Origin of the sequence: Candidatus Leptofilum sp., assembly GCF_965223525.1 — a bacterium.
Taxonomy (GTDB): Bacteria; Chloroflexota; Anaerolineae; order Promineifilales; family Promineifilaceae; genus Leptofilum.
Window position 1 is genome coordinate 1,152,974 of the sequence record NZ_OZ245005.1, and the last position, 114,365, is coordinate 1,267,338.

The window sequence follows — 114,365 nt, forward strand, 5'->3', positions numbered from 1 at the left end:
CAGATCAGTATCCCAAACGAAAAGGCTCTCCGTTTTTCGGCGCGGCGAGCCGAGCTACTGCTGGCGTATCTGGCGCTTAATCGCCGGGAACACAGCCGGGAGAATTTAGCCACGTTGCTGTGGGACGACCGCCCTCACAAGCAGGCGATGGCCAACTTACGGGCCTTGCTGGCGCAGCTACCAAAGGCGGTACGGCCGTATCTCGCCATCAGCCGCCAAGCCGTCATGTTTCAGCCAGATGCACCGCTATGGATAGACAGCCTCACCTTTACCGAGCAAATCGAGCAGGCTAACGATACGCAGTCATTGGCTGACGCCCTCACCCTGTACGCTGGCCCCTTTTTGGATGGCGTCTTTGTGCGCGAAAGTCGGGGGTTAGAAGAGTGGACGGCCGTTTTGCGGGAGCAGCTTAGTTACCAGGCCATCGAAGCCCATCTGCAAATTGTGCAGACGTCATTGCACCAGCGTGAATATGCCACCGGCATTCGGTTTGCCCGCGCTCTCATTGGCCTGGACCCGCTGCGTGAGCAAGCCCACCGCCTGCTCATGCGCCTGCTGGCGCGGGACGGACAGCACAATGCGGCTCTGGCACAGTACGAAAGTTGCCGCACCATTTTGGAAGAAGAGCTGGGCGTTGAACCGGCAACCGAAACGACGCAGCTTCAGCAGCGGATTCAGGCGGCCAAGCAAGCAACACCATCTCCCCTGCCCATGCCTGCCACGCCTTTTGTGGGGCGGCAGTCGGAACTGGCCTTCATTAGCCAAACGCTTGACCAGCCCAACTGTCGCCTGCTCACATTGATAGGGGCTGGTGGTGTGGGCAAGACGCGGCTGGCTTTGGAAGCCGCCACCCTGCGCCAAACCGATTATTTGAACGGCGTCTATTTTGTGTCGCTTTCCAGTGTAGAAACGGCCGCCGATCTTCCCCTGGCCATTGCCAACAGCCTCAATTTGGCGTTTCAGGGGCAGGCAGCCACTGAATCCCAGCTCCTTCAGGCATTGGCAAATCAGGAATTGCTGCTCATTTTGGACAATATCGAGCACCTACTGCCAGAAGCAGTACGATTTGTCAGTCGCCTGCTGCAAGCTGCCCCGGCCATCACCCTGTTGGTAACCTCGCGTGAGCGGCTGCGCCTGCCCGCCGAGCAAAGCTTCGACCTGATGGGGCTAACCGATAATGACGTGGCAGAACATTTTTTTCTCGCCTGTGCCCGTCGTGCTTTGCCTGATTTTACGCTAACGGCCGCTACGCGAACGGCCGTTCACCACATTTGCCAATTAGTAGATGGATTGCCGCTGGGGATTGAGCTGGCGGCGGCCTGGGTGCATCTGCTTTCCTGCGCCGAAATTGCCCAGGAAATTGAGCAAAATATTGATTTTTTGGCCGCGCCGGAAACGGGGCGACCCGCACGGCACCAAAGTTTGCGTGCTGTATTTGAATATTCATGGCGGCTGCTGACGCCAGCCGAACAGGGTGCGCTGCAAAGATTGGCGGTGTTTCGCGGGGGCTTTACACGCGAGGCAGCGCGGGAAATCGGCGGTGCCAATTTGCTGATGCTGCGTTCGCTAGTGGACAAATCACTGCTATACCGCGCCAACGAGCCAAACGACCGGTATGGTTTGCTAGAGGTGCTGCGCCAGCACGTTCTGGACAAGTGGGACGACGCTGAGGAAGCGGCCACGCGGGATAGCCACAGCCGGTATTACGGCCGTTTCTTGCAAACCCACGAGCCAAATTTACGCTCCCAAACCCGCCGTGAAACGGTGACCTTGCTGGCGGCCGAACTGGAAAATTGCCGCCGCGCCTGGCAAACGGCCGTAACCCGCAATCCGCTAGATATTCCTGCGCTCTCAAGTTTTATCAATAGCTTGTATGCCATCTTCCATACCCGCGCCTGGTTTAAGGAAGGGTACGATTTGTTGCTTCTGCCGCTGGAAAAATTAAAAGCTACCTCTGATTCCGCCGACCGGAACCAGGTATTGAGCCGCCTGCTGGCGCGGTTGGGCAGCCTGGCGGCCTACATGGGGCAATTTGAACAGGCACTTACGCATCACCAAGACAGTTTGGCATACGGCCGCAACGCCGCCACGCCCCTGGATTTAGCCACCAACTACATCGGGCTGGCTCAAGTAAATGACGTACTGGGCAATCTAACAGAGGCGCAAGCACATGCCCAAAACGCCTACAACCTGTACGAAGCTGAAGAAGATGAAGAGGGGATGGTCGTGGCGCTACGCAAGATGGCCAGCGCGGCACAGGGCGTAGGTAAATTTGAAGAGGCGGTTGAGATTTATCGTCGCTGCCTGGCCATTTGTCGCCGCGCCGATGATTTACAAGGCATTGCCCGTGCCAGCACAGGCGTGGGCAACGCCCTGGCCGATTTGGGTGCCTACGAGGAAGCACAGGCAGCCTATCTGGAAAGCCTGGCCATCTACCAGCAAATGAACAACCAATACAGCACTGCGCTGGTGTTGGGCAATATTGGCACCATCGAGTCTGAATTGGGGCGACAGGCCCAGGCGCGTACCCGGTACGAGGAAAGCTACGCGATCTGTGCCAAGATTGGCGACCAGGCGGGCATGGGTATCGCGCTCATGAATATCGCCATTACCCACGAGCGAGAAGAACACCTTGAGGAAGCGCGTGACTGGTATCAGAAAGGCATCAAAATTCTGAAGCAGGTTAATTATGTGGCGGTTTTGCCAACGGCACTCGTCGGCATTGGCCGCGTTTTGGCACGTTTGGGCAATATAGAAGCAGGACGCGCTTATCTACATGAATCGTTGCAGCTTTGCCAGGTGAACGGGCTATTGCCGCCGTTGCTGCGGGGAATCGCTACGGCCAGCTTGCTGCTACAGTTGGAGGGGAAATCTCAACGTGCCCTGTCTTTTGCCCTGGTGGCCAAGCAGCATCCTAAAAGTAATAAAGAGACGATAATCATGGGGGAGCAAATGGTGGCAGCACTGCATGAGAGCCTTCCTCCAGAAATAATTGCCATCGCCGAGGCCTGGGCAAATGAGACGCCGTTTGCCGATGTGGTAACGGCCGTTCTCGCCGAAACTGCTCCCCAAAGTCCGTAAAGATTTACACATTGACTAAGTATTTGTAACCTCAATCAACTAATTCAGGTAATGGTGTAAATCGGCACCGTATTGTGGCTGGCGCAGCTTTTTCAGCATATCGGCTATATTCCCCTTACCGCCAAGCCACCAACGCTCAAGCAGCAGGTTAGACAAGTTGCATATTGACAACGTTGTCATTTTGGGGTAAACTGTATGACAACGTTGTCAATGGAAGAGATAGGGACATAATCACTAGATGACCACAATTAAGGATGTAGCCAAACGAGCAGGCGTCTCCTTCAAAACTGTCTCACGCGTTCTTAATGATGATACGGCCGTGCGCGACTCCACCCGCGCTAAGGTCATGGAAGCAGTCAAGGAGCTGGATTATCGGCCCAACATGATGGCTCGCAGCTTGCGCTCCCAACGAACCCACACCATCGGCTTCATTTCAGACGAAATCGGCACCTCTCCATTTGCTGGCAACATGCTTCAAGGTGCCCAAGATCGCGCCTGGGAACAAGAGATTCTGCTTCTTTCAATCAATACAGGCCGCGACCCAGATCTCAAGAAGACGGCCGTTGAAACATTATTAGACCGCCAGGTGGATGGCATTGTTTACGCAGCCATGTATCATCGAGCTGTTAATCCCCCGGCGGCAATCTACACAACCCCTTCTGTTTTGCTTGATTGTTATGTTGAAGACAATTCATTGCCGTCTGTGGTGCCAGATGAACATTTGGGTGGATACACTGCAACCCAGCATCTCATCAATCGAGGATATCGAAAAATCGCCATGATCAATCATGATGGCCAACTGCCAGCATCTACGGGGCGTGAAGCTGGTTATCGTCAAGCTTTGCTTGAAGCAGGTATTCAATTTAATCCCTTATGGATTATCCGAAACCAATCACGTATGGACGGAGGATATCGGGCGGCAAATCAATTAATTCAGCAAGTACCCGACATTGAGGCAGTTTTCTGCTTCCATGATCGGATGGCAATGGGTGTTTACCAAGCGCTCAATGAGCGTCAAATAAAAATCCCAAACGATATTGCCATTGTTGGCTTTGACAATGAACCAGACTTTGCTGAATATTTCCGCCCCCCGCTAACAACTTTGGAACTGCCCCACTATGAAATGGGCCGATGGGCTGTCAATCACCTGATAGAACTGATCGCGAATCCAAACGAACAATTTGCGGCAAACAAGCACAAAAAAACATGGGAATGTCCACTCATTGTCCGCGAGTCAAGTTAAGCTTGAAAGGAGGTGTTCTTGCAATAGAGAAGATGAAGATAAGGAAGAAGGATGCGATGAGAGATACCGGCAACTTAGCGGAAGACAGTATCTCTCAAAAGGCGAACACATTAAAAGGATAGGACACCAATTAATCATGCTGCGCCCCCAAAATTATAGCAGGAACAGGGTATCGCAGCATAAGAGGTCCTTAAAACCATTACGAATGGAGGAGAACATGAAACGATATTCTTTATTGCTGCTTTTGTTGTTAGCCCTTGTTATGGTCGCCTGTGGCGGCAGCTCAGACGAGGCAGATAGTGCGGATGAAGCGGATACAACATCTGATACGGCCGTTGAAGAATCAGAAGATAGCGAAGAGATGGCCGAGGAATCTGATAGTGGTCCAATTACCATTTCGGTTTGGAATCATGCTGGTCAAGGTGGCGAGCGAGATGCCATTAACACAATTGCCACGGGCTTCAATGCTTCACAGGATACCTATGTGGTTGAAATTGTAGAATTGCCTGATGGCTCGTACACAGATCAGGTAAATGCAGCGGCCCTAGCAAATGATTTGCCCTGTTTGCTCGATTTTGATGGTCCACTGCTCTACAACTTTGCCTGGTCTGGCTTTTTGCAGCCGATTACAGGCTACGCTGATGACGCCATGCTGGACGATTTCTTACCTTCAATTGTTAACCAAGGCACCTACAACGGCGAACTGTACAGCTTAGGCCAATTCGACTCCGGTTTGGCAATTTATGCTAATAAAGCGTATTTGGAAGAAGCGGGTGTGCGCATCCCAACTAGCATTGATGATGCCTGGTCGTTGGCTGAGTTTGAAGACGCACTTGCAGCTTTGCAGGCCCTGCCCCAGGTTGAATACGCCATGGATATGCATTTCAATTACGGTCGTGGTGAATGGTACACTTATGGTTTCTCACCACTTCTGCAAGGGTTTGGTGGCGACCTTATTGACCGCAACGATTACCAAGCCGCCTCTGGCACCCTTGATGGGGATGCATCGGTTGCAGCCATGACCGCGCTACAAAGCTGGGTGGATGCAGGCTACGTTAATCCTGGGCAAACAACAGATGACGATTTCTACGGCTCAAAAATCTCTGCACTCGCTTGGGTTGGCCACTGGATGTACAACACCCACAAAGATGAACTAGGCGACGACTCCATCTTGATTCCAATGCCAAACTTAGGTGATGGTGCAGCAACAGGCATGGGCTCCTGGAACTGGGGCATCACCAGCTCTTGTGAAAACCCAGATGGTGCTTGGGCGTTCCTCGACTACATGCTGGCCTCAGAGAACATCTTGATCATGACAGATGCCAATGGTGCCGTGCCTGCCCGCTTTTCTGCACTGGAGCAACGGGATGAACTGTATGGTGAAGATGGCGATCTGAACATTTTCATCCAGCAATTAAACTCCGAAGTTGCCGTGCCGCGGCCAATTACGCCAGCTTATGCAACCATCACCAGTGAATTTTCGTTTGCGATTGATTCCATCGTAACCGGAGGTGATGTGCAAAGTGCCCTGGGTGATGCCGCAGCAAACATCGATTTGGATATTGAAGACAACAATGGGTATGAGTAATAAATAATCAGACAGATAAAATAATCGTTAAATAAGTAGAATGCAGGGAAGGAAACGGCCGTTTCCCTCCCTGCCAAACCCAAATCCTTACACCCTTCGAAATAACAGAATTATTTATTTAAGAGGAGGCAATCCTATGGCTTCGCAAGTCACTGTTCGCCGAACAAGCTGGCGGCGTACTGAAGGCCGATTGGCTTGGTTGTTCGCGTCCCCGGCGCTGATTTTACTTATCGTTTTTGTCATAGTGCCATTTGTAATGGCAATCATCTACTCTTTCACCAACCAACGTCTTGTCCCAGGTCCTAATCCCACAGAATTTGTAAGCCTGCGGAACTTCACACGCTTGATTGAAGACCAGCGGTTCATCCGCGCCCTGCTCAACAATTTTCTGTTTGTCGGGGTCGTTGTTCCGGTACAAACAACACTCGCGCTGCTTTTGGCCGTGTTAATCAACCAAAAGCTCAAATTTGTGAACTTCTTTCGCACTTTGTATTTCAGCCCGGTGGCAATCACCATGGTGGTCGTTTCCGTTGTGTGGGCATTCCTTTATGAAGCCAGTGCCAACGGCACCATCAACCAATTTGTGAACTTTGTTACGTTTGGCCTGGTTGGCCCTCAAGATTGGCTCGGCGACAATCGATTGGCATTTGGTGCCATTATGCTGCTGTCCATTTGGCAGGGCGTTGGCTTCCAAATGGTTATTTTCTTGGCTGGTTTGCAGGAAATTCCATACTCCCTATACGAAGCTGCCCAAATTGATGGCGCGACGGTTCGGCAGCAATTTTTCAACGTCACGTTGCCCATGTTACGTAACACAACTTTGTTTGTTGTGATTTCGACAACCATTTTGGCTTTTCAACTTTACGCACAGGTGGAGGTATTAACCCGTGGCGGCCCACAAAATTCGACCCAAACCATGGTCTTTTACACCAAAGTGATGGGGTTTGAACAAGGCCGCATTGGGTATGCTTCAGCCATTACCGTCATCTTTTTTCTGATTGTGTTAGCTGTCTCCTTAATTCAGCGACGTGTGCTGAGTGAGGATCGGTCTGTGGAGTAGTGTCATGACGACAACCATGCAAAAATCACCTTCTATTCGTGCCAGCCTGACCTGGCAAAAAAGAGTCAGTAGCTTTTTAGGCTACACGGCACTCGTCTTACTTGGGTTCTTCTTCCTGTTTCCAACCGTGGTGATGATAGTTCTCTCATTACAACCTGAAGAATCGCTAATCACGCAGGACATGGGCTCCATTTGGATGTTTATTCCCCGTGCTTTCTCCTTACAAAATTACATAGATGTGTTTGAGCGAGTTGATTTTCCGCTTGCTTTTGGCAATTCAATTTTAATTGTGGGCTTAACAATTGTTTTTGGGCTGTTTTTCAACAGCTTAATTGCATACTCGCTGGCTCGTATTCAGTGGAAAGGACGTAATTTTGTTTTGGCTGCTGTTGTCGCGTTGATGATTATTCCTTTTGAGGCAATTGCTGTACCGTTGCTCAAAGTTGTGAATGAGTTTGGCTGGTTAAACTCTTACCACGTTCAAATCATCCCCTTCATTGCAGATGCGTTCTCTATCTTTCTTTTCTACCAATTTTTTATTGGCATTCCCAAAGATTTAGAAGAGGCTGCTTTTGTTGATGGTGCCAGCCGGTTCCGCATGTATTGGCAAATAATTGTGCCATTATCTTTACCTGTTTTTGCGACAGTGGCGATTTTGCAATTCATTTTTAAGTGGGGCATGCTGCTTTGGCCTTTGATGGTAACGCGCGGCGCGGAATTTATGCCACTCCCCTTGGCGATGAACACGCTTTATGGGCAAGCACCATTTTTGTGGGGAGATCGGTTTGCATTTGCAGCCTTGATGACCTTACCCACGCTAGCGATTTTCCTCATCTTCCAAAAATGGTTTGTGCGTAGCGTTGCCAGCAGTGGTGTGAAAGGATAATTATGGCTCTGCATATTCCAGACAAATGGGTGTGGGATTTTTGGTGTGCGCAAGATGGGGCCGATTACCATATCTTTTACCTGCAAGCGCCCCGCTCCTTAAAAGAAGAGCGTTTGCGTCATTGGCACGTGTCTGTTGGGCATGCTGTTTCTACAGATTTGGTGAATTGGCAGGTTTTGCCGGATGCATTGGCACCATCCCCAGAAAGCAGTGATTTATGGGATAACTTTACAACGTGGACTGGCAGCATTATTTATCATGATGGGCTTTGGTATATGTTTTATACGGGCGTGAATCGTGCTGAAGAGGGGCTCATTCAGCGAATTGGTTTGGCGACATCATCTGACTTGATGAATTGGCAGAAGCATGAGAACAATCCTGTTCTAGAAGCCAATCCTAAATGGTATGAGCAGCTAGACCAATCGCTTTGGCACGATCAGGCTTGGCGTGATCCGTGGGTTTTCCGGCACAATGGCCGTTTCCATGCCTTCATCACCGCGCGAGGATTGGAAGGAGAGCCGTCAGCCCGTGGGGTTGTTGCCCATGCAATTTCTGATGATCTTGTTTCTTGGCAATGCCAGCCACCCGTTGCCCACCCTGGGGAGTTTGGCCATCTGGAAGTACCTCAATTGGTTGAAATTTCTGGTCGCTGGTACCTCATTTTTTGTGTGGGTCACGAACAATATGCCAACGCTCGACGAGCGCGAGCCTCATCGGCCAATGTAACTGGCACACATTACCTGGTTGGTGATTCCCCGCTTGGCCCATTCAAAATGATCGAGGATTCTTTCTTATTGGCCGATCCGTTTGGCATGAACTATGCAGGAAAGGTTTTGCGCGATCCAGAGGGGAATTGGGTGTTGATGACCTCTCTTTCCTGGACAGACAATGGCGGCTTTATTGGCAAAATTGCCGATCCGATGCCCATAACCGTGCACCCGGACGGGCGATTGACTGTTGATTAACTGACAAATAAGGGCGCAATGAAGGCAAAATTTATGAGAACGGCCGTACTCACCCTTGATGGCTTCAAAATTCAAGAAGAACCTATTCCCAAACTTAAAGAAAATGATATTTTGGTCAAGACGCTTGCCTGCGGTGTGTGCAGTGGCGACCTATTTGTATACCAAAATCGGACTGATTTCGTAGACAGTTACAATCGGTTGGGACATGAAGCCAGTGGGGAAGTAACGGCCGTTGGCCCCAACGTGACTAACTTTGTCCCGGGCGATCTTGTAACTGCCCTTAGCCTGCCTGCATACAGTGACTATTTTGTGGCACAATCAGAGGAGCTAGTGAAGCTGCCCACAGGGATAAATCCCACATTTGCCCTAGGCGAAGCAATCGCCTGCTGCGTCCACGCGGCCAACCGATTTGGCATTCAGTCTGACAATCGGGTAGCGATTGTAGGCTGTGGCTTCATGGGACTGATCTGCCAGCAGTTGGCTGCACACCAGGGGGCGGGCTTTATCTGCGGCATCGATCCGCTGCCAGAGCGGCGTGAATTGAGCCAAAAGTTTGGTGCAGCAGCGGTTTACGACCCAACGACCGTTTCTCATCAGCAAATTGTAGCCAATCGCGGGGAATTTGACGTAGTCATCGAGGCGGCAGGTGTACAAAACGCCGTGGATTTGTGTACAGAGTTGGTGACGCAACACGGCCGTATCATCCTCATTGGCTACCATCAATCCAACAATGGGTTGCGTACTGTCAACATGCAGCAGTGGAACTTTAAAGCGATTGATGTAGTAAACGGACACGTTCGCCGCCAAGATGAAAAAGTAGCAGCAATGCAGCAAGGTATGGAACTTTTGCAACAAGGGCATATCCACACCGAACCATTGGTGACGATCTACGACTTTGCCGAGACGGAACAAGCCTTCCAGGATTTGACAAATGGCGTGCCCAATCTGCTCAAAGCAGTGTTGAAAATGGGGGATGGGTGATGGCGTTTCGCTGGGGTATTTTAGCTACGGGCAATATCGCGGGGAGCATGGCGCAAGCATTGCAGGTGGTTGAAGATGCGGAATTGTTGGCTGTTGGCTCACGGTCACAAGCCTCAGCCGACGCTTTTGGCGATAGATGGCGCATCCCGCGCCGCTATGCCAGCTATGAAGCGTTGGCCGCCGACCCCAATATTGACATCGTTTACATCGCTACGCCCCACAATTTGCATTACGACAACATGAAATTATGCTTCAACGCGGGCAAACACGTCCTTTGCGAAAAGCCGCTGACGCTCAATGCCCCGCAAGCGACCGAATGTATCGCGTTGGCACGCGAGAAAGGCTTGTTTCTGATGGAAGCAATCTGGATGCGCTTCTTTCCCGCGCTGGCACAGGTGCGCCAATGGCTGGCCGATGGCGTAATTGGCGATGTGCGGCTGGTACAGGCGGGTTTTTGCTTTAATTTGCCCTTTGACCCCGCCCACCGCTTATACAATCGGGAATTGGGCGGCGGCGCGTTGCTCGACCTAGGCATTTATCCGCTTTCGTTTACGACAATGCTGTTTGGTTTTCCTGATGAAGTTTATGGCAAGGCGCAAATTGGGGAAACGGACGTTGATGAACTCAACACCATGACCCTCATTTATAACAGCAATATCACCGTCCAACTAACCAGCAGTATGCGCGTCAACAAACCCCGCGAAGCGTTTATCGTCGGGAATCGCGGCTATATCAAAGTCCACGACATCTTTTTCCGACCAGACCAATTAACTTTGCACGTAAATGGTGAAGAACCTCAAACGGTAAACGTACCCTTTCGCGGCAATGGCTACCCGCATGAAGTTGAAGAAGTGCACGCTTGTTTGCGAGATAGCAAATTAGAAAGCTCTCAAATGCCGCTGGATGAAACCTTGTATATGATGCAGCTCATGGATAATCTGCGGGCTCAGTGGGGAATTCATTATCCAGGGGAAACGATCTAACGCAGCCAGCGCGGGGCATTGGCTCGCTTGAGTTCATTTTCGATGGTGAGCTTAAAGATTTCCATGTTTTCGAACGGCCGTTTCAAATTAAACGCATCAATTGCCTTATTCAGTTCAGCAATCTCTTCAATCCACTTCAGGCAATAATCATCCCAGCTAATTGTCAGGCGATCCTTGTTGACACTAGCAACACCAAACTCCCGCTGGTGCCACGTCCATTGTCGCTCAATCTCAGCCCGCAGCCTAGCAACTTTGGCCAAAATCTCATTCCGCTGCAAAATCCAGACGGGTGGCAAATCATTCTCTTTCAACAGCTCATTTGCTAGCTCCATGTCGGCGGCATACGGATTTTTGTTTAAGTTGAGTGGCTTCCCCTTCCCCGGCAAATTGTCAAAATGCCCCTGCTCAAACCCGTCCTGAATAAGCTCCTCAATTAGATCAGCACGCTCATTCCGCATACGTGAGCGATATTCCGCAAAATCTGCCAAACTATCAACCGTCGTTTCATCATCATATTCTTTTTCAGACATTTGACATACCTTGTTTTTATAATCTGTTTCTTGGCTTGCTAACCATTCTGTAAAAGATTATAAGGGTTTTCGAAAGCGTATAAAAGCATAATAGCAAGTTAGTGATTATTTTCACATCTTTGTGGACAGCCATACAAAAACAGAGACAATTAGTGCAACAACCATTGGAGAAAGATTTGCAAACAAGGCAACAACAAAAATTGGAATGGCTACCTTACTACGACGTTTACTATGAGCGGGAACGGCATTCCATTAGCGGCAACATCAAAATAGCCCAAAATATTTACAGTCCCCAACTTGCCAATGAGCGGGATATTCTCATTTATTTGCCCCCGTCTTATGAACATAGCCAAAGCCATTACCCGGTGCTTTACATGCACGATGGCTACAATTTGTTTGACGAAGCCACCAGCTACACAGGCGAGTGGCATGTGGATGAAACGATGCAGCAACTGGCCCACGATGAAAACCTGGAAGCGATTGTGGTAGGCATTCCTAACATGGGCGTGGAACGATTGGCGGAGTACAGTCCGTTTATAGATGAAAAATACGGTGGAGGCCGAGGTGAGGATTATCTGGCGTTTTTAGTGCATATGGTCAAGCCATTGGTGGATACTTCTTTCCGTACCTTGCCCAACAAGCGCAATACGGGCCTTTTTGGCTCGTCCATGGGGGGTCTCATTAGTCTGTATGGCTTCTTTCATCATCCAGCAGTCTTTGGCTTTGCCGGGGTGATGAGCCCTTCGCTCTGGTTCGCCAATAGCGCCATTTTTGAATACCTTAAGCAAGCTCCGTTTCAGCAGGGCAAAATTTATCTGGATGCCGGAACGCGGGAAATGGGCGGCCATTGGCCGGATCAAGCCATTTTACGCAGCCGCTCACGCAAATATTACGGCCGTGTGCGCCGCATAAAGCGCATTTTGGCCAAAAAAGGGTACCGTCCTACCCGCAATCTGCTGCATATAGAGGACGCGGGTGGCGGCCACAATGAGGCAGCCTGGGCATCCCGTCTGCCCAACGCCATTCGCTTCTTTTTGGGAGCCCCGCTAAAAAAAGTGTCGTAATTTCCCCAAATTTGCCCTTATTCAGCCAAACAGGTACGATCTTGCAATGGTAAGCAACGATTCTGTGTTGCTTGCGTAGAGGGCTGAGACACGGCCGTTTTCACATGTCGTGATAAATTCAGCATCAGCGCTAGGTAAGTTGCAAGCCAGCTCCTGGCGCGGGAAGAGTGTATGTCTATTATTTCGGATCAAAAAATCAAGTCCGTGCCTCGTCGGGAGTTCAATAACGTCTACCCATCTCAAGATGCTGGATTAAGTGCCGCCACCAAACGGTGGTTACTGCTGGGCGGGTTGCTTTTGGTAGCTGTGCTTACCTGGGTAATGCGGGAATCATTATCCCAATGGCTCACCATTTTGAGTGACCAGCAGTTTGTGAGCAGCTACGTGCAAAGCTACGGGGCGTTGGCACCGCTGGTGCTGGCCTTTTTCCAGGTGTTGCAGGTCATTGTGGCCTTCATTCCGGGGCATGTGTTTGTGATTGCTGGGGGCTACATTTATGGGTTGCCCTGGGGTTTGATTTTTAACATTGTCTGCGTGGTGGCTGCCAGTCAGCTTGGCTTTTTGCTGGCGCGCTGGTTTGGTCGCCCTATTGTGCATCGGCTGGCTCCAGAGGCCACCATTAAAAAATGGGAAACCATTGCCGAAGAGCAAGGCTTCTTGTTTTTCACCATCGCCTTTGTGCTGCCTGTGTTCCCCACCGACGTGATGAACTTTGTGGCGGGGCTAACGGGCATCTCACCAAGAAAATTTTTGGCGGCCAACTTTTGGGTCGCCTGCCCAGCGTAACGCTGCTAACATTGATTGGATCACATGGATTGGAACTGTCTAACACAACCTGGGTGTTGCTAGCTTTGCTGGTAACGGCCGTTTATGTAGGGGGGCGGTTTGCCATTGTAAGTATTGAGCAGAAATATATGCCTAAGGAGAAGTTGCGTGGAAAAAAAGTACCAAAAACTGAAGGCGCGTCTACAGGAAATTAACGATCTCAATTCGGTCAACGCCCTGATGGGCTGGGACCAAAGCACCTACATGCCGCCAGGCGGCGCAGCAGCACGAGGTCGCCAGCAGGCAACCATTGGCCGCATTGCCCACGAAAAGTTCACTAACAAAAAGATTGGCAAACTGCTAGACAAGCTGGAACCGTGGGCAGAAACATTGCCTTACGACAGTGAAGAAGCCAGCCTGATCCGGGTGACGCGCCGCAACTATGACCAGGCAGTTAAAGTCCCGGCTCAGTTGATTGCCGCCCTCTCTGAACATGCGGCCGCTGCGTACCAAACCTGGGCTAAAGCCCGCCCAGAGAACGATTTTGCAATGGTACGGCCGTATCTAGAGAAAACCCTCGACTACTCTCGCCAAATTGCCAACTGCTTCCCCGGCTACGACCACATCGCTGACCCCCTTATTGACTTTTCTGACCAGGGCATGAAAGCTGAGAGCGTCCGCGCCGTCTTTGCCGACCTGCGCGAGCAGCTCGTGCCGCTGGTGCAAGCCATCACCGCGCAAGAACCAGCCGACGATAGCTGCCTACACAAAAGCTATCCAGAAGATGAGCAGCTTGCCTTTGGCTGGCAAATTGCCCAAGCCTACGGCTACGATACGAATCGCGGCCGTCAGGACAAAACCCACCATCCCTTCATGACCAAATTCTCTTTGGGCGACGTGCGTATCACCACCCGCACCAAAGAAGATGATCTTAGCGAGGCACTCTTTAGCACCCTCCATGAAACCGGCCATGCCCTGTATGAGCAAGGCATTGACATGTCATTAGAAGCAACACCGCTGGCTGGCGGCACTTCCTCTGGCGTGCATGAAAGCCAATCGCGCCTGTGGGAAAATCTGGTGGGGCGCAGCCGAGGCTTTTGGGAACATTACTACCCCAAACTGCAAGCCGCTTTCCCCGACCAGCTTAAAGATGTGTCGCTAGACACCTTCTACGCCGCCATCAACAAAGTGCAGCGGTCCCTCATCCGCACCGATGCCGACGAAGTAACCTACAACCTACACGTCATGATTCGGTTCGATTTGGAGCTGGCGCTGCTGGAAGGCAGCATGGAAGTGAAAGATTTACCAGAGGCGTGGCACGGCCGTTACCAATCTGACCTCGGTTTGCAAGCCCCTAGCGACGTGGACGGTGTACTGCAAGATGTGCATTGGTATGCTGGATTGGTTGGTGGGGCCTTCCAGGGATACACGCTGGGCAACATCATGTCGGCTCTGTTTTACGACCAGGCGCTGCAGGCACACCCAGACATTCCTAGCCAGATTCAGCAAGGCGAATTTGGCACACTGCACACCTGGCTTAAAGAGAACATTTACACCCACGGCAGCAAATTCACCGCCAACGAACTGATCGAGCGCGTTACAGGCAACCCGCTCACTATTGACCCGTACATCGCCTACCTCAAAAACAAATTTGGTGAGCTGTACGCGCTCTAGGGTAATGTGCTTATACCTATGTGACAGTCACTTTGGAAGTGACTGTCACGTGAAAGACCGGCTTGAGAAAGTCGGTTTTTTTATTTCCGACTTGTCAAAACAACTTTCAATGAGTAAATGCGTATTGTGCAACATAACTTTTGGTAAATTTTCAATCAGAATCGGTACTTGATATTTCCGGTCTGAGTTTATGTGTAAAAACCAAAAAGAATTTTGAATAAGAATGAGCGCGAAATTGGTTTTTACTTGGCAAACCACAGAGAAATCGCTCGTTGATTTTCAAGTTGTTTTCTGTGGTTTGCACAACTTCTTGAGGTGACGATAATGAAAAAGTTGACTATTTTTGTACTGTTGGGGGGGATGTTTTTGCTAGCGGGTTGCATCAGCCAGGTGGCAGTTGGCCCCACCCAAACAGATTCCCAATCGGTGGAATTAGGTGACGTAGACTCTGTTCGGGTTGAAATCAAGATGGGTATTGGCGAACTAGATGTAACTAGCGGCGCATCCAATTTACTGGACGCGGAATTTACCTACAACATTGAAGATTGGAAGCCTGAGGTGAACTATGAGACGCGCGGCGACATTGGTGAGCTGCAGATCACGCAGCCAGGTGGCGAAATCAATGGCATCCCGGATGATAACATCGAATATCGTTGGGAGATTGCCCTGCAAAATGATGTGCCGATGAGCCTGGATGTGGATTTGGGCGTCGGTGAAAGCAATCTCACATTAGGCGGTCTGCAATTGCAAACCCTGGTGGTAGACACAGGCGTTGGCGAATCCACAATTGACCTAACAGGAAATTGGCAAGACGATGTAGATGTAGAAATTAACGGGGGCGTTGGCGAGGCAACCATTTACTTGCCAGATAATGTTGGGCTGCGCGTGGAAGCGAACACGGGGATTGGTTCTTTGGTGGTAAACGGGCTGCAAAGAGAGGGGGACTCGGACCTGTACACCAACGAATCGTACGGCAATGCGGATGTAAACATGACGGTGGACATCAGCGGCGGCATTGGCGAGATTACCGTGCTGGTTGGAAGATAAACTTTCTATCTTCGCCCTGGTTTTGGGACACAGATAAACACTGATAAAAAATAGTGTTTATCTGAGTCCTTTTTATTTTTGCAATTAGTTTACTGAAAAGTTGCCCATCTCTTGCTGGGGAAACTGCTTGAGGATGTCAATCTCGCGCCGATATTGATTGGTGAGGAAGTTGAGGGCATTAGACACTTTCTTGGCTTCCAGCAGGGATTGTTTGGTTTCCAATGACACTTGCAGCAGCGAAGCGGCCATGTGGCTCAGTGCTTCTGGCTCAGTGGGCACCTGAGTGGGATCAAACTCAATGTTGTCGGCCAGCGTAGTAAGCGTGGTGAGGTAATTTAGAACGAGCGGATGGAGTTCATTGGCGGCCACTTGCAGGGGGGCTGTTTTTTCTGGTAGGTAGGGTAACTGCTCTACCTCCCCAACCAAGTAAGGCTTTTTGCGGTGCAGCGCAGTGACGCGGAACCGCTCTTGCCCTACCGTCATGATGAGGAGACGGCCGTCTTCCAACTGCTCCATCTGCGTAATAACAACCATACAGCCAACGTCGTGCGGTATCACTGTCGGATCCCCCTCTACCCGCCCCTGCCGAATGAGTAAAATGCCAAACGGGGATTTTTCTTCTGTGCAGTAGCGCACCATCTCCAGGTAGCGCGGCTCAAAGATGTGCAGCGGCATCGGCCAGCCAGGGAACAGAACGGTGTTAAGGGGGAACAATGGAATTTCCATGCGATCATTATACACAATCCACCGTTTTGTTAGGGCGTATTCATCCTTTGCTTAACTTCTTGGGCTAACGAATATTGTCAAATCACCTCCAAAGTTTTATACTGCTTTCATTCTTGTTTTTGGCGGTGTCAGGCAGTTTATCCCGCAACTGTGCCGGATAAAACCCTTGTTTTCATCATATCCTGCAGTTTGTGCAGGTATTATACCCAAATTGGGGGATTATCCAGCATTAAAGGCAAAAATCTGCTGGATAAACCGAATTTTGGTGGTTTATCCAGCATCGGTGCAGGTTAATAAGTAGTCAGGGCGGCTTATGTAAAGTTGCGTTGTGCCGAACAACAAAATTCTTGGTACTTAAAGGCCATTCTACAAACCAAAACGCCACCCTAACAAAGGCTTAAAGCTGACGCGCCATAAGGAAACAAGCATGCAGCTTAAGCAACTGAACGGCGGACAAAAGAAATTCAATAAACTAATTTCAAAAGGTAGGCCAACATGTCTTTGCGTTTTCATGAAATTGCAGAAGCAAATCATCAACTTCTAAACCCATTTACCGAACAACAATTTATGCTTTTGGGAGAGATTTGTCGCCTAGATCAAGCTATGAATATGCTTGATCTGGCTTGCGGTAAGGGCGAAATGTTGTGCCGCTGGTCACAAAAGTTCGGCATTAGCGGTGTAGGTGTGGACATAAGTAAGACATTTTTGGCAGCAGCAGAAAAACGAGCAGCAGAACTAAACGTAGCTGATAAAATAACATTTATTTATGGTGATGCAGGAGAATATCCTCAGCCGAGCCATAGCTTTGATTTAGTAAGTTGCATTGGAGCAACTTGGATTGGCAATGGCTTGGTAAGCACTTTAGAATTAATGAAGTTGGCTCTTAAGCCAGATGGTCTTCTCTTGGTAGGAGAGCCTTATTGGAACGAAACTCCACCAGATGCCGCTTATGACGCAATGAATATTGATAAAGGCCTCTTTGTTTCTTTGGCAGGTACATTAGAACGGTTTGAGTCAGTTGGTATGGAACTGATAGAAATGGTACTTGCCACCCCAGAAAGTTGGGATCGATACGTCAGCCCACAATGGATGGCGGTTGATGACTTCTTACGCGATAACCCCAATGATCCCGATGCCCAATCCTTGAGAGAATGGATAAATAGCACACGACGTAGCTATCTCAAGTATGGAAGACGATATTTCGGATGGGGGGTATTTGTACTTAGAGCAGTATCTCCATATTCAGTAGAGACCAGCATCGCCTAATCGCTAAGGTGTATGCTTCATAAGCTCGATAGCCGCCTAATGCCTGCTTCACCTGACCTAGCGGCAGGTGAAGCGGGCGTTAGGCCGCCAATTTTTCCGGAAACTCCATCTTCTCAATCTCACCAAGCTAGTTCTCTATTTGGAAGCTTAAGGGTCAATTCATATGAAACAGATTGACCCTTAAAGCCCCAAGAATACCCACTTAAATGTCTAGGCACCTTTGAGCGGTTGGACGATTTCAGTTAGCCATTCGGCCGGATCGGGTACTTCACCGGGGTCTGTGATGTAGCTTTCCCACGGTGCGCCGCTTGCTTCCTCATTATTCTCAATCATCCATTGCTGAATCGCTTCATAACCTAAGTTGAGCGTATCGTAAGGGCCCTTGTGGATGGTGGAGACGACATCGCCACCAGCAAGCGACCCAGCCATGATTTCACCAGAACCTTCCGCAGGTCCCGCAACTGGCATCCCCGCCTCAATGGTAGCTAGCCCTGGCCCAAAACTAATATACCGAGTGGTTGGTGGCCCAGCGAAGGGGATGCCCTGGGCAGTTGCGTATTGAAACACGGGGCCAAGCATATTGGCAAGGGCGGTGGCAATTTCCTCTGGTTTTACTTGGTTCCGCATGTATAAAAATGGGGTTTCTGCAATTGTCTTTTTTGTGATTTCGTAACTCATGTTTTCTCCTTTTTTCGTTTTGCTTTTTGGTTTTCCCCCGACTGAAACACGGTAAAGCGTAATGCAAGGTGCGGTTCGATTGGCCGTTTCCAGGTGCAGCCGATAGTGGTGAACGAAATGGTTGAAGGTAGCTCGCTGCTGTTCACGAAACTTGCTTGGCGACTGCGAAAACATGGCGCGGAAGGCGCGTGAGAAGCCTTCATGACTGTCGAACCCTGCGTCGAGGGCGACTTCAAGCACGCTTTTTTGGGTGACAAGCAGGGCTGCCGCCGCACGCTGTAGCCGCACACGACGGCTAAATTGCAACGGGCTTTCACCGACCTCGGCAGTGAAAATGCGCTGAAGATGGAAGGGGGAACGGCCGTCCAGCGCGGCCAGATCGGCAAGGGTTTTTATCTCACCATCGACTTCTACAAGTTGAGCAAGCAGCGGAAGCAGTTCTTCAAGTCGGGTCATGACGAATTGAATGTTATCACAAGGTCAAATGCGCTTCCTGACCATTCTTGCGGTTTTGGCCGTTACAGTTGATGCGGCCGTTCTCTTATAATGATAAACAATTCATCTAACTCCAGCCAGAGTGTCCCAAAGATGTGAAGCTGCATGTGCCAGCATAAAACAGCGGATTTCCCATGTACTCGTTATACACAACAGAGAACTACATAAACCCATTTTTTGGGTCAATACAAATGAACTGCACAATCAGAATTTGTTAGTGAGAGATTAAAATGCATGACTTTTAACTCTCATTAGGGTTCACAAAAATACAAGATTTGCGGTTTTGAAGCAGTCTTTAGGTCAATTATCCATTGTTCCTATTGACAAACCGCAATTATCTTTAATGATGGTACTCACGTACTAGCGCTCATTTACAAATCGGGATTAAACCATTTTCAATTTTCTGAATCGTAATGAATTCATCTAACGTCACCGGAGGTGCATGATGAAAAAGTCAGGAAAAACGAAAGACGTTCGAAATAAGCGTTGGAAAAATAATCAAGAACCTTACTGGGAGAATAAGGACTCTGAAATTCACAAGGTAAGGAATCCAGAAAATAGAAAAATGCGCTGGATGAAGTACGATCGCATCCCTGATTTGGAGAGTGGTAAACCAATTGGAAGATTGCAAGTAGAGTTCTTGCGAATATCGCACTTTTTTAAAAAGATCATAAAAGGTCTTTTGCTCAACAACCTTATTTGGTTGCTCGTCAAAATTCTTATACCTTTACCTACTACAATTGTAGTTCTATTTATCCTTATTGATTCCCCCTCAGTACCAAGCAACGAAACCGCAAATAATCTAGCCCCGACTGAAACGATTGTCACGGTTACCCCTTCTGAATCGGCTACTCTCTTTTCCTCGGCAGAAGACAAACCTAACCAAACCCCTGAACCACCTGCCCCTGAAGCCTCTACAGGTGACAACGTCTCTGAACCATCTGTATCTGAGACCTCTACGGAAGTTGAACCTGACCAAATCCTTGAACCACCCGCCCCTGAGGCCTCTACAGGTGACAACATCTCTGAACCATCTGTATCTGAGACCTCTACGGAAGTTGAACCTGACCAAATCCTTGAACCACCTGCCCCTGAGGTTTCTACAGGTGACAACATCTCTGAACCATCTATATCTGAGGCCTCTACGGAAGTTAAACCTGACCAAATCCTTGAACCACCTGCCCCTGAGGCTTCTACAGGTGACAACATCTCTGAACCATCTATATCTGAGGCCTCTACGGAAGTTAAACCTGACCAAATCCTTGAACCACCTGCCCCTGAGGCTTCTACAGGTGACAACACACTTGAACTATCTCCTATCTTGGAGCTAGACAGATGTGGTATGGTCTACAGTTATTTAACTCGTGCAATTACTCTTGAGAATAATGCTTTTGCATTGGAGTATGCCAGTTCCCTTCATAAAAATTGTGTGGAATTAGAACTAGCTTCATGCAAAATGGTTTACGATTATTTAATTGGGGCAATTACTCATAAGAATAGTGCTTTTGCGCTGGAATATGCCAAATTCCTTTATAGCAATTGCTAAACCTTTCAATAATTCTATGACTTATGCGGCCGTTCCCTTGTAATCACAAACGATTCATCCAAAAACCATAACCCACCGTTGCGCTGGAGGACTTCACGGGTGGCTTCCAGGTAGGCTCCGCTGTTCAGTACGGGGTTGAGGCGCTCATCATCCATTTGGGCAACGTAAACGGCCGCATTCCACGCCGCCAGCAGGTTAGAGGTGCCGATCTGGCTGGTTTCGTCTGGCAAGGAGTGTAGCTGGTAAGTAAAGAGGGAATGCTCATCGGAGAAAATGTCGAAGGTGAGTTCAGGATGGCTTTGGCCCAAAGAGTCTCGCAGAGCTTTGATGAGTACGTGGCGGGGCGTCCAGAATGGGTCTTCGTCCGGCCAAATTTTACGGATGATTTCCATGCCCGGATCGTGCCCGGTGGATTGTACCACCACCATGCGCCCACCTGGCGCAAGGGCAGAGGCCAATGGCGCAAGGACAAATTTCACCTTTTTATCGGCCGTTTGGCGGGCACGGTAAGGCTGAGCAGCAATAATTAGATCATAATCTCCTGCCAGCGGCCCCGGCTTGGGAATGGTGGCGTCGAGGATGAATTTATGGTCTTCGCGGTAGAGGACAACGGCGGACGGCCGTACATACAGTGGATTGCCCGTTTTAGGGCTGGTGCGGGTCTGCCAACCATCAGCTAATTCAGTTTGCAACCCCTTGATCTGATTGTCAAAATCGTAAGCGGTGTTGCCTTGCAGCGGCACATCGAGCCAATTGATAGCTGCTTGCGCCTCCGGCTTACGCGGGCGTAGCCAGGGCGCCTCTGAATAATACATATTGGTCAGCACCACCACCGTCAGTGGATGTTCCACAAAGCGTTCCGCCAGCTTGTTTAGCCCCAGCCGTGCATCCTCCAGGCTCGTTTCTTTGGCGACGATGAGGAAAGGAACGGTGGGAAAGCGGCGATGGAGATTTTGCATCACGCGCATCAGTACGGTGCCATCCCCCATGCCCGCATCGAAGAGGCGGAAATCTGGCGGCGTGGGCTGGATTTGGTCTAGCTCCATGCCCACGCGCTCGGCTACCACCCACTTCTCGCTGGTGGTGGTTACAAAAAGCAAATATTTTTCACGATTGTCAAAAAAGCGGAAATGTTCGGGGTGGTTGTGTTGGTTGGCCATTTCTGACTCCTGTGAGAGACTACAAAAGTCTTCCGGAGACTTTTGTAGTCTACCTGCGTAAATTTAGTTACTCAGCAAGGATAGCATAATGATAAATCAATCCACAAAAATGCAAGAATTGGCTCTTGAATATTTTCCCTTCCAAACCTACGACAAAGTGCGCTATGCCGACACTGACAGGCAGGGGCATGTGAACAACGCTGTCTTTGCCACTTTTTTGGAATCCGGGCGTGTGGAGTTTCTGTACGATCCGCAAAACCCGCTGGCGGCAGAGGGAGCCGCCTTTGTGATTGTGAACCTGAACGTGAATTTGCTGGCAGAAATAAAGTGGCCGGGGCGGATTGAAATTGGCACTGGTGTTACGAAGGTGGGGAATAGTTCGTTATCACTTTTGCAAGGGTTGTTTCAGAACGGCCGTTGCGTCGCCACCGCCGCAACTGTCATTGTGCAAATGAACGAGCAAACCAGAAAGTCACACCCCCTCACCGACTCAGCCAGAGCGTTTCTAATCCAACACCATTTGCCTACAGACAAAACTCCTGAATAATATAAACAGTCCTGCCACTTCAATGAGGTATTACGGTTATGTCAATTGAACTAATTGTTGCGATTATTGCAATAGTAATATCTTCCATCTCCCTACTGTTTGCTGGAATCCAGACGAGAAGTGCAACGAAAGCAAACAAGATCAATCAACAGCTAGAAAAGGGGAATGCAGTCATTCATTTTACGAGTCGTTTCTTCGATTTGGCTCAATCAGGTAATCCTGATAGTCAAATTAATAATCCAGAATGGGCTTACCAATTCTGGAGCCTACACGCAACGGAATTCTACTTTTTTCATCACGGGATTCTGCCTGAGTTTATATATACCCTATGGATGATTGATTTATCAGAATCATTCTCGGGGAGTATGAAACAGCAATTCATAGAATCTCAAAAATCATATCTTGCTACTTACACATTGAGTTATCCATTGATGGCTGACTTTTTTGGTGATTTACAAAAAATCGTACGGGATTTCAATGATGAAGGACAAAGAAATCGCAAAGTGGCGGAATTTGTGTCAAATTGGATAAAAGTTAATCGGGCAGAGCTTTGATGGTAGACGGCCGTACATTGAACAAATTACTTTCGACTGAACAGGTTCACGCCTGGCTCAACAACTATCATCATGCTGAGATCAGAAATCTTGAGTCTCTTTCCGGCGGCTTCTGGTCCTCGGCCTATGCCTACCAAGTTGGCACGGATGCGCTGGTGCTGCGGCTCAGCGAAATGGCCGAAGGGTTTGCAATTGATAAGGCGGCGATGCACTTCAAAAGCCCACACCTGCCTGTTCCCAGGGTCATTGATATTGGTCAGGCGCTGGGTTTTCATTATGCAATTTCGGAAAGGCATGACGGCCGTTTCATCGAAACTACCGCCGCCAGTGAGGGAAATGCAGTAGGCACTGCCCTGGCAACCCTCCTGGCAGCATTGCGAGCCGTCCCCACATCAAAATCAGACCGCGTGGTTTGGTATGACCAAAGCGAATCCGCCAACATCAGTTGGCACACCTGGCTGCTAAATGGCCTAAAGGACAATTCTGGGGATGTGGTGAGCGGTTGGCGAGCCAAGCTCGCAGAACAGCCAGAGATTGACAATCTTTTCAAACGGTGCGAAGCGCAAATTCACGAGCTGCTGCCAGCCTGCCCAGAGCGGCGGGATTTGGTTCATGGGGATCTGCTGCATCAGAATGTGCTGGTTTCGGAGGATGGTGGGGAGGTAACGGCCGTATTCTCCTGGAAATGCTCAGCGCTTGGCGATTTTCTGTACGATGTGGCTTGGTGCACCTTCTGGAGCGACTGGCATCCAGGCATCGCCGCCACCAACATTTGGCAACGAACTATGACCGCCCCCGACCTCACCCCAGCCGATTTAGAAAACGCCGCCCTGCGCCACCACTGTTACGAGTTGCAAATTGGAGCCTCCCATCTTGGCTGGAACGCTTGGACAGGCAACCAAAAAGACCTAGAGGCAGTCGCTCATGCACTTGAACGCACCCTTTCAAATGGGCGAAATTATCGGATTGACAAAGACTAAAATAAATTTTGGAATAATCAACATAAATTTTTGAGTAAATTGAATGTGATCAAATCATGAATTTCAAGAAATTCTATATTTTTAATTCTCATCACAAAAATTTTTTTGCGAAATTATTGACGATTATTTGTTCCGTTTTTATTTTATTGTTAGCAACTCCAACAAGCGCTCACGCCTGCACGTATGAAGGTCCATTTTATACTTTGTCACAGCAAACCCATGATGCAGATGTTGTCTTTGAAGGAGAAGTTTGGCATTTAGATATTCGGACATCATTATCAAAGACCTATGCGAGAAATGGACTCGCTGTATATGTTCTAGTGGATCGATACTTAAAAGGAGATGGACCCACTATCGTTAGAATTTCAGGGTTTGGAGGCGGAGGAGGTGACTGTAAATCCTCTGCAAGAGACGGCGAACATTTGGTTTTTTTTGCAAGGACTGATGAAAGCAGCATTCTAACAGCCAACTATCTAGGTCCATACAGTGCCACGGCAGAACCAAACGAAGAAAACCTAGACATTATTATGAGTTCTAGTGGGCAGACACCCATTCACAAGCAACTTTCTCAAAAAGATGAGATGACAATTTTCCTCTATAATATTCGGTGGTGGCTCAGAATAGCACTAATTATTTTTGGAGCAATTTGTCTAAAACTTATTTGGCGGATAGTTAGGAGGCAAAAACTCTCTGTGAGTTGATTTCTCACCCAATTACTTGCTTGTAACTTAGTTTTGAAGCGGTGCAAACAATACTCATTTGTGAAATTCTTAAGTGGGCAAAGTAATTGGCTATTATCTTATTCCCAGCCAAGTTTTTGAGAGATGCGCTGGGCGGTTTGTTTGACGAGTTGACCCATTTCTGGCTCTCGCTCGGCGGGGAAGCGGATGGCGGGGCCGCCCAGGCTGATGGCGGCGACCACCTGGCTGTCGTGGTTGAACAGGGGGGCGCCAACCACAATCAGCCCTTCTTCTAACCATTCCTGCAAATAGGAGTAGCCGCGCTGGCGGGTTTTGGTGAGTTCCTGGCGGAGTATGGCCGTATCCGTCACCGTCTTTGGCGTCATAGCAACTAGGGGCTTCGCCAACACCGCCTCGACAAACTCCTCTGGCAGATGCGCCAGCATCGCAATGCCGGTAGACGTGGCCACCATTGGCCAGCGCGTCCCCAGCGACTGCGAACTACCCACCAGATGGTTACCAATCACCTCATCAATAATCAGCACATGGTCTTCGCCCGACGTGATTTCCAGCGTTGCCGTCTCGCCAGAAAGTTCCGCCATCTGCTCCAGCTCAGGCTTAACCAGCGTGCGCAGGTCGTTGGCTCGCAGGGCGCGCCCCCCCAGCACCACAATCTCTGGGCCGAGAATGTAAGATTCGGTGAACGGCCGTCTCGCCACCATCCCCTCACTCTCCAGCGCCGTCAGCAGCCGAAACGTCGTCGTTTTATTTAGCCCGACCTCAGATGCCAGATCGGCCAACCCCCACTCACGCCGCTCATCATCAAACGCCTTTAGCAGCGACATAGCGCGTAACACAGATTGGGTGCCGGGGTAGGGTTGGGTTTTTGTTTTCATCATTAATGGTTAAAAAAGGGGCGAGGCAGATGGTGGCATAGCTGGTTTTGCTTTGCCATCTCGTTTCCCATCTGCCTCGCCCCTACCTGTTACTTTTCGCTTTCTTCTTCTTTCACCGTGCCCTCCCCCTCTTTTAACTGGGGCTGGACGGGAATGTTGTTGGCGTCAATGCTGCCCACGCCCAAAGGCGTCCACTTTTGGGCAATCTCGCCGCTGCGTAGGCGGTGTTCCGCCCCACCCCGCGCATGGGTGTTGGCAAAGCCTTCTGGCTCGATGCTCATTTTTTGCCCTTGCAGCAGGCCGTGAATCCCTTCCTGCCCCGGTTCCGGGCGTGGCTCAATAAGCGCTTCCTGCGGTTTAATGATTTCCGGATCGTAATCCAGCGGTTCCTGGTAGGTGGTCATGAATCCTTCAAAGTTACGCAGCACCACCTTGCCGGGGGATTGCGAAATAACGTAATTTGGCTGCACTGGAATCTTACCGCCGCCGCCGGGCGCATCCACCACGTAGGTGGGCACGGCATAGCCAGAGGTGTGGCCGCGCAGCCCTTCAATGATTTCGATACCCTTGCTCACAGAGGTACGCAGATGGCCAGAGCCTTCCACAAGATCACATTGGTACAAGTAATACGGCCGTACCCGAATCTTTACCAAATCATGCACCAACTTGCGCTGAATGGCGACCGAATCGTTGATGCCTGCCAGCAACACGCTCTGATTGCCCAACGGCACACCCGCCCGCGTCAGCCGGTCAGCCGCAGCAGCCAATTCTGGCGTCACCTCTTTGGGATGGTTCACATGAATGTTTAGCCAGAACGGATGATACTTACTCACCATCTCGCAAAACTGCTCATCCACCCGCATGGGCAAAAAGACCGGCACGCGGGAGCCAATGCGAATAATTTCTAGATGAGGAATGGCGTGCAGACGACCCAAAATCATGTCCACTAGCTTAGGCGCCAGCACCATCGGATCGCCCCCGGAGAGCAATACGTCCCGAATTTGCGGCGTTCTTTCAATGTAATCAATTTGGGCATCAAACTCAGCCCGGCTAAAGGTTTGTGTGGGATCGCCCACGATGCGGCTGCGAGTGCAGTAGCGGCAGTAGCTGGCGCATTGGGTGGTGATGAGCATGAGCACCCGGTCCGGGTAACGGTGTACCAACCCTGGCACGGGAGAATGTTTGTCCTCCGCCAATGAATCTTCCATCATAGATTGGAACGGCACCATTTCGGCATCTGTGGGAATAACCTGCCGACGTACCGGGCAGTTCGGGTCGTCCGGGTCAATGAGGCTGGCAAAATAGGGGGTGATGTCCACCCGGAACAGCCCATTGCTGCTCAGTGCTTTGCGTTCAGATTCAGTGAGATTGATCACTTTGCCCAACTCTTCCACCGTATTGAGCCGGTTGCTCATTTGCCAACGCCAATTCATCCATTTTTCATCTGGAATGTCATTCCAGTATGGGGCGCGGGTGTAAATTTGGTCAGTTATTGGTTGTGCGGTTTGGGCACTTGGTTTTGCTTCTTTGACAGCCATGAACATTGCTCCTATTGCGTTTCATAATGTGAAACGAGATTTCATTTTTGCACTGCAAAGTATAGCTTTCTTTTATAAAATTGTCAGCCAAAAGTCGAGTGTACTTTTTGCATCAATTTGAATGATTCGTATACTTGATCATCTTTTGGCAGGCTCAGTAAAAAAATCTTCCTCTTCAAGCTGAGCCAAACTATCTTTCACCTGAAATCACTTGCTTAGTATCCTTGCTCCTAACTATTAAGCAATCCATTTCGGGCTACAAGGAGAAGAAATCCCATGAATAAACGCAACATTTTTTCCATATTTTTTGTGTTTTTGCTCGCGCTGGTTGTGGGCTGTGGCGGTGAAACGGCCGAAGATGGTGGTGACTACAAATTAGCGGCCGTTTTCCCAGGAACCATTACAGATGCAGATTACAACACGTTGGGCAATCTGGGAATCGAAGCCGTCAATGCTGAGCATGGCGTTGAAATTGCGTTCTCAGAATCGGTAGCAGTGCCAGATGTTGAGCGTGTAATGCGTGAATATATTGACGATGGCTTCAACATCATCTTTACACACGGAGGACAGTTCCTGAGCCAAACGCTGGATTTAGCCAATGAATTTCCAGACGTGAATTTTATTGCTGAAGCAGACGCAGCCATCGAAGATGCACCAGGCAACGTGTGGGTAATTGTGCGGAACATGGAAATTGGTGCCTATGGCGCAGGTGCCGTCGCTGCCCAAATGACTCAAACTGGCAAAATTGGGTACATCACTGGCCTAACCTTGCCGCTGACCTATGCCGAATACCATGCCATCGAACAAGCTATTAGTGATTTTGACCTTAGTGTGGAAGTGGTTCCTGTGTGGGTGGGCGATTTTAACGACCCCAGTAAAGCACGAGAACTAGCCGACACGCTGATTGCCGATGATGTAGACGTTATCATTTCATCTCTAAATTTGGGAACTTTGGGCGTTTTTGAAGCGGCTGAAGCAATTGGTCCAGAGATTAAGGTGATTGCCAAATACACAGACAAATCTGAATTTGCGCCAGACAATTACGTGTCGTCCATGTTGTATGATTTTGAGGGACCCCTAACCGATATCGTAGGCGAAATTATCGGTGGCAACGGTGGCGGTAACTACCACTTGGGTTTTGACACAGGCATTGATTTACAGCTACCTCTAACCAACGCTAGCGATGAGGTCAATTCTGCGGCTGAAGCATTGCTGGAAGATATGAAAGCTGGCAATGTAGAAGTGATCAAAGATACGACACCCATTGAATAAGTTAAATTAGGATGACCCTCACCCTAGCCCCCTTCCATAAGGAAAGGGCTAGGGTGAGGATGAAATTTTTCAAATGCAAAACGAAATCATTCTGGACATGCAAGGTATCCGCAAGCAGTTTGGCTCTGTGGTGGCACTTGATGATGTAAGCCTGACGCTAAAACGGGGCGAAATTCACGGGCTGCTTGGGGGCAATGGTGCGGGTAAAACCACGCTGATGAACGTGCTTTACGGGCTGTATCGTGCCGACCGGGGCACAATTGCGGTTGCAGGGAAGCCGCTGGACATTCGCGCACCGAAAGACGCCATCGAAGGCGGCATTGGCATGGTGCACCAGCAATTTCTACAGGTCAATCGTTTTACAGTTGCTGAAAATATCGTATTGGGAACGTCGCTACAACAAAAATACAATGTCAATTTGAAAGCGGAAAAAGAGACGATCCGTGAATTAGGGCAGCGGTTTGGCTTGCCCATAGACCCCGACAAACCCATTCATCTTTTACCGATGGGCATTCGCCAGCGTGTTGAAATTTTGAAGGCACTCTACCGGGGCGTGAAAATTTTGATTTTGGATGAGCCGACCACCAATCTGACCCCTCAGGAGGTAGATGCACTTTTTGCTTCGTTGCGAACAATGGTGGAAGTGGGGTTGACGGTGGTTTTTATTACACACAAGCTGCGTGAAGTGCTGGAGGTATGTGATCGGATCACGGTTTTACGCCACGGCCGTAATGTGCTAACTCTCAACCGCGAGGAGGCTTCTGAAGAGGCGTTTATCAAGGGAATGGTGGGCGATGACCTAGACCCGGAAAAGAGCTTACAGTTTGCCTCTAGTAGTTTGGCTAGCCAAGTTGCGCCCAACAGCGACACGGCCGTTTTACAAGTAAATAGCCTCACCGTAGGCAGCAACACGGCCGTTCCTGACCTGTATGAGTGCTCGCTGGCTGTTTTGGAGGGAGAAATTGTGGGCATCGCGGGGGTAGCAGGCAACGGCCAGCTTGAACTAGCAGAGAGCCTGCTGGGGCTGCGAACCATTTCAAGCGGTGAAGTGATGATAAACGGCCGTAACGTTGCCCACCTGTCTACGCATGAGCTTTTAGGGGAAGGCGTTGCCTACATTCCTGAAGACCGCTGGCAAGATGGATTTTTGGCGAAGGCAAACGTGGCCCAAAACCTGATTCTGGGTTTGCATCGGCGTGAACCTTATAGCAACGGCCGTTTCTTGAACTGGTCGCAAATATTCCAGCGCAGCAAAGATCTCATCCAGGAATTCGACATCAAAACGCAGGGGCCAACCGACACCGCTGGCAATTTGTCCGGCGGCAACATTCAGCGCGTGATGCTAGCGCGTGCCTTTTCCCAACCCGTGCGCTTTCTGATTGCCCACAACCCCACCCGCGGCCTGGATATCCCCTCGATGGAATTTATTTACAAGCAGATTTTGCAGCGACAGGAAGCAGGCATGGCCACGCTGCTCATCTCTGAAAACATGGATGAGCTATTTTTGCTGAGCAACCGCATTGTGGCCATTTGCAACGGAGCAATCATGGGCGAATTACAGCGTCACGAATTTGACCGCTACACGCTGGGGCGGATGATGAGTGGAGTGAAGCAAAGTGAGTGATCTAACGGCAAGATCATCCACCCAACGCCGCCAAACGTATCTGCGCCAGGCGGGCCCTTACCTTGCGGCCGTATTAGCGGCATTTGTGGTCGTGGGCATTTTGCTACTTTTGATGGGATTTAACCCCCTGCGCGCCTTCCAAACCATCTTGTTTACATCATTCCGCACGCGGAATGGCTTCATTCAAACCTGGCTCAAATTCATCCCGCTGGTCTTGATGGCTCTGGCCTTCACTATTCCGGCAAAGGGAAGCAAATTTAATATTGGTGGTGAAGGGCAGCTTATTATGGGGGCTGTTGGTGCCGCCGTCGTTGGCATTTTGCTGGCCGATCTACCCGGCGTGGTTTTGCTGCCGTTAGTGCTCATCGCTGGCATTTTATCTGGCGCGTTTTGGGCGTTTATTCCCGCCATTTTGCTTTATCGCTTCAACATCAATGAGATTTTGTCCACTGTGCTGCTAAACTTTGTCTCGTTTAGCGTGATTGATTATGTGGCCACCGAAATTTGGCCCGATCCGTTGGCGGGGCACCCCACCACCACACCGATTGGGGCCGGGGCAGAACTGCCTTTGCTGATAAGCAGCCCGCCCCTGCACAGCGGCTTGCTCATCGCTATTTTGGTGGCAGCGGCCGTTTACATTTACACCGAACGCACCTCGGCAGGGTATGAATTGGTCGCAACAGGGGCAAACCCACGGGCAGCGGCCGTATTTGGTATCAACACAAGCATCCTGTTTTTGCTGTCGCTGGTGCTAGGTGGTGCAATGGGCGGGCTGGCTGGTGCAATTGAAGTAGCTGGTGTGCATCACCGTTTAATTGAAGGATTACAGTCCAACTTTTTGGCGCTGGGCATCATCATTGGGCTCATTTCCAAAGGAAATCACGCTATTTTGCCATTTGTGGCCCTGTTTATCGCCATCTTGGAAGTGGGTGCCAGCGCCATGCAGCGCACATTGGCCATTCCGGTTGAGATGGTCTTCATTGTGGAAGCACTCATTCTCATCTTTGTGTTGCTGAGTGATGTGGTGAGGAAGGATACTCTCTAGGAGAAAGTGGTGGAACTAGACCAAATTGTAAGCTTCATGGGGTTAGTCTTTCTGGCAGTCGTGCCCTACATTTTGGCTAGCCAAGGAACGATGCTGGCCGGACAAACCGGGCAATTTAACGTCTCGCAAGAGGGCATCATGCTGGCTGCGGCATCGCTGGGCTTTTTGGGCGCATACCAATTTGGTAGCCTGTGGGCGGGAATTATTACGGCCGCTCTCACTGGTGCGCTGTTTGGCCTGGCTTTTTCCTATTTCACCACCACGCTAAAAATGAACCAGTTTGTGATTGGCTTGTCCCTCTTTTTTGTGGGCTTGGGTCTTTCTACGTTAGCCTTTAAGATTGCTATTGGCGTTACCCTGTCACCGCCACAAATCCCAACCCTGAAAAAAATTCCTATTCCTTTGTTAAGCGACATCCCGGTGGTGGGCGAGGTGCTTTTTAGCCAAAATTTATTTGTCTACTTTGCCGTGCTTCTCTCTTTGAGCCTATATTACTTTCTTTATAAAACACAGATGGGGTTGGAGCTACGTTCTGTAGGGGAAAGTCCTAAAACGGCCGATAGCATGGGGATTGATGTGAACCGCCTACGTTTTGCAACGGCCGTTGTTGGCGGCGCACTCATTGGGCTGGCGGGCGTTTACTTGCCGATGGTTTACACGGGCACATTCACCGAGGGCATTGTGCAAGGGCGTGGGTGGCTCTCTACAGCCCTCACCTTCTTTGGCGGCTGGCAGCCCCATTACATCTTTTTTGGCTCCTTTTTCTTTGCCATTGTCGAAGTTTTTGCCCTGCGTGCCCAAGTGTTTGGCTCTGGCCTGCCCCATCAACTGTTACTTACCTTCCCATACATCACCACCCTGCTAGTCATGATGTTTGGCACACGCTGGGCGCGTACTCCAGCCTACTTGGGTCAAAATTATGATCGGGAGAAGCGATCCGCATGATAGTTCCAGAAGCAGCCGCTTATCTAGAGCGAATTGAAGATTTGCGCGGTCAGATTGCCGCCATTGTGCAAACATTGCCGCCAGAAGCACTCAATTGGCGGCCTGTGGCGGGTGAAGATGATCATGTAACCAACTCGATAGCTGTGCTAACCATGCACACGGCTGGCGCAGAGCATTTCTGGCTAGGCGAAGTGGTCGGGGGGCTACCAGCCACGCGAAATCGGGCTGCAGAATTTGAGATGATGGTGGAGGATACGGCCGTTCTCAGCCAAACGCTGCAAAAAGTGGGCAGCCAAACCCGCACCATCCTCCAGGCAATCACCCAGGCAGATTTAGACGGTACGCGCCAAGCTCGCAACCGAGAAGTCCCCGTGCGCTGGGCAATTCTGCACGTCATTGACCACACCGCACTGCATTTGGGACATATTCAAATCACCACCCAGCTTTGGCAAGGCGGCCAGGCCATTGACGCCCCACGCTGGTTTCAACGACTCAAATCGTAAAGTTCGTCACAGACTCTCTTTGTGCATCACAACCGCAGATTCTTTCTGCGTACCTCTGGCGTGGAAAGAATCCACCCCTACAATAATTGTTCATCCAAAAGGAAACCTCTCATGCCAAACTATCCAGAGTACGTGACCGTAGACACCGCACATGGTGTCATGCAAACGCACGCGCTTACTCGCGTGCAAGTGCGCGATTTGTCGCCTGTTTTTGTTGATGAGCCACCTAGTCGCGGCGGTGAAGATCGCGCGCCAACGCCAATGGAGCATATTTTGATTGGCCTTTGCGGCTGTACAACCGTCACCACCTCACGGTTGGCTAAAAAGATTCGCTTTCAGTTTGATCATTTGGAATCTTTTGTTGAGGCTGAGTTGGATCAACGGGGCCTGAGTGGTACGGCCGATGTGGATGTGCATTATCGCGCCGTGCGGTTGACCATCCTGATCACTACCAATGAGTCTGATGCGCGACTAGCCAGGCTACAAGCATTGGTTGACAAATATTGTCCGGTTCATAGCTTCGTGAAAGCGGCCGTTGCCAACTACGTGGTTGAATGGCAAAAGGTAGACTCGGTTGAATGATTGGCTGGTTGTGGCCTTGATCATTGGGCTGGCGTCGGTGTCTCAAACAGCCGTTGGCTTTGGTGCGCCGCTGATTGCGATGCCCGTTCTGGTACCCTTGTTGGGCATTCAAACCGCCACACCGCTCTCGACTTTGGCCGGGCTGCTGCTTTCCATTCTTATTTTGCTGCGCTTCCGCCAATCATTTAATTTTCGGGACGTTATACACTTACTGCTAGCTACTTTGGCGGGGGTGCCAGTTGGGGTTGCGCTGCTAAATTGGGTCAGTGCAGATGCCCTGACCACCCTATTGGGCGTTTTGGTAATCGGGTATGCGCTTTATGCCCTCCTCTCGTTGCAGCTGCCCAAGCTGGAGCACCTTGCTTGGGCGTATGGATTCGGCTTTGTGGCTGGTGTGCTGGGCGGGGCTCTGAACACCAGCGCACCCTCCATTGTAGTTTATGGTTCCTCCCGCCGTTGGCCGCCAGAAGCATTTCGCACTAATTTGCAGGGCTATTTTTTGATGACGAATACGGCCATTCTCATCGCGCACGGGCTGGACGGCAATTTAACAGCACCGTTCTGGCGCAGTTCAGTCTGGTCATTATCGGGCATTGTGGCTGGTTTTCTAGTTGGCCTCTGGTTGGCCAACCGTATCAACCCCGACCGATTCAAGCGGCTGGTGTTGCTCCTCTTACTCGTCCTCGGCTTGAATTTGCTCTTCTAAATCCCTTTGTTGATCTTCATGTTGCATTAACAACCTTCCAGTATGCTTGGGTGAAAAGTAAGCGTTCAGGTGACAGTCACTTTCTTCCAGAGGTGATGGCAAAATCCAAGCCATTTTGAAGTGACTGTCACCTCTGGGACTGAACGGTCACGGTGAAAATGGGAAAATTGAACAGTGGAGGCAACAAAATGAAATATTGGCGCATTTTTACCTGGGCAGTGCTGGCCGTTTTGGTCTCGGGGCTTGTGGCCTGTGGTGCCACAGAGGAGCCGTCGGAAACGGCCGTTTCCAACCCACCAACCATCACCGAAGACGGCCAAATCGAAGTCACCTACACCACACCATCCCAGCAGGAAGGCCCCTACTACACTGTGGAAAAACCAGCCGACCGGGACAACGATCTGACGGTGCTGGACGGCGCAGCAGGTGAGCCAGCAGGCGAGATCGTTGAGTTTGGTGGCGCATTGTATGACAGAAACGGCCGTCCCATCCCCAACGCCACCATCGAAATTTGGCAAACCGATGCCAGCGGCGCGTATCTGCACCCCAACGACCCCAGCACCGACCAGCGGGACAGGAATTTTCAGTTTTATGGGGAAGCGGTGACGGACGAAAACGGCCGTTACAGCTTCCGCACAATTTTGCCTGGCGAGTACGAACCGCGCCCGCGCCACATCCATTTCAAGGTGAAGCTGGACGGCGAAACACTCATCACCAGCCAGTTTTACTTTGCCGCAGACAACAGCGGCCAACCTGATCCGCTCATCATCACCCTCAACCCAGGCGAAGACACTGCCGGCAACACCATCCAAACCGGCCAGCGCGACATCATTCTGAATTTGGAACTGTAACCTTTGCCACAGCGTACACAGAGGAAAAAGAGGGGAAACGGCCGTTTCCTCTCCTAATCTCTTACTTCTCTGTGGCCCCCGTGGCTAGCTCCTAAAAATTGGCCGGGTCAGGCAGGTGGCTCCGCCTTCGGCCTTGAGCGAGATTTCGTCACCACGGTAGGTTTGCACGCGGCAACCCGCTGCCTCCAGCCGCTGCCGGGTGATAGGATTGCGTTCCAGCATCACGCAATTCCCAGGCGAAAGTGCCAAAACGTTAGGTCCCATCGTCAAAAACTCTTCATCTGGCACTTCAACCAGCCTAAAGCCACGCGCCTTGAGCAGTTGGTAAAATGGCACTGGCATCAGCGGCAGGTAAACAACGGCCACATCCACATCCACCACGCTGATGAACGACATCAAATGCAGGCAGGCGGCTTCCCCCTGATAATATGGCAGCGGCACGGGGACGATTTCTACGTCGGTAGGGACAGCCTGACGCAGTTGCGCCAGCCCGGCGGCGTTGGTACGGAAACCCTGCCCCACCACCAGCGTCTTCTCATCTAGCCAGAGCAAATCACCACCCTCTGCCCGCGCCTCACCATGTAGCTGGTAATGGATGGGAATGCCGAGTTTTTGGTAAACGGCCGTACTCGCCCCTTCTTCCCCCCGTCGCAATTCCTTCCCCATTTGCAGAATAATCGCCCCGTCGTTGGTGACGATGGATGGGTCGTGTACAAAGATGGCATCAGCGTGGTCAGGCAGCTCAACATCGTGGTAAACCACCTCAATTCCCTCCGCCCGCAGCAGGTTCACAAAAGCATCGTGTTCGTCTTGTGCTTCCGGCAAGGACGGCCGTTCCGTATAATGCCACTTTTCAGGATCGGCGTTGCCAAAAGCGGTGGACGGCCGTTTTACCAACACCGTCTGCAAGGGGGCAATCATGCTCTGGCTGCCAATATTTATCGTCAAAACTCACCCCATTTTCAATTATCCACTTCGGTGTCTAGCCATTGAATAGAATGAACATAAATTGGCAAAACGGCTGGTTCGATTTCAATCCCTTCAAGCACGGATCTGCGCTGCAAAGTACTAAGATTTAACATTTGAAGCGAATAATTCTTTGCTTCTACTCCTTCTTCAATTAGTAACAAAATCTCAGCTTGGCTTGGCGACCAAATAGCCCACCTTACATTAAAATTTATTGGCAATTCTTGAAGATTCCCAAATGAATTGATTGTTCTCTGGGAAGATAAATCAGGATTTTGCTGCCAAAGATAATATTTTGTTAAACCTGAGCAACCTTTGTCAGCACAGGTATGAATTAAAAGCCGGTCACCATTTGGAGACCAAAAAAAAGTCTTTGGCTCAAATTCTAAATCCAGTCGGGCGACAAGCTCGATCTTGCTTGTAACAATTTCCTTCCCCCAAGCAATTAAATTTCCGGTTGGAGCAACTGCCCAAATTAATGTGCTGTTATCTAATGTTTGTAAACGTATAGGGTTTGTAAAGTTGTCATCATCAAATTCAGCACTTATGGGAAACATGGAGATTGCTACTCCCTCCTCATCAAATTGCCCATTTTGCCAGTAAAGCACTTTATTCTCTTGAAATGCGTGTAAAAATAATGGTGGAAGATGCTCAATTTGATTCAAAGCAGGCCAGCTTTGATCGCCATTGCCATCAGCTTGAATAGTATGAATAAGTCTGCCTCTATCTGAATTGGAAATATAAGCAATTTCATCATTGGATAACCAAAGTGCACTATCAGATACCAGCGCATAATTTAACGGATAAGTTTCTGATAGTTTGACGAAGTTTGATGTTTCCAAATCAAAAACAAGTAGATTTCCTACAATTTCTGGATTGGTATTTGGAGGATCCTCAAAGGAGGCAAACAGAAACTTATCTCCATTTGGGGATAAATCCATTACATAATTGTATCCACTAAATCCAGTGACAATTGGTTGCAAAATTGAGCCATCCAAATTTGTTTGGAAAATGTTTACGTCGCCTGCCAAGTCAGGAAAATGGGGTTCCCAGGACTCTTTTGGCAAAGAAATCAGAAAAAAGGTTTCATCATGATTTGTTTTTGATGTCTGAGAATCAGGCGAAGAACACGCGACAAAAATTATTAAGTACAGTAATGATAGCCAGAATTTTTTCATAAAATTTTCGTCCAATGAGCTGGTAGACTAGTATCAATTTACGGTAAAATCAGGCAACAATGCTCTCAATTATGCCATGAATGAACAAACGAGGGTACATATCGTAACCATCAAACCATCTGAGGAAAGCATGAAAAATCAACCCTTTGAAAAAATTCTAGCTGAAACCAAAACGATTGCCGTGGTTGGCTTCTCATCCAAGCCAGCAAAAGCAGGCTACTATGTGTCGGCTTACCTAAAGGAACATGGTTACCGCATCATTCCGGTGAATCCATTTTTGAGTGAAGGTTTGGGCGAAACGGCCGTCCCGACCCTTTCTGCCGTTGATGAACCAGTAGACCTGGTGCTCATCTTCCAACGCAGCGAAAACGTGCCGCCATTTGTGGATGAGGCGATTGCGATTGGAGCCAAAGCCGTCTGGATGCAGCTAGGTATTGCCAATGAACCAGCCGCTGCCAAAGCGCGCGCCGCTGGCCTGGATGTGGTGCAGGACGCTTGCATGTTGGTCAAGCACCGCCGTTGGGCGGTTTAAGGCCAGCCGTTAGAATTTTGCACCACAATACAGACAATTACTAATTTACTGATCAAGCCTGACAGCTTTATGTGAAGTTGTCAGGCTTTTTGTGAACCGTTATGCAAAAACTTCTACGCAAATTTGTAACCAACGCTCGCGTCCTCACCATCAACCAGAAAGTACGGAATAATCCCACCGGCTTTGTAAGCCTCCGCGATTTTGACGTGACCCCTGGCGGCACGGTGTCCCTAAAAACCATCGCCCAAAAGCCAAACATCAGTCTGTATGCGCTCAACCATTTCAACCAGGAAGTTATTTTTGTAGAGACGCCGCCTGAGATTGATTTATCGGAACGGCCGTTTCTCTACCAGGCCCAGTACGACGAAGCGATCCGACTCTACAGCATGAGCTACAGAAGCTTCTTTAAACTGGCCGACATGGTGCGCCAGCCCGACAAGCAGCTCATCCTCATCCACTCCGTAGGCCGCTGCGGCTCTACCCTGCTCAGCACCGTCTTCAACAACCTGCCCGATGTGTTGAGCCTGAGTGAACCAGAAGCCTTTACCGAAATTGTGAAGCGGCGCGAGCCAAACGGCCGTAACGAAGACCAAATGGCAAAATTGCTGGACGCCGTCCTCCAGGTGCAGTGCCGCCCCACCAATCAAATTGCCCCCAAGATGTATGCCATCAAATTCCGCAGCTTCTCCACCGTGATGATCGATCTGCTGCACCGCGTTGCCCCCCAATCCAAGCACATCTTCCTCTACCGCAACGCCGAAGACCGCGCCCGCTCCATTGCCCGCGCCTTTAGAACGGTGGAAGCAGGCAACGAGGTGCTAGACCCCGCCAATCTGCGCGTCCGCACCCAATTTGTGCCGCTGCTCAGCCAATACGCTGATCGCGCCACCAGCGGAGAGTTATCAAAAGTGGAATTTTCGATGCTGGCGTGGCTGTCTGGCATGCAAAAATATTTGGAGATGGATGCAGCAGGCGTGCCCATGTGCGCTGTGCGCTACGAGGATATGATTGCCGAACCACAGCACATCGTGGAAACGCTGTTTGAATATTGTGGCTTGCCCACCACGCCAGAACGTCTCGCGCTGGGCGTGAAAGCATTTGAGCGAGATTCGCAGCAAGGCTCCAGCCTGGCCCGCACCACCCTCAAGCAAGACGCGCAAAATCAGCTCACCGATGAACATTTGGCAGAAATTCACCAACTGCTGGCCGAACACTCCACCATCAAAACGGCCGATTTCATTGTCCCCGGCACCATCCAACCCAAATAAAACATTTTGCCACAGAGGGTACAGAGGAAAAAGAGAAATACCTCTTAAATCTCTATGTTCTCTGTGGCCAATCTTCTTTCTGAAACTTTGCTACGCTGCCTCCGTATAGTGGTCATCAAGCGGAGGTAAAACAGATGTCTGACACAATTGAAAGTTTGAAAGATGCAGAAAAAGAGGCAATGGAAGCTGAAAATCAACCTCGCAGCGTGCGGGAGCACCGTGGCAACATCACCGGCGGGCTCATTCTCATTGGCATTGGTACCATATTTTTGCTGAGCCAGTTTACCGGTTGGTACATTCAAAATTGGTGGGCGCTGTTTATTTTCATCCCGGCTATTCTCAAGCTGAATGAGGTGTGGCAACGGTACCAGGCAGACGGCCGTTTGACCCATGAAACACGCGGCTCACTGTTTGGCGGCATCTTGCTGGGCATGGTGGGGTCATTCTTCCTGTTCAGCATTAGCTGGAACTTGTTCTGGCCCCTGGTTCTGATATTGTTGGGGGCTGGTGCACTGTTGAACGGCCGTTCATGATTTAGTTTTCCGCTTCATGCAAATCACAGAAATCAGTTTGAATAACGAAAGGTAATTTCTCTGTGATTTGCTCAAGTAAAAACCAATTACGCGCTCATTTTGTTTAAAATTCTTTTTGGTTTTTACACAAAACCCTCTTCAGGAGCCGGTGGGAGGGTGACGTGGGCTAATCACAAACCGTGATTGTTTCATGTCACCCCCTCACCGGCTCATAACTTTGGCAACGCTCCCTGCCAAGAGCCTGGTCAGCAACACGCTAACCAAACCCGCCATCGAATACCAAAGCGCCACAACAAACGCATCTATTTCCAGCAACGCCACAAGGCCCACATTCAAAACCACAGCAACCTGCGCTGCCGCCCGATAGTCCAGCTCTGCCCAGCGCGTTTTGGGTAGCCGCAGCCGAATAATCCCCACTAACAGCACCAATAAGAACACAATAAAGGCAAGGTGCCACACGATGCCGCGCCAATTCAGGTAAAGAAAGCCGCCGCGCACTGCTTGGCTCACGCCCAGCACAACGGGCAGCGGATCGGCCAATTCGCGCCCTAAATTGTAATCTCTACCCAAAAATGAGATTGGCAGCCCCAGAAGCCCCACAAGCAAGCCCATCTGGTTCGATTGGCGGCCGATCCAGTCAATTAATTGGTTCATTCTTGCAAAATAGCACAAAATTGGAGAAAAATTCGTGGGATAGATTACCGGAGACAGGGATTAATGGCTGGTGGCTAGTTGCCTGTACGACTTGCCAGCAACTAAAAACCAAAAAAGGATTCCTCCTGATGAAAGCAAAGGCAATTCACCAAAAATCAACGGTAGCACAAATTCGGCAGCGGTTTGATGCCGACGTGGCGCGATTTTCTAATTTGGAAACGGGGCAATCCTCTACGGTGGATGCGCCACTGGCCATGGAACTGATCACCAGCGCAGCGGCCGTAATCAACCCCAATGCCACCCACTTTTTAGACGTGGGCTGCGGCGCGGGCAACTACAGCCTAAAGCTGCTGCAAAAGCTGCCCAATCGGGACGTGACGCTCATTGACCTGAGCCAGCCAATGCTAACGCGGGCCAAAGAGCGCGTGCAGGGGGTGACAAACGGCCGTATCCACGCCCACCAGGCAGACATTCGCGAGCTAGAACTGGGGGAAAGTCAGTTTGACATCATCATGGCGGCGGCGGTGCTGCACCATTTGCGGGAGGAGGCGGAGTGGACGGCCGTTTTCCAAAAGTTTTATCGAGCGCTTAAACCAGGTGGCTCCATCTGGATTTCTGATTTGGTGACGCACACATCCGAGGCAATTGAGCAGATGATGATGGCGCGATACGGCCGTTACCTCACCGAGCTAAAAGACGAAGCGTACCGCGACCACGTCTTTGCCTACATCGCTGCCGAGGATTCCCCCCGCCCCCTGCTCTTCCAAATTGACCTGTTACGCAAAGTTGGCTTCACCCAAGCCGAGATTTTGCACAAAACCAATGTCTTTGCGGCCTTCGGGGCAGTGAAGCCAAGCTATATGCTAGATGGCGCAATTGAACCCCACGCACAAGCCAGCACCTTTGAATTGCTTTTGAAAGCCGATTCATAAAACGCCGATGGGCACGGAAAATCAGAAGAAAACACACATTGCTTGTCAGTTTTGTCCGCCTCAGGATAATTAATTCCTGTGGTAAGAGCACGTTTTCGGCAATTAGCTCACCACGACTTCAAGGCAAATCAGCCACTGAGGCACATCTACAGTTGTTTTACTCGGTGATGGCCTGCCAATTTTCAAAAGCATGTGAGGTTATACAATGGCAAAATCCCCCCTCTTTACCCCTCCAAAATATTTTCAAGACGTTGTTTTTCACCGTCACACAAATCGGTCTGTCGGTTGGCTAGAGCTTTTTTATGATCTTGTTTATGTAGCCACACTTATTCAGATTGGCAACTTTTTGAGCGATAACATAACGCTCCTAGGCTTTGGTCAATTCTTAGTGTTAACGGTTGTGGTTTGGTGGGCATGGACGGGCGAAACGTTTTATCAAAACCGCTTTGTTGTCGATGATATTAAGCACCGCCTGCTCGTTTTTGTTCAGATATTTGCGATTGCGGCAATGGGGCTGAGCGTTAGCAAAGCGTTTGGTGAGCTTTATATTCAATTTACGCTAGCTTATATTGTTACTCGCGTTGTTCTCTTCTTGATGTATGTTCGTGCCGCAAAAGTTGATAAAGAGGGTCGTGCGTTAAGCAATGGTTACCTCATTGGTTTTGGGGGAGGCACGGCGATTTGGCTTGGCTCACTCTTTTTGCCAGCAGAGATTCATTGGGTTGGTTGGCTGGCGGGCATTGCCTTTGAGTTTTTCTTGCCGTTTCTGCCACAATTTCAACGATGGGCGCGTGACATGGTTTTTGACCGACATCATATGTCAGAGCGTTTTGGTATTTTTACGATCATTGTTTTGGGTGAGGCATTTGTCAAGATTTTAGATGATGCACAGGGAACGACACTGGGTTTGCCACAATTTGTATTTAGCATTTTCGGCTTTCTGGTGCTGAATTCGATTTGGTGGCTGTATTTTGGTGAAACTGAAGAAAAGATTGTCAATCAAGAAACCGTTTGGAAGCCAATTGCTTGGATGTACAGTCATGCACTCGTTGCGGCAAGTCTAGTTGCATTTGGGGTAGGGGCTAAGAAGCTCTATGCTGCCACGCTAGAGCATCCTGAAGACCCTGTTTATGAACCGTATCGTTTGCTATACACAACCGCCGTCGTGATGTTTTTATTTGCCCTCGCCTTAATTGATTACGGTCTTGATCATGAATCAAAGAAAAATATACAATCTGTCATCCATCTCTTTAGTTCTCTTGTGATTGTCATAATTGGGCTAACCGCGACGGGAGCAAATGCCATCCTCTTTGTGGCTCTTATTTCTATCGTGATGGTGGCACAAGTTCTCTATGATGTTTACGTCGCACGTCAAGCAGGCTAAGACCATAAAGTATGCTCGATGGCGCAATCGAACCCCGCACACAAGTCAGCACCTTTGAACTGTTGTTGAAAAGCTGATCGATCGTTCGCCTATTGAGAACAACCTTTCAATCAGCGGCTGACGGCTACACAGTGATGTTTAACGTCACGCTCAACATGTCGTAGCGGGAAGCGGTAATGTCAGATGCTCAAAGGTTGCCCGGCTCACGGCGATGAGCGGGCTGGGCGTTGCCAGCGCATAGCAAACAATGCGGCTTGCTGCAATGACAAACCACCCCATCATTTGGTGAAACGGCCGTCCCCAATTCACATTTCATCTTCCCGTCGCGGGTCAAGCAGTTGGTCAATATACATCCACACAACGCGGGCGTAGTGGAAGATGAGAGGTGAGGCCACCAGCAAAGCTATTGTTGCCCCAATGAGATAGCCCCAAATCGTCGGCCGTACCCAAAAATACAACCCCACCACAATCGGCACGGCGATGAAAAAGCTCATCACATATCCCACAAAGACAGCCATCATAAAGTAGCCATCTTCCCGCTCAAAATGGATGCCGCAGTGCGGGCAATCGGCGTGCATTCGCAGTGGTTTGCGGAACACATTCCCCTGCCGACAGTTGGGGCACTTCATCGTTACAATCGCTTTGAGCCAGTTGAGTTTAGCGGTTTTTGTGGCTGTTTTCAACGTTTCCCCCCGATTTTTGGCCGATTTTGGGGCAAAAGCGGCCGTTTCTCACGAATGCTACACGAAATCACAATGCTATCGAATAAATTATGAGCTACTCACAATTTGTTCCTGAACGGCCGTAATTTGCCCAATCCCCCGCTCTGCCAACGCCAATAGCTGATCAAATTCTGTGCGGCTGAATGGTGCTTTTTCGCCCGTGCCCTGCACTTCTACCAACAAACTTTCTGCGGTCATGACCACGTTCATGTCCACGTCAGCAGCCACGTCTTCCACGTAGGGCAAATCGAGCAGCGGCACGCCATCTACCACTCCCACGCTGATGGCGGCGATTTGGTGAGCGTTAACGGTCGTTGGCAATTCCCCAGCCTCAATCAGCGGCTTAAGTGCCAACTGCAACGCTACCCAGCCACCGCAAATGGCCGTCGTGCGCGTGCCGCCATCTGCCTGAAGCACATCACAATCCACCGTGATGGTACGTTCGCCCAGCAGCGACAAATCCAACGCCATCCGCAAGCTGCGCCCAATGAGCCGAGAGATTTCCTGCGTGCGACCTTTGGGCCATCGTTTTTCGCGACGGGTGCGCTGTTGGGTGCTGCGGGGCAGCATGGCGTATTCGGCCGTCAGCCAGCCGTGCGGCTCCGGCTGGTTTCGCAGCCAGGGCGGCAAGCTCTCGTCAATGGTCACATTGCATAACACATGCGTCTCGCCAAATTTGGCCAGCACAGAGCCTTCTGCCATTTTGGTGAAGTGCGGAATAAAGGTGATGGGGCGTAGTTCGTTTGGGGAACGGCCGTCTGCTCTTTTCATTTCTATCCTTAACCGTAGCCGTGGATTCTTTCTGCGCCATTCTAATTCCAGTGCAGTAAGAAACTGCGGCTACTCACATTTCATTTATCATAGCTCATCTTCCACTCACACAGTTATTATGCCTCACTCAGCCACGCTTTACACATTTTTTGCAATTTCCCCACATACTGTCTTTATCTCGCAAATCACAAGAAGATTCTTCAAGCACCCGAACCTTCGCCGCTGTGATTTGATTTTTGTAGAAGCAGGGAACCGCTCCTTGCTTACATTCTCAACTTTCCTGCTTCTACTTCAAATTTTTCTCAACTTTGTCTGGAGGCAAAATGAACCATCAATTCTCAAAAAGCACTATTAAGTATGCTTGGCTCCCATTTTTTGTACTGCTCACAATAATGCTGGCTGCGTGCGGCGGTGCAGAAACGGCGGCTAATCCCGTCACCCAAGCCATCAATACCCTCACCGAAGAAGCTGAACCCGAAACCACTATTTTGGAGGAAAGTGATCCTGTCGCAGAAACGGCCGTTGTACCAGCAGCACCTGAAATTGTGGAAGAAACGGCCGTCACCTCCCCACCCATCACGCCATCCACCGATCTCTTTGCCCAGGAACAGCAGTTTGTGTCTATTTATGAAAACGTCAACCCTGCTGTGGTCAACATTGCCATTGGCAGCGGGCAAGGTTCTGGCTTTCTGATTGACGGCAACGGGCATATTGTCACCAACAACCACGTTGTGGAAAATGGTGGGCAAATTGTGGTGAACTTTGAAGACGGCCGTCAACTCCCCGCCATCATTGTCGGTACCGATATATCATCCGACCTGGCTGTGATTCAGGTAGATGCTAACGAAATCCAAGACATCACCCCCGTGCAGCTAGCCGATTCAGATGCGTTGAAGGTGGGGCAAATTGTTATCGCCATCGGCAGTCCATTTGGCCTGCAAAATAGCATGACCACCGGAATTATCTCCGCGTTAGATCGGCTGTTTCCCGGCGCAGTGGGCCCCAACGGCGTGCCTTTCCAAATTCCCAACATCATCCAGACCGATGCCGCCATCAACCCAGGCAACTCCGGTGGACCGTTGCTCAACTTGAATGGCCAGGTCATCGGCGTAAACACGGCTATTGAGTCTCCCGTGCGCGGCTCGTCGGGCATTGGTTACGCGGTGCCAGCCAATATTGTGAGCAACATTGTGCCGCAGATTATTGCAAACGGGCGTGTAGACACCCCCTGGCTCGGCATCTCCGGCGGCCTCATTTCAGAAGATGCAGCGCTAGCGCTTGGCCTCCCTGCCGACCAAACCGGCATCCTGATTAATGAAGCAATTGCTGGCGGCCCTGCTGCCACCGCTGGCCTGCGCGGTGGCAACAGTCCTGACGTAATTATTGGTGTAGACGGCGTGGAAATTGTGGAATTTGATGATTTGCTGGGCTACTTGGTGCAGCAAACCATCGTGGGGCAAACCATCCAGCTGCAAATTATGCGGGACGGTCAACCACAAACCGTCAACGTCACCCTAGCAGCCCGCCCTGCTACCAGCTAAAAATTGTGCCAAACTGATAGGAAAGAAAAAAAGACGCATTTTCAGCCCTTCTTTCCATCTAAGTTGATAAACAAAAAAAAAGCAAGCAAATAACCCACCATTTGCTTGCTTTTCTACAATTTTAAACGCGGCATCCCTAAATTTGGTGCTATTATAGGGATTTAGATGATATTTCTATTTTCGGGTGCGGAGCACAAAGGCGATGATGGCGGCTCCTAAAGCAGCGGTTAAGCCAACGGCCGTACCTACCTTTCTCGCTTTTGGTTTTACCTCTTTGTCTTCGATGAGTTCCACCACTGGCTTCAACTTTTGCTTGGGCGACGTACCAAATGCCAGATGAATAATGCCCGATCCCAGCTTGTAATTCCCTGGCTGGCGTAAAATCGTAGCAATGTCAAACGGCAGCGGCGGGTTGCCCACCACATAGGCCCGCGTTTGCGTAAATTGCAGTAAATCCTTCTTGCCATGCGTCCGCCCAATGCCAGACTCCTTCACCCCACCAAACGGCAAGCGCGGAATGGCAAAATGGGACATCGTGTCGTTGATGTTGACCGAGCCGACGTACAGTTCCTTTGCCACGCGCTCCCCTCGCGCCAAATCACGGCTCCAAACCGAGGCGCTCAATCCCAAATTGGAATCATTGGCTAATTGAATCGCATGTACCTCATCATCTACCATCATAATGGGCACCACAGGGCCAAACGTCTCTTCACGCATGATTTTCATGCTGTGGTCCACATTCACCATCACGGTAGGCTCCATATACATGCCATCCCGATTGCCCCCGTGAATGATCTGTGCGCCTTTTGTTAGGGCATCTTCCACATGGTCTTCAATAATGTCCACTTGCCGCTGGAAAGTGAGCGGCCCAATGTCGTTAAGATTGTCTATTTCCGGGCTGTATCCTTGCTTTAGCTGGCGCGTCTCTTCCAAAAATGCCTCCAGAAAACGATCATAGACCGATTCAACGACGTAAATGCGTTCTACTGCCATGCAGGTTTGCCCGGTGTTGTAGAAGGCACCCCATGCGCCCCAGCGTGCGGCCGCTTCAATGTCCGCATCTTCCAAAACAATCATTGGGTCTTTGCCACCCAGTTCACATACCACGGGGGTCATATTTTCGGCAGCGGCGCGCATCACCAACCGGCCCGTTTTGGTTGAACCAGTCAAAAAGATGAGGTCTGGCTTGGATTGAACGAGGGCGGCACCCACACGGCCGTCTCCGTGCAAAAAGCGCACAAACGGAGCTAGCTCTGGTAACTTTTGGAACAGCTTCTCGATCATCACGCCCGTTGCGGCCGTCACTTCAGACGGCTTCACCAAAACAGTGTTCCCAGCCAGCAAAGCAGAGATAACTGGCGGCAAAATGAGCACCAGCGGGTAGTTCCAGGGGCCAATAACCCCCACCACCCCATGCGGATGCTGCTCAATATAGCATCGCTTGAAGATTTGCAGCCCTGGCGAAATGCGGCGACGGCGCAGCCAACGGGGCGCTCGGTTGCAATATTGGTTAATCAGATCAACCGTCATGAATAGCTCTGCCAGCGCATCCTGACGACTTTTGCCGTTATCCTGGTTCATAACGGCCGTAATCTCATCCATCTCGTCAATCAGCAGTGTTTGCAGCTGCCGCACAATGCGTACCCGCTCTTTTACTGGCTTGGCAGCCCAGGCGCGAGCGGCCGTTGCCATCTCACGGCGCGCATTTTGCACATCAGCTTCCGTGCCCATCACCACAGACCCAAATTGTTCACCCGTTGCCGGATTCACAAAAGGCAAATAGTCAGCCTTGCCGTTTAATGGCCGTCCCTTAATTACCTCACTTGTCATTGTCCCCATCATCGCGCTCCTTACAAAAATTTAGCCACAGATTAACACAAATGAGCACAGATTTATCTTTCTTTATCCATATCAATCCGTGTTCATCAGTGTCCTAACATTATTTTATCTTTTCTTCCACAAGCTAAACAAGGCCAAGCCACCTAAAGCAGCAACCCCAGCCCAAGCTAAAACACGTTGGCGACGGCCGTTTCCATTCACATTTTCTTCAGGCAAATAGGCGGGGGCGGTTAACGGCCGTATCTTTTCGGCCTCCTCTGCCTTTGGCACCAAACTCATGGCCCGCTCTGTCATGGCCGTAATGGTTAGGCTAGGATTCACGCCCAAATTGGCCGGAATCACAGAGCCATCCGCCACAAACAGCCCCGGATAGTTGAACACCTCATGCCTTGTATCAATCACGCCATCAGCTTCACTGGCCCCAATGCCACAGCCACCCAAAATGTGGGCCGTAGAAGGTGTTTCCAGCAGCACTTCATTCATGGTAGATTGCGGGATGCCATTTGTCTTTTCGGCAAACCGATTAACCACCGAGCGTCCTGCATCAATCACAGCCGGAATAGGCAGGCTTTCATCTCGTTCGCTAACCAAACCCTGTCGGAATAGCGTAAAAATGCTGCGCCCCCGCTTGAGTCGCATCCGGTTTTCGGCCGTTTGCATGATGAGCAAAATCGTAGAGTCTCTGGCCCAGTCAGGCAAAAAGCGTGCCTTGAGAAAGTCATACGGCCGTTTCACCCCTTCTAGCACAAAGCGACCAAAACGCCGCCAGCCGCCTCCCTGTAAGCTCACCAGCGGCACCGCCAAATTACGCATCAGCGACGAACCACGCGGATACCGTACCGGCTCCACGCTCGTCATCTCATCCAGCCAAAAGTGAGAGGTAATGGCAACGCCTTTCGAGTAATCCACCTCACCATCACGGGCAGTGACGCCCATAAGCGCCTCACTGTTACTGCGAACCATCCAGCCCAATCTTTTGGAAAGCTGCGGCAGCGTTTTCGCTTCATCGCGGCATTTCAACAATAAGTTAACGGTGCCCAGCACGCCCGCCGCAACGATTACATTGCGGGCATGCACAATCTGCTTCCGCTTAAACACCCAATCGGTCACTTTTTCGTATTCAATTTCATACCTTGCAGCACCGGGTTGTGGGCCGTACAACGGCCGTATCTCCTGCACATTTGCCTCAGACCGCACCTCAGCCCCCCATTTTTCAGCAAAATAGAGGTAATTTTTGTCCAGCGTATTCTTCGCATTGTGGCGGCAACCAACCATACAGCCACCACAATGAATGCAGCCTGCCCGGTCTGGCCCTTCGCCACCAAAAAACGGATCGGGCACTGTTTCACCCGGATCGCCAAAGAAAATTGCCACCGGCGTCGGTTTGAACGTGTGTCCCTGACCAACCTCGTTGGCAATCTCCTGCAAGCGGTAGTCGGATGGCCAAAACAGCGGGTTTTCCCGCACGCCCAGCATTCGGTTGGCGGTTTTGAAGTGGGGTCCCAGCTCTGCTTGCCAATCAGCCAAATCGGCCCACTCCTCAGCATCGTAAAACTGTTCGCCCGGCTCAATGTGGGTACTGGCATACACCAAACTGCCGCCGCCCACACCGCTGCCGTTCAAAATCATCATGTCATCTAAAAAATTGATACCCATGATGCCAAAACAGCGCAAAGCTGGCTGCCATAAATATTTAAATATGTTCCAATTTGTCTTGGGGAAGTCTTCAGCACGATACCGCTTACCCCTCTCTAAAACGAGCACGCGATATCCTTTTTCGGCCAGGCGCATTGCCGAAACGCTACCACCAAATCCAGAACCAATGATGACGTAATCATACACATCATTAGCCTCTGCTGGGAAATGCGGGGAGTTTTGTGTCATTTTTAACCTTATAGGACTTATGCAATTTGCGAGCTGTGGCCGGCGTCGGTGCATGCATGCACAACCGTGCCACCTGCCTGGCTCGGTCAGGAGGCCAGCCAGAGCAACTGCATAGATCCTGCCTTAAAGACGGCCGTTTCCAAAACGAACCATCATCGAATCACATCCTTGCTATAACACAGTGCGTTATTAAATATAACGCACTGTGTTATATTGTAAGCAATTTTTCTGAATTTGTACACCCTGATCAACAAGATATGATCAAAATCAGTCAAATTACCCAACACAATGCACCCCTTACGCTACCAAAATATTCTCAAGAGCCACCTGACTAACAAGTGTCAACCCCGGTTGACACTTCTTTGACGCATGATTCCCTTCGTGATATTGTTGATTGCTAGGGAGAAGTTGCTAGTTGTTAGTGGTTGGTGGCTAGCAACATCTACAGTTCACTAGCAACGAACCACCAGCTACTAGACTGAGGAGAAGCAATGACCAAAATTATTGCCGTGGCCATGCAAAAAGGAGGGGTCGGTAAAACAACCACCACCATCAACTTGGCAGCTGCTTTGAGCGAGATGGGCAATCGCGTTCTGGCCGTTGATTTAGACCCCCAATGCAACCTCACCCAGCATGCAGGCTTTGACCCCGATAACCTCAGCCCCACCATTTATGACGCCTTCAAAAGCGAAATTGACGGCTACGAGAGCGATGTTATCGGCTCGATTTACGAAACCGACGAAAAGTTCCACCTGCTGCCTGCCCAGGCAGAACTCAGCCTCATCGAGTTGTCGCTTATCAACACCCTCAGCCGAGAGCGCGTGTTGACCACTATTTTAAGCAGCGTTGTCAACCAATACGATTACATCCTCATTGACTGCAATCCATCGCTAGGGTTGTTGGTGGTGAATGCACTAACGGCCGCTTCCAGCGTCATCATCCCCATCCAAACAGAATATCTGGCAGCACGCGGAGCCTTAATGATCCTCTCCAGCATTGAAACCGTGCGGCGCAAAAAACTCAATCCAAACCTCGCCATCGAAGGCATCTTGCTCACAATGGCCGACACGCGCACCACGCTTACCCGTGACATCCTGGCCGCCATAGACAACCAGTACGGCGACGGCATCCGCATCTTCGAGCCAATTGTGAAACGCTCTGTCCGCTTTGCAGAGAGTGCCGTTACCGGCCAAAGCATCCTTGCTTACGATGGCACAGGACAAGGCGCAGAAGCATATCGTCAAATTGCCCAGCAAATTGCCAGAGGAAGTTAGCATGGGACGCAAAAAACGAGGCAAAATCAGCCTATCGCAACCCAGCAAACCACATGCTGGCGACCTGGAAAAACTGTTCGTCACCAGTGATGATGTAGAGCAGGCATCTGGGCTGGTGCTGCTAGCATTGCGCGTGGACGCTATCCAGCCAGACCCTTCCCAGCCGCGCCAAACCTTCCCGCAAGAAAGTCTAGAGGAATTAAGCGAAAGCATTCGGCAAGATGGCGTTATTCAGCCCATCGAAGTCACCGAAATTACCCCGAACAACTACCTCATTGTGCATGGCGAACGACGCTGGCGTGCGGCCCAAATGGCGGGTCTGGAGACCATTCCTGCCGTCGTGCAGCGACGCAATTACGATAATGTCACTCGTTTTGTGCGCCAATTAGTAGAAAACATCCAACGTGAAGATTTAAACGATGTAGATCGGGCAGCGGGGCTGCTGCGGCTGCGTGAACTCATGCAAAACGAGCTGGATGCTGCCCGTGCCGAAGGTGTGACCAGCGATGAGCCCTGGGGCAAAAAGGTATCCTGGGCAAAGGTAGGCAAGCGGCTAGGCTACTCGCGCCAGCGTATTCACCAGCTAATCAAGCTGCTGGATCTGCCGGACGAAATTCAGGATGATGTGCGAGGTGGCGTGCTTACCGAGCGAGATACCCGCATTTACCAGGGGTTAAAGCCATCGCAGCAGCGAGCCCTGCACACGGCACGGCTGGCTGGTGACTTAACGCCTGCTGATGTAAGAAATGTGGCTCGCTACCTCAAGGAAAATCCAGATAAAACCGTTTATCAGACGATTCGAGACTTAAAAGAAATAGCGGAGATGGAGGAGGATCTGCCCACTGAATTCCCCGAAGAAGATCTCTTTGCCCCCGCCAGCAAAGGTGCTACGGTCGTACCGCACGAAGCCGACACGCTACCAGACCTCGCTCCCAGCACAATCAAAGTAGGTAACATCGAGAGGCTACGCTACGTTATGCATCATTTACCACGTATCAAGGTTCATGGATTAGCACCGGGGGAAAAAGCTGAAGTCGTGCGGCGGCTGGAAATCATTCAGCAGCATGTCAACAGCTTACTCGCTGCCTTGCAGGATGATTAAAAATAACTCAAGTTGCTACCTTAAAAATATGGCTGACACTCTCAGCCAGAACAAATAATGCGATTTTCAGCTCAAAGCCTGCGGCTGTGACTGCATGAATGCTCCTCGGCATCCTGCGTGCAATGGATGACCCTGTCGTCTCCACAATCTTGCGATGCAGTTTTATCCAATAAGTGCGCCACGGTGGATACGGCCGTTTGCTGTTTTTCTTGCGTACAGGACATAGTTTCACCTGTCTTGTCTCATTGATTAAGTCTTCCATGGTGTAATCATTGTAGATTTTGTCTGCATAGATTTCTGAACCCGTCGGTAGGTCAAACTGAAAGGAGCGCAGGTGAGTCACATCGCTTTCAGAACCCGGTGTTAGGAAGAACTCAACTGGTTGACCCTGACTGGTGACCATCAAATGTAGTTTGAGTCCATAGAAGTAGCGGCGTTTGCTCGCAATCTTGCCGCGATACTTCTCTTCTCGATAGAGACGACAGCGGCGAATGCGCCAATTGTCACACACCACAATAGGAAAGGTATCGATCACGTAAATCGAATCGCTACTGACCCCTTTCCAGTGGGCGCCCAACATCTCGATAAAGGTCACGATGTAATGGCTCACTCGATGCAGACGACGTGAATACCGACTTTTGCTCAACATGGTTGGTATGTAGCCGCCTTGATGCAAGAAGGCACGGGCAAGTTCATAATTGCCGCTAAAAAACAGAGCAGCCACGATTGCTGTGGTGATGACCTCGGAATCGTTCATGCGGCATTGACTGTTTTCATGATGACCTAAACCAAGCAAAAGGTCGTTAACCAGCGTGTAAATCGCTACAATTTGTTCGTCCATGATTGTCCTCGTAAAAATGGTTTGGTGGTTCAAACCCACTTTACTTGGCTTTCATGGACTTCACCATTTTTGACTGTTAAGGTAGCAACTTAGGTTAAATTTAGTAATTGTCTTCGGCTGGTGGTGCAAGATGATTGTTTGAACGCAGCAAGCTACTTTTCTGTAGCAACTGCTTTCTCGAGCTTTTCAAAGCGGTAGCCCACACCCCGTTCATTGTGAATATAATCTGGTTGTGTCGGATTCTGCTCTAGCTTTTTACGTAAATGCCCCACAAAAATTCGCACATAATTAACGTCAAAGGTGTAACTGTCGTCCCATACATTGCTAAAGAGTTCTTCGTGGCTAACCACGGCGGGGGATTTTGTAACCAGTGCGAGAAGTAAGGCAAACTCTTTCTTCGTTAGCTTAAGGAGTTGTCCCTCTTTAATAACTTCGCGCTTTCGCACATCAACAGACAATGTGCCGTCATTAAACAAAACGCCATCAGGCGCTTTTACCGACCAGCGCAAAGCGGAACGAATGCGAGCGACCACCACTTGTTGGTCAAATGGCTTGATGATGTAATCATTGGCTCCCAGTTCTAGCCCGCGCACGGTATCTTCGCTGGTTACGTGTGCTGCTGTGAGAATAATAATCGGCACATTGGATTTTTCACGTATTCGTTCACAAACCTCCCAACCATCAACCACCGGCATATTTAAATCGAGCACAATGAGATCGGGATTGTGCTCTTCTACCATTTGCAAACCAATCAAGCCATTTTCAGCCAGCAGGGGCACATAGTCATTGTTAAGCAGCAAATGTTTCATAATCAGTAACATTTCACGGCTATCATCAATTACCAGAACTTTTTCCTTGTTCGACATTAATCACTTGTCCAGGCTGCAAATTTTTGTATAAGCAAAACGGCCGTATCCACACCAACACATTCATTATCTGTCCAGATGCTTACAGTTTACTATACGAGGTGCTATTTTTTGAGGCAAGAAAACCTTACAAAAGTCCACTCTTTGACACAGAAACCAAAATCCACGTCACAAATTTATTTTTAAACAAGGGTAGGGGAACAAGTGTCAACCCCGGTTGACGTTTCACGGGAAACATTTATGTAAATGAATTGCCGATTGTGCCGTTTGGCTTTACGATTAGCAGCACTGTTTTTTACACGGTTTTGGAGAACAAATGAGCATTCCTGGCAAAGCAACGGCCGTTGCTACCCAACACTATTTTCAGCAGCACCACAGCATCAGCACGTCCACCATACCGGAGCTAGATTGGCAGATAAGCCAAACTGGTTTTGGCAGTTACCGTGTCGCTATCGGGCAGAAAAATCATGAACAAGCGTTGCGGCAGGCGCTCCAAAGCGGCATTAACCTCATTGACACCAGCAGCAATTACGGCGATGGTGGCTCAGAACGGCTGATTGGCCGCGTCATGGCAGAGTTAATTGACAGTGACGAAATCAGCCGAGAGCAGGTGGTAGTTGTATCCAAAGTGGGTTATTTGCAAGGGTTTAACTATGCACTGGCCCAACAGTGCAAACAGGCCGGACGGCCGTTTCCCAACCTGGTAAAGTACGCTGAGGGTCTCGACCACTGCATCCACCCCGACTTTTTGGAAGATCAACTCGCCCGCAGCCTGGAGCGGCTAAACCTGGAGACACTGGACGTTTACCTACTGCACAACCCGGAATATTACCTAAGCTGGGCACAACGCCGCCCCATCCCCCTAGACGAAGCACGCCGCACTTATTACCAGCGCATCCGGCTGGCTTTTGAGTTTTTAGAGCAGGCGGTGGTGAACGGCCGTATCCAAAGTTACGGTATCAGTTCAAACAGTTTCCCAAGCCCAGCCCGCAGCTATACCTTTACCGACCTCAGCCACATCTGGCAAATTGCCCAAGAGATTGGCTCCGACCACCATTTTCGCTGGGTGCAGCTACCCATGAACCTACTGGAAACCGGCGCAGCCACTGAAGCAAACCAGCCAGACGGCCAGACCGTTCTGCAATTTGCTCAGGCGCATCATTTGGCTGTGCTGGTCAACCGCCCGCTCAACGCCATTGTGCAAGAAAGCCTCACCCGCTTGGCCGATGTATTGCCCCCCAGCTACCCAGCTACACCAGAAGAGGTGTCAACCGCGGTTGACAGTTGCGTGCAGCTAGAAACCCAATTTGCCAACCAGCATCTCGCTGGCCTGCACCTGGACGACGAGACGAATCAGCAGCTGCTCGATTATCTTTCTGTGGGGCGAATGTTGGAAGGCAACTGGAGCGGGTTCGGCACATTCCAAAATTGGCAAGACGTGCGGTCTCAATTTATTCTGCCACGCTCACAAACGGCCGTGGAATTCCTCTCCAACCGCCCAAATTTGCCCGCTGAGGCCGCTTTGTGGCTGGACGAGTACGTGGAGGCAGCAAATATTGCGTTAGCGGCTCTGAGCGCGTTTTATCAGGAGCAGGCAGCCAAGCGCACCAAACGCATTCAGGAAACGGCCGTCTCTGCCGACCCAGCGTGGCAAGCAAAAACGTTAAGCCAAACGGCCGTGCGTGCCCTCCGCAGCAGCAAAGGCATCAGCAGCGTGTTGGTGGGAATGCGCCAGCAGCGTTATGTTCTCGACATCCTGGCTGACCTCAGCCAACCAGTTGTCGTCCAAGACCGCAGCGCATCTTGGCAAACCATGAAGCTGAACAGCAAAAAATAACAGCCAACTTATCACCTACCCATCTGCAAATCTACAACCTTCCCCAAAATTGTGACCAGCTACTAAAAGCCGTGTCCAACGGTTAGCACATTAAACAAAGGAGCAAAAAATGGATGAATTAGTGAAAGTTGTAACAGAACGTACCGGATTACCCGAAGCACAGGCGCAAAAAGCAACCGAAGCGGTTTTGGACTTCCTCAAAGAGAAGTTGCCAGCCCCATTGGCAGGTCAACTGGATAACGTGCTAGAGAATCCCGGCATGGCAGACCAGGCTTCAAACATTCTGGGTAACTTGTTCGGGAAGAAATAATAGAAAGTAGAAGGATTAGAAGAGAAAAAAGGCGGTGGCTGGGAAGAGTCACCGCCTTTTAGGTTTCATCAGATTGATCTGGCAAAATCTCCTGGTACAGATGCCAACTCCCCAACCGCTGTGCCTGCCCTTTGGGTGCCCGGTCGTAGTAGATGTCGAAGAGACGGCCGTTGCCCACCTGCACCCGAAAATAGTATCGCCCCACACCCCAGGAACCCCGTTTTGCCGCCTTTTTCAGATTTTCAGGCCGCATATTGTTAGCCATCCGTCCGCGACGGCCGTAATCCCGCCACTCCTGTAAATTTGCCACAATTTCATGCGTTTCGCCTCGCCATACAAAGCGTACCGGGCAAGGTGGCAGCTTGGCAAACAGCGGCTCGTTATCAAACGCCACCGTAATTGGGTCACCAATAAAGCGCGTCGGGGTCATCAGGGCGTCCAGCTCAAAGAATCAGAGGCAGATTGTTCCAGCAGAAGCCGCACTTCACTGCCATCAGGCTGCATTAAGTACAAACCGGATTGGGTAGCAAAGGCAATGGTACGGCCGTCTGGAGACAACGACCCGTACTGCCCAACTCGCGCTTCAGAGGTAATTGGCTCCGGTTCGCCACTGCTCACCGGTACGCGCCACCAACGGGAAGGCAAATTGTGTGCCGCAGCCACCTCAATCCCCAGCAGTTGCTCCCACCAGGTGGCAGAACTCGCCTGCTCGGCCACAGCCGAAAAATAAAGCCACTCCCCATTTGCAGAGAAAAACGGGCTGTCTAAGGTTACAAAACAGTCGCGCGGCACCAAAACGGTTAGATTGCTGCCATCCGTCTCAGCTAAAATTAGCTCTGCGGCCAAAGAATCAAGATCAATATTTACGTATGCGAGAAAACGGCCGTCTGGCGACACTCTCGGCCAAATGCCATTCTCAGCCAGCGGTTCCACCATGCCCGTAGCCAGTTCCACCCGCTCCAGCGTGGTCGTAAAGGTGAAAGCATCTTCATCCAGGGGCTTTACGTGCGAATAGTAAAGCCATTCCCCATCTGGCGACCAGGCAGGATTGAAAAAGACCTCCTGCTCGGCGGTGCGCTTGATGAGTAAGCGGGGTTCAGAACGGCCGTCTGCCAACAACAAGTAAAGGCTGCTATAGCCAAACTGGATTTCATTTTCACCGGGAGAGGGTGCATACGTCATGGCAATCTGGCTGCCGTCTGGCGAAGCGGCCATATGGCTCAGCCACGCATTCTGTGGCACTTCAAACAGCGACTCTACATCGCCAGTCGCTACGTCATACCGCATCAATGCCTGGCGATGCGGTTCCTGCAAAATGAAGAAAAGGTTGCCGTTTACTGTGTCGGTTTCTGGCGGAACGGCCGTTTCCTCACCCCCACCACATGCCGCTAGCAAACCAATCAAGCTGAGCCAAAGCAACAATCGAATCATTCTCATGCGGCAATTGTACCCGCTTTTCTAGCACCAGTAATTGAGAAACAAGAAATCGCATGTCGGAATGCTTACAAATCAAGGGGAAGCTGGAAGGACGGCCGTTTTCCATCCAATAGCACATACGGAGCCAGCCGCTTGGTAGCAATGCCCAACTGCCGCAAATGCGTCAGCTCACTCAATCGCCCCTGCCGCCGCGCATTGAGGATGGCGTGACTGCTTTTGAGGCCAATGCCGGGAACGCGCAGCAGTTCATCCCGGTGGGCTTGGTTCAGCTCCACCGGATTATGCCGTAAATTAGCTTGAGCCCAGGCCAGCTTGGGATCAATGTCCAGCGGCAGATTGCCATCCTGGTCAAACGGCATCTCTTCCAAGCCAAAATCATAGTCGCGGAACAAAAAGGAGGTTTGGTAGAGGCGCACTTTGCGTAATGGGTTTTCGGCCGGTTGATTTTCCAGCGGCGTGTTGGCAATTGGGCTAAAGGGAGAAAAATAGGCCCGCTGAAGGTGCAATCGCTTCGTTAAATATTCCGTTGTAGACAAAATTTCCACGTCACTTTCCCCTACAGCTCCCACCACAAATTGGGTCACGGTAGAAGGCCAACGGCCGTTCCAGCCCAGATGTGCTGGTTCCTCCTGCCGAATTTGCTCGATGAGTTGGAACGGGCGTACCAATTCCTCAAAAAAGTGCTTCTTGGGAGCCAGCAAAGCCAGTCGCTTGTCATTGGGTGCTTCCAGGTTGACCGACAGTCGGTTTGCCAACGTCATGGCCTGTCGCAACTGTGCCTTTTCTGCCCCAGGCATCACCTTCAAATGCAAAAATCCCTTGAACTGGTGCTTTTTTCGCAGGATTTCGGCCGTTTTCAGCAGTTTGTCCTGCGTAGCCACGCTCCCTTTGATAATCCCCGAACTCAAAAACAACCCTTCCACCATGCCAGCTCGATACATCTGCATAAACGCTTTGGCTAGCTCCTCCGGTTGGAAGGTATGCCGCCGATAATTTCGCCCAGCGCGGAAGGGACAGTAGTAGCAATTCCGCTCACAGGCAGACGTGAGCAACGTTTTCAGCATCGGCTTCGTCTTACCGCCGGGCAGCACCGCCTGAGAAATGCCCAAAGCGGCTTGCTTGGCTTCTGTGTGGCGGGGCTGTACCGTCGAATATCGTGGTGTTATCACCTGCCCGCACGGTGCCACCTCTGGCTTTGGGCTTAGATTGGCCTCTTCAGCCGGTTCCAAGTGCATATTCACAGCAATATCTTGCAGCTTCACAAAGGTATCGGTCATACGGTCAATTATAGAACATTCGTTCGCAACTCACAAGCACCAACCATGTACAGGTGGGGCTTTTCAGCAGTCCAACTCTATTAAAAACAGACGCGGAAAACGCGGATAAATCATTGGCTTTCCGCGTTTTCCGCGTCCCACTAGCTAATCTGCACATACAGGATTTTATGACACTACTGCAAGCTGGTAGGAATTATCCACTGCCACAATGCCAGAATTGACGCCCCGCGTCATGGTAGGCAGTCAAAGCGTTACTTTTGGCACGGTTTTGTCACTGAACATGCGTGAAGAAAGCGTTGATTATGATGACTTTTTGATGAGCTAGACATCAAAAATGTAAATGAAGATACACAACCACCTGAACAACCGAGGTAAAGTGCAAACATAGTTTTTAGCCGGGAGTCAGGGGAGCTTTCCGGTAAAGGTAGATGAACAAGATGCGTATACAACAAGAGACGAACGGCCGTCTGCAACCGATACCACGCGGGCAGACAGGGCCTTTTAGAAATGAGTTATTGGAAGCAAAAGCAGAATTGATTACGGCCGTTTTATGTGGCAAAAGTAGCTATGTGCAGGGAGAAAATGCACCTCTCCGCTACCGGCTGCTAACTGACACGGCTTTAAGATTGTCTGATCTAGGGCAAACGGCCGCTTACTTCGACCTGATCGATCTGGATTACCAGTACGACCTGGCAAAATGGACGCACAATAATCTGCGCCTGCTGGCCATCCAGCTCAATGTGCCGCTGCCCAAAGGTGACTGGTGGGCAACACAGAGTGCTGATGACCCCGTAGCCGCCTTCGTGCAATTTTTAGCGGAAAAAGTGCTGCCGGAAGCAGAAAAGCCAATCCTGCTCTCCTTTGATGAGGCAGATCAGCTACTGAGAGCACCTTTGGCGGCCGATTTTTGGCGGCTGCTCACCCTGATTGAAGCCGCTCGACTCCAGCAACCTCTATTTGAAAATTTAGTTGTAGTCTTATGGGGAACTGTTTCTTGGGAGTTGTTGGCAGACAACGGCCGTTTTCCCACTGCTGCCTTAAAACCAATCATTTTGTAACCGCAGTGGCGCGGAAAGAATCCGCAGCTACTATTTTTTTGACCGATAGACCGCTTCCAACGTCTCAACTTGACGTAGGCAGCGGTCATCTTCTTCATTGGGCGTATAGGCCGTGCCAAACCACCCTTCTAAAATTTCTTTCGCCTGTACTTCTGAGGTGCGTCGGATAGAGAGGCAGAGCAAATTGGCGTTGTTCCACAGCCGGGCACCTTTGGCGGTTTCGGCATCGTCGCACAGAGCGGCGCGAATACCTGGAACTTTGTTAGCCGCCAAGCTCACGCCCGTCCCGGTCCAGCAAAATAAAATACCCTCGTCGGCTGTGCCATTAGCAACAGCTTCAGCCACCTCACGCGCCACTTCGGGCCAATCCCGCGCCTCATCTTCCAACGGACCAAAGAGCGTTATGCTATAGCCGTGTTCTTGCACCAGCGCCACCACACTATTAGTCAGATGGCATTTTTCATCAGAACCAATCGCAATTTTCATCATTAGTAATTTTTTATGAGTAACTCATAATTTATTCGAGTTTCTCCTCGACTAGAGAAACAAAAAGAAACCATTTCAGGACAATTTACGAAGGTATTCTTGCTGATTTACGATTCAACTTTGCGTAAGACGGCCGTCTACTTGTTTTAACTTGATTGACGGCCGTTGGAACCATCAGCGTGACCCCATTTTGCCCCAAAGTGTGAATTCGCTCAAGTTCAATTAGCCGCTGCATATCCGCTTCTGAGAATTGGCTCACCACCTGCTGCAGCCGAGCCAGGGCGCGGGCTTCATTTTCTGTTTGCACGGTACGCTCCTGGGCTGCCTCCAGCGCACTTTTTACGTGGCGCGGCATCTCAATTGCCCCAATCATCACGCGAGAAAAAGAAAAGCCTGCTTCGGAGAGGCGGCTAGCTAACTGCTGCCGCACGGCACGTTCTAGCCGCCGCGTTGCACCAGGCTCGCACACCTGGTCAATCGTCATTTCACCAATGACGTGGCGCAGGCAGTTGTTCAGATGCTTGGTGACGATACTGTTTGCCTTTTTGGGCAAGTTGCGTGCCAATTTGGGGCGCGCCGCTGCTTTAATCTGGAAGGGGTCTATGTCAAAATTGACGCTCCACGCCACGTCTAACGCAATGCCGCCGTTGGTTTGGGCTGCCTGGCAACGGCCGTTTGCCGAGCCAGACCCGGTAGGAATTGTATGCGAAAACTGCTCGGTCAGCGGGTTAAACGGATGCCGACCACTAGGCACAAAACGGGCGAACGCTTGCCGTCGCTTGTTGAACACAACGCCTACGGCCAACTCTGGCACCTGTACAAAGCCAAGCCGGTTGTGGACCCAAAAAGCGAGGATGAGGATGAGGGAAACTGCCGTTGTCCACAACAACATCCCTCCAAAAATAACCGCGCCGCTCAGGGCACCAGCCGTCAAAATTCCAAATAATTTAAACATGAGAGCTACTCCTTTAAGCCAATAGTGTATTTACAACACTTACGCGGAGCAGTATAGTGTAATACCTACACTTTGTCAATCCCCACTTGCAAAATCCATTTTCGTCCCTCTATAATCAACTTGAAACAAGTTAACAGCAGCATCACTTACAAATTTCATGTGCAAGGAGTCTCAACATGTTAAAAAATGGAACGTTTACCGAAGGATGGATGGATATGCCCCCCTACGGCAACCTTATCAACCAGCAGCCAAATAGCTGGATTTTGCGCTGGATAGAACCGGGCAATTCATTATTTGGGGCAGGGGATAAAGCGGCTGGTGTACCGGAATGTGTACACAAATTGGCCACGCAACTACCGCCCAACGAGCAGTTAGGTGCTAAAGATGCGCTTATTTTAGCTGGGGACACGACTTACAAGGTGTTTCACGCTAGCAGCCCGTTTGGCGTGGAGCTAAAACAGGTGGTCACGGGGCTTAAGCCGGGCAGCGAAGCCACCCTTGAGGTGCCAATTTTGGCCGTGCTAAACAACGATCCAGACCCGTATGGCGCAGAATCCGGTGTTTGGGTGAATGGGCAAGGGAGCTGGGTGAACGGTGGGCAGATGGGCAACCGTAAATGGCATCGTCACCAGCACACTTTCACGGTGCCAAACAATGGCACGGCCATCATCGAGATTCGGGTGAAGAGCAAATGGCCACGCCCCAAAGATTTTTTCATTGATGGCATTACTTTAACGGCCGTACCAACCGAAACCCCCGTCATCTTGCCAGACCCGATCATGATTCCTGATGAGGACAGAGAAGTTGCTGAAACAACGGCAAGCGGGGCAGGGAAAGCTGTGCAAATTACTGTTCCACAGGGAATGAAGCTGGTAACGGCCGTTTCCGACGAGCCAAACACCGTTGTACTGGTTGTGCCAAAAGGGGTTGCCGTCCAAAAAAGTTAAGAAGATTGGAGATTGGAGATATTGTTTGTCAATCTCCAATCTCCAAGTTTAGCTACGATTGATAATCATTATTCCCCCAACAATTAGCACCACGCCGACAATCATAACGGCCGTAATCTGCTCATCCAGCAGCAGGACGCCACCCAAGCCAGCAAAAATCGGTATGACATAACCAGACATGGCAGCGGCCGTTGCCCCAAACCGCTTCACGTTATAAACCGCCAATAGCAACCCGGCAAACGTTCCCGCCAGTGCCGCATAAACAAGTGCTGTGTAGCCTGTTGCCGTCACATTTTGCAGATCAAAGCCAATAATCAGCGTAGAGAGCGGCATCACCACTAGTGCCGCTACAAACATGCGAATGCTGGCCACATCGAAAGCGTTGTAACCGCCCAAATATTTGCGAATGTAAATGGCTGCTGCCCCAGCCATCGTCATGGCAATGAGCATTAAAATATACCCCAGCGGGTTGGCCTGACTCACGTCTACCAGCCCACTTTCGCCGCTGACAGCCAACAAAATGGTACCGCCAAGTGCCAACACCACCCCAAACGATTTACGCCGATTCAGCGACTCATCGGGCAAGAAAAAGTGCGCCAGCAGCACCGTAATGGCTGGATTGGTGGTGATAAGAATGGCAGCTAACCCACTGGAAAGATATTGCAAAGCAGTGACAATGGAGGTCATGGGAACGGCCGTTCCCATAATGCCCAAAACAGAAGCATGCAGCCACAACCGCCGATCTGTTGGCCATTTGTAGCGGTGGTTGATGAAGGTGTAAAAGGCGATGTGACCCAGGCTGGCCATCGTCAGGCGCAGGCCAATGTAGGTGGTTGGCTGAAATTGCCCCACGCTAAAGCGTGAAGCCACCAGAGTAGAGCCAAACAAAAAGCCCAAAAAAGAGATGTATGGCAAGGCTTGCGGTGTCATAATGCTCCCAAATGCGCCAGATTATTAGACAATCGTCTCAAACGCAAGAGGGAATTATAACGCAGAGAGCAAGTTTGCAAGTGGCAAGTCTGTGCTAGCCACTAACCACCGGCTGCCAGCCCCTTTTACCTACTCCGAAATGCAAAAATACCAGTTGGCTTGTTTTTGGGAGACGTGCCGCCAGCGGCCCATGAAATCGCCCTGCTGGGGTGGGTTGCTGTCGCTGCGGTAAAGGTAGCCAGCAAAGTTGCGCGGCGCGTTGCGCTCGGTGAAGAAGAAGATAGATGTCGTTTCGCCATCTGTTTCTACCCAGACACGGCCGTTTTCCGCCGACAAATACCGATAAGCCTCAGGCAGCAAGATGACACCGCTCTCGCCAGCCACTAGTTCGCCATTTTCTACCATTTGCACCACCATCTCGTAATGGCTCATGCGCCAGCGGAAGCGCGCCCCTTCCCACAACGAGGCAAAAGGCACAAACTGCACAATGATCAAGGTGCCAACATTGATCACCAATGGCAGGGCTGCCCACTTTACCCCGCGCTCCGCCCGAAAAGGCAGGTAAAGAATGGAAGCCAATATGAATGCCACGAGCATAAATTTCATCCCTTCGGCCAGCGGCTGCGCCCAATAGCTGCCCTGGTTTAGCCTGCCTGTGTGCAGAACGGCCGTTACCCCAATCAGCACCACACCAAACCAGGTAGAAAACAGCCCCAGCGACGGAAAATCCGGCTTGTACAGGTCATCAGAATAGAGTGAGTGGCTCATGTTAACCTCCGAATAAGAAAACTGGAGACTGGAGATTAGGGACTAGCTTTTAATCTCTAGTCTCCAATCTCTAATCCCCTCAATCCATCCACAAAATTACACCTCTTGCGCTGTATGTAGCTGCGGCGGCAGGGCAAAGATGATGAAGTAAGTGCCAATGAAGACGGCCGTTAACAACCCAGTGACAACGGCCGTTTCCCGAAACTGAGACCACACCAACAAATGTTCAGCCAAGTCACGCAGCAAAATGGTGGGGTTCAGCAGCAAATCCCAACTATTCCAGCGCAAAAAACGGCCGATGTACACACCAAAGCTGCTCAAACCCAACGTCAGCAACACAAACAGCCAGCCCGCCAACCGACTCCAGGCGCGGGTGACCAAATCGTGCAGCCAAAAAAGCGAGGCAAAGCCCACAAACAGCCCCGCCAGGGCAAAGGTGATGAGCATGATCAGGTCGTACCAAATGGGCACGAGGCCAATTTGCCCCAAATGGAGCAAATCGGTGAGTAGGTAAGGGGCGTTAGGGAAAAAGAGCAGCCACAGACCGCCCCAAACCCAACGCCCCAAACGGCTAGCACCTTTGCGACGTGCTAGCAGAGCAAAGAGCACTGGCAGCCAAGCCAAGAAAAGATTCCACTGCAAAAAGATGAACGTGTAGCTACTAGTGTAAAGATAGCGCACCAGCCACATCACAACGGCCAGGCTAGAAGTAAACAGTAGGGCTGCCAGTAGTAGAAGGGGGTGCTTGGTGGATGTTTGGGTCATTGTGTCTCCTCTGTTGTCAAAAACCAGGGAACGGCCGTTTCGTCCGTGTGCAAAAAGTAGTACAGCAAACCAGCTACCTTTGCCTGGCCAGACGGGGAGGTGTGCGTACCATCGTAAGAAAAATCCGACTGTTCCCAGACAAAACCGCTCCCCTCGTTGGCAATGCCATCTGCCCAGAGGTAGGGCCCCCAGCTTAACCAGGGCGCAGTCACCGAACCGTTGTTCGAATTAAAATTCAATCCTGCATCTCCTTCAATTTGCTCTTCGATGAGCCACTTTACGGCAAAGGCAGATTGGTAAGCGTGGGGTTCTGGATTGAGATCAATCGTGGCATAGCCGCCGTAGGTGCGGCTGGAAAGATACACAATCTTCAGATTGGGAAATCGCTCGTGCAGCAGCGTTATCGTCTCTCGCAAATCGTTCTTCAGCAGCAGCGCATCTACCGGGAAGGGGGCTTTTGCGCGGGCACGGGCGTTTTTTAGCCAAACCACCTGCACCTGGGCGTCACTCAGGCCTGCGTCTGTGAGCCGCTCGGTTAAAACTGACCAATATTCATCGTTGGGATTGGCCACAAATTGGGACGCTTTACTGTGCTGCGCCCCGTCTACCAACACGACAGCCGGATTCAATTGGGGAATCTCATCAGCTTGATCTGCAAACGCTTCAAACTCCATCGAGGTGTTGGACATGCCCACCGCCACGAAGCCAATTTTGCCATTCTGTTCATCTACACTGCCATCGCTGGCCAACGGCCGTATCTCCTTCGCAATTTCTACACCAGCCTCTTTATGGGCAGACGGCCGTTCGTTACTGCCACCCGGATACAAACCACCCTGCGCCCCATGATAGGTGTCGCTGCCCAGCTCCGTGAGCGGCGTCAGCCCCACCGTTGGCTGCCCCATCTGTACGGCCGTTAGCTGCCGACAAACAAGCCAACCCGCCACACCCAGCAGCAAGATAAGCAAGATGAGCCACCAGGACGGCCGTTTGAATGATAAATTTATCCACTTTGTTGGTTTCGATGCTAATTCCACTTCCTTCTCCTTTCTCCTTAAAGAAAAACCTCCCGCAGGTTCCACTCAAAGCCATCCCACTGGCATAAACTTGCGGAAGGTTGAATATTTATATTTATGATTCTGCTAAAAAGCCCAACGCCCCCCATGCTTGCCAGCGCGCCACGTTAAACGATGGCCACCGCCGCCAGGCATCATCTTCAGCAAGAACTTGATACCGATTCATAAGCTCAGCCTCAATAATTTCATGCCGCGTTGCATAGCAATCCAGTTCTTCATAATCGATCTGCCAGAGTCGAGAACAAATCTCCAATAACACTTCTTCAGCCTCATTACCAGTTGGCTCCAAAGCTTTAACCAGCTCCGGAACCGCATCATTTGATAATTCAGTCAGATAGAAAACGTCCAAAGCGCCCGTTTGCACGTACCGATCCAGATTCTGCCGGGCGATGAACGCATCTGGGTTAATGAGATTGAGCGTGGCCAGGAAGCCCATCACCGTCACCAATGCGCCAACGGCAAATCGGTCTGGGCGTACCCACAGCGTGAGTAAAAACCAGGCCAGCGTGATGGCTAACCATGCCATGCACACGTACACAATCAGGCGCAATTCGGTGTAGCCGAAGGCGGCTTCGTACAGCGCCATGCGCCGCCAGGCCGAGACCAGCATCACCAATACCAGGCCAATCAGCAGGCTACCCAGCCCGTTGAACAGGCGAATCTGCCGCTTGTTTGCCCGACGAGAAAGCCAATTTAGCCCCAGCACCAGCAGCATGGTCAATATAGCGACGGTGAGCAACTCAAAGAAGCCACGCCGGGCATAATCGGCAAAGGTGTAGCCTGCTTCAGTCACATTGGCCGCACCGCCAAACAGGTAGGTAAACTGGATGCTCACAAAAGCAGCAAAAAGCATGTTGACCAGTACCAGAATGGTGCTTGTCTCGATGAATCCTATGGAAAAATGGTTGGGCAGCGTCGCCAAGCCGCGCTCCACTGGGCTTTGCTCGTCATCCTCGGCGCGACGGGTGAGCGCGAGGGCTAATCCGCCCGCAAACAGCACGCTCATGAGCAAAATCAGGCTGCCGCGCCAAATCCATTCTCCTAGTCGGTCAAAAATATCTAGCGAAAACAGCTCTTCCACGTAATCGGCAAAGATGAGATCGGCCGAACTGAGCAGCAGGGTGAAAACAAACAGAACGGGCAGAGCCAACGCCAAGCCGCGCAGCAGCGGCAGCAAGCGGGTACGGCCGTTCTTACCCTTCCGTATCTCCTGCAACCCTGGCCGAATCACCGGAACTGCTAAACCCAGGCTGCGCCCAAACACGCGCAGGGGCAGCAGAGCATAGCCAACCAAATTCAGGTTTGTCACGCGCCCGGCGGCATAGAAAAAGGCCAGGTACGCCAGCAGGCACAGCACCGCCAGCACGTTGAGCGTGGTCAGGGTGCTGTTGGTTCGCAGCATGGTCATGCTGGCAAAAAAGAGCAGGGGCAGCAGCAGCCATAAGTTTTGCTTGGCGGGACGAATGACTTCACGACGGCCGTTCCACCACAAGCCAGCCAGCACCAAACTCACAAACAGCAGCAGTGAAATGCCCAGCGGCCTGTCATAAAATAACCAATCTGCCGCGATGCTGAGGAAGACGGCCGTTTGCACAGCCGGGCAGGCGCACGCAGCGGCAATGGCCGAGGTGCGATTGGTTCAATCGGTTTAGCAATGAGTTCTTCGTGTGTGGTTTCCATGTTGGCTCCAAATTAAGGGAGATTTTTGTCGCCTCAATCTCCAGTCTCTGTTTGCTTACGCCAGACGTAAAAAATTGTGACCGCCCCCAGCATGTCCACTGTCAAATCCAGAACTTCATTAAAAGCGGGGATGATATGCTTGAAGGAGGCAATTTGAAGAAATTCTTGCGTGATGCCCAGCAGCAGCATCATACCAAAATACAGCCAGAATCGTTGCCGCAAGCTGGGAAACAACCACAAAATACCGCCCCCCATCAGCGCAAAAACGGCAAAATGACCAATAATGTGCGAAATTTGTGTACCAAAGATGAAATCAGCCACGGCTCTGAAGCCTGGCCAGACCGTTGCCAGCCAGCCAAACGGAAACAGGGCGGTGGCGGTAAACAAAATGAGGATCAGGATAAGAAACGGCCGTTGCCTCCTTATCGTTTTATTATGACGATTATTTAGCTGCATATGGTAAGCTCCCGTAAAAAAATTGGCATGCTAGCGCATCAGTTGCAAGATAATTTCCCAAAGATAAGTGTAAAAATTGTCTTGCGGGATGCGGAATAGTAGAAATGTAGATTCCCGTCCCACGAACGGAGCCAAAATGTACGCCATTTGTGACCCGACAAACATATAAAGGATCATCCAAATGGGCAGCAAAAAGCCTGCATTTGAGGAATCATCACCAGAAAGTTGGCGAATGTAGTGGAAGTTTTTGTGAATATACGTTAGCCCAGCCGCCCCGCAAATGATGAAAATGGTTACGTGCATCAGCATTAAAAATTCGTAACTGGAGCCACTAAGCAGGAAAAATAGCGAGATTGGGGCAAAAGAGCCTAGCAACACAGAGTTCACTGCCACGCCCGTAAGTAATACCGTCAAAGTTTGGCTTAAAGATAAGCGCGAACCAAATAGCAACCCCAAAAAGTGGAGGGTTGATAAGCAAATAAGTAAGGTGATAAAAAAGAGAGCGGGCACTTTTAAGGCAGAAACGGCCGCTTGTAACAGTGATTGGCGCAGTCCCATAGAAAAGCCATAAATGGCACCGCCGACCAAAACAATGCCTGTCAATTGCACCAACTTCGCTTTGAGAGCCACATCATTGACAACATCGTTACACAATGCTTCACTACTCTTGATAATTGATTCGGCTGTTATTTGCATCATATCCTCCTTACAGGCTAACTACTGTTCCGACAAACAATCTTTTCTTTAACGAATACCAGATCAAGTTCGGAACAGTTAAACTGAAGCAAGCTTCCGAAATTGCTACCTGTCAAAAGAAGTTTGCTTCAGTATTTGGCTCATGTTAGCTGTTTTGTTGGGTGGCTAACGACGCTTTAATTGCAGAACAAAACGCACTCAAGTGCTTGACCTGTTTCAGCCAAATGAAGGATGTTACCGATATGCTGAAATTACTCATTGTGGAAGACAACGAAAAATTACGACCAGCACTCAAAGCTGGTCTGGAAGATTTAGGCACGGTATCAGTCATTCACGACTGCCCCACAGGTGAAGAAGCATTGGAATTTTGCCTGGAACAGACGCCAGACGTCATTTTGATGGATGTGCAGCTAGCGGGGGTGATGAATGGCATAGAAACGGCCGTTGCCATCCGGCGCGAATTTCCCAGACTCCCCGTCGTTTTTTACTCCATCCAGGACGACGATGAATATTATCGTGCCTTTCGCCGCAGCGGCATTCTTAGCCATTACGCTTACGTCCGCAAATCGAACTACCTCCTGCCGATGATGATTGTGCCGCTGTTGGAGGATGCTGTGAACGGCCGTTCCTTCATTGACCCAGATATTGAATCTCGCGTGCAGGAAGTGCGCCGCAAAGATGAAAATGCCCCAATGGACATCCTGGAACCCAACGAGCAAGCCGTGGCTCGTATGGTGGCCCAAGGCATGAGCAACAAACAGATCGCCAGCCGCATGGGCTTCCGCGACAAGCGCACCATCAGCCGCATCAACGGCCAAATTTACACCGCCTGGGGCCTCAACGACACCACCACTGACGAAAAAGTGGCTCGTACCCGCGTCGCCATCATCCTCAACGCAGGCCAGTTCATCCAGTGGAACGAAGACGGCATACCCCACATCCTCAACGAACAAGGCGACTGGATTCCCTGGGAATAGACGGAAATCGGTTATCAGTAATCGGTAAAACAGTAAACCGATTACCGACCACCGATTACGGATTACCGAAATGAGTGACATCCTCCTCCTCGACTGGGCCATCATGGCCGTAAGCCTCTTCAACACCATCCTGCTTACCTGGCTGGGGCTTACCGTTGTCTTCAACTCAGAGCGGCGGGATTGGGGGGTGTGGATTGCCACGGTCGGGCTGCTGCTGGGCGCGCTCTTCTTTGTTAGCCACACCGCCATTATTGGTCTGGGGCTTACTAGCCTCACCTGGCGCAACATGATTTTTTGGTGGACGGTCGGACTGGTTCCGGCCATCATGCTGCCCTATGCTTGGTACATCATCATGCTCTGGTACGCAGGCTACTGGAACGTCCCCCGTAATCGCCTGCATCAGCGACAAAGAATCTGGCTTACTATCATCACAGGCATGCTCTTGTTTGGGTTGGTGGCCTTGTTCGCTGGCGTTGTGCTGCTGGCTTTCCCCGCACCAGAATTAAATCCGCTGCGTGGTTTTATTCGCTACTCAATTGCTGGCATTCCGCTGCTGGCGGCGGGCTATTCTGCCTATGTGCTGCTGTGCATCGGGCTGTCGTTAGATGCGCTGCGCCAACCGGCTGCTTCTCGTCGCGTCATGGGCTTGGTGGCACGGCGGCGTGCCCAGCCGTGGCTCTCATCCGCTTCATTGGCACTGATGGTGGTAACGCTGCTGGTCACGGGTGTAGTGCTGTGGATTGTGCAAGATGCCCGCCAGCGCACCTTTTTGGAAATTTATCTGGAAGCGCAACTCACGATTGCCATTCTAGACTTGCTCATTTCCGGCATTATTGCGGTGGTCATTGTGTTGCTGGGTCGCGCGGTTGTCTCGTATGAGGTGTTTACCGGCAAAACATTGCCGCGTGGCGGACTAAAGCGGCAGTGGCGGCAGGCCGTAATGCTGGCCATTGGGTATGGCATTGCCATTGGCGGTACGATTGCCATTCAGTTACGGTCGTTATACTCCCTCCTCCTCACTGCCATGCTTATGACCTTCTTTTTTGCAATGGTAAGCTGGCGTACTTTTACCGAACGGGAGCAGTATATTTCACGATTACGGCCGTTTGTCGCCAGCAACCGCCTCGTAGAGCAGCTCATCGCCCAAACCGACCCGCAAGAAGTGGATTTTATCACCCCGTTTTACGCCCTCTGTGCTGATGTGCTGGATGCCCGCGTTGCCTACCTCGCCGCTTTAGGCCCGATGGCTCCCCTGGTTGGCCAGCCAATTCGCTACCCTGCTTCGGCACCACCGTTGCCTTCACTTGCCAATATCACCCACCGCTTCAGCGGCGCAGAGCACGAGATGATTTCTTTGGACGCCGATGAGTTTGGTGCGGCCGTTTGGGCCATTCCACTCTGGAGTGAGCGCGGACTATCTGGGGTGCTGCTGCTGGGTGAAAAAAGCGATCGGGGTCTGTACACGCAAGAAGAGATTGAGATTGCCCGCGTCATCAGCGAGCGGCTCATAGACACCCATGCCAGTGCCGAAATGTCCCGCCGCCTCATGGAAATTCAGCGGCAGCGGCTGGCGCAATCCCAAATCATTGACCAAAAAACCCGCCGCGTCTTGCACGACGACATTCTGCCAGACATTCAAGCTGCGCTCATTGCCTTGAGTAGTGCAGCTACTAACGGACAATCAGGCAACGAAAAAACAGAGCGTGCGCTCAAACTCATGACCGATGCCCACAAGCAAATCTCTGACCTGCTGCACGACATGCCTACCACCACCGCACCCGAAGTTGCGAGGCTGGGCTTCGTCACCGCTTTCCAGCGCATCGTGGAAAATGATTTTTCCACGGTATTCGATGCGGTTCATTGGCAAATTTCAACAGAGGCTCAAGAGGCAGCCAAAACGTTGCCAACGCTTACAGCCGAAGTTGTTTTTTATGCAGCGCGGGAGGTGGTGCGGAATGCAGCCAAACATGGCAGGGGCGGGCAGGTGGAACGGCCGTTAACCCTCAAAATCAATATGCAATACACTAACCAACTTGCCATTACCATCACCGACGATGGTGTGGGCTTGGGCAACAGCAATACGGCCGGGTCTGGTCAGGGGCTAGCCTTGCACAGCACCATGATGGCCGTTGTGGGTGGTGAAGTGGTGGTAGATACGGCCGCTCACCAGTTCACGCGCGTTACCCTCAACGTACCTACGACGCCTGCAGCCGCTTTTGCCAGTAGCGCATGATGCCGTCCACGCTCATGTAAAGTGGATTGGCTGTAGCATATTGGGCAATTGCCTCATCAGATAATCCGGCAGCTTTGGCACGCTTGGCAAACCAATTTTCGTAAGCAGTCACAATGTCATTGCGGTTAAGGGTTTCTTGCATTTTTTGTTGGATGAAGACGGCCGTTTCCCGTACCAATCGCTTTACAGTCAACAAATGTCCCTCAACATTATCCACACAGCCAAAATGGGTTGGGTAAATTTGCCGAAAGTTATGTGCCAACAGTTTGTCCAGCGTTGCTTCCCATGTTTCTAAATCAAACTCTGGTGGCGGTGCTGGAATATCTGGCAAATTAAAGGCTGGCAGGCGAACGGCCGCAGCATCCCCGGTAAAAGCGACATCGTCAATCACATAAACATGATGGTGTCGCGCATGACCTGGCGTTTCCAATGCGGTGATAGTCAGGCCAGCCACTTCTAAAACATCATTATCAAAAACTTCTGTGACATTTTCAGCGGGTGCAGCCAGCATTTCGCCCCAAAGCGTGTCCATTTTGTCGCCATAAATGCGCTTTGCGCTGGCCAACAATTTTTCTGGGGCAATAAGATGTCGCGTCCCAAAGCTGTGAACGTAAATTTGTGCACCTTGCTGTGCCCACCAGCCCGCCGCGCCTGCATGATCCAGGTGAATGTGCGTTACCAACACATGTTTAATCTGTTCAGGCTCAAATCCATGCTGCCGAATCTGGCTCAAGAGTGTGTTTAACGTCGAGCCAGGCCCCGTTTCAATCAAAATTGGTCCCTTAGAACCAACCACGAGGTAAGCGGCCGTTATTTCTGTTAATCCCTGAAAATGTAGGTCAAGAACGTGAATATCTGGTTTTTTAATCATTCGCCAATAATATCATTTTATCCCTAGAATGGCGGATCATTTTTTCCGCATGAACTTAAAAAAATAGTGATCACTTCAAATTGCAACTTTCCATCACCTGCCATAGTTGGTAACGTTGGTTGCCAACTATGCGCCAGTAATGATCTTGCTCTGAATTTCGTAGGTACGATTTTGCTGCTAAACGGCCGTTGTCAAAAAATCGCCGCGCCACCGATGGACATTGGCCGTTCCCCGTCATCCCTTGCATAAACAGGTCTGTCAATGTCCGATTGATCCGCTTTTGGTGTCCTTTTGGCAGTTGGGCATGCGGCCCAACGTAGCTATTTGGTAGCTGCCAGGCCACATAGCTTTTGCCCTGCGGCCCTTGTCGTCCCTTGAAATCCTTAAACTGAAACGTCGCCCAGCCTTGCTCCCAGCCACGCGCCTGCAAACTGTCTGGGCTTGCCGTTGCGCCGATGGCAAACTGCGCCTGCCGCTTTACCTTTGCCTTGCGCTCGTAGCGACGCTGGGTGCGCGGCTGCACCTCTGTTAACTGCTCGACTGTTTCGCGAGAGATTGGCTTTTTACGGTGATTAGGCCGCGTGCGGCTGCTGTGAAACGAGGCATATAGATGTGCCCGCACCATGCCAATCTTCTGCCGTAAAACAGAAACAGGCAGCGCTACAGGTCGCATTTTTAGTCGAGGAATGTCCAGGCCAATTGCTACTCTTGCCACAGATCTTAGCCAGATACGGCCGTTCCCCCGTACCCAAAAAATATCATCACCCTGAGCCAATAAGTTGCGTAGCTGCCGTGTACCGCAAAAGCGCAACGCGCCGCGCCTGCTGGTAAATAGCTGCCGCGCTCGGCGCTCGTCCACCCAGCCACAGCGTGCCACGTCCACCGCTTGCAGCAACAGCCACAGGCGACCCGTTGCCGCCTGTTCTTGCCGCAGCAGGGCAATGGCGATGTCTGGGTACAGCTTGATCTGTTTGGGCAGAGTGGGGGGATGAGAAACGGCCGTTTCCGTTGAGACGGCCGTAGCGCTAGGCTGATTGGCTTGTTGTGGTCGCTCTCGCCGAACGGTCTGCGTAACGGCCGTGCTTTCCCAGCCAAGATGGGATGGTAATTGGGAAAAGGAGAGGGTGTTTGTGAACGGCCGTTCGTTGCCTTTCTTTGCCTCAGAAATGGAGACTTGCAGCTCCCCAGATTGAGAACGAGAAGCGTGAAGCTGCGCCCGCAGTTGCAATAAACGCTGCTGCGCGGCCTGCAGTTCGCTCGAAATGGCAGAACCCAACTTGCCCACAAACGGCTCAACTTCGCGGGCAGAAGGCAACCTTAACCACGCCTGCCAACATCAGACCGTCACAATCCGATCCATTGACAGGCCGATAGCCCTATGATATGCTTCTACCCAGCATTAGTGAGCTACCTGGGGACAAAAAATCCCCCTCCCCAATTAAGGGGCACTGTCTAAAAAGGTGTTGGCGGCACCAAAACAGTTTGAAATGGTAGCTTGCTTATACAAATCAAGGCCAGGCGTTTAGACGCTTGGCCTTTTTTTATTTGTTCGTAAAGTTAAAAATCAGACGAACAACCTCACAGAAAATGCGTGTCGGCGGGAAATTCTTGCCTTGCACAAAGGCGAAGAAGCCGTTGCCCTAACCCTGAGACAACAGATTAAATGCAATAGATCAACCATCGCGTACATCTGCACAAATAGTTGCAGTTTGCCTCATTTTTGATATACATAATCTGTAATTGCGGCCAGTCTATCAGAATAAATCACCTATGTCAACTAATCTATAGCATATAGATTTAGAAATTCACCGATTTATATCCTTAATAACACAAAAAATATACCATTTATCCCCCTCTTGACAACCGAATCTGACTTGTATACCATATTGCAATGAGCGAATCGCCACCTTTTACACTTGATTTCAATCAATATTCCCCTGATTGGGATAGGCTAGGCGTTGTTGTTCCCCCATTTACCATCGAAGCAGACCCCAGATTTATGTACTTATCCACAGAAACCAGGCGCGCACTCTCGAAAGTGAGCTACATGGTAGAAGCCGGGCAGGGAGCTTCAGTTATTGTTGGTGAAATTGGCACAGGGAAAACAACACTCGCCTCCTGGTTCCACAGTCGGTACGACAGACGCCCCGACTTCACGGCCGCCAAAATTGACGAGGCACCCAAAAAGAGCGGGCTATTGCTTTTACGGCGCATAGCCGCCGAGTTTGGTCTACGCACCCGCCGCGCCACAGAAGACCAACTTAATGAATTCCGTGCCTTTTTGGTGGAAGAAAGTGAAAGGGGCGTGTTGCCGCTCATTATCGTGGATGAGGCGCATGAGCTTAGTCCAGAACAGTTCGTTGAATTGCGTCGCTTGCTCAACTTCAGAGACCCACGCGGCGGCAAAGCATATCAGCTCATTTTATTAGGCCGGCCAGAGCTAGATATTAACCTCCGTGAATCGCCAGACTTTAACGACAGAGTGGCAACCCGCTCATCCCTCGACCCGCTGACACCAGATGACACCAAATCGCTGATAGAGTATCGGCTGCTGGCTGCCGGTCGAGATTCTAAGCAAAGCGTTTTGTTTACAGATGAAGCCGTCTTGCCCATTTGGCGAGAAACACGCGGCTACCCGCGCAGCATTTGCCTCTTATGTCTTCATCTCTGCTTGGAATTTCTAACACACGACAACCTCACGCAGATCGATGCGCCGTTTGTCAATGAGTTCCTGGAGCAACATGATGATTACCGTCGAGCACCAGGGTAAACGAAGGTCATGAGCCAAGAGAAAGGAAGATCTGAAAGTGAGGCAAAAGAACGCGCCAGCACTTTGGCTGCGTTGCTTAAAGAAAAGCCGAAACGGGGACGGCCGTCACGCAACGTCAGTCGGCAAAATGTCTACGTTGCCTTAACCAAATCCCAAAAAAAACAGATGAAACAGCTTGCTGGCCTTTTGGGAGGCAGCATCAGCCGCGCTGACATTCCCGACCTTTCTATCACCGTTCTTTCAGCACGCCTCGAAGCCCTTCGCCGCGCCGTTGCCGATCGCAACCGCGAAATGCCAGAAGGTATCACCGATCTAGAATCACTCTATCTTCTGTGGGATCTTCCCTTGCCATCAAAAGATGAAAAAGAGCCGAGCTGGACCTCAATCCGCGTTTCTCCCCAACAGGTTATCGAACTCGGCCGTTCGCATGGCACCTTGAATGCTGTTTTTGGGGCTAATCGCAGCCAAACGTTCAGTTTAGCTCTTTCCCTGCTTGAACAACTCGTTGAAGATCACCCTCTTATACAACAGTTTGAAATCGTCGAAGAGCTTCGTAAACAGATTATCGAAATTTACGCCTAGTGTTCCGACCAACAAATATTGACGGGTAGCGCATCTGAGCAGAATGTTAAACTGAAACCACTTGCAAACGATCTATCCGTCAAAGAAGTTGGTTTCAGTATTAGTCTGCACAAAAGTTAGGTCAGAAGCAGGCTGATCTGCCCAATTTTTTGTTCGCAAATCAAACGCCCTATAATTGCTAGAATATGGATAAATATAAGCCAAACCAATGATTTTATAGCAAAATATATCCAATAGATTGAAACAATTGTACGATCAAAAAAGTTTGCCGAAAATCCTTATATATAATAAGTAGGCAAAGTTACAAGAGAGCGAGATAAACTGTAGTAAGCTGGCATAAATGTCAGACAAATGCAGAAATCCCTTTGAAATCAGCTTGACATGGGAAACGGCCGTCGCTATAATCCCGCCTCGTTGATGTGGTATAGATAACTTCTAAAAATCACTCAAAGAAAACTAAAAATTGTTCTTGACAGTGCAAAAAAACTATGGTAGATTACTGCGCTGTTGATTACAGCGGATGTCGTTGCAAAAAGCAAAACATCCATCACAAGTGTACACCCAGCTTAAGAGCATTAAGAGAGGTAGCAAGATAGTGAAGCGGCTCGCTCAGAGTCGTTTTTTGTTCTCTATGCTGCTGACTACAGCAAATAGCGCGGTAACTTGTAAAGCACCTTGACAACTGAAGAGTGATGAAAACAAGACAGTAAAGCTTGGGTTCTAGAGTCAAATCAAAAAGTAGTTCTGTGGTAATACCACGGATATAAATTCTCTTTATGGAGAGTTTGATCCTGGCTCAGGATGAACGCTAGCGGTGTGCCTAATGCATGCAAGTCGAACGGGATCCTTTGGATTCGTCTGAAGGTGAGAGTGGCGAACGGGTGAGTAACACGTAGGTGACCTGCCCCGGAGAGGGGGACAACCACTGGAAACGGTGGCTAATACCCCAGATGTCTTTGCACTTAGAAAGCAATGACTAAAGCTCCGGCGCTCCGGGAGGGGCCTGCGGCCCATCAGCTCGTTGGTAAGGTAATGGCTTACCAAGGCAAAGACGGGTAGGGGGCGTGAGAGCGTGACCCCCCACACTGGTACTGAGACACGGACCAGATACCTGCGGGTAGCAGCAGCAAGGAATATTGCCCAATGGACGAAAGTCTGAGGCAGCAACACCGCGTGGAGGATGAAGGCCTTCGGGTTGTAAACTCCTTTTCTGGGGGAAGAGAAAGGACGGTACCCCAGGAATAAGTCTCGGCTAACTACGTGCCAGCAGCCGCGGTAAAACGTAGGAGGCAAGCGTTATCCGGATTTACTGGGCGTAAAGCGCATGCAGGCGGTTTTTTAAGTCGGACGTGAAAGCTCCCGGCCCAACTGGGAGAGGCCGTTCGAAACTAGGAAACTTGAGGATGGTAGAGGAGAGTGGAATTCCCGGTGTAGTGGTGAAATGCGTAGATATCGGGAGGAACACCAGTGGCGAAGGCGGCTCTCTGGGCCATTCCTGACGCTCAGATGCGAAAGCTAGGGGAGAGAACGGGATTAGAAACCCCGGTATTCCTAGCCGTAAACGATGTCAACTAGGCGTAGGAGGTTATTGACCCCTTCTGTGCTGTAGCTAACGCATTAAGTTGACCGCCTGGGGACTACGGCCGCAAGGCTAAAACTCAAAGGAATTGACGGGGACCCGCACAAGCAGCGGAGCGTGTGGTTTAATTCGAGGCTACGCGAAGAACCTTACCAGGGCTTGACATATAGCTGGTAGTGAGTCGAAAGATGAACGACCCTTCGGGGAGGCTATACAGGTGCTGCATGGCTGTCGTCAGCTCGTGCCGTGAGGTGTTAGGTTAAGTCCTGTAACGAGCGCAACCCTCGTCGTTAGTTACATGTGTCTAACGAGACTGCCGGTGATAAGCCGGAGGAAGGTGAGGATGACGTCAAGTCAGCATGGCCTTTATGTCCTGGGCTACACACACGCTACAATGGCCGGTACAATGGGTTGCCAAGCCGCGAGGCGGAGCCAATCCCCCAAAGCCGGTCTCAGTTCGGATTGCAGGCTGCAACTCGCCTGCATGAAGTCGGAGTTGCTAGTAACCGCGCGTCAGCAACAGTGCGGTGAATACGTTCCCGGGTCTTGTACACACCGCCCGTCACGTCATGGAAGTTGGCAACGCCTGAAGTCGGTGGGCTAACCTAACGGAGGCAGCCGCCTAAGGCGGGGTCGGTAACTGGGACGAAGTCGTAACAAGGTAGCTGTAGCGGAAGCTGCGGCTGGATCACCTCCTTTTAAGGAGTATCTGCAAAGTTGAGAAACTTTGTACACTCCAGGTCAAACATCTTGTTTATTCAAGGTGTCCCAACTTTACCTTGTTTTTGTCACTCTTCAGCGGTCAAGGTTGAAATTTGCTCTTTATTAACATTTTCAGCTTGTTTGTTGCCGTGTTGTTTGAAAACTAAGGGCCTGTAGCTCAGCTGGTTAGAGCGTTCCTCTGATAAGGGAGAGGTCGTTGGTTCGAGTCCAACCAGGCCCACCTTTTCGGGGATGTAGCTCAGTTGGGAGAGCGCCGCCTTTGCACGGCGGAGGTCAGGAGTTCGAGCCTCCTCATCTCCATGATTTAGTTTAATATTTGAGGTATTTAACTAATTTTGATTAAGCAGCAAATTTTTTATCTTATTGAAATTTAGTCGCCTACATAGTTTGCCAAACTGTGAAGTCCGGCTAAATGCTGGGCTTTTTTCATTTATAAGATAAAAACTCTAAGTGGTTAGCTTTTGGGAACTAATTTAAATATTTTCCAAAAGCCAGTTACTTAGGTAAGTGGATGGCTTTTTAAGCCATTGTTCTTTAATAACTAAATAGTAATCGCAAAATTTCTACAAATTGTGCATCAAGAAACAAGAAACAATGTACGTGAGAAAATCGAATTCTCCGTATCATGTGTGTAAGCTACTAAGAGCGCACGGTGGATGCCTTGGTGTCAAATGCCGATGAAGGACGTGGTACACTGCGATAAGCCTCGGGGAGTTGTGTGCAGACGCTATATCCGAGGATGTCCGAATGGGGAAACCCACCAGGGGTCGATGCCCTGGTACTGTTATCTGAACACATAGGATAACAGAGGGAACGGGGTGAACTGAAACATCTTAGTAACCCTAGGAAAAGAGATTATTCCCTGAGTAGTGGCGAGCGAAAGGGGATCAGCCCAAACCGTTATCTTTATGGTAACGGGGTTGTAGGACTTGCATATGAAAGTGATAAATTTATTTGGCAGTAAAACTTTTCTGGAAAGTTAGACCATAGAAGGTGACAGTCCTGTATACGAAACCAAATAAACTTTCGCAATGTTCCTGAGTACGGCGGGGCACGCTAACCCTGTCGGAATCTGGGAGGCCCACCTCCCAAGGCTAAATACATTTGACAACCGATAGCGTACAAGTACTGTGAAGGAAAGGTGAAAAGACCCCCGGTAAGGGGAGTGAAATAGAACCTGAAACCGTGTGCTTACAACCGGTCGGAGCACTATGGCGTTCTTCGGAACGCAAAGGTGTGACGGCGTGCCTTTTGGAGAATGAGCCAGCGAGTTAATTTCAGTGGCAAGGTTAAGTCAGAAACAGACGGAGCCGCAGCGAAAGCGAGTCTGAATAGGGCAATAGAGTCGCTGGAATTAGACACGAAACCAAGTGAGCTACCCATGTGCAGGCTGAAGCGAGATTAATCTCTCGTGGAGGGCCGAACCCACTAATGTTGCAAAATTAGGGGATGACGTGTGGGTAGGGGTGATATGCCAAACGAACTTGGAGATAGCTTGTTCTCTCCGAAATAGCTTTAGGGCTAGCGTCGCGTGTTTAGTACAGGGGGTAGAGCACTGGATGAGCAAGGGGGCGCAAGCTTACCAACCTCAACCAAACTCCGAATACCTGTATTCTATAGCGCGGCAGTCGGACTATGTGAGATGAGTTTCATAGTCGAGAGGGAAACAACCCAGACCGACGGCTAAGGTCCTCAAATCTATGCTAAGTGGGAAACGATGTGAGAGTGTTCTGACAGCCAGGAGGTTGGCTTAGAAGCAGCCACCCTTTAAAGAGTGCGTAATAGCTCACTGGTCAAACGCTTTTGCGCGGAAAATGTAACGGGGCTAAAGCATAGTACCGAAGCCACGGATTGGCGATTCTTTGAATCGTTGATGGTAGGAGAGCGTTCTGTAAGAGATACAAGGGTAACCGAGAGGATATCTGCGGCTTACAGAAGTGAGAATGCTGGCATGAGTAGCGTAAAACATGTGAGAAACATGTTCCCCGTAAACCTAAGGTTTCCGACGGAAGGTTAATCCGCGTCGGGTTAGTCGGTCCTTAGCCGAGGCCGAAAGGCGTAGGTGATGGATATCCGGTTAATATTCCGGAACCACTTATTTGGAGTGATGGAGGGACGCAGTTTGGTAGGTCAGCCCCTTATTGGATTGGGGTGCTAAACGTCTAGGATAAAGATGGGTATAGGCAAATCCGTACCCTGAATCTGAAGCGTGATGGCGGTGCCTATAGAGCCAGAAGTGATTGAGCCAAGCTGCCGAGAAAAACTTCTAAACGTTGATATTTAAGTGACCGTACCGCAAACCGACACTGGTAGGTGGGTAGAGTATACCAAGGGGATCGAGAGAACCTTCGTTAAGGAATTCGGCAAAATTCCCCCGTAACTTCGGGAGAAGGGGGGCCTCTGCTGGTTAGCAATTAAGCGAAGCTGGCGGAGGCCGCAGAGAAATGGCTTCTTCAACTGTTTAACAAAAACACAGGTCTCTGCTAAGTCGAAAGACGATGTATAGGGGCTGACGCCTGCCCAGTGCTGGAAGGTTAAGGGGAGAGGTTAGTGCGCTTCGGCGTGCGAAGCTTTGAACCGAAGCCCCAGTGAACGGCGGCCGTAACTATAACGGTCCTAAGGTAGCGAAATTCCTTGTCGGGTAAGTTCCGACCCGCACGAATGGCGTAATGAGAGAAGCACTGTCTCAACGAAGGACTCGGCGAACATTGAAGTACGTGTAAAGATGCGCGTTACCCGCAGCTGGACAAAAAGACCCCGTGAAGCTTTACTACAACTTGGCATTGAGTTAGGGCTTAGTTTGTGTAGGATAGGTGGGAGGCTTTGAAGCTGGCACGCTAGTGTCGGTGGAGCCGCCGTTGAAATACCACCCTGGCTAAGTTTTGGCTCTAACCTATAACCGTTACCCGGTATGGGAACAGTGCCTGGTGGGTAGTTTGACTGGGGCGGTCGCCTCCGAAAGTGTAACAGAGGCGCCCAAAGGTTCGCTCAGGCTGAATGGAAACCAGCCGTAGAGTGTAAAGGCACAAGCGAGCTTGACTGCAAGACATACAAGTCGCGCAGGGACGAAAGTCGGGCTTAGTGATCCCACGATTCCGAGTGGAAGGGTCGTGGCTTACCGGATAAAAGCTACTCCGGGGATAACAGGCTAGTCTGGTCCAAGAGTTCACATCGACGACCAGGCTCGGCACCTCGATGTCGGCTCATCGCATCCTGGGGCTGGATAAGGTCCCAAGGGTTGGGCTGTTCGCCCATTAAAGCGGTACGTGAGCTGGGTTCAGACCGTCGTGAGACAGGTCGGTCTCTATCCGCTGTGGGCGTAAGGGATTTGAAGGGAGCTGCCCCTAGTACGAGAGGACCGGGGTGGACAGACCTCTAGTGTGCCAGTTGTCGTGCCAACGGCATCGCTGGGTAGCTACGTCTGGCAGGGATAACCGCTGAAAGCATCTAAGCGGGAAGCTCGCCCTAAGATTAGATCCCTCATCCATTTTGGAGTAAGACCGCTAGGAGACTACTAGCTTGATAGGCGGCATGTGTAAGTGCAGTAATGTATTTAGCTAAGCCGTACTAATGGTCGAGGGCTTACGTTCCACTTGATACGGAGACTTCGGTTTTCTGACGTTGTATGATTTTAGATTGATTGCTATTTAGTTTTAGACGAAGACGACCCAATTTGTTTATAAGAAGGTCTCTTGGTGATTTGAGCGGCGAAGGTACACCCGGTCCCATCCCGAACCCGGAAGTTAAGCTCGCTAGCGCTGATGGTACTTGGGGGGTGACCCCCTGGGAGAGTAGGTCATTGCCAAGAGGCCTTTTTATTTACCCTAAATAAAGGGTTTGAATACCCCGCCATCTGTGGCGAAAAGATTCTATTTGATGCCCTGCTGTTTGTGGCAGGGTAGTTCATTTCCTCCTTTCCTCTAATTAATCTCTATTTGAATAGGTTCTTTGATGCAAGAGTATATTTCTCTGTTGAGGCGGAACAAGGATTACCGCTATTTATGGTTGGGCAATGTTGTTTCGCTGCTGGGTGATTGGTTTAATCTGATTGCTGCGGCTGAGTTGATAACGGAGTTGAGCAGTGCTGGGGTAGCTATTAGCTACCTTTTTTTGGCGCGTTTTTTGCCTTTGTTTGCTTTTAGTCCTCTGGCTGGGGTTTTGGCTGACCGGTATGACCGCAAGATGTTGATGGTGGTGTCTGATGTTTTGCGGGCTATTGTGGTTTGGGGCTTCTTGGTTGTGGGGATAACGGGGCAGGTTTGGCTGTTTTATTTGCTGACGGTGGCGCAGTTTGCTTTGAGTGCGCTGTTTACGCCGGCGCGTTCTGCTGTGGTGGCGATGGTTGTTGATCGTCAGGAGTTGGTGACAGCCAATGCACTGGATAGTTTTACGTGGAGTACGATGCTGGCGTTGGGGGCGTTTTTTGGGGGGATTGTTGCGGCCGTTTTTGGGGCAGAGACGGCTTTTATATTGGATGGATTTACGTTTTTGCTTTCAGGTTGGTTTATTAGTCGTGTTGTGTTGCGGGCGAAAGAATCTGTAGAGGGTGAAGGTGGCCAAGGCGGTTGGCTAGATTTTGTAGATGGGTTTCGTTATTTGTGGGGACGGCCGTATCTGCTGATCCTCAGCTTAATTAAAGCAGCGGGTTCATTGGTATGGGGGGCTGTGAATGTGTTGGAGATTAGTTTTGCAGAGGATGTGTTCCCTTTGACTATGTTTTCTTTGGCGGAGACGTTGCGTATTGAGGATGGGGGGACGGCATCGCTGGGCATTATTTATGTGATTAGTGGTTTGGGAACTGGCTTAGGGCCTTTGTTTATGCGGCGTTGGCTGGGGAGTCGCCCACCAAGATTAATTCTTGGCTCAGCCATTGGCATGGTGTTGGTGTCGGTTGGTATTTGGGGATTGGGTGTGGCTCCGACTTTTGGCTTATTTTTGCTGGCGACGTTGGTGCGTACGGTGGGCAGTGGGACGATGTGGGTATTTTCGGCCGTTTTGTTGCAAATTGTGGTGCCGGATCGTTATCGGGGGCGGGTGTTTGCTTTTGAATTTGCTATGTTGACGCTTACGCAGTCGGTTTCTATTTTGTTGGCGGGTGTGCTGCAGGATTCGCCGATGTGGAGCCTGAATGGGGTGGCGTTCTTTTTTGCAGGGCTGGGGATGTTGTTGTCGTTTGGCTGGGTGAGTTTTTACAGTTGGTCGCGGCGCAATTCGTCTGATGAGCGGGTGGAGGCGTTTTGGTTTGCGGGCGATTAAGCTGTTTTCTCGAAGTGAGTGTCGCCGCCCCAGTGGCCGATGATTTGGTAGCCGCTGGCCTGGTAGAAGGCAATCACATTATGCCAGGTTTGGGTGGTTTCGAGGACGATTTTTGAGAATTGACGGAGTTTTGCGGCCGTTTCCAAATGCGCCAAAATTAATTGACCAATTCCCTGCCGTCTATTGGCTTTTTTGACTGACATACGGACGATACGGCCGTATCCCCTCTCCTCATTTTCAGTAATCAAAGCTCCACAACCAACAATTTCTCCATTTTGTACTGCCAGTAAAAAAGTTTCTCCCTGATAGCTGTGGGCGATATCGTTGAGATCGGGGTTGAGGGTGAGATCAAGCGTACCCCAATGGTCGGCCAGACCAGCCAGGATAAGTTGTTTTACGGCCGTTTGATCTTGGGGGCGAAACGGCCGTATCTCTATTTGCCCGTAATTCATTATTTAAGCCTCTTATTGTACTGTTTTTCTATTGTTATTGTATGCTAGGTAACGGCCGTTTTCCACTGATGCTTACTTTCTAGTTAAATAATGCGTTGTTAGGAGGTGCTATGTACCGTCGTGCTGTTTTAGGGTTGTTGATCTCTTCAAGCCTGATTTTGCTTTGGCAGCTACAGGAACATTGGTGCAGAGCGTTGGCAAACCTCGCTGTAGATGAGAAGATGAGCGGGTTTTGGCAGACACAATCATTCGATCGGGAGGGTTTTTAAGATGAGAAAGCGTTTTGTTTTGATAAGCATCTTATTGCCGTTGGTGAGTTTACTCTTGTTCTGGCATACATTTTCCTGTAGCGTGCAAGCCAAACCGCCAATGATTGATGTCGGGGGTTCTATTACCAGCGATACCACCTGGACATTCGCCAACAGCCCCTACATTCTCACCGACACGGTCACCATAGAAGCAGGTGTGACGCTGACGGTGGAAGCGGGCGTGACAATCATGGTGCCAGACATGGGAGAATATTTGGATGTACAGGGGCATTTGGAAGCAGTGGGTACGGCCGTAAATCCCATCCTCTTCACCTCAATTGACGATCTGGCTAGCAACAACTGGTCTGGCATTGCCGTGTCCGGTTCTGCCAACTTTGCCCACGCCACCTTGCGCCATGCGTACACGGCGCTGTTTATTTCTGGCAGCATCGGCGGAGATGTTTCTTTAGCAGATAGCGTTGTGGAAGAAAATCTTGTTTACCCAATTGTTGTGAATACCGATGCCCTGCACCGGCTAAAAATGGACAACGTGACGTTTAGCAACAACGTCCCCAATCGGGTGGGTATCGAAACGGCCAGCGGAAATCTTGCCCTTGCGGGTAGTCCAACCCTAGAGCCGCAGCCCGGTTTGGAGGGATACGAAGAACTAAATACCGATATTCCTACTGTTTTTACGGTGCCAGAGGGCATTACGCTGACATTGGAACCGGGCACAAATTTGATGATGCTGAGTACCGTGCAGGTAGCAGGGCATGTGGCAGCCAATGGCACGGCAACTGATCCGGTTATCTGGCAAGCGGTTCCTGAAAGTGCAGGGGGTGTTTTTTCGGTGATTGTGTTGCCAGCGGGTACGGTTGCATTCAATCAAACCACGCTCAAAGGCAGCCCAACGTTAGGCCTCGCAGTTGTGGGTGAGTCAGACCGGCCCATCATTATCCAAAACAGTACGCTGGAAGATATGGGTGACTACCCCATGCTCATCGTGCCGCCGTCACTACATCGGGTCGAGATGAATAATCTCACATTCAGTAATAATGCTTTTAACCGCGTGCTGGTTGATACGGAGGGTGGACAGGATGCGATTGTGGCCGATGTCAAGCTAACAGCCCAGCCGGGATTAGAATGGTATGAATTTGCCGATGGCAGTAGTTCGCAAACGCCGCCTGCCCAATTTGTGGTGCCAGAAGGTATCACGCTCACAGTGGAGCCAGGTGTGGAATTGCGTTTTGGGGATGGGGCGGAGGAGTTTGTCGTGAATGGCAGTCTTTTTACCCGTGGTTCTTTAGCCCAACCTGTAACGCTCACCTCTGGTAGCAATGCAACTGCTGGCGATTGGCTGGGACTGATAATTAATGGCGAGGTTGATTTGGTAAATACGGCCGTTCGCTTTGGCAACCACAATCTGACTATTAACAATACCGCAGACGCCCTGCTAGAAAATGTAACTTTGACCCAGGCTGAATTTGCGGGGTTGCGGGTAGTGGGCGGGATGGTAACGGCCGTTCGCAGTCAATTCGCCCAAAACGGGACGGATGGGATTTTAGTAGAAAACAACGGAGCGCCCGCAGTTTCCATTAGCAGTTCGGGTATTAGCAGCAACGGCAGCACGGGGCTGCGGAATTTGAGTGGTACGCTCGTTGAAGCAGAAGGCAATTGGTGGGGAGACGCTTCGGGGCCATCCGGGGACGGTTCTGGCAGCGGGGATGGGGTAGAAGGCGATGTGAATTTTTCATCATGGTTAACAGATGAACTGTGGACAATGTTGCACTATGAGCTATATTTGCCCAGTATCATTTTACCTTGATTTGGATTCGCATAGCCAATTTATGAATAAAAGACCCCCAATTGAACAGCAGGTAACGTTTTTACATGCGCGCGATTTGGTGGAAACGGCCGTTTTCTACGAAAACATCCTCGGCCTAGAGTTGGTGCTGGATCAGGGGATCTGCCACATTTACGCCAGCGGTGGCGACGCTTATTTGGGCTTTTGCCAGACGCTGGGGCAGCATATGGACGCGCCACCTGCCACCAACCACATCATGCTTACTTTGGTGACGCCAGACGTAGACGGCTGGCACGATTATTTGGTGGGGCAGGGAGTTACCATCGAAAAGCCACCGACGCTTAATGAAAAGTTCAACATTTACCAATGCTTTGTTCGTGATCCCAATGGCTATCTGATTGAAATACAAACTTTTTTAGACCCTGCTTGGCCGAAGACAGTACGACATAGTGAGATTGGAGATTAGAGATTGGAGACTGAGCTGCGGGACGAGAAATTTGATTGGGCGATTTACGTAGACGCTACGTTGGCTGGTTTGGCGCTCCTCATCCCGATTCCTCTAGTGGATTTGCTGTTCGAGTGGATTTTTAAGCGGCGGATGCCGCAAGCGATTGCCAGACGGAACGGCCGTACCCTCCCTTCAGAAACCGTCCGCCAAATAAATAGCAGCCAGTTTAGCTGCTTGGGCTGCCTGCTGTGGCCGCTGGAGCTGATTTGGCTGCTGCTCAAGCGCACTTACCGCACGATTTTGTATTTTCTAACGGTGAAGGAAGCAACAGACAAGCTCAGTTTTTATTGGCATCGTGCCTATTTACTAGACAAGATGATCGAGCGCGGCGATTTGGATCATCAGGAAGGGGCAGCGTTGGCGGCACAGGCACTGCACCAAGTCTTGGACGAGCTGACAACCAGCCCGCTGACGCAGTTGGCGCAGGAGGTGGTGGCTAATGTGCGGCACATTCTGCGCTCTAGCTGGCGCTGGCTGCGGCGCAAGCAGGAAGATGAAATGATGGCCCGCACGCGCTCCCAAATGGCCTTGGCCTGGCGCGATTTGTCTACTTATTTTGCTCAAGTGGGTGCCCAATATGAGCAGAAGCTCGACCAATTGCATATTGCCCGCCTGCAAGAAAGCATGGTTATGACGGACGCTAGGGCAGATACGGCCGTTCCCCCATCCAATGAGTAGAATAACGTATAGCGTATTCCGTTATCTTCTACAGAAGAGCTGCCAGCCCATCCAGCAGCCTAATTGTTCATGAATTTACGAAATATAGACAGACGGCTGCTTACCATTTTGCTCATTGTGTTTGTGCAAATGGTTGGGGCAGCGATGGCGTTGCCCATTTTGCTGCTTTATGCCCAGCGCCAGTTTGAAATTAGGCCAGAGTATAATGTGCTGCTGCTGTCCTCCTTTTTTGCCGCGCAATTTTTAGCAGGGCCTGTGATTGGGCGTTTGTCGGATAAATACGGCCGTATCCCCGTCCTCATCATTAGCCAAATTGGCACCGTCATCAGCTTCATCATGATCGGGGCTGCGCCCAACGTGGCGGTGCTGTTCATTGCCCGCATTCTAGATGGCATCACCGGCGGCAACATCATTGTGGCTCAAGCCTACATCACCGACATTACCCCACCAGAAAAGCGCACTGAATCACTTGGCTACATTTTTGCTGCCTTTGGCCTGGGTTTTGTCTTTGGCCCCGCGCTGGGGGGAACCCTTTCTTCCGCCTTTGGGCCACGCATACCCTTCTTCATGGCGGCGGTGGCGGCAGGCCTAACCGTCTTATTGACCTGGCGCACGCTTTCAGAAACGCTCACCCTGGAACAACGCATGAAAAACCGCGCGGCACGGCGGGGCGGCCTTGCCCCAGCCGAAGTGCTCCGAAACGCGCCGCTCTTGGCAATTTTATTGGTTGCCTTCATTGGTCAATTTGCGCTGGGATTGCTGCAAGCGACCTTTGCCCTGTTTGGGGATGCGGTGCTTTTTGCCGATTACAGCGACCAAATTGTAGATTTGGGCATTGGCATTTTATTGGCAATCGTTGGACTTTCTCAATTCTTAACCCAAACCTTTCTCATTCGGCGGGTGCTACCCCGGTTTGGTGAAACGAATCTGGTGATTATTGGCGGCACGCTGCGTGCAGTGGGCATGTTTACCCTGGCCATTGCCATAGTGCCCTGGCATGGCGTACCCGGTTCCATCTTGTTCCCAATTGGCATGGGGCTGATGATGCCGCCGTTGCAATCGCTGTCTACCCGCGCTGTGCCAGATGAGGTTCGGGGCGGGGTGCTGGGTCTTTATCAATCTACCATTAGCCTGGCCACCATTTTTAGCACGGCGTTGGGGGGTATTGTATTTGCCATGAACCCGCGTTACCCGTATTGGCTAGGGATGGCGCTTTCCATACTTGCGTTGGTGCCGGTCTTTGTCTTTTTGCGACGGCCGTTATCCGCAAGCCATAGCCAAAAAATTCATTTTTAGCAATAATTAAGCGCAATAAGGACAAGGAAGAAAAAGCGAGGCAAACCACGATGAAATTAGCCATATTTGGCGCAACGGGCGGCACTGGACAAGAAATTGTCAAACAGGCACTCGATGCCGGGCATGAAGTCACCGTCCTAGTGCGCGACCCAGCCAAACTCCATGTAAAACATGACAAACTATATCTGGTTATTGGGGATGTCCTCAATCTGGAAAAGGTTGAAGAAGCGTTAGCAGGGTCAGAAGCTGTCTGCTGTTCGCTGGGCAATACCGCCCACAATCCCGATTTTGTTGTGTCTGACGGTACGCAAAACATTATTGCGGGCATGACCAAGCAACATATTCAGCGACTGGTGGTTGTCTCTGCTTTGGGGGTGGGGGATAGCAGGGATCGTGTTTCCCGCTCCTTCAAGATGCTGATGAAAACGGTGCTTCGCAAAGCGTATGAAGATAAAGAGCGGCAAGAGCAGTTTGTGCGTGAAAGCGACCTGGATTGGATCATTGTGCGCCCTGGCGGCCTCACCAACGGGCCGGCCACGGGCGACTACGCGTTTGGTCTTGATCCGGACATTGGTGGCAGGCAAGTTTCCCGCGCCGATGTTGCCGCCTTTGTTTTGCAACAGCTTTCAGACGATACCTTCTTACACCAAACCCCTGCCATTGCCTAAAAATTAGTGAACCTGACGTGAATAAGCAGACCCGCTAGTGACTTTTTTGGTCATTTGCAGGTCTTTTATGTTGGATTGTCAACTGATTCACACTGGCAACGTACGGCCGTATGCAGCCAATTTATTCCCAAACCTGTACTTTGTTACGATGCCCTGGCATCGCTATTTGATAACTTAAATTGTGTTCTGCCAGGCAAACCAAGGTGCTTGTAGCCAATCCATCTGCCCCCTACCTTGCAACTGTTTCCTGGCAGATGGTTTTTGTTTAATGACAACATTTTTCACTTTATTGTTAGCCCACCTATTAGCTGATTTCCCACTGCAAACCAACCGTATTTTTCGCCTGAAGGTTGCTGGCAATGTCGGGCTGGCGCTTCATGTAGGCATCCACCTGATCATGACAGGCTTGTTGCTGCAAAACCCAGCCCAGCACATAGATTTGCTGCTGGTGCTAGGCGTTGCCCATTTTGTAACCGACTGGATTAAAGTGCGCTTTCCGGGCGAGCCACAATGGCCTGGCTTTATTCTGGATCAGCTAGCCCACCTGACAGCCATTGTTTTGTTAGCAATTTGGCAGCCAGCTGTAACGGCCGTACTTCCCCTCTCGCTGCTGCTTCCCCTCATCCTGTTCGTGTTCTTGCCTGCCGCGCTCATGCTGCTGTGGGTATGGGCTAATGATGCCCAAGAGCAAAACCGATACCAGCAATCCCGCTCAGTTAATTGGGCCAGTCAGCGCCTGCTCACAATCTCGCAGCGCACCGGCTGGATTGCCGTCGTGGTGGTCATTGCTTGCCGGCTCTTTCTGCTGTAGTAGGACTTTCTGGCTATGTTTTCTTGCTGCAAAAGCTGTAAAGTGCAGCAGCAGCATGGTTTAATACAGTGCGGAATGAGCAGTTAAACATACCACAGAGGAAACGACCTGAGCGCCAGCTCAACGCCATAAATGAAAATCAACAGATTTTCTTTGTGTTCCTGGTGTGCTCTGTGGTGAAATTACTTTCGAAGGAGCAATTGTGAAGAAATCAATTTTAGTCGTGGATGATGAGCCCAACTTACGTATGCTGCTGCGGCATATGCTAGAAACTGGTAACTTTGACGTTGCAGAAGCGGAAGATGGCCTGGATGCTCTAGACAGGCTGAACAAGATAACCCCCGATTTGATGATTTTGGACGTGATGATGCCTGAACTGGATGGTGTGAGCCTTTGCAAGCAGTTGCGATCCACTTCCCAATATGCCAAACTGCCTATTGTGATGTTAAGCGGCAAAACGCAGTACAAAGCGGTGCAAGAAGGATTAGCTGCTGGCGCAGATCGTTACCTGTGCAAGCCCATCACGGTCAATGAACTACTTGAAACGGTGCGCGAGGTTTTGGCAGCAGCAACGGCCGTTTCCTAAATGATGACACTTGTGTGGGCTTAAGCATCCCCTCGCCTAACAACCCCCTCGCGCCAGGCCAAAACGGCCGCTTGCGTGCGGTCAGCCAGATGTAGCTTGCTAAGTATATTGCTCACGTGGCTCTTCACCGTCTTTTTGCTGATGACCAACTGATCGGCAATGCTGCTGTTGTTTGCTCCGTCAGCAATGAGGCGCAACACCTCCATTTCCCGGTCACTCAGTTCAGTAAAAACGTTGACGGATTCCTGCCGTGAGCCGTGCAGCTCTTGCACCACGCGGGCTGCCACACGCGGATGCAGCACTGCTTCCCCTTGGGCTGCCTGGCGCACGGCATCGGCCAGCGCTGCGGGTTCAATATCCTTGAGCAAGTAGGAAAGCGCCCCGGCGCGAATGGCCGGGAAAATATGCTCGTCTTGGTGGAAGGAGGTGAGCATGATGATTTGGGTGCGTGGGCTTTGTGCCTTGAGCTGGCGAGTGGCTGTCACGCCATCCATGCCGGGCATCACTAAATCCATTAGCACCACGTCTGGGGCGTGTTCAGCGGCGAGGGCAACGGCCGTTGCCCCTGAATCTGCCTCTGCCACCACCTCGATGTCTGCCTGGGTTTGCAAAAACGCCCGCACCCCCTGCCGCACTACTTTGTGATCATCCACTAGTAAAACTGTAATTTTCTCACTCATATTTTTCCTAAAGCGGTTTCTTAACCGCGCAGTTTTCACGCGGAAAGAATCCGCGGCTACGATTGTAGAGGCACAGTGGCGGTGAGCTGTGTGCCTTGCCCTGGCATGCTGTGTGTGGCGAGACGGCCGTTTACAGCCGCCAACCGCTCTTGCATGCTGCTCAGCCCCAGACCGTAGGCGGTGGCTTCCGTATCGAAGCCTTGCCCATCGTCGCTAATCGTCATCGTAAAGGTGTCGTCTTGCCAGGCCAGATGGAGCGTGACACGATTGGCTCCGCTGTGCCGGGCAACATTGGCCAACGCCTCTTGCGCCACGCGGAACAGGGGCTGCTCAACTTGCAGAGGTAACGGCCGTTCGCCAGAAATCTTCACATCGGCAGCAATGGACGTGCGGCGTGACCAATCTGCGGCATAGCCGCGCAACGCCTCGCCCAGTCCCTTGCCTTCTAAAGCAGCGGGTCGCAGCTCTTGGATAAGCCCCGTTAGCTCCTGCTGTGCCTGCCGTGCAAGCTGTTCTGCCTCTTGCAGATGGGTTTTGGCGGTCGCCAGGTCACTTTCCAGCATGGTTTGGGCGGCACCAAGCTGCATGGCGGTGGCAAACACCTGCTGCTTTACAGAATCATGCAAATCACGCGCCAGTCGGTTGCGCTCTTCCAGAGTGGCCAGTTCAGCACGGGTTTGCACCAGATTTTGTAGCTGTTCCGCCATTTGGTTAAGCCGCCGTGCCAGTTGGCCGATTTCGTCGCCAGACTCATCCTGCACATAAGCAGAAAAATCGCCCTGACTCCACGATTCGGCTGTTTGGCCTAGCTGGCGCAGGCGGCGGCTGAAGCTGCGTGAAGCAATAAAACCAAAAATGGTACCTACCCCACCTGCCAGCGCAAAGATGATGAACAGAAGCGGCAAAATGCCTAAAATGGTGTTGGCAGTAAACACGTCTGAATTGCCGCTGGGTAAATCCATCACCAGAAAGAAGACCCCCAACAGCTCTTGATCTGCACCAAATGAAGGAACGGCCACAAAAATGTCATTGGTTTCAGGGTGAACGGCCGTTACCAATTCCGGATCGCTTTCTCCGAGCAAAGCCTGTTCGTAAGCGGGCAGAGCCTCCTCAAACAGTAACGCTGCCACGGGCTGGCTCAAATTGTCGCCCGGTTCCAGCGCCAGTAGGTTGCCTGCGGGGTCTACCACGGCCGCAAACAAGACATCGGAAAAGCGCACGTTGCTGACGCCAACGCCACTGGACGATTCAACCTGGAACTCGTCCCCTTGTTGGGAGCTGTCTAGCCAAGCGCGTAGGCCGTCCAGGTTAGGGGGGTCTTGGGCTAAAAATTCAGCAATCTGGGCATTCACCGGGCGCAGCACGGGCTGGAAAGCGGTGGCCACATCAGGAATGAACAGGCCGATGACGGAGGCGGCAATGAGGAAGATAATGAGAAAAACGGCCGCTGCCACCGCCGTCGTCACCCAGGTGTAAGAGAGGGTCAGTTTCCATTGCAAGGTGCGGAAGCGGCTGAAGAAGTTTTTCATGATTAAAGTATATGTCGTAGAGACGTTGCACTGCAACGTCTCTACAATAATTTACCCACCCAAATCTTGCCGCCGGAAAGCCAGCACAGCCAGCCCGACAAACAAAATGGTGTAGAGGGCAATGCCGAAAGCGGCCGTTTCAGCACTGACGTCACTCGGAACGGTAGAGATTAGCCCCGCCTCGGCTGTAGCGCTGACGCGATTGAGCGAGGTGAGGCTGTTGCTGAGACCACCGGGCAAATAATGGGGGATGTCGCCCCAGAAGCCGCCCGCAAATCCAAGAAACTGTCGCAGCACGCCTTCAATGAGCATGGCGTAGGCCAAACCACCGCCTACGGCCACCACAGTGGATCGCGTTGCCACAGCCAGCAGAAAGGTAAGCGCCGCGTAAGGGAGCAGCGTGTACGCCGTCCGCAGTATGCTCAAGAATGCTTGCCACCAATCTACTTCGGCAAAGGGTAAGCTACCCTGAATGCTTTGGGTAATAAGGCCGGTCGTTATGGCTCCGCCCACAAAAGCGGCCATGACGATGAGAATGGCGGGGAGGATTACGGCCGTAAACTTGGCCAGCATCAAAACCGGACGCGAAACCCCATGACTGAGCCAGAGCTGCATTGTGCGCCAGCCGTACTCTTGCGCCGTGAGCGTGCCCACCAAAATGACGATAAATAATCCTCCGAGGCCGCTGCCAGCGGTCATATCAATGCCCAGGCGGAGCGCTAGCGGCCAGGCGACCAGCTCTTCCACCGAGCCATCTGCCGTGATGACCACGTTGCTGTCGGTTGATTGGCTAGCCAGATAGATGACCAGCGGTATAAAAACGGCCGCTGCCGCTGCAAAGGCCATTTCTATCCACAAAATTTTGCGATTGGTTAACTTCTTTTGTTCCACAGATACCATTTGCCAAAACATGAGGTTCTCCTTGGGTGAGGCGTGAAACGTGAAACGTGAGTAAAAAAAATCACGTTTCACGTTTCAAGAATTATTTTGTCAGCTCTAAAAATAAGCTTTCCAAATCTGACTTCTGCGTGATAACTTCGCTGGGGATGATGCCATTTTGGGCTAGATGGGCGACGGCCGTTTCACTCTCGATGCCGCTTACCTGTACATACCCACCGTTGGTTACAATCGCTGCCTGGGGCAGTTGGGCGAGCAGTTCTGCTGCCTGATCTGGATTTTTCACTTTGAGCCGTACCGATTGTTCGCTTTGGTTTAGCAGCTCTTCCACTGCGCCCTGGGCTACAATCTCGCCCTGGCGAATGACAGCGATGCGGTCGCATACTTGCTCCACCTCGTGCAGCAGGTGGCTGCTAAGGAAGATGGTGATGCCGTCGTCGGCTAGCTGGCGGATGAGGGTGCGAACTTCGCGCATTCCGGCGGGGTCTAGCCCGTTGGTTGGCTCATCCAGAATGATGAGTGACGGCCGATGCAGCAGTGCCGCGCCCAGCCCCAGCCGCTGCTTCATCCCGGTGGAGAAGCCCGCCACTTTGCGCTCAGCGGCCTGGGTGAGGCCGACTAGTTCTAGTACTTCGTTGATACTGCCGTCATCTACCCCATCATGCAACTTGGCCACAAGCTGCAAATTTTTTCGTGCCGTCAGGTAGGGAATGAGCGACGGCGCACCCACCAGCGAGCCAACCTGCTTCAGCGCACCGTTTTGGCTGGGCATTACCGGCTTATCGAACAGGGTAATGCGCCCGGCGCTGGGATGAATCAGCCCCAATACCATGCCAATGGTGGTTGTTTTCCCCGCGCCGTTTGGCCCCAGAAAGCCAAACACCTCCCCCTGCTGCACCCGCAAGTTGACGGATTGAACGGCCGTAACCGCCCCAAAATTTTTGCTCAGATCATCAGTTTGTAAAACGATGTTGTTCATGCAAAGCCTCCGTTAGTGGCCGGTGGGTAGTGGCTAGTCGCTGAAACAAGCTACTAAAACTAACCACTAAAACCAGCCACAAATCAATACCTGTTCTGAGTGTAAACAAGTGGTTCAGTGACCACATCCGCCCACAGAACCAAAGTGGCTCCGCCCGCAGGCCCATTTGCCAAAGGGCGCGTTAAAAACTGGTGCCCTATGCAGGTGAAACGGCTTATCTAGTTTTTTTCTGCTGGGATTGTGAGGTTTAGCTGGTTTTTGGCAGGGTGATGCTGAATTGGAAGCCTTGTTGTGGGGCGGTTTTGATGTGCATACGGCCGTTCAAAAGCTGCACCCGCTCCTTAATGCCAATCAGGCCAAAGCTGCTGGTCGGTTTTGTGGTTAGGTCGGTGCCGATGCCGTTGTCTTGCATGGTGAGGACAGTTTCTGCTGGCGCATATTGCAGCAATACGTCCACGCGCGAGGCGCGGGCGTGCTTACGCACATTAGTAAAGCCTTCCTGTACGGCACGGTACAGCGTAAGTGCCACTTTGGGGTCACGGGTCGTCGGTTCCCCCTGAATTTGCAAATCAACCACGAGGCCAGTTTCGCGGGCAGCTTCGGCTAGCTGTTCCAATGCTTCGGCTAGCGATTGGTTTTCCAGGGGGGATTCGCGCAAGGCATTTACGGAGTGACGAACGGCCGTTAATCCCTCTTGCGTTAGATTTTGCGCTTTATCCAGCGCGTCCTGTGCTTTTTCCGGGTTTTGGGTCATGATGGTTTTGGCGGCTTCGATTTGCACGTTGACCACCGTGAGGTAGTGACCCAAATTATCATGAATTTCGCGGGCGACGCGGTTGCGCTCGCGCATAGTGGCCAGATCCTCCACCTGGGCGGCGTATTCCGCCAGGCGGTGGTTGGCTTGTCGCAAATCGGTTGCCAGCCGCTGAACTTCATTCCGGGCACTGCTTTCACGCACGGCAATGCTGGTGAAGATGAGGGTAAACACCATGGCCGCACTGATTGACAGCAGATCAATGATGGTTTCTAGAAAAGGTTGATCAGGAAAGTAAGCACGCCAGATAAGCCCCAGCAGGCCAAGGCTTACAACGGCCGTAAATAGCCAACCGCGTGATAAACTTTGAGCAGCAATCGGCAGAATCAAGATCCAAACAGACCCAGAACCTGTGTCTCGGGTTAGAAATAGCAACCCAGCGATGGCTGCAAATTGAATGCCAAAGTAAAGATAAGGCACCAAAGGAACATTAAGGAATCGCTCGTGCAGCATCATGCCGCCCGTGCCGTTGACCGTATAGACAAGCCAACAGAGTAGGACAAGGCCAATTTGCCAGGAAGGCAATGCCCAAAACCGGGTAGAAAAAAGCAAGGGAACGATGGCAACAACAGCCATGGCGATGACAACGACGTTGACACCGATGCCCGTAAATCGAATAGTAGATTCGATTTGGTCGGATATGCGTTCCTCGTTGGTGTAAGGGGTAATTTTAGTTGGTTGACGCATAGTTTACATGGTTTCTAGCAAGGCTTCTAGCTCTTCACGGCTGAATAGATATTGCTCATGGCAAAAGTGGCAATCAACGATAGCTTCCCCCTCGGTATTGATAATTTGGCGAAGTTCTATTGCGCCCAAGGAGATGAGGGCTTGTTCGCTGCGGGAGCGGCTACAGCCACATTCAAAGCGCAACGGCCGTTGCTCCAGCAGTTTATACGGCATCTTCCCAAACAGTAACGCTAAAATCTCTTCTGGCGTTTTATCGCTATGTAGCAAATCGGCTACCGGGGGTAGCTCTTGAATGTTATTGCGAAGCTGCTGCACAATGTCGGTTTCGTATGGCGGCAATGCCTGGATGAGCAGGCCGCCCACCGCTTGCAGCGTCCCATCTTCATCGGCAATGTGGCTGATTTCAATAAGCGACGGGATTTGCTCGGACTGATTGAGAAAAAAGGTAAGCTCGACGGCGATGTCGCCGCTGGACAGCGGAACGGTGCTTTCAACCAGCTCCGGCAGCAGCACGTCGCGCACGACGGTGAGCAGCCCGGTGTCGCCCAGGGCGGCGGCAACTTGTTCGCGGGTTTGGCTGGGTAGATTGACGAGTGGTTGGGAGACATAGCCCCGGATACGGCCGTTGTTATCTGACTCGACCAATATTTTCTGTAGCGGCCCGCTGCCCTCAAACTTGATGGCAATGCGCTGCCGCACCTTGAGCATGGCACCCATCAGCGCGGCCCCGGTGAGGGCGTGGCCCAGGGCAATGCTGGCGATGGGGAAGGTGCCATGCCGATCAGCCGCTTCTAGCGCCAAGCCACTGTTGCTAGAGACAATGACACGCACACCAGCCTCCCGCGCTAGCGCACGAACTAAATAATCATTCACAAAATAACCTCAAATGATTCTCAACCATTGCTGCATTCAAACAATATTAATACCAATCCTCAATTAGAAGTCTCGGTATACGTCCAAACTCCTTCACGTTATGCGTTACCAATGTGTGGTTATGCGCTAATGCCGTGCCAGCTATGAGCAGATCATACGGGCCAATGGGTTTTCCTGCCTGCTCCAATGTGGCTCGAATTTGGGCTGCTTGCCGCGCCTCAATTGAACCAAAGGGCAAAATAGCGACGACAGCTAACATCTCTGCAAGTTGCTGCTGCCGCTTCTCAGGCTGCGCTGACTTAGCCAACCCCACTTCCAACTCATACAGCACTACTGCGGGAATGCCAATCTCTTTCGGTGAACGGGCCAACAGCTTCCCTGACACTCGCCCCATGCCTTTGAAAAAATAGATCAGGGTATTGGTGTCCAATACAAACATTATTCGATTGGCTCCCGTACTGTGTCTTGCCCCAATGTAGCACGCATTGCTTCCACCTCTGGTAGATCGGGCCATGCTCCTGCTAGAGCTGTCACTGCCGCTGGCCACTCGTCATCCAACTTCTCGGCAATCAGATTGGCTACCCAGCGACTTTGTGAAAGGTTTGCTGCTTGGGCAGCTGCTCGCAGCCGAGCTTCCAATCTTTCATCTAAATAGAGTGTTATTTGAGCCATTCTCGATGCTCCTTTGATCCAAGTATATGTGCAATTATATGCCCCTTGTCTAGCCTGTCAATAGCTCTAGCCAAGAATATGATACAGGTAGCCTGCAACGACGGCTCCGACTAGGGAAAATGAGACGTAGAGTGCAAAAACACGCCGTGATGCTAGCTGCCATACGGCCGTCATCGCGGGCAAGGTGGTGGTAGGGCCAGCGACCAAAAAAGCCAGCCCTGCTGCCGGACTCATCCCCTGTGCCAGCAACCCGCTGACCATCGGCAAGGCGGCCAAGTTACTGGTGTAAACCGGCACGCCAATGAGAGCTGCAAACAGTATCGCCAGCGGATTTTCTTGCCCCAACAGATCGGTAATCCATGCTTCGGGAACATAGCGAATGATGAGTGCCTCCAAAACAAAAGCCAGTAGCATAAAGTGCAGCACCAACGATGTGGCCGCCCACGTTTCTTGAAGTAGCTTGGTTCTAAAAGGCAGGGGACGCGCACAGCTTGTGCCGCAAGCAGGCGCATCTTCACCGGCTGGCATGGCGCAGGATGTGCTGCCATCACAATCTGATTCTGTGACTGGCTCATGTCCTAGAGTGCCAATGCTAATGCCGCTCGCCGTTGCCAAAGCGGTTGGGGACGGTTGCGGTTGGCGAACCCGCTGTGTTAGCTTGTGCCAGTTGGTTGTCACCAATTCCTTGAGCGAGGCCACAGAAACGGTGCTAGCAGAACTTTTATCGCGCAGAATGTGTTCACCTAGCCAGCGGCGAGTCATGGCAAAGTGGGTGATGTAGCCAGCAGCCAAACTGAGTATTAGCGTGGCCACCAGCCGCCAGATGGCCAAATTCCAGCCAATGGTGGCAACACTTAAAAATAAAGTTTCGGGATCCATTGAGGGGGACGCAATCCAGAAGGCCATTACCGGAGCCAACGGTACGCCACCAATGAGCATGGCGGCCACCACAGGGATGACGGTGCAGGAACAAAACGGGCTAAATGCGCCAACGGCCGTTGCCAGAGCAATGGCCAGCAAAGGACGCGCAGTCAACGCACGCCGAATATACTTTGACGCGCCAGAGAGCTGTACAGCAACCGCCACCGGAATGGTGATGAGCAGATATGGCCAAATATTGACCAAGTTTTCAATAACAAAGTTAAAAAGAAACTGTAATTCTGTTAGCATGGGCTTTATCCTTTATCGTAAAAATACGATGAATGTTTGCAAAAAAATATTAAAAAATTTCCCCAACTTTTTGCCGGAACCAAGCAATGTTTTCCTCATGAAGGCAATAGCTGGTGGCTGAACCTTGTAGCGTGCCCTCAATCCAGCCCGCCTCGCGCAGCACCTTTAGATGTTGGGAGACGGTAGCTTGGGCAATTGGCAGAAAATTGACGATATCGCCTGTGATGCAGGTGGGATGCGTTACCAAAAACTTCATGATTTCAAAGCGCGTGGGATTGCCAATTGCTTTGAACATTTTGACCAATCGTTCTTGTTCCGCACCGGAGATATCTAAGGTGCAGCACGGTTCTGGAATTGTGGCTATTGTTTCCGTCATCTGGTTTGCTCTTTTAATTTATTATCGTATTTTTACGATGAAACGAGTTTAAACGAAACCGCTGCTATTGTCAAGTGTCAAAATCAAAGCGGATGGTGAACGGCCGTTTCCCCCAAACTTGCATCAGGCAGACCATACGCTTTCTGAGCCAAGATGGAGGAATGCGTATGGTCTATTTTCTTGAATTTATGCCGCGGATTGCTCCACCATTGCCACAAAGCGATCCATATCTTCGTCAGAGCGTTTTTGGATGGAGCCTTTGACAAAAGGAGCCATCAGCCGAAAGAGTCCTTTGAAGCGGTACTCATTCTCAACAACCCAGCGGGTACGATTATCGTCCAGGGCTTCAAAGCGGTTGGTGATGGCGTTGAAGACGGTGCTGTTGTCATAGGTGCCAGAGAAGGAGTCGGGCATGTTGCGCTCGGTGATGGTTTCGATGAGGATGACGGTACGGCCGTTTTCATCATAAACCAGCTTGGAAACCGCGCCTGGTTGCCCTGGTTGGCCGCTCTGATGCTCAAATGTTTGCAGCGTTGGCTGCCACGTCTTTAAATTTTCGGTATTGTCAAAGGCTTGCCACACCGCTTCCCGACTGGCTCGAATAATGCGCTCGTTCGTAAATTTCATGGGATTCTCCTTTTAGTTGCGAGTTGTTGGTTGTTAGTGGCTGGTTGATTGTGCTACTTACTAGCCACCAGCCACCAACCACTACAGCATTAGAATAGCGGAGAATGAGCCTGATTTCTTGACTTTTCTTGCTGTTTTGCGTTGGCTATTAAGGTTTTATCCCAAGCAGATCATCCAGATGCACGCTTCCCGGAAAATCCCAGCCAGAAATTCCCAGGTTGGTAATTGACCCAGGATAGATTGGAATGTTTTGGGCGGCCAGATTGCTGTCAACCCAAACAGATGCCAATTGGTTATCCAAATCAATCCTGACCAAAATGTCATACCATGTATCCATCTGCGTGGCACAAACAAAGGTAAAAGCCTGGCCAGGTGCGGGGCCATAATTTATACGCATCGAATCGCCAAAGTAAATCTGGAACAGTTTATCCCAGCCCACGCCAGAGGTAGGACGTACCTCAATTTTAGCCATTGAAGGCACTATGCCCCCTGTAACCCGCACGCGGAAACTTAGCTCATGGATGCCTGTTGTTTGGCTAAGTACGCTTTTGTCTACAACAATCGTTTCCGATGAGCCTGCGTCAATTTCCAAAATATTTCCTGGAGAATCGGCAATGACAACGGGACTGCTGCGATCTGGTGCAGCCAATGACCAGCCGCTTTGGCCTGCCAAGGCTCCCAGCGTCAGCGCGTCAAAATCATCATCTTCCCAGACCACAGGCGTGCTGGTGGTTGTGCCTGATTTCACCACGATTGGTAAAAAGATTTGATGGCTCAAATTGATAGTGGGGTTTGTGGGGGAAGCCAACCAGATTTCCCCAGTGGTGGGCGCACAACTGTCGTGATAATTGGCTGAACTTTGGAAGGCGACCATCTCGCCATTGCCACTTAGGGCTGGTTGCAGATTGCTGCCGCCGCTTGCGGGACGATAAGTGATGCGTGAATAGGTATCGCTGGAAATATCATACAGCCACATCTCATAGCCCAATTCTGGAATGCCCTCGCCTAGAAAGTCGGAATCGCTGCGGAAGGCAATTTTGGTGCCATCGGCACTGATGCTGGGGTCTGTGCTGTCACGGCCGTTTGGTACGGCCGTTGTTATTCGCGTCAATGTTGCCGTTGTGGTGTCATACAGCCAGATTTCGCTTTGATTCGACGGGATACCTTCGTTGAGCAGATCGCTGTTGCTGGCAAAGACAATTTTAGTGCCATCGGCACTGACGCTTGGCTGCACGCTGTCTCGCAGATTATCGGTTGCGGTGGTGATGCGGGTAACGGTTAAGGTATTTGTGCTGTAGTACCATATCTCTTGCTGGTCGTCTAGAATGCCTTCACTTAGAAAATCTGCATCGCTGGAAAAAGCAATGATTGTTCCATCGGCGTTGATAGCAGGCTCAACGCTGTTTCTTAAAACATCTCCGGAGTTGGTAAGCCGGGTGGCTGTCATCGTCCCACTGTCGTACAGCCAAATCTCAAGGCCAGTAAATGTACCTGAAAATAAATCTGTATTGCTGCGAAAAGCAATCCGACTGCCATCTGAATTGATGCTGGGCTGATTAACTGCATTAGAAAAATCAGGCATTGTGGCAGCACGGGTTATGGTTTTGGAATTTGTGTCGTAAATCCAAACTTCAAAATTGCCATCCTGTGCCTGGTCGGTGACAAAGTTGTAGTCGCTGCTGAAGGCAATTTTATTGCCATCGGCACTGATACTAGGGTCAAAGGCTGCCCCTGGGGATTGGGAATAAGTAACGCGAGTTAATTCGTTGCTGGCAGCGTCGTACAGCCAGATTTCGCTACGCACGTCATGCCCTTCGTCAAGCAGGTCTGCCAAGCTTTCAAAGGCGACTTTGGTGCCATCAAAGCTAATGCTGGGGGCAGTACTGTTTTCGCTAGGAGATTGCCCATAGGTAATTCGGAACAGATTGTCATTTAACACACCAGTACCCAGCCCCGTACTGATGCTTGTTTCTGCCAGGGTGTGATTGAGTGAAAGGGAGAAAGTGATTGATAACACAAGACAAACGAGAATGACCCAAATACGACCTGCTTTTGACGCTTTCATAGCCAACCTCCTGGCAGATGCACAGATCAAAATCTGTACAATCTAATCAAAAAGTAGAGTGCAGATGATGCCGATTAGCCTGATTCGATCAGGTTAATTTGTATTCTGTTTTATCCGATTGGTTGCGATGTTGCTTGTGTTGAACCTTTATCTATTTTGACTTGGGTGTGGCTAAATTCGAGGTGACAGTCACTTTCCTGAAGTGACTGTCACCTATACCTACAAGGTTAGTCACGCCCTTTTGGCTTGGGTCTTTGCCCAAGAGTCACGCAAGGCCACGGTGAGGTTGAAGACGGGGTGGTCTTCGGTGCTGTCTGGGTCTTTGGCGTAGTAGCCCTGGCGCATGAATTGGTAGCTTGCGCCAACTTCGGCAAAGGCAAGGTTGGGTTCCACTTTGGCATTGTCCAGAATCTCTAGCGAGTTTGGGTTGATGTTGGCGGTAAAATCCTGGCCTTCTTCATCTACCTCTTCTGGGTTGGGGCGGTTGAACAGGGTGCTGTACTGGCGCAGTTCGGCGTTGAGCGCGTGCTTGGCACTGACCCAATGGATGGTGCCGCGCACTTTACGGCCGTTTGGCGAATTTCCCCCGCGCGATTCAGGATCATAGGTGCAGTGCAGTTCCACCACATTGCCGTCGGCATCCTTGATGGCCTCATTGCATGTGAGCAGGTACGCACCCAAAAAGCGGACTTCGCGCCCTTCGCTAAGTCGGTAAAACTTGCGGGGCGCGTTTTCCATGTAATCATCCCGCTCAATGAACAGCTCTCGGCTAAATGGCACCTGCCGCGTGGTGATGTTGCTCTTGTCTTGCGGGTAGACCGGCACGTCGAACCACTCCTCTTTATCTTCGGGGTAGTTGGTGACGATGACGCGCAACGGCCGTAACACAGCCATCGCTCTGGGTGCGTGCTGGTTGAGTTCGTCACGAACGGCCGCTTCCAGCATGGCTAAATCTACGGTGCGATTGTACCGTGCCATGCCTACACTATCCTGGAAGTTGCGGATGGCGGCAGGCGGGTAGCCACGTCGCCGCAAACCCACAATGGTTGGCATCCGAGGGTCGTCCCAGCCGTTGACGTGCCCTTCCTGCACCAGCCGAATGAGTTTGCGCTTGCTGGTGATGGTGTGGCTAATGCTGAGGCGGCCAAACTCAATCTGCTGCGGATGGTGGGCAATGTCAATCTGATCCAAAAACCAGTCGTAGAGTGGCCGATGGTTCACGTATTCCAACGAGCAAAGCGAATGGGTAATGCCTTCGAGGGCGTCCGATTGGCCATGTGCCCAGTCGTACATCGGGTAGATGCACCATTTGTCGCCGGTGCGCCAGTGCGGGGCTTTGAGAATGCGGTACATGACCGGGTCGCGCAGGTTGATGATGGGCGAACTCATGTCGATTTTGGCGCGCAAAACGCGGGAGCCTTCTTCAAATTCGCCATTTTTCATCCGCTCAAACAGATCGAGATTTTCTTCCACGCTGCGGTCACGGTACGGGCTGTTTTTGCCCGGCTCGGTGAGCGTGCCGCGATAGGCGCGCATCTCTTCCTGGCTCAGATCATCCACGTACGCTTTGCCTTCTTTGATGAGCTGAATAGCCCATTCGTAAAGCTGGTCGAAGTAGTCAGAGGCGTAGTAGAGGCGGTCTTCCCAGTCGTAGCCCAGCCATTGAATGTCATTCATGATGCCTTCGACATATTCGGTTTCTTCTTTGGTGGGATTGGTGTCGTCGAAGCGCAGGTTGAACAGGCCGCCAAATTGGGTGGCGATGCGGTAGTTGGTGTGGATGGCGTTGGCGTGGCCGATGTGCAGGTAGCCGTTGGGTTCAGGTGGGAAGCGAGTGTGGACTTTGGACTGGAAACGGCCGTTCTCTACATCCTCCCTAACCATCGTGCGTAAAAAATCGCTTGGGTTTTCACTCTCATTCGCCTCTGGGGCGGGATCAACTATTTTGGTCATGGTGCATTCCTTTGAATAAATAAATGATGCCGTGATCATAAGCCATTCAGGCCAGGATGCAAATCTATTCTAGGGTCGAAAGAGACAATTTGTTCTCCAAGAAATGATATTGTTTTGGAGGTGCTGTTTTGATATGATGCCAAGAGGTGGTCAGAATTGGGGTGATTTTTGTTAGATTTTCTGAGCAGGAATGGTGGAAGGAAATGGTCGATTTATTAGTGTGGTTATATTTTGAGGATATGAGTGAACGCTATGCTTATTGAATCTGCTAAGGTAATGCTTGCTACTTGTTGTGAAAGTGATCCACCCAGTCCTTTTACCAACAAGTTTCGATTTGAAATAATCTTCTATCGAGTTGTTGAGATGCAGATAGAGCAGTGTGAAGCATTAATTCACTTGCGAAAACTTGGGCTCTTCAGGCCAGCCTACGCCGTTCTTAGAAGTTTACTTGAAAACATGACAACTTTAGTATGGATTTCTAAAGATGTTAACCGCTATGGAAACCTATTTGAAAAAGGCAAACAGCCAAACATGCGTTCGAGACTCGAGCGAATAGGTTGGCAGGAAGAATATGAAAGAACATTCAGTTATCTTTCTGGTTTTGTGCATACAGCCATTGAACATGTCGAGGACTACAGAGATTATGCTCTAAGTGAAGGAGCACTTTTTCCAGAGATAGTCCCTGACGCTGAATACTACGCAATCCAGACCGATGAGGGTCAATTAGTGCCTTTGGCAATTAAACCAATGCCTCCTGAGAAAATTTCGTCACTTTATGCACCGTATTTAGAAGCAAAAACCTTCGATATCGCAATCTCTGGGCTTTGGAAATTGTATAAGGGTGTTGAAGGACAGGCCTCATGGTGGCCTTCAGATGATACACTTTCAACATTTAGCATGATTTGCCGAAACAATAAAGAGTTAGCAGGTAAAATGTTGTGGGAATCTCAGCCTCGTCTATTTTAGTGGCATCCTGGCCCTGGCGTGGTCTTCGGCCAGCGCAAAACCCTCTATCCGGTTGTGGTTGTGGTTGGTGTTTCGCCGTACCGCCTACTTTGCCAATGTGAAGACGGCCGTATGCCAGCAGCAACGGCCGTTTGCCCCGTCATTATAACGGACAGAAATTTGGCACGGTGAGGACACCGGCCACAGCACGACAACCTTTTTAGATTGATTGAGAAACGGCCGTTATCCGGCCTATTTTTTTGCCTAAAATCGTATGAAAAGTATTTGGGTTTTGACAATACTGTGTGACATACAGTATAATGCGACGCATGGCAAACAATAATCAAAAAGAAGCAGTTTACGACAAACTTTTGCTAGAGCTGCGGCGGGGCGTACTCATGCTGGCGGTACTTAGCCAGCTCAAGGATGAGCAGTACGGCTACTCGCTTAAGCAGTCGCTAGACGCACAGGGGATGGAAATTAACGAAGGCACCCTGTACCCGCTGCTGCGCCGCCTGGAAGGGCAAGGCTTGCTAGAAAGCGACTGGCTGGTGGTAGATGACGCTCGCCCGCGCCGCTACTACAAAATGAGCCAGGAAGGTGAAACGGTTTTTGCCAATCTCACCCAAGAGTGGCAAGCGCTGGTTGTTGTAATGAATGAATTACTGGGATTGAAAACGAAATGATTAGCCACAGAGGACACAGAGAGTTTAGAGATTTTCTCTTTTTCCTCTGTGATCTCTGTGGCAAAAATAGAGGTATCTGATGAATACAAATGAAATGATTGATCGCTATGTGAATGAAGTAGGTGGCAAATTGCCGCGCAAGATGCGCGTAGATATTGAAATGGAACTCCGTTCGCTGCTGCTGGACGCGCTGGAAGAACAGAGTGGGGGCGAACCGACGCCGAAGGAAACGGCCGCTTTCCTACAAGAATTTGGTCATCCAGAAACAATCGCCGCCCAATACCGCCCCGAAGAGGTACTCATTGGGGCAAAGCTGTTCCCCATTTACAAAATTGTGGTCACCGTGACGGTATCCATTATCGGCGTGCTGCATTTGCTATGGCTGGGGTTGGCTTTATGGCAAGGTGGCGGCGCTGAGTGGCTGAGCAAAGCGACAGAATTATTCTTTTCATTCGGCCGTTCTGCCATTTTGAATGCCGGCATCGTGACGCTGATCTTTGCCATTATTGAACGCGTGGCGGCAGATCAACTGACCTTGCCAGATAAAAACAATTATGAATGGGATCCGTTCTCACTGCCACCTGTCAAAGACCCAGATCGCATCAATCGCGGCGAGCTCATTGCCGGCATTTTCTTTGGCGCACTTTTCCTGATGTGGCTGAACGTCTTCCCCAACTGGCTGGGCGGAACCAACTTTGGCGAGGAAAACACGGGGATTTGGGTTTTGGTCACGGCCGAATTTATAGCGCTCATTCCCCTGTTTAGTGCGTCATTGCTCCTGGATTTACTGTTGAAAACGGCCGTTCTCATTCAAGGCCGCTGGAATCGCATCACCCGCTGGATTGAAGTGGGCACAAGCATCTTTGGCCTGTACGTAGCTTACCGCATTTACAGTTTGGAGCAGATTTCGACTGTGCCGTTCTTTACCACAATGGTGAAAATTGGCTTGGCCGTGGCACTCATTATCGGGGCGGTTGAGCTGCTGGGGAAATTGATACGGCTGGTGCTGGGACGGCCGTTTACGCCCCGCACCTTCATTTTTAATCCAAGTCGGCCTAATTGGGGAAGGTAACTGGAATTTGGACCTGTTTTGATGGAGTCGGCCGTTACCCCATGTTGTTATGCAAATTCTGGAGCTCAGCCAAACTCGCTTCTGCCTCTTCACGAGGCAGATTGCCTGCTAGCAAAAAGGCATCATTTTCGGCCAGGATAATTTGATAAAAGGTAATTCCCTGCTCAAGAATGTGGCCATCCTCCGGGGTTTGCTCCACCATCTCAAACAGAACGTTTTCAGCTTTGTCTAGCTGGCCTTGCTTGTGGTAGTAGCGCAGCAGTAGTTGGTTCAGATGGATGGGCAGATGATAAGGCGCCAGCACGGCAACCAACGCCTCAACCTCCGGCGCATACTCTGGCAGCGGCGTGCCATCATGGTCTAGCAGTGCCGCCAAAAGCAGCTCTAACGCACTGGCCAACGATTGAAAGCTCTCACTTTCTGCGCCCTGCTCTGCCTGAATTTCGCCAGCTTCTTGCAGCAGGGCGGCGGCGGCGATCAATTTGGCCTGCCGCATATCGGCCGCTTCGCCAAAAGCGATCTGCGTTAACGGTTCCCGGCCAAACAAGCGGGTAATGAGCAGGCCGTTTAGCCCAAACAGCGACTCCAATGACTCGTCAATCACAGTCAGAGCCGCATCATACCGTTTCTCGGCAGCGAGTCCGCTAATTTGCTGAATCACCTCCACCATAAACTCAACCTGCCGCATGATGTAATCTCGTCGGTACAAATCATTCTCCTTGTGCGGCGTGAATAATCTTGGCAATTTTTTGCGCTTCGATGCCAATTTCGCGCAGCATGCCGGTTGGGGAAACATAGAAACCGCAAAAGTAAAGGCCGCTTAGTTTAGCTTCTTCACCGCTGCGAAACGGCCGTCCCGCTTCATCCAGCGCACTACCAATGCCTTCACCAAACTTCTGCAGGTTCGGCTGGTAACCCGTCGCCAACACGACGGCGTCAAACGGCCGTGTTTGCCCATTTTCAAACGTCACGCCATCGGGGGTGAACTGTTGGATACCGGGCATCACCTGGATGGCGCCTTGTTTAATCAGTTTGATGGTGCCAATGTCTAGAAGGGGAATACGGCCGTCACGCGCAATCTGGCTATTGGGGCCGTAAGGCAGCTTCTTCAACCCATACTTGCTCAAGTCACCAATGGTTAGCTTCAGCAGCGGGGCGGCTAGCAGGTCAGCCACCACAGGTGGAAAAATGCTCAACAGAATGCCGATGGACAGGATGGGAATGCCAGCCAAGTCACGCGGCACCACGTTCACCGGGCTACGCACGGCAATAGTTGGCTTCGCGCCGTGTTCGTGCAAATCAATCGCAATCTCCCCGCCAGAATTCCCAAAGCCCACCACCAAAACGTCCTTGTTGGCAAAAGCTGACCCATTTTTGTAAGCAGAACTGTGCATTATTTCCCCACTGAACTGTTCCTGCCCCGGCCAGCTAGGCATGTATGGCTGATTGGTGTACCCCGTAGCCATCACCAGGCTCGGTGCCGCAAACTGATGCCCAAAGACGGTGGTTACCTGCCACAAACCATCTTTTTTGGCGATTTTGGTGGCTTCTTGCCCAAAAAGGGGCTGCAAATCGAAATGCTGGGCATACTTTTCCAGATAGGTGATAAGCTGCTGCCGGGAAGGGTAACGCGGCACATCCGCCGGAAATGTGAAGTGGGGCAGGGTGGAGTTGCGCTTGTCGGTGTGCAAATGAAGGCGGTCATAGTGTCTGCGCCAGGCCGCCCCCACTTTGTCTGCCCGTTCCAAAATGGTAACCGACGAAACCCCCTGCTGCTTCAGGCACGCTCCCACAGCCAACCCGGCAGCACTGGCACCAATAATGAGCACGTTTGCTGTTTCTGGATTGTCCATCTACTACCTCCAACTAGATGCGTGTTTGGCAACGATTTTAGCAAATCATTGAAAGATGGGAAGCAATCCATTGAAGGTAAGCGGGGCAACCAGTTATTTGTTTAAAAATCGTTTTACCTTTTGCAAATGGTGGCGTAAATGAACCAAAAATTTTGAATTGGTGAATACGTGCATTTTGTACGTGCCTTGCGGCGTGTACCCTAATTTTTGGGCAAACTTTGCTGAAATTTCGGTTGCTGCGTCCCAGCTCGGGTCTAGGTTGTTTTCTAGGCAATGAACAATGAGATGGGCGGCAACGGCCGTTGCCAACCCTCTTCCTCGATACTTCTTTCTGGTATCAATTTGAATCTCGATACCCTGATCACAAACAGCGAAGCTTGACGCTACAGCCGCAATGCTATTCCCTTCAAGGGCACAAAACCCAACGCCGCGTTCCACAAAATCTTCAGGCGATTTAAACATTTCGCCATGGATGCTGGCAAAGCTATTTTTTTTCTTTCTGAACTGTTTAGCCAAGCTCAGATCAACTTTTTCAATGCGAAATCCATTGGGTAGCACCGTTTTCATCTGGCGAACCCTTTCAGTGTCTAACTGCTCAGATGAAAATGCAAACCGGTCTAAAACAATCCACTTACCTGGATGAACTTCCTCCGCCAACGCCACAAAATCATCTGAATCAAAAATGAGCTTGGCAAATTTTGTTAGGCTTTCTATGTACGTTCGCGCCAGCGGATGACGCGCATTGCCAGCGACAAGGGCGAAGTTCAGTTCTGGCATCTCCAGCACGGCGAATGATCGGTCTGTTTCATCTGCAATGACCCGCCCCATTTCTCCAGCTAAAATGGCGTGTGACACGCACCCGCCTACATGCCCCGTAAACAAATCTGCAATATCTTCATTTCTTTTTGTCTGAAAATTTTCCATTTTTTACGCTCCCATTTTTTGTTTCGTAGTTTAGTGGCTTTGGGCGTGAGAGGGATCGCCGATAGGGGGGATTAGAGGGGGTGAAATGGTTGTTCAGATTAGATTAAGCTCATGGGCGCGGGCAATGGCTTGGGTGCGGGTGTTGGCGTTTAGCTTGGTGTTGATATTTTTAATGTGGCTGCGAACCGTGTGGGGGCTGAGGACAAGCTCGGAAGCGATAGCATTGTTAGAAAGCCCGGCGGCGATGGCTGCCAGCAGGCGTTGGCAAAATGTGGGCTGAATGTTCTGGCTTAGCACATCGGTGAGAAGGGTCTCTATCACTGCTCCTCCCACAACAAATGGACGAATATGGTTATTTGGTTCAGCCCAGCGTACGGCTTGGATTACCTGCTCTTGTGCCTCTTTGGTTTTGCCTTGCTGATGGTATGCCCGTGCCAAAAGTAGTGCGTAGGGAATGGGCTGTTGTTCGTAGCGAACGGCCGTATCCAGCATAAAACGGAGCAAATCAATCACTATATCTTCCGGTTTACTCTGGTTTAATAACTGCACCTGCACCCAAAGGTGATACCGATGGAACTCTGTCACCTCAGGACGATCGTTTGCAGAGAGGCCAGCGGCAGCCGCCCACCGCTGCACCGATGGCAAATCATTTGTCACCAGTGCCATCCGCGCCAACGACGCATCCAGATGCAGCTTACTCTGGGGATCATCCACGCGACGGGCAAACTGCTTTAGTTTTTCAAGCGCTTGCTGGCTTCCTTTTTTGTCCCCTTGTTGCTGGCAAAGCAAGATTTGTAACTGGTAAGCGTGAAGCAAAATATCGCCGTTATTGCTTTGTTCACCTTGCGTCAGCGCCTGCTTTAAATATTTCTTGGCTCTGTCTAGCTCATTCCATTGGTAATATGTTTGGCATAAACCTAGTTGAATCAGCCCACTGGCGGCAAAGGAACGTTCTTGCTCATCCGCCAATGCCAAGGCGTCTTCGTAAAGATGTGACGCTTGGAATAGTTGCCCCTGCGCGGATAGCAGTTCTGCTTTCATAAAGAGACCCAGCAAGCGAATTTGGACGTCGTCAAATAGGCTGGCTGCTTGCAAGAGCTGCGCGATGGTGGTGTGTGCGGCCGCTAAATCGCCCAGGCGATGGTGAATGTGGGTCACGTTAATCAAAATAACGGCCCGCAAAAAATAATGATCCTGTTCAGAAAGGAGTGCCAGCGCTTGTTGTGAAAGTTGGATCGTTTGGGCATGTTGGCCTTCAGCCCGACTGATAAAGGCGCGTGTCGCCAAAATCATGCCCTGAATTTCATCTGGAGGATGGGTGTTTCGCACCAAATTTTCGACCCTGGTGAGATAAGTGACTGCCCGATTAAATTGCAATTCCTCAAAGGCGTGCCATGCCTGAACTAGGCACAACTTTGCCCGACTTTTGGTTATCGATGACGGAAACTGCTTTAGCCATCGTTTCAGCGTGGCAATTTCACCTTGTCCCCAAAGAATGCGAGCGGCATGTTGCTCTATAAGCTGTGCAGTCCGCGCAAACGCTTGAGCCGCAAAGGCATGCTCAATGGCTTCGTGGATTTGGCTGTGGGTTTCATGCCATTGGCTGGCGCGAAGATGAGCCTCATCTACCGCAGCACCCTTTTCTTCTTTAAAGCGATTTTGCAGAAAGTGGGCAAAGAGGTGGTGATAACGATATTCATGCCGCTCATGATCCAGAGGAACGGTGAAGAGATTTTTCTGCTCAAGCTGGATCAGAATTTGCTTGCTGTCTTGCCTTCCGGTGATTGCTTGGCAAAGGGATGCGTTAAGGCGAGGGGCAATGGAAGTTTGGAGTAAAAAATCTACCAAGTGCTCTGGCTGATGTTGCAGCACTTCTTCAAGTAAATAATCGAGAATGTGATGGTGGGTGCCGCTGAATTGCTGAATAAAGTGGCCTTTGTCTTTTTCTTCTTGCAAAGAGAGGGCGGCCAACTGGAGGCTGGCAATCCAGCCTTCGGTTCGCTCGGTAAGTGTTTGCAAATCGGCCGTTTTTAACTGTACCCCCATTTGTTTGAAGAAAACGGCCGTTTCCCGACCACTGAACCGCAAATCCCCTTGCCGAATTTCAACCAACTGTTGCCGAGTGCGTAGCCGTGCCAACCCTAACGGGGGATCTACGCGACTAATTAGAAAGAGGTTCATCGTTTTTGGAAGGTGATCCAATAAAAATTGCACACATTTATGAACAGCGGGGGAGATGATTAAATGGTAATCATCCAAAATAAGTGCTACTTGCGTAGCAGTTTCTGCTAGGCTGTTAATGAGCGGGATAATAGCTGCTTCAATGCTGGTTGATAGGAGTGGGTTTTGTGCTGAGAGGTAGGTAGCCTCAGGCAAATCAGTCGGCCAAGCGCGCTGTAAAGCTGCCTTCAGATACATCAGGAACCGGTTGAGATCGTTGTCTCCATCATCTAACGATAGCCATCCGATTGCCCGATTACTGTCAGCATCCTGCTGCTTTAGCCAGTCCGAGATAAGCGTGGTTTTCCCAAAGCCCGCAGGGGCAGACACAATTGTAAGGTGGCGTTGCCAGCTCTGATTGAGTTGCTTGATGAGGCGGGGGCGAGAAACAATATTTGGGCGGGGAGGTGGAGGAATAAGTTTTGTTTGGATGATTGTGTGCCAAGCTAGGTTATCCATTGTCATATGCACTACGCAATGCTGGTTTGGAGCCAACGATTCGTTTATCTTCTCTATTTGCTTGCATCGTTGACTTATTTTAGCAAACTTTGGCAGGCAGCAGAGAATAAAGAAGGAGCGACTTGAATAAGTCACTCTTTGAAAGCAATTTGGTAATATTGAGCCAAAAACGGCAAGGACAAGTTAATGATTCACTTTAATGCTGATACCCAAACGTTTAACCTGATTTTGCATAGCAGCATTTACGCCATACAGGTGGATGCCAAAGGTCGGCTACTCCATTTGGCTTGGGGGCCGCGCCCAGTTGACGCAGATGGGGTGCTTTTTGGCAAGCTACGCCCTGCACCCTCTAATCATGCTTCCTTTGAGTTCCAAGCCCGCCGGGATGAGATTATTACCTTTGGCGACACGACCAATCACGAAGTGACGCTCAAAGCCAGCTTTGCCACCCTGCCAGACCCATTGCCCACTGGCGACGCGCCCCATCTGCCTATTCGGGACGTGCGGCTGCGTTACGTCTCGTATGAAATCGTGACAGACGCCCAGCCGGGCTTTGCCCAGACACATGGTCTGCCAACAGTCAACAGCCAGCCGCGTGAAACGCTCCGCATCAAGCTGGCAGACCCGGTGCAGCCGCTAACGGCGACGCTTTGCTACCGACTCACCCCGGCGCAAGATATCATCGAGCGTTGGCTGGAGCTGGAAAATACGGGCGACGAACCCATCGAAATTGAGCAGCTCTTTTTTGCTACGCTGCACCTGCCCAATGGCACCGCCGAACTCACTAGCGTCTCTGGCGCGTGGGCGCAAGAGTTCCAGACGCAGCGGGAGCAACTGCCCATTGGTCGCCGCGTCATCGAGCACCGTAGTGTGCAGACGGGGCACGCCGCCAATCCATTTTTCCTACTAAACCGTCCAGGGCAGGCGTGGGAGGAGCACGGTACGGTTTATTTTGGCGCGTTGGCCTACAGCGGCCGTTGGCAGCTCGGCTTTGAGCAGTTACCTAGCACCGACGTGCGCGTGCATGGCGGCTACCATCCCGCCGACTTTGGCCTGACGTTGGCGGCGGGAGCGCAGCACAAAACCCCGACATTTGTCTGCGGCGTCTGTGCAGAAGGGTGGGGCGGGGCGAGTCGTCGGCTGCACGCATTTACGAGGGAGCGCATTCTTCCAGTGGCTGTGGCCGACATCGGCGCAAGTTGCGCTGCCGCGCCAACAGAGCTGCAAGAGAAGGCGACGTCGCTAAGCGAAGGAGCTGATTCGATGCAAGAAGGTGGCACGGTCAGGAGACCGGCCACAGCGAGTGAATTTCGGCCGATTCTCTACAACTCCTGGGAAGCCACCTACTTTGGCATCACGGAGCAGAACCAGATTGAGCTAGCGCAGAAGGCAGCGGCCATCGGCGTAGAGCTGTTTTGCCTGGACGATGGTTGGTTTGGTGGTCGCCGTTTCGACGTGGCCGGGCTGGGTGACTGGACTGTGAGTCCAGATGTGTTCCCCAACGGTCTAGAGCCACTCATTGCGGAAGTGAATCGGCTTGGGATGGATTTTGGGTTGTGGGTAGAGCCGGAAATGGTGAATCCTGATTCTGACCTTTACCGGGCGCATCCAGAGTGGGTGCTACACTTTCCCGGACGGCCGCGTACCGAAGCCCGCTGCCAGCTCATTCTGGATTTTGGCCGCGAAGAGGTAGTTGCGTACATTTTTAACGCACTGGACAGCCTGCTGGCGCAGTACAACATTGCTTTCATCAAGTGGGATATGAACCGCAACGTCAGCGAACCTGGCTCGGTGGCGGGTAAAGCAATTTGGCAAGCCCACGTAGCAGGGGTGTATGGCATCATTGACCGACTGCGAGCTAAATACCTGCACCTGACGATTGAAAGCTGCGCTGGCGGCGGTGGGCGGGTTGATTTAGGCATTTTGGGACGCACCGACCAGGTGTGGCCGAGCGACAACACCGATGCGCTGGATCGCGTTCGTATTCAGGAGGGGTTTAGCTTAGCGTACCCGGCGCGGGTGATGACCGCTTGGGTGACGCACGAGAAAAACCACCAGACAGGCCGCTTCCATGAGCTGAGTACGCGTTTTGATGTGGCGATGCGGGGGGCGTTGGGCATCGGGGCTAGTTTGAACGGGCTGGGTGAGGCGGAATTGAAAACGTACGCATCGTACATTGCGTTTTACAAGCGGATTCGCCACATTGTGCAGGGTGGCGATTTGTACCGGCTGGAGCGGCTGGAAGAGGCGGGGGCTTCTACTATTTTGTATGTGCTGCCGGACGGGAGCGAGGTGGTTTACTCGGTGGTGGTGCACAGCCATAAGCTGGGCCAGTTCCGGCGCATGGTGCCGCTGCGGGGGCTGATCCCGTCGGCCACGTACGAGGTGTTGGATCGCTTTGAGAAGGTGCGCCTGACGGCCGTTGGGTATGAGCTAATGGTGCAGGGAATTCCGGGGGATGAAGACGGCCGTTCGGGCCACAGTCGTACACTTCACATCAAGCAAAAAAAATTAGAGAAAAGCCGATGAAGCGAACTGAAAAACTAAAGTTATTTTCGAGTAAGTTGATTCTGCTTGCTCTTCTTTTTTCAATAACATCATGTTCGGAGGGTGGCGACGCCAAAATCGCATTCACATCTAACCGAGATGGGAATTGGGAGATTTATTTGATGAACACAGATGGAACGAATGTTGTTAATCTGAGTAACAACAATTCAGTTTCTGACACTAGCCCACAATGGTCTCCTGACGGCACTAAACTAGCTTTTACATCAAATGGAGACGTTTTAATCGCAAATCTTGACGGGGAAATCATCGGTGAATTTTCGCCACCAAATAACATTACCAGTAACCCTTCATGGTCACCCCAAGATGATCAAATTGCGATTAACTCGACGTTCAACGGAAGTTTTGAGATTTATTTGATGGATTATGATGGTGAAAACCTTGTTCAGTTGACTGACGAAGCAACAAAAGATAATTCATGTCCAACTTGGTCTCCTAACGGTGAATTAATTACCTTTGCTAGCCATGCCGAGATGAGTTCAGGTTTTGCTTTACATTTAATGAACTCTGATGGTTCAAACATCTCCTCTCCACTTTATTCGTGGGCAGGAACCTCAGCGGAATGTCCTTTGATTGATTGGTCTCCTGATGGAAAAAGAATTGCAACGATTTCCAGAAATTTATTGATTCTGGAAGGTAGCCAATTTAGAGAAATAAGAACGGTGATGGAATGTGCCACCGGTTATCCAGATTGGTCACCTGATGGCAATAGAATTGTTTTTGCTGCTGACCAATGCACCAACGATTTGACTCAAGGTGAAATATTTGTGATTGACGTTGACGGAACCAATTTACAAAGATTGACCAACAATTCCCACGGGGATTACCGTCCTGTTTGGTCGCCCGATGGACAA

105 protein-coding genes, 2 tRNA genes and 3 rRNA genes (2 of these 110 running past the window's edge) are annotated in these 114,365 nt (G+C 50.8%); 61 read left to right on the forward strand and 49 right to left on the reverse strand.

Annotated elements, in window-relative coordinates; all coding sequences use genetic code 11:
- Positions 1-3,081, forward strand: partial view of an ATP-binding protein gene (locus ACOQPM_RS21975; protein ID WP_420632396.1) — the 3' portion only. Its footprint begins 39 nt before the window's first position; only the last 3,081 of its 3,120 coding nucleotides appear in the window; its start codon lies off the left edge, out of view; it ends in the stop codon at positions 3,079-3,081.
- Between the two features lie 39 nt (positions 3,082-3,120).
- Here the strand turns inward: ACOQPM_RS21975 and ACOQPM_RS21980 are convergent, their stop codons facing one another.
- Positions 3,121-3,261 carry a hypothetical protein gene (locus ACOQPM_RS21980; RefSeq protein WP_420632397.1) on the reverse strand — a complete coding sequence of 47 codons (141 nt, stop codon included), beginning with the start codon at positions 3,259-3,261 and terminating at the stop codon, positions 3,121-3,123.
- A 58-nt stretch (positions 3,262-3,319) separates the two neighbouring features.
- Here ACOQPM_RS21980 and ACOQPM_RS21985 point away from each other — a divergent pair, with 58 nt between their 5' ends.
- From ACOQPM_RS21985 to ACOQPM_RS22015, 7 genes are all read left to right on the forward strand, one after another.
- Entirely contained in the window at positions 3,320-4,324 is a 1,005-nt protein-coding gene (locus tag ACOQPM_RS21985; RefSeq protein ID WP_420632398.1) for a LacI family DNA-binding transcriptional regulator, read from the forward strand.
- 217 nt (positions 4,325-4,541) lie between these two features.
- Positions 4,542-5,912, forward strand: a complete 1,371-nt coding sequence (locus tag ACOQPM_RS21990) for a sugar ABC transporter substrate-binding protein (RefSeq protein WP_420632399.1) — start codon at positions 4,542-4,544, stop codon at positions 5,910-5,912.
- Positions 5,913-6,048: 136 nt separating this feature from the next.
- On the forward strand, positions 6,049-6,972 hold the full coding sequence (locus tag ACOQPM_RS21995) for a carbohydrate ABC transporter permease (protein WP_420632400.1): 924 nt from the start codon (positions 6,049-6,051) through the stop codon (positions 6,970-6,972).
- Positions 6,973-6,976: 4 nt separating this feature from the next.
- Positions 6,977-7,858: a carbohydrate ABC transporter permease gene (locus ACOQPM_RS22000; RefSeq protein ID WP_420632401.1), complete on the forward strand. Its 882-nt coding sequence runs from the start codon at positions 6,977-6,979 to the stop codon at positions 7,856-7,858.
- A 2-nt stretch (positions 7,859-7,860) separates the two neighbouring features.
- A complete protein-coding gene (locus ACOQPM_RS22005) occupies positions 7,861-8,823 on the forward strand; it encodes a glycosyl hydrolase family 32 (RefSeq protein ID WP_420632402.1) in 963 nt (320 codons plus the stop codon).
- A gap of 18 nt (positions 8,824-8,841) precedes the next feature.
- Positions 8,842-9,804: a zinc-binding dehydrogenase gene (locus tag ACOQPM_RS22010; protein WP_420630543.1), complete on the forward strand. Its 963-nt coding sequence runs from the start codon at positions 8,842-8,844 to the stop codon at positions 9,802-9,804.
- Positions 9,804-10,787 carry a Gfo/Idh/MocA family protein gene (locus ACOQPM_RS22015; protein WP_420630544.1) on the forward strand — a complete coding sequence of 328 codons (984 nt, stop codon included), beginning with the start codon at positions 9,804-9,806 and terminating at the stop codon, positions 10,785-10,787. Before ACOQPM_RS22010 ends, ACOQPM_RS22015 begins: the two co-directional genes overlap by 1 nt.
- Here the strand turns inward: ACOQPM_RS22015 and ACOQPM_RS22020 are convergent.
- The gene (locus ACOQPM_RS22020) at positions 10,784-11,317 is read right to left on the reverse strand and encodes a DnaJ family domain-containing protein (protein WP_420630545.1); all 534 of its coding nucleotides are present in this window, start codon (positions 11,315-11,317) and stop codon (positions 10,784-10,786) included. The genes ACOQPM_RS22015 and ACOQPM_RS22020 overlap by 4 nt on opposite strands.
- Before the next feature lie 176 nt (positions 11,318-11,493).
- Between ACOQPM_RS22020 and ACOQPM_RS22025 the strand changes: the two genes are divergently transcribed.
- From ACOQPM_RS22025 to ACOQPM_RS22040, 4 genes are all read left to right on the forward strand, one after another.
- The gene (locus tag ACOQPM_RS22025; protein WP_420630546.1) at positions 11,494-12,381 is read left to right on the forward strand and encodes an alpha/beta hydrolase; all 888 of its coding nucleotides are present in this window, start codon (positions 11,494-11,496) and stop codon (positions 12,379-12,381) included.
- 171 nt (positions 12,382-12,552) lie between these two features.
- Complete coding sequence (locus tag ACOQPM_RS22030; RefSeq protein WP_420630547.1) at positions 12,553-13,167, forward strand: TVP38/TMEM64 family protein; 615 nt, start codon at positions 12,553-12,555, stop codon at positions 13,165-13,167.
- 147 nt (positions 13,168-13,314) lie between these two features.
- Positions 13,315-14,820 (forward strand): carboxypeptidase M32, encoded by a 1,506-nt coding sequence (locus ACOQPM_RS22035; protein ID WP_420630548.1) that lies wholly within the window; start codon positions 13,315-13,317, stop codon positions 14,818-14,820.
- A gap of 324 nt (positions 14,821-15,144) precedes the next feature.
- The gene (locus ACOQPM_RS22040; RefSeq protein ID WP_420630549.1) at positions 15,145-15,867 is read left to right on the forward strand and encodes a toast rack family protein; all 723 of its coding nucleotides are present in this window, start codon (positions 15,145-15,147) and stop codon (positions 15,865-15,867) included.
- Positions 15,868-15,951: 84 nt separating this feature from the next.
- Here the strand turns inward: ACOQPM_RS22040 and ACOQPM_RS22045 are convergent, their stop codons facing one another.
- Positions 15,952-16,593, reverse strand: a complete 642-nt coding sequence (locus ACOQPM_RS22045; protein ID WP_420630550.1) for an LON peptidase substrate-binding domain-containing protein — start codon at positions 16,591-16,593, stop codon at positions 15,952-15,954.
- A 495-nt stretch (positions 16,594-17,088) separates the two neighbouring features.
- On the opposite strand from ACOQPM_RS22045, the gene ACOQPM_RS22050 reads away from it, so the two are divergent.
- Complete coding sequence (locus tag ACOQPM_RS22050; protein ID WP_420630551.1) at positions 17,089-17,859, forward strand: SAM-dependent methyltransferase; 771 nt, start codon at positions 17,089-17,091, stop codon at positions 17,857-17,859.
- A gap of 210 nt (positions 17,860-18,069) precedes the next feature.
- Here the strand turns inward: ACOQPM_RS22050 and ACOQPM_RS22055 are convergent, their stop codons facing one another.
- A complete protein-coding gene (locus ACOQPM_RS22055; RefSeq protein WP_420630552.1) occupies positions 18,070-18,993 on the reverse strand; it encodes a helix-turn-helix domain-containing protein in 924 nt (307 codons plus the stop codon).
- A gap of 481 nt (positions 18,994-19,474) precedes the next feature.
- Here ACOQPM_RS22055 and ACOQPM_RS22060 point away from each other — a divergent pair, with 481 nt between their 5' ends.
- Positions 19,475-20,578, forward strand: a complete 1,104-nt coding sequence (locus ACOQPM_RS22060; protein ID WP_420630553.1) for a hypothetical protein — start codon at positions 19,475-19,477, stop codon at positions 20,576-20,578.
- A 14-nt stretch (positions 20,579-20,592) separates the two neighbouring features.
- On the opposite strand, the gene ACOQPM_RS22065 is transcribed toward ACOQPM_RS22060, so the two are convergent.
- Entirely contained in the window at positions 20,593-21,738 is a 1,146-nt protein-coding gene (locus ACOQPM_RS22065) for a hypothetical protein (RefSeq protein ID WP_420630554.1), read from the reverse strand.
- Between the two features lie 88 nt (positions 21,739-21,826).
- Between ACOQPM_RS22065 and ACOQPM_RS22070 the strand changes: the two genes are divergently transcribed.
- From ACOQPM_RS22070 to ACOQPM_RS22085, 4 genes are read left to right on the forward strand one after another with little or no spacing between them, the layout of a single operon-like run.
- On the forward strand, positions 21,827-22,285 hold the full coding sequence (locus tag ACOQPM_RS22070) for an acyl-CoA thioesterase (protein WP_420630555.1): 459 nt from the start codon (positions 21,827-21,829) through the stop codon (positions 22,283-22,285).
- Between the two features lie 38 nt (positions 22,286-22,323).
- Entirely contained in the window at positions 22,324-22,839 is a 516-nt protein-coding gene (locus ACOQPM_RS22075) for a hypothetical protein (RefSeq protein WP_420630556.1), read from the forward strand.
- Positions 22,839-23,819, forward strand: coding sequence for a phosphotransferase family protein (locus ACOQPM_RS22080; protein ID WP_420630557.1), 981 nt, complete (start codon positions 22,839-22,841; stop codon positions 23,817-23,819). Before ACOQPM_RS22075 ends, ACOQPM_RS22080 begins: the two co-directional genes overlap by 1 nt.
- A 56-nt stretch (positions 23,820-23,875) precedes the next feature.
- Complete coding sequence (locus tag ACOQPM_RS22085) at positions 23,876-24,520, forward strand: hypothetical protein (RefSeq protein ID WP_420630558.1); 645 nt, start codon at positions 23,876-23,878, stop codon at positions 24,518-24,520.
- 98 nt (positions 24,521-24,618) lie between these two features.
- Here the strand turns inward: ACOQPM_RS22085 and ACOQPM_RS22090 are convergent, their stop codons facing one another.
- Both ACOQPM_RS22090 and ablA read right to left on the reverse strand, forming a co-directional pair.
- On the reverse strand, positions 24,619-25,398 hold the full coding sequence (locus ACOQPM_RS22090) for an IclR family transcriptional regulator (RefSeq protein ID WP_420630559.1): 780 nt from the start codon (positions 25,396-25,398) through the stop codon (positions 24,619-24,621).
- Positions 25,399-25,484: 86 nt separating this feature from the next.
- The gene (gene ablA / locus ACOQPM_RS22095) at positions 25,485-26,933 is read right to left on the reverse strand and encodes a lysine 2,3-aminomutase (RefSeq protein ID WP_420630560.1); all 1,449 of its coding nucleotides are present in this window, start codon (positions 26,931-26,933) and stop codon (positions 25,485-25,487) included.
- Positions 26,934-27,209: 276 nt separating this feature from the next.
- On the opposite strand from ablA, the gene ACOQPM_RS22100 reads away from it, so the two are divergent.
- From ACOQPM_RS22100 to ACOQPM_RS22135, 8 genes are all read left to right on the forward strand, one after another.
- Positions 27,210-28,205 carry a BMP family ABC transporter substrate-binding protein gene (locus ACOQPM_RS22100; RefSeq protein ID WP_420630561.1) on the forward strand — a complete coding sequence of 332 codons (996 nt, stop codon included), beginning with the start codon at positions 27,210-27,212 and terminating at the stop codon, positions 28,203-28,205.
- A gap of 73 nt (positions 28,206-28,278) precedes the next feature.
- Entirely contained in the window at positions 28,279-29,829 is a 1,551-nt protein-coding gene (locus ACOQPM_RS22105; RefSeq protein ID WP_420630562.1) for an ABC transporter ATP-binding protein, read from the forward strand.
- Positions 29,822-30,874, forward strand: a complete 1,053-nt coding sequence (locus ACOQPM_RS22110) for an ABC transporter permease (RefSeq protein WP_420630563.1) — start codon at positions 29,822-29,824, stop codon at positions 30,872-30,874. The genes ACOQPM_RS22105 and ACOQPM_RS22110 overlap by 8 nt, the downstream gene beginning before the upstream one ends.
- A gap of 9 nt (positions 30,875-30,883) precedes the next feature.
- On the forward strand, positions 30,884-31,819 hold the full coding sequence (locus tag ACOQPM_RS22115; RefSeq protein ID WP_420630564.1) for an ABC transporter permease: 936 nt from the start codon (positions 30,884-30,886) through the stop codon (positions 31,817-31,819).
- Complete coding sequence (locus ACOQPM_RS22120; RefSeq protein ID WP_420630565.1) at positions 31,816-32,322, forward strand: DinB family protein; 507 nt, start codon at positions 31,816-31,818, stop codon at positions 32,320-32,322. Before ACOQPM_RS22115 ends, ACOQPM_RS22120 begins: the two co-directional genes overlap by 4 nt.
- 111 nt (positions 32,323-32,433) lie before the next feature.
- Complete coding sequence (locus ACOQPM_RS22125) at positions 32,434-32,904, forward strand: OsmC family protein (protein ID WP_420630566.1); 471 nt, start codon at positions 32,434-32,436, stop codon at positions 32,902-32,904.
- On the forward strand, positions 32,897-33,610 hold the full coding sequence (locus ACOQPM_RS22130) for a sulfite exporter TauE/SafE family protein (protein ID WP_420630567.1): 714 nt from the start codon (positions 32,897-32,899) through the stop codon (positions 33,608-33,610). The genes ACOQPM_RS22125 and ACOQPM_RS22130 overlap by 8 nt, the downstream gene beginning before the upstream one ends.
- Positions 33,611-33,798: 188 nt before the next feature.
- Positions 33,799-34,461: a hypothetical protein gene (locus ACOQPM_RS22135; RefSeq protein ID WP_420630568.1), complete on the forward strand. Its 663-nt coding sequence runs from the start codon at positions 33,799-33,801 to the stop codon at positions 34,459-34,461.
- 84 nt (positions 34,462-34,545) lie between these two features.
- On the opposite strand, the gene ACOQPM_RS22140 is transcribed toward ACOQPM_RS22135, so the two are convergent.
- Together ACOQPM_RS22140 and ACOQPM_RS22145 are read right to left on the reverse strand one after the other, a co-directional pair.
- Positions 34,546-35,409, reverse strand: a complete 864-nt coding sequence (locus ACOQPM_RS22140) for a dimethylarginine dimethylaminohydrolase family protein (RefSeq protein ID WP_420630569.1) — start codon at positions 35,407-35,409, stop codon at positions 34,546-34,548.
- Between the two features lie 14 nt (positions 35,410-35,423).
- The gene (locus tag ACOQPM_RS22145) at positions 35,424-36,605 is read right to left on the reverse strand and encodes a hypothetical protein (RefSeq protein WP_420630570.1); all 1,182 of its coding nucleotides are present in this window, start codon (positions 36,603-36,605) and stop codon (positions 35,424-35,426) included.
- A gap of 130 nt (positions 36,606-36,735) precedes the next feature.
- Here ACOQPM_RS22145 and ACOQPM_RS22150 point away from each other — a divergent pair, with 130 nt between their 5' ends.
- The 3 genes from ACOQPM_RS22150 to ACOQPM_RS22160 all read left to right on the forward strand — a co-directional run bounded on the left by ACOQPM_RS22150 (position 36,736) and on the right by ACOQPM_RS22160 (position 38,938).
- On the forward strand, positions 36,736-37,137 hold the full coding sequence (locus ACOQPM_RS22150; RefSeq protein ID WP_420630571.1) for a CoA-binding protein: 402 nt from the start codon (positions 36,736-36,738) through the stop codon (positions 37,135-37,137).
- Between the two features lie 101 nt (positions 37,138-37,238).
- Positions 37,239-38,405 carry a sulfotransferase family protein gene (locus ACOQPM_RS22155; RefSeq protein ID WP_420630572.1) on the forward strand — a complete coding sequence of 389 codons (1,167 nt, stop codon included), beginning with the start codon at positions 37,239-37,241 and terminating at the stop codon, positions 38,403-38,405.
- A 134-nt stretch (positions 38,406-38,539) separates the two neighbouring features.
- On the forward strand, positions 38,540-38,938 hold the full coding sequence (locus ACOQPM_RS22160; protein ID WP_420630573.1) for a LiaF transmembrane domain-containing protein: 399 nt from the start codon (positions 38,540-38,542) through the stop codon (positions 38,936-38,938).
- Positions 38,939-39,139: 201 nt separating this feature from the next.
- On the opposite strand, the gene ACOQPM_RS22165 is transcribed toward ACOQPM_RS22160, so the two are convergent.
- Complete coding sequence (locus tag ACOQPM_RS22165) at positions 39,140-39,592, reverse strand: hypothetical protein (RefSeq protein WP_420630574.1); 453 nt, start codon at positions 39,590-39,592, stop codon at positions 39,140-39,142.
- A gap of 128 nt (positions 39,593-39,720) precedes the next feature.
- On the opposite strand from ACOQPM_RS22165, the gene ACOQPM_RS22170 reads away from it, so the two are divergent.
- Together ACOQPM_RS22170 and ACOQPM_RS22175 are read left to right on the forward strand one after the other, a co-directional pair.
- Positions 39,721-40,524 carry a class I SAM-dependent methyltransferase gene (locus tag ACOQPM_RS22170; RefSeq protein WP_420630575.1) on the forward strand — a complete coding sequence of 268 codons (804 nt, stop codon included), beginning with the start codon at positions 39,721-39,723 and terminating at the stop codon, positions 40,522-40,524.
- A 205-nt stretch (positions 40,525-40,729) separates the two neighbouring features.
- Entirely contained in the window at positions 40,730-41,908 is a 1,179-nt protein-coding gene (locus ACOQPM_RS22175) for a low temperature requirement protein A (RefSeq protein WP_420630576.1), read from the forward strand.
- 150 nt (positions 41,909-42,058) lie between these two features.
- Here the strand turns inward: ACOQPM_RS22175 and ACOQPM_RS22180 are convergent, their stop codons facing one another.
- The 3 genes from ACOQPM_RS22180 to rph form a co-directional block, all read right to left on the reverse strand.
- Positions 42,059-42,217: a hypothetical protein gene (locus ACOQPM_RS22180; RefSeq protein WP_420630577.1), complete on the reverse strand. Its 159-nt coding sequence runs from the start codon at positions 42,215-42,217 to the stop codon at positions 42,059-42,061.
- Positions 42,214-42,591, reverse strand: a complete 378-nt coding sequence (locus tag ACOQPM_RS22185; protein WP_420630578.1) for a DUF983 domain-containing protein — start codon at positions 42,589-42,591, stop codon at positions 42,214-42,216. The genes ACOQPM_RS22180 and ACOQPM_RS22185 overlap by 4 nt, the downstream gene beginning before the upstream one ends.
- A gap of 87 nt (positions 42,592-42,678) precedes the next feature.
- On the reverse strand, positions 42,679-43,401 hold the full coding sequence (rph, locus tag ACOQPM_RS22190) for a ribonuclease PH (RefSeq protein WP_420630579.1): 723 nt from the start codon (positions 43,399-43,401) through the stop codon (positions 42,679-42,681).
- 323 nt (positions 43,402-43,724) lie between these two features.
- Here rph and ACOQPM_RS22195 point away from each other — a divergent pair, with 323 nt between their 5' ends.
- Entirely contained in the window at positions 43,725-44,942 is a 1,218-nt protein-coding gene (locus ACOQPM_RS22195) for a S1C family serine protease (protein WP_420630580.1), read from the forward strand.
- A 174-nt stretch (positions 44,943-45,116) separates the two neighbouring features.
- Here the strand turns inward: ACOQPM_RS22195 and ACOQPM_RS22200 are convergent, their stop codons facing one another.
- Both ACOQPM_RS22200 and ACOQPM_RS22205 read right to left on the reverse strand, forming a co-directional pair.
- Entirely contained in the window at positions 45,117-46,772 is a 1,656-nt protein-coding gene (locus tag ACOQPM_RS22200; protein WP_420630581.1) for an aldehyde dehydrogenase family protein, read from the reverse strand.
- 114 nt (positions 46,773-46,886) lie between these two features.
- The gene (locus ACOQPM_RS22205; RefSeq protein WP_420630582.1) at positions 46,887-48,665 is read right to left on the reverse strand and encodes a GMC oxidoreductase; all 1,779 of its coding nucleotides are present in this window, start codon (positions 48,663-48,665) and stop codon (positions 46,887-46,889) included.
- A 491-nt stretch (positions 48,666-49,156) separates the two neighbouring features.
- Between ACOQPM_RS22205 and ACOQPM_RS22210 the strand changes: the two genes are divergently transcribed.
- Both ACOQPM_RS22210 and ACOQPM_RS22215 read left to right on the forward strand, forming a co-directional pair.
- Complete coding sequence (locus ACOQPM_RS22210; protein WP_420630583.1) at positions 49,157-49,939, forward strand: ParA family protein; 783 nt, start codon at positions 49,157-49,159, stop codon at positions 49,937-49,939.
- 1 nt (position 49,940) lies between these two features.
- Complete coding sequence (locus ACOQPM_RS22215) at positions 49,941-51,041, forward strand: ParB/RepB/Spo0J family partition protein (RefSeq protein WP_420630584.1); 1,101 nt, start codon at positions 49,941-49,943, stop codon at positions 51,039-51,041.
- A 7-nt stretch (positions 51,042-51,048) separates the two neighbouring features.
- Here ACOQPM_RS22215 and ACOQPM_RS22220 read toward each other — a convergent pair whose 3' ends face one another.
- Both ACOQPM_RS22220 and ACOQPM_RS22225 read right to left on the reverse strand, forming a co-directional pair.
- Positions 51,049-51,882 (reverse strand): IS982 family transposase, encoded by an 834-nt coding sequence (locus ACOQPM_RS22220; protein WP_420627395.1) that lies wholly within the window; start codon positions 51,880-51,882, stop codon positions 51,049-51,051.
- A 152-nt stretch (positions 51,883-52,034) separates the two neighbouring features.
- Positions 52,035-52,748, reverse strand: coding sequence for a response regulator transcription factor (locus ACOQPM_RS22225; protein ID WP_420630585.1), 714 nt, complete (start codon positions 52,746-52,748; stop codon positions 52,035-52,037).
- A 316-nt stretch (positions 52,749-53,064) separates the two neighbouring features.
- On the opposite strand from ACOQPM_RS22225, the gene ACOQPM_RS22230 reads away from it, so the two are divergent.
- Positions 53,065-54,585 carry an aldo/keto reductase gene (locus tag ACOQPM_RS22230; protein WP_420630586.1) on the forward strand — a complete coding sequence of 507 codons (1,521 nt, stop codon included), beginning with the start codon at positions 53,065-53,067 and terminating at the stop codon, positions 54,583-54,585.
- A gap of 109 nt (positions 54,586-54,694) precedes the next feature.
- Positions 54,695-54,895, forward strand: coding sequence for a DUF2267 domain-containing protein (locus ACOQPM_RS22235; RefSeq protein WP_420630587.1), 201 nt, complete (start codon positions 54,695-54,697; stop codon positions 54,893-54,895).
- Positions 54,896-54,953: 58 nt separating this feature from the next.
- On the opposite strand, the gene ACOQPM_RS22240 is transcribed toward ACOQPM_RS22235, so the two are convergent.
- The 3 genes from ACOQPM_RS22240 to ACOQPM_RS22250 form a co-directional block, all read right to left on the reverse strand.
- Complete coding sequence (locus tag ACOQPM_RS22240) at positions 54,954-55,325, reverse strand: DUF6504 family protein (protein ID WP_420630588.1); 372 nt, start codon at positions 55,323-55,325, stop codon at positions 54,954-54,956.
- The gene (locus tag ACOQPM_RS22245; protein ID WP_420630589.1) at positions 55,325-56,326 is read right to left on the reverse strand and encodes a hypothetical protein; all 1,002 of its coding nucleotides are present in this window, start codon (positions 56,324-56,326) and stop codon (positions 55,325-55,327) included. The genes ACOQPM_RS22240 and ACOQPM_RS22245 overlap by 1 nt, the downstream gene beginning before the upstream one ends.
- A gap of 71 nt (positions 56,327-56,397) precedes the next feature.
- Complete coding sequence (locus tag ACOQPM_RS22250) at positions 56,398-57,609, reverse strand: radical SAM protein (protein ID WP_420630590.1); 1,212 nt, start codon at positions 57,607-57,609, stop codon at positions 56,398-56,400.
- Between the two features lie 437 nt (positions 57,610-58,046).
- Here ACOQPM_RS22250 and ACOQPM_RS22255 point away from each other — a divergent pair, with 437 nt between their 5' ends.
- Positions 58,047-58,667, forward strand: coding sequence for a hypothetical protein (locus ACOQPM_RS22255; protein WP_420630591.1), 621 nt, complete (start codon positions 58,047-58,049; stop codon positions 58,665-58,667).
- Between the two features lie 30 nt (positions 58,668-58,697).
- Here the strand turns inward: ACOQPM_RS22255 and ACOQPM_RS22260 are convergent, their stop codons facing one another.
- Positions 58,698-59,153, reverse strand: a complete 456-nt coding sequence (locus ACOQPM_RS22260) for an RpiB/LacA/LacB family sugar-phosphate isomerase (protein WP_420632411.1) — start codon at positions 59,151-59,153, stop codon at positions 58,698-58,700.
- Between the two features lie 85 nt (positions 59,154-59,238).
- The gene (locus tag ACOQPM_RS22265; RefSeq protein WP_420630592.1) at positions 59,239-60,108 is read right to left on the reverse strand and encodes an SPFH domain-containing protein; all 870 of its coding nucleotides are present in this window, start codon (positions 60,106-60,108) and stop codon (positions 59,239-59,241) included.
- A gap of 176 nt (positions 60,109-60,284) precedes the next feature.
- Here ACOQPM_RS22265 and ACOQPM_RS22270 point away from each other — a divergent pair, with 176 nt between their 5' ends.
- Positions 60,285-61,055 (forward strand): hypothetical protein, encoded by a 771-nt coding sequence (locus ACOQPM_RS22270; RefSeq protein WP_420630593.1) that lies wholly within the window; start codon positions 60,285-60,287, stop codon positions 61,053-61,055.
- Positions 61,056-61,103: 48 nt separating this feature from the next.
- Here the strand turns inward: ACOQPM_RS22270 and ACOQPM_RS22275 are convergent, their stop codons facing one another.
- From ACOQPM_RS22275 to ACOQPM_RS22305, 7 genes are all read right to left on the reverse strand, one after another.
- Complete coding sequence (locus ACOQPM_RS22275; protein ID WP_420630594.1) at positions 61,104-61,985, reverse strand: DMT family transporter; 882 nt, start codon at positions 61,983-61,985, stop codon at positions 61,104-61,106.
- A 129-nt stretch (positions 61,986-62,114) separates the two neighbouring features.
- Positions 62,115-62,753, reverse strand: coding sequence for a hypothetical protein (locus ACOQPM_RS22280; RefSeq protein ID WP_420630595.1), 639 nt, complete (start codon positions 62,751-62,753; stop codon positions 62,115-62,117).
- A gap of 96 nt (positions 62,754-62,849) precedes the next feature.
- Positions 62,850-63,518, reverse strand: coding sequence for a DUF1361 domain-containing protein (locus tag ACOQPM_RS22285; RefSeq protein ID WP_420630596.1), 669 nt, complete (start codon positions 63,516-63,518; stop codon positions 62,850-62,852).
- Entirely contained in the window at positions 63,515-64,552 is a 1,038-nt protein-coding gene (locus ACOQPM_RS22290) for a hypothetical protein (RefSeq protein WP_420630597.1), read from the reverse strand. The genes ACOQPM_RS22285 and ACOQPM_RS22290 overlap by 4 nt, the downstream gene beginning before the upstream one ends.
- A gap of 94 nt (positions 64,553-64,646) precedes the next feature.
- Entirely contained in the window at positions 64,647-66,185 is a 1,539-nt protein-coding gene (locus ACOQPM_RS22295) for a DUF4153 domain-containing protein (protein WP_420630598.1), read from the reverse strand.
- 119 nt (positions 66,186-66,304) lie between these two features.
- A complete protein-coding gene (locus ACOQPM_RS22300) occupies positions 66,305-66,727 on the reverse strand; it encodes a hypothetical protein (protein ID WP_420630599.1) in 423 nt (140 codons plus the stop codon).
- Between the two features lie 30 nt (positions 66,728-66,757).
- Complete coding sequence (locus ACOQPM_RS22305; RefSeq protein WP_420630600.1) at positions 66,758-67,426, reverse strand: actin-binding WH2 domain-containing protein; 669 nt, start codon at positions 67,424-67,426, stop codon at positions 66,758-66,760.
- A gap of 221 nt (positions 67,427-67,647) precedes the next feature.
- Between ACOQPM_RS22305 and ACOQPM_RS22310 the strand changes: the two genes are divergently transcribed.
- Complete coding sequence (locus ACOQPM_RS22310) at positions 67,648-68,400, forward strand: response regulator (protein WP_420630601.1); 753 nt, start codon at positions 67,648-67,650, stop codon at positions 68,398-68,400.
- A 70-nt stretch (positions 68,401-68,470) separates the two neighbouring features.
- Positions 68,471-70,633: a sensor histidine kinase gene (locus ACOQPM_RS22315; RefSeq protein WP_420630602.1), complete on the forward strand. Its 2,163-nt coding sequence runs from the start codon at positions 68,471-68,473 to the stop codon at positions 70,631-70,633.
- Here ACOQPM_RS22315 and ACOQPM_RS22320 read toward each other — a convergent pair.
- Both ACOQPM_RS22320 and ACOQPM_RS22325 read right to left on the reverse strand, forming a co-directional pair.
- Complete coding sequence (locus ACOQPM_RS22320) at positions 70,596-71,504, reverse strand: MBL fold metallo-hydrolase (RefSeq protein ID WP_420630603.1); 909 nt, start codon at positions 71,502-71,504, stop codon at positions 70,596-70,598. The two genes, ACOQPM_RS22315 and ACOQPM_RS22320, sit on opposite strands and share 38 nt — an antisense overlap.
- Before the next feature lie 70 nt (positions 71,505-71,574).
- Positions 71,575-72,819 (reverse strand): hypothetical protein, encoded by a 1,245-nt coding sequence (locus ACOQPM_RS22325; RefSeq protein ID WP_420630604.1) that lies wholly within the window; start codon positions 72,817-72,819, stop codon positions 71,575-71,577.
- 576 nt (positions 72,820-73,395) lie between these two features.
- Between ACOQPM_RS22325 and ACOQPM_RS22330 the strand changes: the two genes are divergently transcribed.
- The 8 genes from ACOQPM_RS22330 (at position 73,396) to ACOQPM_RS22365 (ending at position 82,414) form a co-directional block, all read left to right on the forward strand.
- Positions 73,396-74,274: an ExeA family protein gene (locus ACOQPM_RS22330; protein WP_420630605.1), complete on the forward strand. Its 879-nt coding sequence runs from the start codon at positions 73,396-73,398 to the stop codon at positions 74,272-74,274.
- Positions 74,275-74,283: 9 nt separating this feature from the next.
- Positions 74,284-74,856, forward strand: a complete 573-nt coding sequence (locus tag ACOQPM_RS22335) for a hypothetical protein (protein ID WP_420630606.1) — start codon at positions 74,284-74,286, stop codon at positions 74,854-74,856.
- A gap of 773 nt (positions 74,857-75,629) precedes the next feature.
- A 16S ribosomal RNA gene (locus ACOQPM_RS22340) occupies positions 75,630-77,134 on the forward strand.
- 170 nt (positions 77,135-77,304) lie between these two features.
- A tRNA-Ile gene (locus ACOQPM_RS22345) sits at positions 77,305-77,378 on the forward strand.
- A 7-nt stretch (positions 77,379-77,385) separates the two neighbouring features.
- A tRNA-Ala gene (locus ACOQPM_RS22350) sits at positions 77,386-77,458 on the forward strand.
- Positions 77,459-77,787: 329 nt separating this feature from the next.
- Positions 77,788-80,748, forward strand: a 23S ribosomal RNA gene (locus ACOQPM_RS22355).
- 101 nt (positions 80,749-80,849) lie between these two features.
- Positions 80,850-80,966: ribosomal RNA gene (rrf, locus tag ACOQPM_RS22360) — 5S ribosomal RNA — on the forward strand.
- Together the 16S, 23S and 5S rRNA genes with 2 tRNA genes alongside form the textbook arrangement of a ribosomal RNA operon.
- A 143-nt stretch (positions 80,967-81,109) precedes the next feature.
- Entirely contained in the window at positions 81,110-82,414 is a 1,305-nt protein-coding gene (locus ACOQPM_RS22365) for an MFS transporter (protein ID WP_420630607.1), read from the forward strand.
- Here ACOQPM_RS22365 and ACOQPM_RS22370 read toward each other — a convergent pair.
- Positions 82,411-82,866 carry a GNAT family N-acetyltransferase gene (locus tag ACOQPM_RS22370; protein WP_420630608.1) on the reverse strand — a complete coding sequence of 152 codons (456 nt, stop codon included), beginning with the start codon at positions 82,864-82,866 and terminating at the stop codon, positions 82,411-82,413. The genes ACOQPM_RS22365 and ACOQPM_RS22370 overlap by 4 nt on opposite strands.
- A 270-nt stretch (positions 82,867-83,136) precedes the next feature.
- Between ACOQPM_RS22370 and ACOQPM_RS22375 the strand changes: the two genes are divergently transcribed.
- From ACOQPM_RS22375 to ACOQPM_RS22405, 7 genes are all read left to right on the forward strand, one after another.
- Positions 83,137-84,939: a hypothetical protein gene (locus ACOQPM_RS22375; protein WP_420630609.1), complete on the forward strand. Its 1,803-nt coding sequence runs from the start codon at positions 83,137-83,139 to the stop codon at positions 84,937-84,939.
- A gap of 22 nt (positions 84,940-84,961) precedes the next feature.
- Positions 84,962-85,384: a VOC family protein gene (locus tag ACOQPM_RS22380; protein WP_420630610.1), complete on the forward strand. Its 423-nt coding sequence runs from the start codon at positions 84,962-84,964 to the stop codon at positions 85,382-85,384.
- 3 nt (positions 85,385-85,387) lie between these two features.
- Positions 85,388-86,104 (forward strand): hypothetical protein, encoded by a 717-nt coding sequence (locus tag ACOQPM_RS22385; RefSeq protein ID WP_420630611.1) that lies wholly within the window; start codon positions 85,388-85,390, stop codon positions 86,102-86,104.
- Between the two features lie 69 nt (positions 86,105-86,173).
- Positions 86,174-87,400 (forward strand): MFS transporter, encoded by a 1,227-nt coding sequence (locus ACOQPM_RS22390; protein ID WP_420630612.1) that lies wholly within the window; start codon positions 86,174-86,176, stop codon positions 87,398-87,400.
- Positions 87,401-87,450: 50 nt separating this feature from the next.
- Positions 87,451-88,068, forward strand: a complete 618-nt coding sequence (locus ACOQPM_RS22395) for an NAD(P)-dependent oxidoreductase (protein ID WP_420630613.1) — start codon at positions 87,451-87,453, stop codon at positions 88,066-88,068.
- Positions 88,069-88,336: 268 nt separating this feature from the next.
- Entirely contained in the window at positions 88,337-88,879 is a 543-nt protein-coding gene (locus tag ACOQPM_RS22400) for a DUF3307 domain-containing protein (protein ID WP_420630614.1), read from the forward strand.
- A 202-nt stretch (positions 88,880-89,081) separates the two neighbouring features.
- Positions 89,082-89,465, forward strand: a complete 384-nt coding sequence (locus tag ACOQPM_RS22405) for a response regulator (RefSeq protein ID WP_420630615.1) — start codon at positions 89,082-89,084, stop codon at positions 89,463-89,465.
- Between the two features lie 20 nt (positions 89,466-89,485).
- Here ACOQPM_RS22405 and ACOQPM_RS22410 read toward each other — a convergent pair whose 3' ends face one another.
- The 13 genes from ACOQPM_RS22410 to ACOQPM_RS22470 all read right to left on the reverse strand — a co-directional run bounded on the left by ACOQPM_RS22410 (position 89,486) and on the right by ACOQPM_RS22470 (position 102,787).
- Positions 89,486-90,145, reverse strand: a complete 660-nt coding sequence (locus ACOQPM_RS22410; RefSeq protein WP_420630616.1) for a response regulator — start codon at positions 90,143-90,145, stop codon at positions 89,486-89,488.
- Positions 90,146-90,201: 56 nt separating this feature from the next.
- Positions 90,202-91,674: a histidine kinase gene (locus ACOQPM_RS22415; RefSeq protein ID WP_420630617.1), complete on the reverse strand. Its 1,473-nt coding sequence runs from the start codon at positions 91,672-91,674 to the stop codon at positions 90,202-90,204.
- Positions 91,675-91,725: 51 nt separating this feature from the next.
- Positions 91,726-92,586 carry an ABC transporter permease subunit gene (locus tag ACOQPM_RS22420; protein WP_420630618.1) on the reverse strand — a complete coding sequence of 287 codons (861 nt, stop codon included), beginning with the start codon at positions 92,584-92,586 and terminating at the stop codon, positions 91,726-91,728.
- A 70-nt stretch (positions 92,587-92,656) separates the two neighbouring features.
- Positions 92,657-93,550 (reverse strand): ABC transporter ATP-binding protein, encoded by an 894-nt coding sequence (locus ACOQPM_RS22425; protein WP_420630619.1) that lies wholly within the window; start codon positions 93,548-93,550, stop codon positions 92,657-92,659.
- Between the two features lie 247 nt (positions 93,551-93,797).
- Positions 93,798-95,051, reverse strand: coding sequence for a sensor histidine kinase (locus ACOQPM_RS22430; protein WP_420630620.1), 1,254 nt, complete (start codon positions 95,049-95,051; stop codon positions 93,798-93,800).
- A 3-nt stretch (positions 95,052-95,054) separates the two neighbouring features.
- Positions 95,055-95,924, reverse strand: coding sequence for an Hsp33 family molecular chaperone HslO (gene hslO, locus ACOQPM_RS22435; RefSeq protein WP_420630621.1), 870 nt, complete (start codon positions 95,922-95,924; stop codon positions 95,055-95,057).
- 46 nt (positions 95,925-95,970) lie between these two features.
- Positions 95,971-96,366, reverse strand: a complete 396-nt coding sequence (locus ACOQPM_RS22440; protein WP_420632412.1) for a type II toxin-antitoxin system VapC family toxin — start codon at positions 96,364-96,366, stop codon at positions 95,971-95,973.
- Positions 96,363-96,596, reverse strand: coding sequence for a CopG family transcriptional regulator (locus ACOQPM_RS22445; protein WP_420630622.1), 234 nt, complete (start codon positions 96,594-96,596; stop codon positions 96,363-96,365). The genes ACOQPM_RS22440 and ACOQPM_RS22445 overlap by 4 nt, the downstream gene beginning before the upstream one ends.
- Positions 96,597-96,662: 66 nt before the next feature.
- Positions 96,663-97,766 carry a permease gene (locus tag ACOQPM_RS22450; protein ID WP_420630623.1) on the reverse strand — a complete coding sequence of 368 codons (1,104 nt, stop codon included), beginning with the start codon at positions 97,764-97,766 and terminating at the stop codon, positions 96,663-96,665.
- A gap of 49 nt (positions 97,767-97,815) precedes the next feature.
- Entirely contained in the window at positions 97,816-98,142 is a 327-nt protein-coding gene (locus ACOQPM_RS22455) for an ArsR/SmtB family transcription factor (protein WP_420630624.1), read from the reverse strand.
- 186 nt (positions 98,143-98,328) lie between these two features.
- On the reverse strand, positions 98,329-98,769 hold the full coding sequence (locus tag ACOQPM_RS22460) for an SRPBCC family protein (RefSeq protein ID WP_420630625.1): 441 nt from the start codon (positions 98,767-98,769) through the stop codon (positions 98,329-98,331).
- A 148-nt stretch (positions 98,770-98,917) separates the two neighbouring features.
- Positions 98,918-100,834, reverse strand: coding sequence for a TolB family protein (locus tag ACOQPM_RS22465; protein WP_420630626.1), 1,917 nt, complete (start codon positions 100,832-100,834; stop codon positions 98,918-98,920).
- A 231-nt stretch (positions 100,835-101,065) separates the two neighbouring features.
- Entirely contained in the window at positions 101,066-102,787 is a 1,722-nt protein-coding gene (locus ACOQPM_RS22470) for a glutamine--tRNA ligase/YqeY domain fusion protein (RefSeq protein WP_420630627.1), read from the reverse strand.
- 252 nt (positions 102,788-103,039) lie between these two features.
- Between ACOQPM_RS22470 and ACOQPM_RS22475 the strand changes: the two genes are divergently transcribed.
- From ACOQPM_RS22475 to ACOQPM_RS22490, 4 genes are all read left to right on the forward strand, one after another.
- Entirely contained in the window at positions 103,040-103,753 is a 714-nt protein-coding gene (locus tag ACOQPM_RS22475) for a hypothetical protein (RefSeq protein ID WP_420630628.1), read from the forward strand.
- Positions 103,754-103,771: 18 nt separating this feature from the next.
- Positions 103,772-103,924, forward strand: a complete 153-nt coding sequence (locus tag ACOQPM_RS22480) for a hypothetical protein (protein WP_420630629.1) — start codon at positions 103,772-103,774, stop codon at positions 103,922-103,924.
- Positions 103,925-104,061: 137 nt separating this feature from the next.
- A complete protein-coding gene (locus ACOQPM_RS22485; RefSeq protein WP_420630630.1) occupies positions 104,062-104,418 on the forward strand; it encodes a PadR family transcriptional regulator in 357 nt (118 codons plus the stop codon).
- 79 nt (positions 104,419-104,497) lie between these two features.
- Positions 104,498-105,490 (forward strand): hypothetical protein, encoded by a 993-nt coding sequence (locus ACOQPM_RS22490; protein WP_420630631.1) that lies wholly within the window; start codon positions 104,498-104,500, stop codon positions 105,488-105,490.
- 34 nt (positions 105,491-105,524) lie between these two features.
- Here ACOQPM_RS22490 and ACOQPM_RS22495 read toward each other — a convergent pair whose 3' ends face one another.
- The 4 genes from ACOQPM_RS22495 to ACOQPM_RS22510 all read right to left on the reverse strand — a co-directional run bounded on the left by ACOQPM_RS22495 (position 105,525) and on the right by ACOQPM_RS22510 (position 110,946).
- On the reverse strand, positions 105,525-106,199 hold the full coding sequence (locus ACOQPM_RS22495; protein ID WP_420630632.1) for a DUF6483 family protein: 675 nt from the start codon (positions 106,197-106,199) through the stop codon (positions 105,525-105,527).
- 1 nt (position 106,200) lies between these two features.
- Positions 106,201-107,343, reverse strand: a complete 1,143-nt coding sequence (locus tag ACOQPM_RS22500) for a flavin-containing monooxygenase (protein WP_420630633.1) — start codon at positions 107,341-107,343, stop codon at positions 106,201-106,203.
- Positions 107,344-107,436: 93 nt separating this feature from the next.
- Positions 107,437-108,267 carry a GNAT family N-acetyltransferase gene (locus ACOQPM_RS22505; RefSeq protein WP_420630634.1) on the reverse strand — a complete coding sequence of 277 codons (831 nt, stop codon included), beginning with the start codon at positions 108,265-108,267 and terminating at the stop codon, positions 107,437-107,439.
- A 93-nt stretch (positions 108,268-108,360) separates the two neighbouring features.
- Positions 108,361-110,946: a LuxR C-terminal-related transcriptional regulator gene (locus tag ACOQPM_RS22510; RefSeq protein WP_420630635.1), complete on the reverse strand. Its 2,586-nt coding sequence runs from the start codon at positions 110,944-110,946 to the stop codon at positions 108,361-108,363.
- A gap of 186 nt (positions 110,947-111,132) precedes the next feature.
- Here ACOQPM_RS22510 and ACOQPM_RS22515 point away from each other — a divergent pair, with 186 nt between their 5' ends.
- The gene (locus ACOQPM_RS22515) at positions 111,133-113,475 is read left to right on the forward strand and encodes an alpha-galactosidase (protein WP_420630636.1); all 2,343 of its coding nucleotides are present in this window, start codon (positions 111,133-111,135) and stop codon (positions 113,473-113,475) included.
- Between the two features lie 140 nt (positions 113,476-113,615).
- Positions 113,616-114,365, forward strand: the 5' portion of a protein-coding gene (locus ACOQPM_RS22520; RefSeq protein ID WP_420630637.1) for a hypothetical protein. 126 nt of this gene lie beyond the right edge of the window; only the first 750 of its 876 coding nucleotides appear in the window; it begins with the start codon at positions 113,616-113,618; the stop codon falls past the right edge of the window.

Excerpts from the sequence above, each read along its gene's own strand:
- ACOQPM_RS22445 (WP_420630622.1), bottom strand. The coding sequence starts at position 96,596 with ATGGCTCAAATAACACTCTATTTAGATGAAAGATTGGAAGCTCGGCTG.
- ACOQPM_RS22220 (WP_420627395.1), bottom strand. The coding sequence starts at position 51,882 with ATGGACGAACAAATTGTAGCGATTTACACGCTGGTTAACGACCTTTTG.
- ACOQPM_RS22235 (WP_420630587.1), top strand. The coding sequence starts at position 54,695 with ATGGATGAATTAGTGAAAGTTGTAACAGAACGTACCGGATTACCCGAA.
- ACOQPM_RS22425 (WP_420630619.1), bottom strand. The coding sequence starts at position 93,550 with ATGAACAACATCGTTTTACAAACTGATGATCTGAGCAAAAATTTTGGG.
- ACOQPM_RS22470 (WP_420630627.1), bottom strand. The coding sequence starts at position 102,787 with ATGACCAAAATAGTTGATCCCGCCCCAGAGGCGAATGAGAGTGAAAAC.
- ACOQPM_RS22155 (WP_420630572.1), top strand. The coding sequence starts at position 37,239 with ATGCAAAAACTTCTACGCAAATTTGTAACCAACGCTCGCGTCCTCACC.
- ACOQPM_RS22490 (WP_420630631.1), top strand. The coding sequence starts at position 104,498 with ATGAATACAAATGAAATGATTGATCGCTATGTGAATGAAGTAGGTGGC.
- ACOQPM_RS22170 (WP_420630575.1), top strand. The coding sequence starts at position 39,721 with ATGAAAGCAAAGGCAATTCACCAAAAATCAACGGTAGCACAAATTCGG.
- ACOQPM_RS22175 (WP_420630576.1), top strand. The coding sequence starts at position 40,730 with ATGGCAAAATCCCCCCTCTTTACCCCTCCAAAATATTTTCAAGACGTT.
- ACOQPM_RS22420 (WP_420630618.1), bottom strand. The coding sequence starts at position 92,586 with ATGTTTTGGCAAATGGTATCTGTGGAACAAAAGAAGTTAACCAATCGC.
- ACOQPM_RS22285 (WP_420630596.1), bottom strand. The coding sequence starts at position 63,518 with ATGACCCAAACATCCACCAAGCACCCCCTTCTACTACTGGCAGCCCTA.
- ACOQPM_RS22330 (WP_420630605.1), top strand. The coding sequence starts at position 73,396 with ATGAGCGAATCGCCACCTTTTACACTTGATTTCAATCAATATTCCCCT.
- ACOQPM_RS22030 (WP_420630547.1), top strand. The coding sequence starts at position 12,553 with ATGTCTATTATTTCGGATCAAAAAATCAAGTCCGTGCCTCGTCGGGAG.
- ACOQPM_RS22315 (WP_420630602.1), top strand. The coding sequence starts at position 68,471 with ATGAGTGACATCCTCCTCCTCGACTGGGCCATCATGGCCGTAAGCCTC.
- ACOQPM_RS22485 (WP_420630630.1), top strand. The coding sequence starts at position 104,062 with ATGGCAAACAATAATCAAAAAGAAGCAGTTTACGACAAACTTTTGCTA.
- ACOQPM_RS22135 (WP_420630568.1), top strand. The coding sequence starts at position 33,799 with ATGAAATATTGGCGCATTTTTACCTGGGCAGTGCTGGCCGTTTTGGTC.
- ACOQPM_RS22020 (WP_420630545.1), bottom strand. The coding sequence starts at position 11,317 with ATGTCTGAAAAAGAATATGATGATGAAACGACGGTTGATAGTTTGGCA.
- ACOQPM_RS21990 (WP_420632399.1), top strand. The coding sequence starts at position 4,542 with ATGAAACGATATTCTTTATTGCTGCTTTTGTTGTTAGCCCTTGTTATG.
- ACOQPM_RS22065 (WP_420630554.1), bottom strand. The coding sequence starts at position 21,738 with ATGGCCAACCAACACAACCACCCCGAACATTTCCGCTTTTTTGACAAT.
- ACOQPM_RS22305 (WP_420630600.1), bottom strand. The coding sequence starts at position 67,426 with ATGATGCAAATAACAGCCGAATCAATTATCAAGAGTAGTGAAGCATTG.
- ACOQPM_RS22075 (WP_420630556.1), top strand. The coding sequence starts at position 22,324 with ATGTCAATTGAACTAATTGTTGCGATTATTGCAATAGTAATATCTTCC.
- ACOQPM_RS22005 (WP_420632402.1), top strand. The coding sequence starts at position 7,861 with ATGGCTCTGCATATTCCAGACAAATGGGTGTGGGATTTTTGGTGTGCG.
- ACOQPM_RS22085 (WP_420630558.1), top strand. The coding sequence starts at position 23,876 with ATGAATTTCAAGAAATTCTATATTTTTAATTCTCATCACAAAAATTTT.
- ACOQPM_RS22055 (WP_420630552.1), bottom strand. The coding sequence starts at position 18,993 with ATGACCCGACTTGAAGAACTGCTTCCGCTGCTTGCTCAACTTGTAGAA.
- ACOQPM_RS22105 (WP_420630562.1), top strand. The coding sequence starts at position 28,279 with ATGCAAAACGAAATCATTCTGGACATGCAAGGTATCCGCAAGCAGTTT.
- ACOQPM_RS22255 (WP_420630591.1), top strand. The coding sequence starts at position 58,047 with ATGCGTATACAACAAGAGACGAACGGCCGTCTGCAACCGATACCACGC.
- ACOQPM_RS22240 (WP_420630588.1), bottom strand. The coding sequence starts at position 55,325 with ATGACCCCGACGCGCTTTATTGGTGACCCAATTACGGTGGCGTTTGAT.
- ACOQPM_RS22465 (WP_420630626.1), bottom strand. The coding sequence starts at position 100,834 with ATGAAAGCGTCAAAAGCAGGTCGTATTTGGGTCATTCTCGTTTGTCTT.
- ACOQPM_RS22280 (WP_420630595.1), bottom strand. The coding sequence starts at position 62,753 with ATGAGCCACTCACTCTATTCTGATGACCTGTACAAGCCGGATTTTCCG.
- ACOQPM_RS22260 (WP_420632411.1), bottom strand. The coding sequence starts at position 59,153 with ATGAAAATTGCGATTGGTTCTGATGAAAAATGCCATCTGACTAATAGT.
- ACOQPM_RS22395 (WP_420630613.1), top strand. The coding sequence starts at position 87,451 with ATGAAATTAGCCATATTTGGCGCAACGGGCGGCACTGGACAAGAAATT.
- ACOQPM_RS22245 (WP_420630589.1), bottom strand. The coding sequence starts at position 56,326 with ATGATTCGATTGTTGCTTTGGCTCAGCTTGATTGGTTTGCTAGCGGCA.
- ACOQPM_RS22070 (WP_420630555.1), top strand. The coding sequence starts at position 21,827 with ATGATAAATCAATCCACAAAAATGCAAGAATTGGCTCTTGAATATTTT.
- ACOQPM_RS22415 (WP_420630617.1), bottom strand. The coding sequence starts at position 91,674 with ATGAAAAACTTCTTCAGCCGCTTCCGCACCTTGCAATGGAAACTGACC.
- ACOQPM_RS22370 (WP_420630608.1), bottom strand. The coding sequence starts at position 82,866 with ATGAATTACGGGCAAATAGAGATACGGCCGTTTCGCCCCCAAGATCAA.
- ACOQPM_RS22200 (WP_420630581.1), bottom strand. The coding sequence starts at position 46,772 with ATGACAAGTGAGGTAATTAAGGGACGGCCATTAAACGGCAAGGCTGAC.
- rph (WP_420630579.1), bottom strand. The coding sequence starts at position 43,401 with ATGAAAAGAGCAGACGGCCGTTCCCCAAACGAACTACGCCCCATCACC.
- ACOQPM_RS22375 (WP_420630609.1), top strand. The coding sequence starts at position 83,137 with ATGAGAAAGCGTTTTGTTTTGATAAGCATCTTATTGCCGTTGGTGAGT.
- ACOQPM_RS22205 (WP_420630582.1), bottom strand. The coding sequence starts at position 48,665 with ATGACACAAAACTCCCCGCATTTCCCAGCAGAGGCTAATGATGTGTAT.
- ACOQPM_RS22195 (WP_420630580.1), top strand. The coding sequence starts at position 43,725 with ATGAACCATCAATTCTCAAAAAGCACTATTAAGTATGCTTGGCTCCCA.
- ACOQPM_RS22040 (WP_420630549.1), top strand. The coding sequence starts at position 15,145 with ATGAAAAAGTTGACTATTTTTGTACTGTTGGGGGGGATGTTTTTGCTA.
- ACOQPM_RS22475 (WP_420630628.1), top strand. The coding sequence starts at position 103,040 with ATGCTTATTGAATCTGCTAAGGTAATGCTTGCTACTTGTTGTGAAAGT.
- ACOQPM_RS22125 (WP_420630566.1), top strand. The coding sequence starts at position 32,434 with ATGCCAAACTATCCAGAGTACGTGACCGTAGACACCGCACATGGTGTC.
- ACOQPM_RS22010 (WP_420630543.1), top strand. The coding sequence starts at position 8,842 with ATGAAGGCAAAATTTATGAGAACGGCCGTACTCACCCTTGATGGCTTC.
- ACOQPM_RS22225 (WP_420630585.1), bottom strand. The coding sequence starts at position 52,748 with ATGTCGAACAAGGAAAAAGTTCTGGTAATTGATGATAGCCGTGAAATG.
- ACOQPM_RS22060 (WP_420630553.1), top strand. The coding sequence starts at position 19,475 with ATGATGAAAAAGTCAGGAAAAACGAAAGACGTTCGAAATAAGCGTTGG.
- ACOQPM_RS22050 (WP_420630551.1), top strand. The coding sequence starts at position 17,089 with ATGTCTTTGCGTTTTCATGAAATTGCAGAAGCAAATCATCAACTTCTA.
- ACOQPM_RS21995 (WP_420632400.1), top strand. The coding sequence starts at position 6,049 with ATGGCTTCGCAAGTCACTGTTCGCCGAACAAGCTGGCGGCGTACTGAA.
- ACOQPM_RS21985 (WP_420632398.1), top strand. The coding sequence starts at position 3,320 with ATGACCACAATTAAGGATGTAGCCAAACGAGCAGGCGTCTCCTTCAAA.
- ACOQPM_RS22515 (WP_420630636.1), top strand. The coding sequence starts at position 111,133 with ATGATTCACTTTAATGCTGATACCCAAACGTTTAACCTGATTTTGCAT.
- ACOQPM_RS22045 (WP_420630550.1), bottom strand. The coding sequence starts at position 16,593 with ATGGAAATTCCATTGTTCCCCCTTAACACCGTTCTGTTCCCTGGCTGG.
- ACOQPM_RS22510 (WP_420630635.1), bottom strand. The coding sequence starts at position 110,946 with ATGGATAACCTAGCTTGGCACACAATCATCCAAACAAAACTTATTCCT.
- ACOQPM_RS22320 (WP_420630603.1), bottom strand. The coding sequence starts at position 71,504 with ATGATTAAAAAACCAGATATTCACGTTCTTGACCTACATTTTCAGGGA.
- ACOQPM_RS22215 (WP_420630584.1), top strand. The coding sequence starts at position 49,941 with ATGGGACGCAAAAAACGAGGCAAAATCAGCCTATCGCAACCCAGCAAA.
- ACOQPM_RS22455 (WP_420630624.1), bottom strand. The coding sequence starts at position 98,142 with ATGACGGAAACAATAGCCACAATTCCAGAACCGTGCTGCACCTTAGAT.
- ACOQPM_RS22450 (WP_420630623.1), bottom strand. The coding sequence starts at position 97,766 with ATGCTAACAGAATTACAGTTTCTTTTTAACTTTGTTATTGAAAACTTG.
- ACOQPM_RS21980 (WP_420632397.1), bottom strand. The coding sequence starts at position 3,261 with ATGACAACGTTGTCAATATGCAACTTGTCTAACCTGCTGCTTGAGCGT.
- ACOQPM_RS22505 (WP_420630634.1), bottom strand. The coding sequence starts at position 108,267 with ATGGAAAATTTTCAGACAAAAAGAAATGAAGATATTGCAGATTTGTTT.
- ACOQPM_RS22080 (WP_420630557.1), top strand. The coding sequence starts at position 22,839 with ATGGTAGACGGCCGTACATTGAACAAATTACTTTCGACTGAACAGGTT.
- ACOQPM_RS22310 (WP_420630601.1), top strand. The coding sequence starts at position 67,648 with ATGAAGGATGTTACCGATATGCTGAAATTACTCATTGTGGAAGACAAC.
- ACOQPM_RS22160 (WP_420630573.1), top strand. The coding sequence starts at position 38,540 with ATGTCTGACACAATTGAAAGTTTGAAAGATGCAGAAAAAGAGGCAATG.
- ACOQPM_RS22400 (WP_420630614.1), top strand. The coding sequence starts at position 88,337 with ATGACAACATTTTTCACTTTATTGTTAGCCCACCTATTAGCTGATTTC.
- ACOQPM_RS22300 (WP_420630599.1), bottom strand. The coding sequence starts at position 66,727 with ATGCAGCTAAATAATCGTCATAATAAAACGATAAGGAGGCAACGGCCG.
- ACOQPM_RS22250 (WP_420630590.1), bottom strand. The coding sequence starts at position 57,609 with ATGACCGATACCTTTGTGAAGCTGCAAGATATTGCTGTGAATATGCAC.
- ACOQPM_RS22270 (WP_420630593.1), top strand. The coding sequence starts at position 60,285 with ATGTTAAAAAATGGAACGTTTACCGAAGGATGGATGGATATGCCCCCC.
- ACOQPM_RS22430 (WP_420630620.1), bottom strand. The coding sequence starts at position 95,051 with ATGCGTCAACCAACTAAAATTACCCCTTACACCAACGAGGAACGCATA.
- ACOQPM_RS22410 (WP_420630616.1), bottom strand. The coding sequence starts at position 90,145 with ATGAGTGAGAAAATTACAGTTTTACTAGTGGATGATCACAAAGTAGTG.
- ACOQPM_RS22230 (WP_420630586.1), top strand. The coding sequence starts at position 53,065 with ATGAGCATTCCTGGCAAAGCAACGGCCGTTGCTACCCAACACTATTTT.
- ACOQPM_RS22145 (WP_420630570.1), bottom strand. The coding sequence starts at position 36,605 with ATGAAAAAATTCTGGCTATCATTACTGTACTTAATAATTTTTGTCGCG.
- ACOQPM_RS22165 (WP_420630574.1), bottom strand. The coding sequence starts at position 39,592 with ATGAACCAATTAATTGACTGGATCGGCCGCCAATCGAACCAGATGGGC.
- ablA (WP_420630560.1), bottom strand. The coding sequence starts at position 26,933 with ATGGCTGTCAAAGAAGCAAAACCAAGTGCCCAAACCGCACAACCAATA.
- ACOQPM_RS22000 (WP_420632401.1), top strand. The coding sequence starts at position 6,977 with ATGACGACAACCATGCAAAAATCACCTTCTATTCGTGCCAGCCTGACC.
- ACOQPM_RS22120 (WP_420630565.1), top strand. The coding sequence starts at position 31,816 with ATGATAGTTCCAGAAGCAGCCGCTTATCTAGAGCGAATTGAAGATTTG.
- ACOQPM_RS22460 (WP_420630625.1), bottom strand. The coding sequence starts at position 98,769 with ATGAAATTTACGAACGAGCGCATTATTCGAGCCAGTCGGGAAGCGGTG.
- ACOQPM_RS22365 (WP_420630607.1), top strand. The coding sequence starts at position 81,110 with ATGCAAGAGTATATTTCTCTGTTGAGGCGGAACAAGGATTACCGCTAT.
- ACOQPM_RS22150 (WP_420630571.1), top strand. The coding sequence starts at position 36,736 with ATGAAAAATCAACCCTTTGAAAAAATTCTAGCTGAAACCAAAACGATT.
- ACOQPM_RS22210 (WP_420630583.1), top strand. The coding sequence starts at position 49,157 with ATGACCAAAATTATTGCCGTGGCCATGCAAAAAGGAGGGGTCGGTAAA.
- ACOQPM_RS22265 (WP_420630592.1), bottom strand. The coding sequence starts at position 60,108 with ATGTTTAAATTATTTGGAATTTTGACGGCTGGTGCCCTGAGCGGCGCG.
- ACOQPM_RS22335 (WP_420630606.1), top strand. The coding sequence starts at position 74,284 with ATGAGCCAAGAGAAAGGAAGATCTGAAAGTGAGGCAAAAGAACGCGCC.
- ACOQPM_RS22015 (WP_420630544.1), top strand. The coding sequence starts at position 9,804 with ATGGCGTTTCGCTGGGGTATTTTAGCTACGGGCAATATCGCGGGGAGC.
- ACOQPM_RS22100 (WP_420630561.1), top strand. The coding sequence starts at position 27,210 with ATGAATAAACGCAACATTTTTTCCATATTTTTTGTGTTTTTGCTCGCG.
- ACOQPM_RS22090 (WP_420630559.1), bottom strand. The coding sequence starts at position 25,398 with ATGATGAAAACAAAAACCCAACCCTACCCCGGCACCCAATCTGTGTTA.
- ACOQPM_RS22390 (WP_420630612.1), top strand. The coding sequence starts at position 86,174 with ATGAATTTACGAAATATAGACAGACGGCTGCTTACCATTTTGCTCATT.
- ACOQPM_RS22275 (WP_420630594.1), bottom strand. The coding sequence starts at position 61,985 with ATGACACCGCAAGCCTTGCCATACATCTCTTTTTTGGGCTTTTTGTTT.
- ACOQPM_RS22500 (WP_420630633.1), bottom strand. The coding sequence starts at position 107,343 with ATGGACAATCCAGAAACAGCAAACGTGCTCATTATTGGTGCCAGTGCT.
- ACOQPM_RS22380 (WP_420630610.1), top strand. The coding sequence starts at position 84,962 with ATGAATAAAAGACCCCCAATTGAACAGCAGGTAACGTTTTTACATGCG.